The sequence below is a fragment of the Streptosporangiales bacterium genome (assembly GCA_009379955.1).
Taxonomy (GTDB): Bacteria; Actinomycetota; Actinomycetes; order Streptosporangiales; family WHST01; genus WHST01.
In genome coordinates this window covers 1-114,325 of sequence record WHST01000003.1, presented here as the reverse complement: position 1 = coordinate 114,325, position 114,325 = coordinate 1, and the positions used below count along the sequence as shown (strand labels likewise).

General features: G+C 72.1%; 102 protein-coding genes, 2 tRNA genes and 2 pseudogenes. 49 read left to right on the top strand and 57 right to left on the bottom strand.

Annotation, left to right across the window (positions count from 1 at the left end; all coding sequences use genetic code 11):
- Positions 1-179: 179 nt before the first annotated feature.
- The gene (locus GEV10_01895) at positions 180-1,115 is read right to left on the bottom strand and encodes an FAD-dependent oxidoreductase (protein ID MQA77230.1); all 936 of its coding nucleotides are present in this window, start codon (positions 1,113-1,115) and stop codon (positions 180-182) included.
- Between GEV10_01895 and GEV10_01890 the strand changes: the two genes are divergently transcribed.
- Positions 1,114-1,695: a dehydratase gene (locus GEV10_01890; GenBank protein ID MQA77229.1), complete on the top strand. Its 582-nt coding sequence runs from the start codon at positions 1,114-1,116 to the stop codon at positions 1,693-1,695. The two genes, GEV10_01895 and GEV10_01890, sit on opposite strands and share 2 nt — an antisense overlap.
- A gap of 67 nt (positions 1,696-1,762) precedes the next feature.
- Positions 1,763-3,109 carry a hypothetical protein gene (locus GEV10_01885; protein MQA77228.1) on the top strand — a complete coding sequence of 449 codons (1,347 nt, stop codon included), beginning with the start codon at positions 1,763-1,765 and terminating at the stop codon, positions 3,107-3,109.
- Positions 3,110-3,121: 12 nt separating this feature from the next.
- On the opposite strand, the gene GEV10_01880 is transcribed toward GEV10_01885, so the two are convergent.
- On the bottom strand, positions 3,122-4,609 hold the full coding sequence (locus GEV10_01880; protein MQA77227.1) for a potassium/proton antiporter: 1,488 nt from the start codon (positions 4,607-4,609) through the stop codon (positions 3,122-3,124).
- A gap of 166 nt (positions 4,610-4,775) precedes the next feature.
- Here GEV10_01880 and GEV10_01875 point away from each other — a divergent pair, with 166 nt between their 5' ends.
- Both GEV10_01875 and GEV10_01870 read left to right on the top strand, forming a co-directional pair.
- A complete protein-coding gene (locus tag GEV10_01875) occupies positions 4,776-7,328 on the top strand; it encodes a penicillin acylase family protein (GenBank protein ID MQA77226.1) in 2,553 nt (850 codons plus the stop codon).
- A gap of 286 nt (positions 7,329-7,614) precedes the next feature.
- The gene (locus GEV10_01870; GenBank protein ID MQA77225.1) at positions 7,615-8,322 is read left to right on the top strand and encodes a helix-turn-helix domain-containing protein; all 708 of its coding nucleotides are present in this window, start codon (positions 7,615-7,617) and stop codon (positions 8,320-8,322) included.
- 64 nt (positions 8,323-8,386) lie between these two features.
- On the opposite strand, the gene GEV10_01865 is transcribed toward GEV10_01870, so the two are convergent.
- Positions 8,387-9,022 carry a 5-formyltetrahydrofolate cyclo-ligase gene (locus tag GEV10_01865; GenBank protein ID MQA77224.1) on the bottom strand — a complete coding sequence of 212 codons (636 nt, stop codon included), beginning with the start codon at positions 9,020-9,022 and terminating at the stop codon, positions 8,387-8,389.
- A 100-nt stretch (positions 9,023-9,122) separates the two neighbouring features.
- On the opposite strand from GEV10_01865, the gene GEV10_01860 reads away from it, so the two are divergent.
- From GEV10_01860 to GEV10_01825, 8 genes are all read left to right on the top strand, one after another.
- Entirely contained in the window at positions 9,123-9,395 is a 273-nt protein-coding gene (locus GEV10_01860) for a hypothetical protein (GenBank protein MQA77223.1), read from the top strand.
- Positions 9,396-9,420: 25 nt separating this feature from the next.
- Positions 9,421-10,338 carry a UTP--glucose-1-phosphate uridylyltransferase GalU gene (gene galU / locus GEV10_01855; protein MQA77222.1) on the top strand — a complete coding sequence of 306 codons (918 nt, stop codon included), beginning with the start codon at positions 9,421-9,423 and terminating at the stop codon, positions 10,336-10,338.
- A gap of 30 nt (positions 10,339-10,368) precedes the next feature.
- Positions 10,369-11,604 (top strand): molybdopterin molybdenumtransferase MoeA, encoded by a 1,236-nt coding sequence (locus GEV10_01850; protein MQA77221.1) that lies wholly within the window; start codon positions 10,369-10,371, stop codon positions 11,602-11,604.
- 112 nt (positions 11,605-11,716) lie between these two features.
- Positions 11,717-12,208, top strand: a complete 492-nt coding sequence (gene moaC, locus GEV10_01845; GenBank protein MQA77220.1) for a cyclic pyranopterin monophosphate synthase MoaC — start codon at positions 11,717-11,719, stop codon at positions 12,206-12,208.
- Positions 12,209-12,213: 5 nt separating this feature from the next.
- Positions 12,214-12,834, top strand: coding sequence for a GNAT family N-acetyltransferase (locus tag GEV10_01840; protein ID MQA77219.1), 621 nt, complete (start codon positions 12,214-12,216; stop codon positions 12,832-12,834).
- Positions 12,835-12,995: 161 nt separating this feature from the next.
- Positions 12,996-13,760 (top strand): hypothetical protein, encoded by a 765-nt coding sequence (locus tag GEV10_01835; protein ID MQA77218.1) that lies wholly within the window; start codon positions 12,996-12,998, stop codon positions 13,758-13,760.
- Positions 13,761-13,944: 184 nt separating this feature from the next.
- Positions 13,945-14,018, top strand: a tRNA-Ala gene (locus tag GEV10_01830).
- Between the two features lie 198 nt (positions 14,019-14,216).
- Positions 14,217-14,816 (top strand): VanZ family protein, encoded by a 600-nt coding sequence (locus GEV10_01825; protein ID MQA77217.1) that lies wholly within the window; start codon positions 14,217-14,219, stop codon positions 14,814-14,816.
- 1,036 nt (positions 14,817-15,852) lie between these two features.
- Here GEV10_01825 and GEV10_01820 read toward each other — a convergent pair.
- A pseudogene (locus GEV10_01820) lies at positions 15,853-16,899 on the bottom strand (epoxyalkane--coenzyme M transferase).
- A gap of 200 nt (positions 16,900-17,099) precedes the next feature.
- Between GEV10_01820 and GEV10_01815 the strand changes: the two are divergent.
- Complete coding sequence (locus tag GEV10_01815) at positions 17,100-17,993, top strand: SIS domain-containing protein (GenBank protein ID MQA77216.1); 894 nt, start codon at positions 17,100-17,102, stop codon at positions 17,991-17,993.
- A 310-nt stretch (positions 17,994-18,303) separates the two neighbouring features.
- The gene (locus GEV10_01810) at positions 18,304-19,275 is read left to right on the top strand and encodes an ABC transporter substrate-binding protein (GenBank protein ID MQA77215.1); all 972 of its coding nucleotides are present in this window, start codon (positions 18,304-18,306) and stop codon (positions 19,273-19,275) included.
- A gap of 22 nt (positions 19,276-19,297) precedes the next feature.
- Here GEV10_01810 and GEV10_01805 read toward each other — a convergent pair whose 3' ends face one another.
- From GEV10_01805 to GEV10_01760, 10 genes are all read right to left on the bottom strand, one after another.
- The gene (locus GEV10_01805) at positions 19,298-20,137 is read right to left on the bottom strand and encodes an ATP-binding cassette domain-containing protein (protein MQA77214.1); all 840 of its coding nucleotides are present in this window, start codon (positions 20,135-20,137) and stop codon (positions 19,298-19,300) included.
- A 34-nt stretch (positions 20,138-20,171) separates the two neighbouring features.
- A complete protein-coding gene (locus tag GEV10_01800; protein MQA77213.1) occupies positions 20,172-21,281 on the bottom strand; it encodes an iron chelate uptake ABC transporter family permease subunit in 1,110 nt (369 codons plus the stop codon).
- On the bottom strand, positions 21,278-22,342 hold the full coding sequence (locus GEV10_01795) for an iron chelate uptake ABC transporter family permease subunit (GenBank protein MQA77212.1): 1,065 nt from the start codon (positions 22,340-22,342) through the stop codon (positions 21,278-21,280). Before GEV10_01795 ends, GEV10_01800 begins: the two co-directional genes overlap by 4 nt.
- A 50-nt stretch (positions 22,343-22,392) precedes the next feature.
- Positions 22,393-22,635: a hypothetical protein gene (locus GEV10_01790; GenBank protein MQA77211.1), complete on the bottom strand. Its 243-nt coding sequence runs from the start codon at positions 22,633-22,635 to the stop codon at positions 22,393-22,395.
- An 18-nt stretch (positions 22,636-22,653) separates the two neighbouring features.
- Complete coding sequence (locus GEV10_01785) at positions 22,654-24,258, bottom strand: long-chain-fatty-acid--CoA ligase (protein MQA77210.1); 1,605 nt, start codon at positions 24,256-24,258, stop codon at positions 22,654-22,656.
- Positions 24,259-24,450: 192 nt separating this feature from the next.
- Positions 24,451-25,431 (bottom strand): ATP-binding cassette domain-containing protein, encoded by a 981-nt coding sequence (locus GEV10_01780; GenBank protein ID MQA77209.1) that lies wholly within the window; start codon positions 25,429-25,431, stop codon positions 24,451-24,453.
- A 14-nt stretch (positions 25,432-25,445) separates the two neighbouring features.
- Positions 25,446-26,426, bottom strand: coding sequence for an ATP-binding cassette domain-containing protein (locus GEV10_01775; protein ID MQA77208.1), 981 nt, complete (start codon positions 26,424-26,426; stop codon positions 25,446-25,448).
- Positions 26,423-27,310, bottom strand: coding sequence for an ABC transporter permease subunit (locus GEV10_01770; GenBank protein ID MQA77207.1), 888 nt, complete (start codon positions 27,308-27,310; stop codon positions 26,423-26,425). The genes GEV10_01775 and GEV10_01770 overlap by 4 nt, the downstream gene beginning before the upstream one ends.
- Positions 27,307-28,269, bottom strand: coding sequence for an ABC transporter permease subunit (locus GEV10_01765; protein MQA77206.1), 963 nt, complete (start codon positions 28,267-28,269; stop codon positions 27,307-27,309). The genes GEV10_01770 and GEV10_01765 overlap by 4 nt, the downstream gene beginning before the upstream one ends.
- Before the next feature lie 22 nt (positions 28,270-28,291).
- Positions 28,292-29,839, bottom strand: a complete 1,548-nt coding sequence (locus tag GEV10_01760) for an ABC transporter substrate-binding protein (protein ID MQA77205.1) — start codon at positions 29,837-29,839, stop codon at positions 28,292-28,294.
- Between the two features lie 92 nt (positions 29,840-29,931).
- Here GEV10_01760 and GEV10_01755 point away from each other — a divergent pair, with 92 nt between their 5' ends.
- Positions 29,932-31,083 carry a serine hydrolase gene (locus GEV10_01755; GenBank protein ID MQA77204.1) on the top strand — a complete coding sequence of 384 codons (1,152 nt, stop codon included), beginning with the start codon at positions 29,932-29,934 and terminating at the stop codon, positions 31,081-31,083.
- Positions 31,080-32,270, top strand: a complete 1,191-nt coding sequence (locus tag GEV10_01750) for an anhydro-N-acetylmuramic acid kinase (GenBank protein MQA77203.1) — start codon at positions 31,080-31,082, stop codon at positions 32,268-32,270. The genes GEV10_01755 and GEV10_01750 overlap by 4 nt, the downstream gene beginning before the upstream one ends.
- A gap of 177 nt (positions 32,271-32,447) precedes the next feature.
- Here the strand turns inward: GEV10_01750 and GEV10_01745 are convergent, their stop codons facing one another.
- From GEV10_01745 to GEV10_01695, 11 genes are all read right to left on the bottom strand, one after another.
- The gene (locus tag GEV10_01745) at positions 32,448-33,098 is read right to left on the bottom strand and encodes a TetR family transcriptional regulator (protein MQA77202.1); all 651 of its coding nucleotides are present in this window, start codon (positions 33,096-33,098) and stop codon (positions 32,448-32,450) included.
- Positions 33,099-33,110: 12 nt separating this feature from the next.
- Complete coding sequence (locus GEV10_01740; protein MQA77201.1) at positions 33,111-34,610, bottom strand: aldehyde dehydrogenase family protein; 1,500 nt, start codon at positions 34,608-34,610, stop codon at positions 33,111-33,113.
- Entirely contained in the window at positions 34,607-34,972 is a 366-nt protein-coding gene (locus tag GEV10_01735) for a VOC family protein (protein ID MQA77200.1), read from the bottom strand. Before GEV10_01735 ends, GEV10_01740 begins: the two co-directional genes overlap by 4 nt.
- Positions 34,969-36,381, bottom strand: a complete 1,413-nt coding sequence (locus GEV10_01730) for a hypothetical protein (protein MQA77199.1) — start codon at positions 36,379-36,381, stop codon at positions 34,969-34,971. Before GEV10_01730 ends, GEV10_01735 begins: the two co-directional genes overlap by 4 nt.
- Positions 36,378-37,928 (bottom strand): AMP-binding protein, encoded by a 1,551-nt coding sequence (locus GEV10_01725; GenBank protein ID MQA77198.1) that lies wholly within the window; start codon positions 37,926-37,928, stop codon positions 36,378-36,380. The genes GEV10_01730 and GEV10_01725 overlap by 4 nt, the downstream gene beginning before the upstream one ends.
- A 14-nt stretch (positions 37,929-37,942) precedes the next feature.
- Positions 37,943-38,929: an enoyl-CoA hydratase/isomerase family protein gene (locus GEV10_01720; GenBank protein MQA77197.1), complete on the bottom strand. Its 987-nt coding sequence runs from the start codon at positions 38,927-38,929 to the stop codon at positions 37,943-37,945.
- A complete protein-coding gene (locus GEV10_01715) occupies positions 38,707-39,216 on the bottom strand; it encodes a hypothetical protein (GenBank protein ID MQA77196.1) in 510 nt (169 codons plus the stop codon). Before GEV10_01715 ends, GEV10_01720 begins: the two co-directional genes overlap by 223 nt.
- 3 nt (positions 39,217-39,219) lie before the next feature.
- Positions 39,220-40,386 (bottom strand): LLM class flavin-dependent oxidoreductase, encoded by a 1,167-nt coding sequence (locus GEV10_01710; GenBank protein MQA77195.1) that lies wholly within the window; start codon positions 40,384-40,386, stop codon positions 39,220-39,222.
- A gap of 28 nt (positions 40,387-40,414) precedes the next feature.
- A complete protein-coding gene (locus GEV10_01705; GenBank protein MQA77194.1) occupies positions 40,415-41,452 on the bottom strand; it encodes a hypothetical protein in 1,038 nt (345 codons plus the stop codon).
- Between the two features lie 38 nt (positions 41,453-41,490).
- Complete coding sequence (locus GEV10_01700) at positions 41,491-42,822, bottom strand: MFS transporter (GenBank protein ID MQA77193.1); 1,332 nt, start codon at positions 42,820-42,822, stop codon at positions 41,491-41,493.
- 158 nt (positions 42,823-42,980) lie between these two features.
- Positions 42,981-43,541, bottom strand: a complete 561-nt coding sequence (locus tag GEV10_01695) for a CGNR zinc finger domain-containing protein (GenBank protein MQA77192.1) — start codon at positions 43,539-43,541, stop codon at positions 42,981-42,983.
- A gap of 65 nt (positions 43,542-43,606) precedes the next feature.
- Between GEV10_01695 and GEV10_01690 the strand changes: the two genes are divergently transcribed.
- On the top strand, positions 43,607-44,839 hold the full coding sequence (locus GEV10_01690; GenBank protein MQA77191.1) for an MFS transporter: 1,233 nt from the start codon (positions 43,607-43,609) through the stop codon (positions 44,837-44,839).
- Positions 44,823-45,641 carry a PHP domain-containing protein gene (locus tag GEV10_01685; protein MQA77190.1) on the top strand — a complete coding sequence of 273 codons (819 nt, stop codon included), beginning with the start codon at positions 44,823-44,825 and terminating at the stop codon, positions 45,639-45,641. Before GEV10_01690 ends, GEV10_01685 begins: the two co-directional genes overlap by 17 nt.
- Positions 45,642-45,748: 107 nt before the next feature.
- Here the strand turns inward: GEV10_01685 and thrS are convergent, their stop codons facing one another.
- The 3 genes from thrS to GEV10_01670 form a co-directional block, all read right to left on the bottom strand.
- Positions 45,749-46,966: a threonine--tRNA ligase gene (gene thrS, locus GEV10_01680; GenBank protein ID MQA77189.1), complete on the bottom strand. Its 1,218-nt coding sequence runs from the start codon at positions 46,964-46,966 to the stop codon at positions 45,749-45,751.
- Positions 46,967-47,160: 194 nt separating this feature from the next.
- Entirely contained in the window at positions 47,161-47,436 is a 276-nt protein-coding gene (locus GEV10_01675; protein MQA77188.1) for a hypothetical protein, read from the bottom strand.
- A gap of 13 nt (positions 47,437-47,449) precedes the next feature.
- Entirely contained in the window at positions 47,450-48,193 is a 744-nt protein-coding gene (locus GEV10_01670) for a dienelactone hydrolase family protein (GenBank protein ID MQA77187.1), read from the bottom strand.
- Positions 48,194-48,217: 24 nt separating this feature from the next.
- Between GEV10_01670 and GEV10_01665 the strand changes: the two genes are divergently transcribed.
- The gene (locus tag GEV10_01665; protein ID MQA77186.1) at positions 48,218-48,736 is read left to right on the top strand and encodes a histidine phosphatase family protein; all 519 of its coding nucleotides are present in this window, start codon (positions 48,218-48,220) and stop codon (positions 48,734-48,736) included.
- A 108-nt stretch (positions 48,737-48,844) separates the two neighbouring features.
- Here the strand turns inward: GEV10_01665 and GEV10_01660 are convergent, their stop codons facing one another.
- The 12 genes from GEV10_01660 to GEV10_01605 all read right to left on the bottom strand — a co-directional run bounded on the left by GEV10_01660 (position 48,845) and on the right by GEV10_01605 (position 62,114).
- Positions 48,845-49,708 (bottom strand): hypothetical protein, encoded by an 864-nt coding sequence (locus GEV10_01660; protein MQA77185.1) that lies wholly within the window; start codon positions 49,706-49,708, stop codon positions 48,845-48,847.
- Positions 49,709-49,728: 20 nt separating this feature from the next.
- Positions 49,729-50,451 carry an SDR family oxidoreductase gene (locus GEV10_01655; GenBank protein ID MQA77184.1) on the bottom strand — a complete coding sequence of 241 codons (723 nt, stop codon included), beginning with the start codon at positions 50,449-50,451 and terminating at the stop codon, positions 49,729-49,731.
- The gene (locus GEV10_01650) at positions 50,448-51,569 is read right to left on the bottom strand and encodes a hypothetical protein (protein ID MQA77183.1); all 1,122 of its coding nucleotides are present in this window, start codon (positions 51,567-51,569) and stop codon (positions 50,448-50,450) included. Before GEV10_01650 ends, GEV10_01655 begins: the two co-directional genes overlap by 4 nt.
- 8 nt (positions 51,570-51,577) lie before the next feature.
- Positions 51,578-53,737, bottom strand: a complete 2,160-nt coding sequence (locus tag GEV10_01645) for a hypothetical protein (protein MQA77182.1) — start codon at positions 53,735-53,737, stop codon at positions 51,578-51,580.
- Between the two features lies 1 nt (position 53,738).
- Positions 53,739-54,734 carry an ABC transporter permease gene (locus tag GEV10_01640; protein ID MQA77181.1) on the bottom strand — a complete coding sequence of 332 codons (996 nt, stop codon included), beginning with the start codon at positions 54,732-54,734 and terminating at the stop codon, positions 53,739-53,741.
- Positions 54,731-56,269, bottom strand: coding sequence for an ATP-binding cassette domain-containing protein (locus GEV10_01635; GenBank protein MQA77180.1), 1,539 nt, complete (start codon positions 56,267-56,269; stop codon positions 54,731-54,733). The genes GEV10_01640 and GEV10_01635 overlap by 4 nt, the downstream gene beginning before the upstream one ends.
- The gene (locus GEV10_01630; GenBank protein MQA77179.1) at positions 56,263-57,258 is read right to left on the bottom strand and encodes a substrate-binding domain-containing protein; all 996 of its coding nucleotides are present in this window, start codon (positions 57,256-57,258) and stop codon (positions 56,263-56,265) included. Before GEV10_01630 ends, GEV10_01635 begins: the two co-directional genes overlap by 7 nt.
- A gap of 2 nt (positions 57,259-57,260) precedes the next feature.
- Positions 57,261-58,253 (bottom strand): DUF4432 family protein, encoded by a 993-nt coding sequence (locus GEV10_01625; GenBank protein ID MQA77178.1) that lies wholly within the window; start codon positions 58,251-58,253, stop codon positions 57,261-57,263.
- The gene (locus GEV10_01620; GenBank protein MQA77177.1) at positions 58,250-59,215 is read right to left on the bottom strand and encodes an MBL fold metallo-hydrolase; all 966 of its coding nucleotides are present in this window, start codon (positions 59,213-59,215) and stop codon (positions 58,250-58,252) included. Before GEV10_01620 ends, GEV10_01625 begins: the two co-directional genes overlap by 4 nt.
- Before the next feature lie 38 nt (positions 59,216-59,253).
- Positions 59,254-60,024, bottom strand: a complete 771-nt coding sequence (locus tag GEV10_01615) for a glucose 1-dehydrogenase (protein MQA77176.1) — start codon at positions 60,022-60,024, stop codon at positions 59,254-59,256.
- A complete protein-coding gene (locus GEV10_01610; protein MQA77175.1) occupies positions 60,021-61,361 on the bottom strand; it encodes an MFS transporter in 1,341 nt (446 codons plus the stop codon). The genes GEV10_01615 and GEV10_01610 overlap by 4 nt, the downstream gene beginning before the upstream one ends.
- A gap of 156 nt (positions 61,362-61,517) precedes the next feature.
- Positions 61,518-62,114 carry a TetR family transcriptional regulator gene (locus tag GEV10_01605; protein ID MQA77174.1) on the bottom strand — a complete coding sequence of 199 codons (597 nt, stop codon included), beginning with the start codon at positions 62,112-62,114 and terminating at the stop codon, positions 61,518-61,520.
- A 178-nt stretch (positions 62,115-62,292) separates the two neighbouring features.
- On the opposite strand from GEV10_01605, the gene GEV10_01600 reads away from it, so the two are divergent.
- Positions 62,293-63,024 carry an NAD(P)H-binding protein gene (locus GEV10_01600; protein MQA77173.1) on the top strand — a complete coding sequence of 244 codons (732 nt, stop codon included), beginning with the start codon at positions 62,293-62,295 and terminating at the stop codon, positions 63,022-63,024.
- Here GEV10_01600 and GEV10_01595 read toward each other — a convergent pair.
- Entirely contained in the window at positions 63,021-64,646 is a 1,626-nt protein-coding gene (locus GEV10_01595) for a phospholipid carrier-dependent glycosyltransferase (GenBank protein MQA77172.1), read from the bottom strand. The two genes, GEV10_01600 and GEV10_01595, sit on opposite strands and share 4 nt — an antisense overlap.
- Positions 64,647-64,776: 130 nt before the next feature.
- On the opposite strand from GEV10_01595, the gene GEV10_01590 reads away from it, so the two are divergent.
- The 5 genes from GEV10_01590 (at position 64,777) to GEV10_01570 (ending at position 70,021) form a co-directional block, all read left to right on the top strand.
- Positions 64,777-65,787 (top strand): hypothetical protein, encoded by a 1,011-nt coding sequence (locus GEV10_01590; protein MQA77171.1) that lies wholly within the window; start codon positions 64,777-64,779, stop codon positions 65,785-65,787.
- 4 nt (positions 65,788-65,791) lie between these two features.
- Entirely contained in the window at positions 65,792-66,625 is an 834-nt protein-coding gene (gene rsmI / locus GEV10_01585; protein MQA77170.1) for a 16S rRNA (cytidine(1402)-2'-O)-methyltransferase, read from the top strand.
- Positions 66,626-66,717: 92 nt separating this feature from the next.
- Positions 66,718-67,554 (top strand): TIGR03620 family F420-dependent LLM class oxidoreductase, encoded by an 837-nt coding sequence (locus GEV10_01580; protein ID MQA77169.1) that lies wholly within the window; start codon positions 66,718-66,720, stop codon positions 67,552-67,554.
- A 57-nt stretch (positions 67,555-67,611) separates the two neighbouring features.
- Positions 67,612-69,192 carry a methionine--tRNA ligase gene (locus GEV10_01575; GenBank protein ID MQA77168.1) on the top strand — a complete coding sequence of 527 codons (1,581 nt, stop codon included), beginning with the start codon at positions 67,612-67,614 and terminating at the stop codon, positions 69,190-69,192.
- 4 nt (positions 69,193-69,196) lie between these two features.
- A complete protein-coding gene (locus GEV10_01570) occupies positions 69,197-70,021 on the top strand; it encodes a YchF/TatD family DNA exonuclease (GenBank protein MQA77167.1) in 825 nt (274 codons plus the stop codon).
- A 103-nt stretch (positions 70,022-70,124) separates the two neighbouring features.
- On the opposite strand, the gene betC is transcribed toward GEV10_01570, so the two are convergent.
- On the bottom strand, positions 70,125-71,669 hold the full coding sequence (betC, locus tag GEV10_01565) for a choline-sulfatase (GenBank protein MQA77166.1): 1,545 nt from the start codon (positions 71,667-71,669) through the stop codon (positions 70,125-70,127).
- A gap of 24 nt (positions 71,670-71,693) precedes the next feature.
- A complete protein-coding gene (locus GEV10_01560) occupies positions 71,694-71,885 on the bottom strand; it encodes a hypothetical protein (protein ID MQA77165.1) in 192 nt (63 codons plus the stop codon).
- Between the two features lie 266 nt (positions 71,886-72,151).
- On the opposite strand from GEV10_01560, the gene GEV10_01555 reads away from it, so the two are divergent.
- The 4 genes from GEV10_01555 (at position 72,152) to GEV10_01540 (ending at position 77,781) form a co-directional block, all read left to right on the top strand.
- Entirely contained in the window at positions 72,152-73,300 is a 1,149-nt protein-coding gene (locus GEV10_01555; protein MQA77164.1) for a DUF348 domain-containing protein, read from the top strand.
- Positions 73,301-73,307: 7 nt separating this feature from the next.
- The gene (rsmA, locus tag GEV10_01550) at positions 73,308-74,186 is read left to right on the top strand and encodes a 16S rRNA (adenine(1518)-N(6)/adenine(1519)-N(6))-dimethyltransferase RsmA (protein ID MQA77163.1); all 879 of its coding nucleotides are present in this window, start codon (positions 73,308-73,310) and stop codon (positions 74,184-74,186) included.
- 11 nt (positions 74,187-74,197) lie between these two features.
- Positions 74,198-75,133, top strand: coding sequence for a 4-(cytidine 5'-diphospho)-2-C-methyl-D-erythritol kinase (locus GEV10_01545; protein MQA77162.1), 936 nt, complete (start codon positions 74,198-74,200; stop codon positions 75,131-75,133).
- A gap of 275 nt (positions 75,134-75,408) precedes the next feature.
- On the top strand, positions 75,409-77,781 hold the full coding sequence (locus GEV10_01540; GenBank protein MQA77161.1) for a glycogen debranching protein: 2,373 nt from the start codon (positions 75,409-75,411) through the stop codon (positions 77,779-77,781).
- Between the two features lie 8 nt (positions 77,782-77,789).
- On the opposite strand, the gene GEV10_01535 is transcribed toward GEV10_01540, so the two are convergent.
- Positions 77,790-78,764, bottom strand: coding sequence for a DUF3048 domain-containing protein (locus tag GEV10_01535; GenBank protein MQA77160.1), 975 nt, complete (start codon positions 78,762-78,764; stop codon positions 77,790-77,792).
- Between the two features lie 89 nt (positions 78,765-78,853).
- On the opposite strand from GEV10_01535, the gene GEV10_01530 reads away from it, so the two are divergent.
- On the top strand, positions 78,854-80,641 hold the full coding sequence (locus tag GEV10_01530; protein MQA77159.1) for an ATP-binding cassette domain-containing protein: 1,788 nt from the start codon (positions 78,854-78,856) through the stop codon (positions 80,639-80,641).
- A 74-nt stretch (positions 80,642-80,715) separates the two neighbouring features.
- Here GEV10_01530 and GEV10_01525 read toward each other — a convergent pair whose 3' ends face one another.
- Positions 80,716-81,522, bottom strand: a complete 807-nt coding sequence (locus GEV10_01525; protein MQA77158.1) for a PhzF family phenazine biosynthesis isomerase — start codon at positions 81,520-81,522, stop codon at positions 80,716-80,718.
- Between the two features lie 146 nt (positions 81,523-81,668).
- On the opposite strand from GEV10_01525, the gene GEV10_01520 reads away from it, so the two are divergent.
- Both GEV10_01520 and GEV10_01515 read left to right on the top strand, forming a co-directional pair.
- Positions 81,669-82,466 carry a ferritin-like domain-containing protein gene (locus GEV10_01520; protein MQA77157.1) on the top strand — a complete coding sequence of 266 codons (798 nt, stop codon included), beginning with the start codon at positions 81,669-81,671 and terminating at the stop codon, positions 82,464-82,466.
- 33 nt (positions 82,467-82,499) lie between these two features.
- Positions 82,500-83,609 carry an amidase gene (locus tag GEV10_01515; protein MQA77156.1) on the top strand — a complete coding sequence of 370 codons (1,110 nt, stop codon included), beginning with the start codon at positions 82,500-82,502 and terminating at the stop codon, positions 83,607-83,609.
- 7 nt (positions 83,610-83,616) lie between these two features.
- On the opposite strand, the gene GEV10_01510 is transcribed toward GEV10_01515, so the two are convergent.
- Entirely contained in the window at positions 83,617-84,522 is a 906-nt protein-coding gene (locus GEV10_01510) for a LysR family transcriptional regulator (GenBank protein ID MQA77155.1), read from the bottom strand.
- A 112-nt stretch (positions 84,523-84,634) separates the two neighbouring features.
- Here GEV10_01510 and GEV10_01505 point away from each other — a divergent pair, with 112 nt between their 5' ends.
- The gene (locus tag GEV10_01505; protein ID MQA77154.1) at positions 84,635-85,456 is read left to right on the top strand and encodes an NAD-binding protein; all 822 of its coding nucleotides are present in this window, start codon (positions 84,635-84,637) and stop codon (positions 85,454-85,456) included.
- A 21-nt stretch (positions 85,457-85,477) separates the two neighbouring features.
- Here the strand turns inward: GEV10_01505 and GEV10_01500 are convergent, their stop codons facing one another.
- Together GEV10_01500 and GEV10_01495 are read right to left on the bottom strand one after the other, a co-directional pair.
- A complete protein-coding gene (locus tag GEV10_01500; protein MQA77153.1) occupies positions 85,478-85,966 on the bottom strand; it encodes a MarR family transcriptional regulator in 489 nt (162 codons plus the stop codon).
- Between the two features lie 62 nt (positions 85,967-86,028).
- Positions 86,029-88,008 (bottom strand): hypothetical protein, encoded by a 1,980-nt coding sequence (locus GEV10_01495; GenBank protein ID MQA77152.1) that lies wholly within the window; start codon positions 88,006-88,008, stop codon positions 86,029-86,031.
- Positions 88,009-88,072: 64 nt separating this feature from the next.
- On the opposite strand from GEV10_01495, the gene GEV10_01490 reads away from it, so the two are divergent.
- Complete coding sequence (locus tag GEV10_01490; protein MQA77151.1) at positions 88,073-88,834, top strand: ROK family protein; 762 nt, start codon at positions 88,073-88,075, stop codon at positions 88,832-88,834.
- Between the two features lie 104 nt (positions 88,835-88,938).
- Here the strand turns inward: GEV10_01490 and GEV10_01485 are convergent, their stop codons facing one another.
- Entirely contained in the window at positions 88,939-90,372 is a 1,434-nt protein-coding gene (locus tag GEV10_01485) for a magnesium chelatase (protein MQA77150.1), read from the bottom strand.
- A 99-nt stretch (positions 90,373-90,471) separates the two neighbouring features.
- Between GEV10_01485 and GEV10_01480 the strand changes: the two genes are divergently transcribed.
- Positions 90,472-91,242, top strand: a complete 771-nt coding sequence (locus tag GEV10_01480; GenBank protein MQA77149.1) for a trans-aconitate 2-methyltransferase — start codon at positions 90,472-90,474, stop codon at positions 91,240-91,242.
- A gap of 21 nt (positions 91,243-91,263) precedes the next feature.
- Here GEV10_01480 and GEV10_01475 read toward each other — a convergent pair whose 3' ends face one another.
- The 3 genes from GEV10_01475 to GEV10_01465 form a co-directional block, all read right to left on the bottom strand.
- Positions 91,264-92,109: a hypothetical protein gene (locus GEV10_01475; protein MQA77148.1), complete on the bottom strand. Its 846-nt coding sequence runs from the start codon at positions 92,107-92,109 to the stop codon at positions 91,264-91,266.
- Positions 92,106-92,843, bottom strand: a complete 738-nt coding sequence (locus GEV10_01470) for a hypothetical protein (GenBank protein MQA77147.1) — start codon at positions 92,841-92,843, stop codon at positions 92,106-92,108. The genes GEV10_01475 and GEV10_01470 overlap by 4 nt, the downstream gene beginning before the upstream one ends.
- Before the next feature lie 233 nt (positions 92,844-93,076).
- Positions 93,077-93,490: a hypothetical protein gene (locus tag GEV10_01465; protein MQA77146.1), complete on the bottom strand. Its 414-nt coding sequence runs from the start codon at positions 93,488-93,490 to the stop codon at positions 93,077-93,079.
- Between the two features lie 306 nt (positions 93,491-93,796).
- On the opposite strand from GEV10_01465, the gene GEV10_01460 reads away from it, so the two are divergent.
- From GEV10_01460 to GEV10_01450, 3 genes are all read left to right on the top strand, one after another.
- Positions 93,797-93,867 (top strand) — tRNA-Gln (locus GEV10_01460).
- A gap of 108 nt (positions 93,868-93,975) precedes the next feature.
- Positions 93,976-95,463 (top strand): bifunctional UDP-N-acetylglucosamine diphosphorylase/glucosamine-1-phosphate N-acetyltransferase GlmU, encoded by a 1,488-nt coding sequence (glmU, locus tag GEV10_01455; protein ID MQA77145.1) that lies wholly within the window; start codon positions 93,976-93,978, stop codon positions 95,461-95,463.
- 31 nt (positions 95,464-95,494) lie between these two features.
- Entirely contained in the window at positions 95,495-96,475 is a 981-nt protein-coding gene (locus GEV10_01450) for a ribose-phosphate diphosphokinase (GenBank protein MQA77144.1), read from the top strand.
- A gap of 135 nt (positions 96,476-96,610) precedes the next feature.
- Here the strand turns inward: GEV10_01450 and GEV10_01445 are convergent, their stop codons facing one another.
- Positions 96,611-97,456 (bottom strand): helix-turn-helix domain-containing protein, encoded by an 846-nt coding sequence (locus GEV10_01445; GenBank protein ID MQA77143.1) that lies wholly within the window; start codon positions 97,454-97,456, stop codon positions 96,611-96,613.
- A complete protein-coding gene (locus GEV10_01440; protein MQA77142.1) occupies positions 97,446-98,627 on the bottom strand; it encodes a M20/M25/M40 family metallo-hydrolase in 1,182 nt (393 codons plus the stop codon). Before GEV10_01440 ends, GEV10_01445 begins: the two co-directional genes overlap by 11 nt.
- Before the next feature lie 81 nt (positions 98,628-98,708).
- Here GEV10_01440 and GEV10_01435 point away from each other — a divergent pair, with 81 nt between their 5' ends.
- From GEV10_01435 to GEV10_01395, 9 genes and pseudogenes are all read left to right on the top strand, one after another.
- Positions 98,709-99,833 carry a substrate-binding domain-containing protein gene (locus tag GEV10_01435; GenBank protein MQA77141.1) on the top strand — a complete coding sequence of 375 codons (1,125 nt, stop codon included), beginning with the start codon at positions 98,709-98,711 and terminating at the stop codon, positions 99,831-99,833.
- Between the two features lie 18 nt (positions 99,834-99,851).
- Positions 99,852-102,382 (top strand): annotated as a pseudogene (locus tag GEV10_01430) (ATP-binding cassette domain-containing protein).
- A 52-nt stretch (positions 102,383-102,434) separates the two neighbouring features.
- Positions 102,435-103,406, top strand: coding sequence for a hypothetical protein (locus GEV10_01425; protein ID MQA77140.1), 972 nt, complete (start codon positions 102,435-102,437; stop codon positions 103,404-103,406).
- Entirely contained in the window at positions 103,403-104,494 is a 1,092-nt protein-coding gene (locus GEV10_01420) for an aminotransferase class V-fold PLP-dependent enzyme (protein MQA77139.1), read from the top strand. Before GEV10_01425 ends, GEV10_01420 begins: the two co-directional genes overlap by 4 nt.
- Positions 104,495-104,524: 30 nt before the next feature.
- A complete protein-coding gene (locus GEV10_01415) occupies positions 104,525-105,970 on the top strand; it encodes an aldehyde dehydrogenase family protein (protein MQA77138.1) in 1,446 nt (481 codons plus the stop codon).
- A complete protein-coding gene (locus tag GEV10_01410; protein ID MQA77137.1) occupies positions 105,967-106,968 on the top strand; it encodes an ABC transporter permease in 1,002 nt (333 codons plus the stop codon). Before GEV10_01415 ends, GEV10_01410 begins: the two co-directional genes overlap by 4 nt.
- Positions 106,965-108,116 (top strand): pyridoxal-phosphate dependent enzyme, encoded by a 1,152-nt coding sequence (locus tag GEV10_01405; protein MQA77136.1) that lies wholly within the window; start codon positions 106,965-106,967, stop codon positions 108,114-108,116. Before GEV10_01410 ends, GEV10_01405 begins: the two co-directional genes overlap by 4 nt.
- Positions 108,113-109,144: a hypothetical protein gene (locus GEV10_01400; protein ID MQA77135.1), complete on the top strand. Its 1,032-nt coding sequence runs from the start codon at positions 108,113-108,115 to the stop codon at positions 109,142-109,144. Before GEV10_01405 ends, GEV10_01400 begins: the two co-directional genes overlap by 4 nt.
- Before the next feature lie 45 nt (positions 109,145-109,189).
- On the top strand, positions 109,190-109,936 hold the full coding sequence (locus GEV10_01395; GenBank protein MQA77134.1) for an MBL fold metallo-hydrolase: 747 nt from the start codon (positions 109,190-109,192) through the stop codon (positions 109,934-109,936).
- A gap of 9 nt (positions 109,937-109,945) precedes the next feature.
- Here GEV10_01395 and GEV10_01390 read toward each other — a convergent pair whose 3' ends face one another.
- From GEV10_01390 to GEV10_01380, 3 genes are all read right to left on the bottom strand, one after another.
- Positions 109,946-110,230 (bottom strand): helix-turn-helix domain-containing protein, encoded by a 285-nt coding sequence (locus GEV10_01390; protein ID MQA77133.1) that lies wholly within the window; start codon positions 110,228-110,230, stop codon positions 109,946-109,948.
- A gap of 142 nt (positions 110,231-110,372) precedes the next feature.
- The gene (locus tag GEV10_01385) at positions 110,373-111,707 is read right to left on the bottom strand and encodes a hypothetical protein (protein MQA77132.1); all 1,335 of its coding nucleotides are present in this window, start codon (positions 111,705-111,707) and stop codon (positions 110,373-110,375) included.
- Between the two features lie 96 nt (positions 111,708-111,803).
- Entirely contained in the window at positions 111,804-112,565 is a 762-nt protein-coding gene (locus tag GEV10_01380) for a PadR family transcriptional regulator (protein ID MQA77131.1), read from the bottom strand.
- A gap of 233 nt (positions 112,566-112,798) precedes the next feature.
- Between GEV10_01380 and GEV10_01375 the strand changes: the two genes are divergently transcribed.
- On the top strand, positions 112,799-113,467 hold the full coding sequence (locus GEV10_01375; protein ID MQA77130.1) for a 50S ribosomal protein L25/general stress protein Ctc: 669 nt from the start codon (positions 112,799-112,801) through the stop codon (positions 113,465-113,467).
- Positions 113,430-114,089 carry an aminoacyl-tRNA hydrolase gene (locus GEV10_01370; protein ID MQA77129.1) on the top strand — a complete coding sequence of 220 codons (660 nt, stop codon included), beginning with the start codon at positions 113,430-113,432 and terminating at the stop codon, positions 114,087-114,089. The genes GEV10_01375 and GEV10_01370 overlap by 38 nt, the downstream gene beginning before the upstream one ends.
- Positions 114,090-114,325 lie beyond the last annotated feature (236 nt).

Here is a 114,325-nt window from a genome sequence, read left to right as displayed (position 1 = left end):
GCATATCCGGCGGCAACAAGAACTGCTGGTCACGATCAACAGGTCGGAAATCCCTCGCCATCACAACATCCTGGCAACACAGTCCCGACACCACCAAGATCATCAAGCCGAGTCGCCCGAAAACGCAACAGCCTCCCTGACACGGTCGGGGTGCCCCTCACGTGTTGTGGCCGTGCGGGTCAGGACGTCGCGGCGTCCGCCTGTTCGCGCACCTCGTCGGCGCAGCCCCACGACAGGGTGACGCCGGCGCCACCGTGCCCGTAGCAGTGCACGACCGGCGAACCGTCGTGCGTCCGCTCCGTCTCGAGCCGCACCGTCGGTCGCACGGGTCTGAGCCCGACCCGGTGGCCGAGCACCTCGGCGCCGTCGAGCGCCGGGACGAGCGCGCGGGCGCGCCGCACGATCTGCTCGGCGGTGGACGGGTCGGGGCGGCGGTTCCAGTCGCCCTCCTGCGCGGTGCCGCCGACCACGATGTCGTTGACCCGCGGCACGACGTACGTCGGCAGCACGGCGTCGGACTCCTCGAGCAGCCACTCCTCGAGGCCGACCCGGGACAGGTAGACGACCTGGCCGCGCACCGGCGTCAGGCTCGTGTCGGACACCAGTGATCGGGCCGCGAGGCCGCAGCAGTTGACCACCAGCGGTGCGCGGTTGGGCAGGGCCGACAGCGCCATCCTGGTGATCCGGCCGCCGGCGCGCTCGAAGCGCTTCGCCAGCCACGGCAGGTAGAGGCTCATGTCGATGATCGGCGTCTGGAACCGCCACGCGCCGTGGTAGCCGCTCGGCGGGTCGACGTGCTCGAACCCGCGGACGGCGTCGTACCAGGACGGAGGCGACGTGGGCTCGTGCAGGAGTTCGACGCCCCAGCGCATGCGCACGCCGGAGTCGGGCTCCTCCGTGGCCAGGCGCCGGAACTCGCGGTAGGTCACGTCCGACCACGCCGTCACGCGCTCGCGCGGCTGTGCGAGGTAGGGGTACCAGAGCGCCGCGGCCACCGCCGACGTGGTCTCGACCGGCAGCTCGCGCGCGATCACGTCGACGTCGTACCCGGCCTCGAGCAGGCGCATGGCGGACGAGAGCCCGATGACCCCGGCTCCGACCACGATCGCGCGCATGCGGCCTCCCCGCCACCTCGACCCGCGTTCCGCCCATCCTGGCCGACGAACCGCGGCGAGGCGAGGGTCACGTCACAGAAGTGCCAGGCGCGACCGCTCACCCATTAGGCTCGACGCCGTGCGCTACTGGGACGACTTCGCCGTGGGCCAGGTCTACGAGCTCGGTTCCGTCGAGATCACGACCGAGGACATCGTCGACTTCGCGAAGCAGTGGGACCCGCAGCCCTTCCACCTCGACGACGCTGCGGGACGCGAGACCCCGTTCCACGGCATCATCGCGAGCGGCTGGCACACCGCGTCGGCGTTCATGCGCCTGTACGTCGACAACCTGTTGCTGCACTGCAAGGCGGAGGGTGGCTTCGGCGTCGACGAGCTGCGCTGGCTCAAGCCGGTGCGGCCCGGTGACGTCCTGACGGCGCGCGCCACCATCGAGGAGGTGCACGCGTCGAAGACCCGTCCACGCGGCACGGTGCGGCTGCGGTGGGAGATGTTCGACCGGCACGGCGAGCCCGTGCTCCGGATGTACGGCATCAACCTGTTCGGCCGCCGCCCCGCCGGTGCCGAGGCCGCCGCGGACTGACCGGCGCCGTCCACAGATCGCGGTACCAGGGTTCCGCCTGGCACCTCGCGGGTGCGAGCGTCGGGTCATGGACACCTCCGTGTGCTCGGCGCTCGCCTCGATGCGCCTCGACGACCCTGCCCTCGCGGAAGCCGCGTCGCAGGCCTGGGAATACCTCGACGGCACCGACGAGGCCGAGCGGGTCACGCAGTGGCGGGTGCAGTCGTTCTGCTGGTACATGTTGCCGCGCGACCGGTTCGTCGCCTCTCCGGCGCAGGTCGCGGCGGCCCTGGCCGACCTCCTCGCGCGGGTCGGGCTGAGCAGGTACGCCGACATCGCGCGGAGCGAGACCACCGGGGAGATCCTCGCGGCGGCGGAGTCGGGCGACCGCTGGCCCGCGCTGGCCGAACGCGCCATGACCGCGTCCGGCATCCTGCCGCCTGACACCTCGATGATCTCGTGGGCCTACTACAGCGGTCCGGCCGAGTCGGTGGCGTATGTCGCGGTGGCCGACGCTCTGGAGCTCGCCGTGCAGGTCGGCGAGTACACGCCGGGACGGTCCGGCTGGCGCGGGCGCCGCGCCGAGATCACCGACCGGGTGCTCGTCGCGGAGCACGCGCAGATCGGGGGTGTGGTCCCGTACGACCAGATCGTGCGCGAACGCATCGAGGCCTGGACCGACGTGCCGGGCTCACCGCTGCGGACCCGGTTGCTCGGTCCCGTGGGCAGGCAGCTGGCCGAGCCCGTCCCGGTGCCGGAGCCCGCGACGGTCGAGCGGCTGCTCGGCCGGGTCACGGGTCTCCTCGCGATCATCGGCACCGGTGTCCCGCTGACGCAGGCCGGCTACCTCAGGCCCGACGTCGTCGCGCGGTGCGTCGACGAGCTGGCCCTCGACGCCATGGGTGACTCGCGGCGCGAGGGTGACCAACCGACGCTCCTCCTGCTGCGCGAGACCGTGCAACGCCTCGGCCTGATCCGCCGCCGCTCCGGACGCCTCGTGCTGTCGGCAGCGGGACGCGCGGCACTCCACGACGTGGCCCGCCTGTGGTCCGAGGTGGCGGCGCGGCTGGTGCCCGAGCCCGGTGTCCGCGGATCGGGGCAGACGCAGGCGAGCGTCGCGGTCTGGGACCTCGTCCTCGCCGGACTCGTGGCGGCACCGTCCGCGGATCGCGGCGAGACCATCGAGCACTGCCGCGTGGTGCTCGACGAGAGCGGATGGCGCCTCGCCGGCGGCGGGCCGATCGACCTCATGACCACCGCTGACCTGTACTACGAGGTCTACCGGGCGATCAGCAGCCTCGGGCTGCTCCGCCCCTGGTCGTCCGACCGTCCGCCCGGCGTCGACGAGCCGGTGCCGGGCGCCGCCGACCTGATCCGCGCCGCACTGCGCCACCGGCTGCTGCACTCCCGCACCCTCGTCCGCGTGCCCCGCTGACCGGGCATGCGCCTACGAGACGTCGCCGCGCTCGCCGAACCAGGTCGCCAGCTTGCCGCGGCGGCTCACCGCGCGCAGCCGGCGCTCGGCCGCGTCGCGCGACTTCGTCGTCGTGACGACGAGCAGCTCGTCTCCGGTCCGCAGGATCGTGGCGGGTGAGGGCACGAAGCCCTCGCCGTCCCGCACGACGAGGGTGACCGCCGCGCCGGCCGGCAGCCGCAGCTCGAACACCTCGACACCGGCCAGCCGCGAGCCGGGGGGCACGGTGAGCTGCAGCACGTCCGCGCCCATGTCCGCCAGCGGTGCGGCCTCGACGTCGAGGTCGAGCGGCTCCGCGGGACTCGCCACGCCGAGCCTCCTCGCGACCCACGGCAGCGTGGGCGCCTGGAGCAGGGTGAAGAGCACGACGAGGACGAAGACGATGTCGAAAAGCCGGTCGCTGCCGGCCAGGCCGGCCGTCGCGGGGATCGTCGCGAGGACGATCGGTACGGCGCCGCGCAGCCCGGCCCAGGACAGGAACGCGTGCTCGCGCCACGGTCTCCGGAACAAGAACATCGAGACGAACACCGCGATCGGCCGCGACACGAGCAGGCCGAGACCGATGACCAGCGACGGCACGATCGCTCCCGGCAGGCGTTCCGGGAACGCCGTGATGCCGAGCATGACGAACAGGCCGATCTGCGCGAGCCAGCCGATGCCCTCGGCGAAGCTGCGGGTCGCCGGCCGGTGCGGCAGGTTCGAGTTGCCCAGGACGACGCCGGCGAGGTAGACGGCGAGGAACCCGCTCGCGTGGAGCAGGACGGCGGCGCCGTACGAGCCCACGGCGAGGCCGAGGACGGTCAGGGGGTAGAGGCCGGACGCCGGCAGCGCGATCCTGCGGACGAGGTGTGCCCCGAGCCAGCCGACCGCGAGGCCGATCACGGCACCGAGGCCGAGCTCGAACGCCATCAGGCCGGCGACGTGCCAGACGTCGGGCATGCCGGTGGGCACGCTCAGTGCGACGACGAGGATGACGCAGGGCGCGTCGTTGAAGCCCGACTCCGCCTCGAGCACGCCGCTCAGCGGCGGTGGCAGCGGGAGCCTGCGCAGCACCGAGAAGACCGCTGCCGCGTCCGTCGACGACAGGATCGCGCCGAGCAGCAGGGCGAGGCGCCACTCCACGCCGCCGAGGAAGTGGGCGACGGCCGCGACGACGAGCATGCTCACGACGACGCCGACGGTCGCGAGCACGGCCGCCGACGGGATCGCGCCGCGGACGTGCGACCACGACGTCGTCAGCCCGCCCTCGGCGAGGATCACGACGAGCGCGCTGATGCCGAGGACCTGCGCGACGGCCGGGTCGGTGATCGAGATCCCGCTCTGCTCGAGGATCAGACCGAACGCGAGGAAGAACAGCAGGCCGGGCAGCCCGATGCGCCCGGACAGGCGTACCGCGAGTACCGACACCACCAGCACGCCCGCACCGAGCAGCAGTGCAAGGGGAAGCACCGACTCGGGCATGGCCAGATCCTTCCCGACGGACGGGCATGGGACAAATCGGCGGTGCGGGCACTAGGCTCTCGCCATGGTGAGTCCGGCGGGCACGGTGTCGCTGGATGTCGACGCTCCCGCCGTCACCGTCGACCCGACCGCGATGTCAGCCCTCGCGGGCTGAGGGGCGGCGCGCATGGGTACCGTCCGTCGTCTCGCGACGATCGTCTACTGGCTGCTGTGCACCGTCCTGGTGGTGGCCATGGTGCTCGTCGCGGCATTCGTCGTGACCGTCCGGCAATCGATTCCCGATCGCGACGGCGACGTCGCCGTTCCCGGGCTGCGCGGCGAGGTCGACGTGAAGCGCGACGGGTACGGCGTACCGCAGATCACCGCCGGCAGTGCGCACGACCTGTTCTTCGCGCAGGGCTGGGTGCACGCGCAGGACCGTTTCTGGGAGATGGACTTCAACCGGCACCTCAGCGCCGGCCGGCTCGCCGAGCTCTTCGGAGCCGGGCAGGTCGAGACCGACAAGTACCTGCGCACGATGGGCTGGCGCGACGTCGCGGAACGCGAGTACCCCCTGCTGTCCCGGTCGACGAGGGACGCGCTGACCGCGTACGCCGCCGGCGTCAACGCGTACCTCGGCGACCACGGCGGCTCCTCGCTCGGCCTCGAGTACACGCTGCTGCGGCTGCAGAACGGCGGCTACCGTCCCGAGCGGTGGACGCCGGTCGACAGCCTCGCCTGGCTCAAGGTGATGGCCTGGCAGCTACGGGGCAACGACGCGGAGGAGCAGCAGCGCACGCTGCTGTCGTCGCGGCTGTCCGCGGCGCAGGTCGACGAGTTGTACCCCGCGTACCCGTACCGCGAGCACGAGCCGATCGTGACCCGCGGCACGGTGACCAGGGGCACGTTCGTCCCCGCGGACACCACCGACGAGCGGGCGTCCCGCGTTCCGCCGGCCACGCGCGCACACCCCGCGCTGCGCACCCGGGCCGCGGGCGCGAGCCTCGCCAGGGCGGGCGCCGCGCTCGACGCCGTGTCGCACGCGGCGGGCGCAGGTGGTACCGGCATCGGCTCGAACGCCTGGGTCGTCGCGGGCTCGCGTACGTCCACGGGTCGGCCGATCCTTGCGAACGACCCGCATCTCGCGCCGGCGATGCCGTCGATCTGGTACCAGATGAGCCTGCGCTGCGCGCCGGTGTCGGCGGCGTGCCCCTTCGACGTCGGAGGCTTCACGTTCGCCGGCTTCCCCGGCGTGATCATCGGTCACAACGACCGGATCGCCTGGGGATTCACCAACCTGGGGCCCGACGTCGTCGACCTGTACCTCGAGCGGGTCGACGGCGACAGGTACGAGTACAAGGGCGAGCCCGTCGAGCTCGCGACGCGCGACGAGACCATCGAGGTCGCGGGCGGCGATCCGGTGCCGCTGACCGTCAGGTCCACCAGGCACGGGCCCCTCCTCTCGGACGTGAGCCGGGAGCTGCGCGACGTCGGTGCCGCCGCGCCGGGCAAGGCCGAGTACGGCGTCGCGATGCGCTGGACGGCCCTGACGCCCGGCCGCACCGCCGACGCAGTCCTCGTCCTGAATACCGCGTCGAACTTCACCGAGTTCCGGGCGGCGGCACGGATGTTCGAGGTGCCCGCCCAGAACCTCGTGTACGCCGACGTGGACGGGCACATCGGCTACCAGGCACCCGGCCGGGTGCCCCTCAGATCCGGCTACGACGGGCGGTTCCCGGCGATCGGGTGGACCGGGGAGGACGAGTGGTCCGGCTACGTCCCGTTCCGCGCGCTGCCGTACGCGCTCGACCCGAAGGACGGGTATGTCGTCACCGCCAACCAGGCCGTGATCGCCGACTCGTACCCGTACGAGCTCACCAGGGACTGGGACTACGGCTACCGCAGCCGGCGCATCACCGACATGATCGAGTCGGCGCGCCGCCCGCTGACGCTCGCCGACACGGCCCGCATGCAGCACGACACCCGCAACGCCGCGGCCGAGATCCTGGTGCCCCATCTGCGGCGCGCCGAAGCGCCGGCGGGCGCCGCTGATGCGCAGCGCCTCCTCTCCGGCTGGGACCACACGACCCCGGCGGACTCGGCGCCCGCCGCGTACTTCAACGCCGTGTGGCGGCACGTGCTGGCGCGGACGTTCGACGACCAGCTGCCGGCCGCCGCGCGACCGGACGGCGGGGGGCGCTGGTTCGCGGTGGTCGACCGGCTGCTGGAGTCGCCGCGCAGCACCTGGTGGGACGACGTCAGGACCCGCGGCACCCACGAGACGCGCGACGACGTGCTCGCGCAGGCGATGGGCGACGCGTACGACGAGCTCGCCGGCCGGCTCGGCACCGACCCGGCGACGTGGCGCTGGGGTGACCTTCATACGCTGACGGTGCGGAACCAGTCGTTCGGTACGTCGGGCATCGGGGTGGTGGAGCGCCTGTTCAACCGTGGGCCACTGCGGCTGGGCGGCGGGTCGTCCGTGGTGAACGCGACAGGGTGGTCGGTGCGTGCCGGCTACGAGGTCGACTGGGTGCCCTCGATGCGCATGATCGTCGATCTTCGTGACCTCGACAGATCCCGCTGGGTCAACCTCACGGGGGCGTCGGGTCATCCCTTCGACCGGCACTACTTCGATCAGTCGGGGATTTGGGTCCGTGGTACTACACCGATGCGGTGGCGGCAGGGCACTATCGACCGTGGCACCATCTATGGGCTGGTTCTGCGACCCGCGGGCTGACGAGCCCGGGAGCTAGGAGGCATTGGAACGTATGACGGACGGGAATGGCGTGACGCCGGTCCTCGTGCTCGACCGGAACCTCTCGTTCCGGCGTGACATCGAGCGGTTGCTGGCCGGCACCGCCGAGTTCGACGTACTCGCCTCCGGCTCGACCCTCACGACCCTGCTCGGGCAGGTCGGTGACGGCGAGCCCGAGCTCGTCGTCCTCGACGTGCAGGGACAGGACGACGACGTCGTGCCGAGGCTCCGCTCGACCTATCCCAAGGCCCGGGTGGTCGTCGTGACGATGTCGGACCAGACCGACCTCGTCGCCGACGCGCTCGCCGCGGGTGTCAGGGGCTGGATCCCGAAGGCCGTCACGGCGTCCCAGCTGCTCGGCGCGCTGCTCGGCGTACGCCGCGGCGAGCTGTTCATCCCGGCGCGACTGGCGGCCCTGAAGCCGCCGCCGTCGCTGGAGGCCGACAAGGAGGAGGAGCCCGAGGAGGGCGGCGTCGGGCTCAACCTCGGCGGCCGGCTCCGCGCCGTCCGCGAGCGCCTCGGCCTGACCAGGCGCGACGTCGAGCGCCAGTCGCAGGGCCGGTGGAAGGCCGCGACGATCGCCAGCTACGAGGCGGGCGCGCGCACCCTCACCGTCGAGCGGCTCGCGGAGCTCGCGGAGTTCTACAACGCCTCGGTCGCCGAGCTGCTCGGCAGCGCACCGGCACCCGAGCGCGACGCGCTGCCGCAGCTCGTCCTGCAGCATCCCGTGCTCGACCTCCGCCGGCTGCAGGGCCTGTCGGGGGAGCAGTGGAGCGTGGTCCTGCGCTACCTCGCGAGCATCCAGCACGACCGCGGCGACTACGAGACCGACGTCCTGTCGCTGCGCCGGCGCGACGTCCCGTCGCTCGCCGCGCTCCTCGGTCTGTCGCCGGGGGAGCTCACCGCGCGGCTCACCGCCGCCGGCGTCCTGCGCTCCGGCCTCGCGCCGAACCGCACCGCACCACCCCCGGCCTGACCCCGGCGCCCCACCGCCGCCCAGCCCCGCCTCGTTGATCACGTTGACGTGATCAACACCGATTTCACCTCGTGCAGGGACGAGGTGAAGTCCACGTTCGTGAGGTGAAGCGTGAGGCGAAGCGGGTGACGCCCGCCGGGGTCGCCACCGCGGCCACCGGCCGGTCGTGGGGCTCCGCCGGCACCTCGGGCACGAGCTCGTGGTCGTACAGCAGGGCGCAGCTGAGCACCGCGGGATCGAGGGCGGCGAGCACCCGGTCGTAGCAGCCACCGCCGCGGCCCATCCGCATCCCCCTGCCGTCGACGGCCAGCGCGGGCAACAGCACGACGTCGGCGGTGTGTACGCCCGCCGTGCCGAGTCGCGGTCCCGACGGCTCGGTCAGGCCGTGCCCGGCAGGGACGAGGGAGCCGGCGTCGGTGTAGACGGCCCAGTCGAGCGTCATGTCCGCGAGCGTCACCGGCAGCAGCACCCGTAGCCCGCGTTCGGCGAGGGCGTCGAGCAGCGGGCCGGTGCCCGGCTCGGCGGCGACCGAGACGTACGTGGCGACGGTGCCTGCCCGGGCGATCTCCGGCAGGCCGAGCACCACATCGCGCAGCCTGTTCGCGTGGTCCGCGCGTTGCTCGGGCGTCAGTGCGCGGCGGCGTCGCAACAGGTCGGTGCGCAGGGCGCGCTTGCCGTCGCGCGCGGTCTCGGGGCTCACGGCGTCCAGTGTGCCAGTGCCAGCTGCCTTCGGCGGTCTTGCGACAGAGCATGAGCGCGAACCCTTCCGAGGCGGCAGCGAGACGCCTATACTCGAACGTATGTTCGAATGGCATGACAACGAGGGTGCCGGCTGGTCACGCGACGGGCCAGGCGACGATGCGGGCCCCGGCGACGCCGAGCGCTGTCGCTTCCCGGGGTGCGGCCGCGCGGCGCGCGAGACGCTGCGCCGGGCCGACCGGCACAACGGGTTGCCGCCGTTGTGCCGCCGGCACCAGTGGATGCTCAGGTACGGCGGGTGGCGGGTGACCCGCGACCCGGACGGCACGCATACCTGGACCAGTCCGGCGGGACGCCGCTACCACGGTCGATGACGGGTGGCCGGTAGCGTGCACCGCTATGAGTGCTCCCTCCGTTCGGCCGGTACGCAAGGCCGTCATCCCGGTCGCCGGTCTCGGCACCAGGTTCCTCCCCGCCACGAAGGCCACGCCCAAGGAGATGCTGCCGGTCGTCGACAAGCCGGCCATCCAGTACGTCATCGAGGAGGTCCGCTCCGCCGGCCTCGACGACGTACTGATGATTACGGGCCGCAACAAGACGTCGCTGGAGAATCACTTCGACCGCAACTACGAGCTCGAGGGCGCCCTCGCCGCCCGCGGCGACGACGACAAGCTCGCCGCGATACGCGAGGTCGACCGGCTCGCGACCGTGCACTACGTCCGGCAGGGCGATCCGAAGGGTCTGGGGCACGCCGTCCTGTGCGCCGCGGGTCACGTCGGCGACGAACCGTTCGCGGTGCTGCTCGGCGACGACCTGATCGACCCGCGCGACCCGCTGCTCGCCCGGATGATCGAGGTGCGGGCGCGCTACGGCGGCAGCGTGATCGCGCTCATGGAGGTCGAGCCCGAGCAGATCTCGCTCTACGGCTGCGCGGCCGTGTCCGCCACGGACGACTCCGACGTCGTCCGTGTCACCGACCTCGTGGAGAAGCCGAGTGCGGAGTCCGCGCCCAGCCGGCTGGCCCTCATCGGCCGCTACGTTCTCTCGTCGGCGGTGTTCGACGTGCTGAGCGACACCCCGCCGGGCCGCGGCGGGGAGATCCAGCTCACCGACGCGCTGCGCGAGCTCGCCGTCGGCGACTCGGGACCGGTCCACGGCGTGCTCTTCCGCGGTCGCAGGTACGACACCGGCGACAAGCTGGAGTACCTCAGCGCCACCGTCCGCCTCGCGTGCGAGCGTCCGGACATCGGCCCGGAGTTCTCGCGCTGGCTCCGCGACTACGTCGCCTCCTTCGGCGACGGCAAGCTCGGCGGTTAAGGTCTTGCTCAAACAGCGAAGGGGGACTGGGTGAAGTCCGTTGACGACCACCTGACCGGCATCCTGCGCACCGTCCAACCGCTCCAGGCGATCGACCTGCAGCTGATGGACTCGCGCGGCTGCCTCGTCGCCGACGATCTCGCGGCCCCGTTGACCCTGCCCGGGTTCGACAATGCCGCGATGGACGGCTACGCGGTCTGCGCCGGCGACCTCGCCGGGGCGACGCCGGAGACGCCGGTGACCCTGCCGGTCGTGGGTGACATCGCCGCGGGCAGCCAGGACGTCGTCACCGTCCGGCCGGGCATGTGCGCGCGGATCATGACGGGCGCCCCGATGCCGCCGGGCGCCGACGCCGTCGTCCCCGTCGAGTGGACCGACGCGGGCCTCGCCAAGGTCGGCATCAGGCACACCCCCGAGGTCGGCCGGCACATCAGACGCGCAGGGGAGGACGTCGCCGAGGGCGACGTCGTGCTCTACCGGGGTGAGCCGCTGACACCCGCACGGGTCGGCCTCGTGGCGGCGATGGGCATGGACCGCATCCGCGTCCGTCCCCGGCCGCGGGTGGTCGTCATCTCGACCGGCAGCGAGCTCGTCGAGCCGGGCCAACGCATCGCGCCGAGCCACATCGTCGACTCCAACAGCTACCAGCTGACCGCGTGTGCGCTCGACCTCGGTTGCGTCGCGTACCGGGTGGGCATCGTGCCGGACGAGCCGCGCACCCTGCTCGCCACGCTGGAGGACCAGCTGATCCGCGCCGACGCCGTCGTGACGAGCGGCGGCGTGAGCAAGGGGGCGTACGACGTCGTCAAGGAGGTGCTGAGCCGTCTCGGCACGGTCTCGTTCGACGAGGTCGCGATGCAGCCCGGCAAGCCACAGGGATTCGGCACCATCGGGCCCGACGACACCCCGATCTTCGCGCTGCCCGGCAACCCGGTCAGTGCGTTCGTGTCGTTCCAGGTGTTCGTCCGGCCTGCGCTGACCCAGATGATGGGCATCGGCGCGCGCCACATGCGTTCGATCAGGGCGACGCTCGACGGCGGCGTCACGTCGGCGCGCGGCAAGCGCCAGTTCGCGCGCGGAGTGCTGTCGCGGCGCGGCAGCATCTCCTACGCCGTCAGCCCCGCGGGCGGCCACGGGTCGCATCTGCTGGGCGGTCTGGCCAGGGCGAACTGCTTCATCGTGCTCCCCGAGGACGTCGTCGACGTCCCGGCCGGCGGCTCGGTGGAGTGCCTGATCTTCGACGAGAACGGCCTCGACGAGCAATGAGCGCAGGAGCTGGCGAGGGAGCCGTAGGTAGGGGTCGCGATGCCTGCCCGGCTGGGCTGGACGTTGTCGCGGCACCTGTCGGAGGCGAGCGAGTGAGCGGGCGCGTGGACCGATGAGCGCAGACGAGGGCTTCACCCACCTCGACGAGGCGGGCAGTGCGCACATGGTCGACGTGTCGGCCAAGGACGTCAGTGCGCGCACGGCGCGGGCGACGGGGTTCGTCCGCACGTCCGACGCCGTCGTCGCGCTGCTGCGCGGGGGCGGGCTGCCGAAGGGCGACGCGCTCGCCGTCGCGCGGATCGCCGGCATCACCGGCGCCAAGCGCACGCCCGACATCGTGCCGCTGTGTCACCCGATCGCGCTGCACGGCGTCGACGTCGACCTCACGGTGACCGACGAGGGCGTCGCCATCGAGGTGACGGCGCGCACCGCCGACCGTACCGGCGTCGAGATGGAGGCACTCACGGCCGTGGCGGCCGCGGGTCTCGCGATGATCGACATGGTGAAGGCGGTCGACCCGGCGGCGAGCATCACCGACGTCCGGGTGGAGGAGAAGACGGGCGGCAAGACCGGGCACTGGCGACGTCCCGGCGGAGGGCAGTAGACGCCATGGACATGCGTGCGTGGCTGGCCGACCTGGCCGACGGTCCTGTCGGTCTCCGGCCGCTGCGCGTCCGCGACGCCAAGGTCTGGCGCGAGGTACGGCTGCGCAACGACAGCTGGCTCTCGCCCTGGGAGGCGACATTGCCCGGCGGGCCTGTCCTCGACTCCGGCCGCGCCGGCTATGCGACTCTCGCGCGGATGCTCCTGCGCGAGGCCAAGCGCGGCCAGTCGCTGCCGTGGGTGGTCACGTACGACGGCGAGTTCGCGGGCCAGCTCACGATCGGCAGCATCGTCTGGGGCTCGGCGTGCGGCGGGCAGGCCGGGTACTGGGTCGACCAGCGGTTCGCCGGGCGCGGAGTCATCCCGACCGCCCTGGCGATGGCCGTCGACCACTGCTTCGGCGTCGTCGGCCTGCACCGGCTCGAGGCGAACATCCGTCCGGAGAACGACCGGAGCAGGCGCGTCGTGGAGAAGCTCGGCTTCCGCGAGGAGGGCCTGCGGCGGCGCTACCTGCACATCAACGGCGAGTGGTGCGACCACCTCTGCTACGCGCTGACGGTCGAGGACGCCCCGAACGGCGTGCTGCGTCGCTGGCACGCGCGCAAGCGGGAGGAGCCTTCCGCGTGACAGGGCAAATCGGACTCTAGTCACACTAGTAACTTCCGACACACCGGTTGCAATGCATCACTTCCGTTCCGCCGGCACCTAACCTGCGGATGTGACCGGATGCCGTTCCTTCCCCACCGGGCCGCTCGCGGACCCCGGTGCAACGGTGCCGGGACGCTGACATGGGCGGCGCGATCATCTACCTGGTCATCGTCGCCGTGTGGGCCATCGTCCTGGTGCCCCGCTGGCTGCGGACGCACGACAGTGCGCCCGCGGACCCGTCCACGGCCGACGACGCGACCCGTCGCGCCAAGGCCGACGAGACGCACGGCCGCGTGCTGCGGCGACGCCGCGGTTCCGCCGACGTGTCAGTGCCAGACGTTCCTCTAGCTGCGCCTGCCACTGACAACTCCACCAAACGGTCGTACGAGCCGGACGCCCGCGCCCGTCGCACCGTCCGCCGGCGCCGGGCGATCCTCGGCCTCCTGCTCCTCGCCGTCGGCGTCACGGCCGGGGTCGTGGCGTACGGGCTCGTGCCCTGGTGGTCGGTCGGCGCGCCCGCGCTGCTGCTCCCGCTGTACGTGGTGCACACCCGTCGCCTCCTCGTCGCCGAGCACGCCCGCCGCCGCCGCGACGAGCGTGCCCGCCGTGCCGCGTACGCCCGCACGTCCACCGCCGTCGAGTCGGGCATCGATACGCCGTCGGTCGGTGCGTACCGCGCCCGCCGCGTCGCGCCCGGCATGCGCCTGGTCGACCGAGGCGCGCTGTTCGACCAGCACGCCCCCGAGCCGTGGCACCCGCAGGAGGTGCCGCTGCCGACGTACCTCACCGCTCCCGTCGCGCAGCGCGCCTACGAGACAACCGTGTCCGTCGAGGACTACGACGACCAGACCGTGCCCGCCGACGAGGCGACGGTCCACGACATCCGCCGCGCCGTGGGGGGTTGAGCGGCGGATACCGGTGGTGTTCCTGGTCTTCAGGGGCACCAGGAACACCACCGACCACGGTCCCCGGGGTGGGTCCTGGGCGTTCGGGGGGTCCAGGACCCACCCCGGGGCCGTACGTCGGACAACTGCTTCGCGACACCGCGGAGGCGTTTGCTAGCCTTTCCTGCGTCTTCACTCATCATCTGGGGCTGTAGCGCAGTCCGGTAGCGCACCTCGTTCGCATCGAGGGGGTCAGGGGTTCAAATCCCCTCAGCTCCACCCAGGTTCGACCGCAGGTCAGCGGCACTATTCGGCGCCCTCGTCACGCACGACGGAGGCGCCGTTTCCCTGATCAGTCAGCGAAAAGTCAGCGAATGACTGTCGGACCCGGCTGTCCCACACGGGTTTAGCAACACGCCCTAGGGTTGAGGGTCGCTGTCGCTCGTCGTGGAGCCTGGTGTGTCTGCCTTGGAGAAGATGCCGTCCCGAGAGGGCGGGCGCGTCCTGCTGGTCGTGCTGGTCGTGGTCTACCTCGTCCTGCTGGCCTGGATCGCGCTGTGGAAGCTCGAGGTGCCGTACGTCGGCGGGGGCGCGCTGCGCCAGATCAAGCTCGTCCCGTTCGCACCCAGTGCCGGGGCCGGTGCCAGCGCACCCTTCGAGGTCGTCGCGAACATCGTGCTCTTCGTCCCCTTCGGCCTCTACCTCGGCCTCCTCGCGCCGTCGTGGCCGTGGTGGAAGGCCGCGGGCGCGGTCGCCGGGGCGAGCCTGGTCCTGGAGGTCGCCCAGTACGTCCTGGCTGTCGGGAGCTCCGACGTCACCGACCTCGTCGTCAACACCGCCGGAGGTCTGGCCGGGATCGGCCTGCTCGCCCTGGCACGCCGCAGGCTCCAGGCGAGGACCGCCACGGTCATGATGCGGGTCTGCTCGATCGGGACCGTGCTCGCCCTGCTCGCGAGCGGGATCTTCGTCGCCTCTCCCCTGCGCTACGCGCCGCCGCGGGACGTCGGGATCGTCGCCACGCACTCCGTGCCCGTGCAGGACGCCGGGACACAGGCGAGGGTGAACGCCCCCGGCTGAATCAAGCAGCCTGCGGGCAGAGGTGTCGTGAGACTTTCCCCTACTGACTCGAGATCACCTCACGCAACACATCCCGATCCTCACCCGCGAGCCCTATCCACGGGTTTAGCAACACGCCCTAGCGCTGAAGCTCGGTATCGGCGCAGGCGGACGATATGGCCGCGGCTCTGTCTGCTTCGTGCACCCGGGTGATCGTCAACGTCCTTCCGGCTGGATCTGTGTCGATCATGACTGCGCCGAGGCTCATCGGTCCGGTTGCGAGTTGGTACGGCGGCAGTGTGGTGATGTCTTCACCACGTAGCCGGGCGGCGAAGTGGGCGGGGTCGAAGCCGCCGCCGGTGAAGCCAAGTCTGCCGGTCATGCCGAGTTCGGTGACGTAGCCGGTGCCGTTGGGGAGGATGTGTCCGCGCAGGGTGGGGTCGTGGGTGTGGGTGCCGACGACAGCGGTGACGTCGCCGTCGATGGCGCTGGCGAAGGACGCCTTTTCCCAGGCCGACTCGCCGTGCAGGTCGATGAGGACGACGCCTGGGAGGTCGAGGGTGTGGCGGATGTCGGTCCACGAGGGCCACAGCGGCTGGGGTTGGGGCGCCTTCATCCCGGGGAGGGCGGCGGTGGGGCTGAGTAGGTTGAGGACGGTCAGCTGCCGAGCGCCGGCGCCGACGCTGACAGCGCCGCGGCCGCGGGCCTCCTCGAGGTTGGCGGGACGCACCACTCGCTCGTAGCTGAGGACGTCGTCAACGTGCGGGCCGTCCCAGGAGTGGTTGCCGCCGGTGATGACGTCGACGCCGGCGGCGAGGAGTTCGTCGACGATCGCGGGAGTCATGCCGAAGCCGGTCATCGGGGATGGGCCGGTGACGGCGCAGTTCTCCGCGTTGACGACGACCCAGTCCAGCTGGTGTTGCTCACGCAAGGCAGGCAGCTGTGCAGCGAGCCAGGAGGCGGTCTCAGGGCCGACGATGTCGCCGACGGCGAGGATCCGCATCGGTTCCGCTGCGCTCATGCCGGCGCTACCTGTCGATCGGTGAGGTGCGCGGTGGGCTCCCTCGGTGAGCGAGGCGAGCTTCGCCCAGGTGATCCTTGGCAGCACAGGGTGGAACGTGGCGAACGTAGAGAAGCCGCAGTCGGTGCCGGCGATGACGCGTTCCATGCCAACGGTGTCGGCGTAGCGGACGATCCGCTCGGCGACGAGGTCCGGGTGCTCGACGTAGTTGGTGCAGGTATCGATGACGCCAGGGACGAGGACCTTGTCCTCGGGCAGTGGGTGGTCTTCGAAGACGCGCCACTCGTGGGCGTGCCGCGGGTTTGCCGCTTCCAGCAGGACGGTGCGGGGACGGGCGCGCATGACGACGTCGACGATGTCCGCGAGGTCGACGTCGCGGTGGTGGGGCGCCTCGTAGTTCCCCCAGCACAGGTGCATCCGCATCCGGTCCGGATCGATACCCGCGGTCGCCGCGTTCAGCGCCTCGACATGCCCGGCGATCGCGGCGCGGAACTCCTCGACCGAGGCGTCGGCATACTGGGCGCGCCGGCCCATCGCGAGATCGGGACAGTCGATCTGCAGCAAGAATCCCGCAGCGACGATGGCTTCGTACTCGGTGCGCATGGCATCGGCAAGTGCGCCGAGGTACGCGTCGTGTGAGCCGTAGTGCTGGTCGGCGAGGTAGATCGCGATGACACCGGGCGACGCGGCGGGCACGAACACTTCCTCAGGACCGGCGGCCCCGACGTCGTCGACGGCTGCCCGGAGCTCGGTCAGGTCCCGGTGTAGCTCGTCGCGTCCGATGTACCGAACTGGGCCGGTGCACGACGGGGTGGTGGTCACCAGGCCGTCCAGCGCTTGCTCGGTGATCTCCGGGTAGTCATCGAGATCGGCCAGCGACAGTACGCCCGCTTCGCCGTCGAAGCCGCAGAGGCGCTCCTTGACGTAGGTCGCGTACCCGATCTTGCCCTGTTCGCCGTCACTGCCCACATGCAGGCCGACCTCTCCCTGCTGACGCAAGACGCCCTCGGTGGCGTCCCTGACGAGCTCCGGCAGCGTCGCCAGTGTCGCGTCGTCAGCGACGCCTCGTTCCCTGTCCACCATCGCTTCGGCGAGTGCCGGCGGTCGGGGCAGGCTGCCGGTATGAGTGGTGCGGATCCCTTGCTGGTCACTGGTTCTCATGCCGGCGACGGTAACCCCGCCGCGGAAACACCAACCGGAAGCGAAGGTGAACACGGATAGAACATCCATCCCGTGAATGGCTCTACCGTTGAAATGCGTTCCAGCCTGCCTATTCTCGCCTCATGAACACCCAAGCAGGCGAAGTGGCAGCTGACCGCGCCGAGGACGGACGGGAGTCGATCAGTGGACGACTGCGCGCGCTGCTACCGAACCTGTCAGCCACCGCGCAGCGCATCGGCCAGGTCATCCTCGCCGACCCATCCGCCGTCGTGCAGCTCACCGTCACCGACGTCGCTGCCCGCAGCAACACCTCGGTCGGCAGCGTCGTACGGTTCTGCCAGGACGACCTCGAGCTACGCGGCTTCCAGGACCTCAAGCTCCGACTCGCCGCCGACGGCCCACACACGCCGGCCACTCCCATCCAGGACGTCACCGCCAGCGACCCACCCGCCGCCGCGCTCGCCGCAGTCCTCAATGTCAGCGCCACGGCTTTGACTGAAGCCACCCGCGCCGTCACCCCGGCAACCTTCAACCGTGCGGTCGACGCTATCGGCAAGGCCACACACCTCCTGCTTGTAGGCGTCGGCACGTCCGCGCCACTGGCACAGGACGCCGCGTACCGGTTCCGCAGCGTCGGCATCCACGCCGAGACCACCGCCGACACCCACATGCAACACGTCATGGCCCAACTCGCCGGAGCAGACACCGTCGCTCTCGCCATCAGCCACACCGGACAGACGCGAGAAACCCTCACCACCATGCGAGCCGCACGCACCGCCGGCGCTACCTGCATCGCGATCACCAGCTTCGCCCGCTCGCCACTCACCGAGCTGTGCGACCTCGCGCTCATCGCTGGCTCCGCCGAAACCCACCACCAAGTGGAAGCAATGACCAGCCGGCTGGTCCACCTCGCCATCCTCGACGCCCTCCGGGTAAGCATCACCCTCGCCCAACCCGAGCGAGCCGAGCGCGCCCAACGCCTCACCGCCGACGCCCTCATAGACCACCGCATCTAGCCCACAGCCGGCGCGGCGACCCATGGGCGACCGGACAACCACCCCACAGGTCCTGCCACGAAGTTGGCGGTAACACTCCCATCGCATCGCCGCGAGGCACGTTTGCTCGGTCGTCGGAACGTTCACGTCGAGGCTGAGGACTCGCTTCCAGGGGTTCAAATCCCCTCAGCTCCACCCAGGCATGCATTGTTCGGAACCATGGGCACGCGCGCACGAACGCGCGGCGTTCGCGGCGAGAATTAGGGTAGCCTAAGCTAATCTTGGCCGTGCCTGTACCGCCCATGCGAGGGAGCGTCCGTTGCGCCGATCCATCCCGACCACCGTCCGCCGACTCGCGGCTCTCGTCCTGGGGCTCTCCCTGGTCCTGGCGGTGGCAGGCTGTGGCTCCTCCTCCGACGCGTCCGACAAGGGCGTCGCCACGATCTCCGTCTCGCACAAGTTCGGCACCACGAAGGTCCCCGAAGGTGCCGACCGGGTGGTGACCGTCGGGTGGAACGACCAGGACTTCGTACTCGCCCTGGGCGTGGTGCCGGTGGCGACCCGAGCGTGGTTCGACGAGTACAACGACTTCTCCTGGGTGCAGGACGCGACCGACGGCAAGGGGGTCAAGGCGCTCGGCGGCGACGGGATCAACTACGAGGCGATCGCCAAGGAGAAGCCGGACGTCATCTTCGCGATCTACGAGACGATCGACAAGAAGACCTACGAGCGGCTGTCCACGATCGCGCCGACGGTCATCCAATCGGACGACTACAAGGACGAGGAGACGCCCTGGGACGTGCAGATGCTCACCGTCGGCAAGGCGCTCGGCAAGGCGGACGAGGCCAGGCGCCTGGTCGACCAGGTGGAGGCGAAGATCGACGAGGCGGTGAAGGCCAACCCTGAGTTCGCGGACAAGGTGCTGGTCGTGGACTTCGGTCCCGAGGACGGCGGCCACTACCTGATCGGTGCGGGCGACCCCCGGCGCACCCTTTTCGACGCCCTGGGTTTCGCCGCCCAGGACACCGTGGGTGATGTCAGCGAGGAGAAGCTCTCGCTGCTCGACGAGGACGTGCTGTTCGTCAACGGCGCCACCGAGAAGCAAATGCTCGCCTCGCTCGCCTTCAACCGGCTGGACGTCGTCAAGGACGACCGGGCCCTCTACACCTCGTTCGACTCCGATCTCAGCGGAGCGCTGTCGTACAGCGGACCGAAGGCACTGCTGCACGCTCTCGACGTGCTGGTTCCGCAACTCGCCAACGCGGTCAACGGCAGGCCGGTCGGCGACCTGACGAACAGCTGAGCGGGGAGGACGCGCGGGGTCGTCAGCGGCGGATGCGGGTGTGCTTCGACGGGCGAGGAATGACCAGCGGCGTGCCGGTCAGTGGGTCGTCGATGATCGTGCAGGACAGTCCGTAGACGTGCTCGATCAGCTCGGCGGTGACGATGTCGACCGGGTCGCCCTGGATGACGACGGTGCCGTCGTGCATCACCACGAGCTGGTCGGCGAACCGGCAGGCGTGGTTGAGATCGTGGAGCACGGCGACCACCGTGCGGCCGCGATCGCGGTTCAGTGCGACCAACAGGTCAAGCAGCTCCACCTGGTGGGAGATGTCGAGGAACGTCGTCGGCTCGTCGAGCAACACCAGCTCGGTGTCCTGAGCCAGCACCATCGCCACCCAGACGCGCTGCCGCTGACCACCGGAGAGCTCGTCGACCAGCCGCCCCGACAGCTCCGTCACGCCCGTCGCCGTCATCGCTGCGATCACCGCCTCCTCGTCCGCGCGTGACCACTGGTGCATCAGACCCTGGTGCGGGAACCGTCCTCGCGCGACCAGGTCGGCCACCGAGATGCCCTCGGGAGCTATCGACGTCTGGGGCAGCAGGCCGAGCCGGCGGGCCACCAGCCGGGTGGGAAGCCGCTGGATGTCCTCGCCGTCGAGGACGACGTGTCCCGCGATCGGGTGCAGCAGTCTGGCCAGGCCGCGTAGCAGGGTCGACTTGCCGCAGGCGTTGGGGCCGACGATGGCGGTGACGCCGCCGTGCAGGATGTCGATGTCGAGTCCGGTGATGACCGGGCGCTGGTCGTAGCCGAGCGTGATGTCACGCGCGCCCAGCCGTCCGCTGCGGTCAGGAGTTCCCGGCTGGGCGGCGGTGGAGTTCATCGGAGTCCTGTCGGCAGGTATCGGGGAGGGTCGTTCATCGGGCACGCCGTCGTCCTTGGGTGACGAGCAGGAAGACCAGATAGGCGCCACCCAGGCAGACCGTGACGGCTCCGACCGGCAACTCCGTGGGGGCGAGGGCGCGGAGCGCGATGAGGTCGCTCGCCAGGAGCAGGACGGCACCGGTGACCGCGGACGACGTCATTCCCACGCCGGGGCCGGAGGTCAGCCGCCGGGCGATCTGTGGTGCCGCCAGGGCGACGAAGGAGATCGGTCCGGCCGCCGCGGCGGCGAGTGCCACGAGAGCGACGCCGAGCACGAAGAAGTGGGCCCGGACGCGTTCGGTGCGCAGGCCGAGTGCTCCGGCCGCGTCGTCGCCCATCTGCATGATGGTCAGGGACGGACCGGTGAGCCCGAGCAACACGGTGACCAGGACGAAGCAGATCCCCAGGGGGACGGCCTGGGCCCAGTCGAGCCCGTTGAGCGTGCCCTGCGCCCACACCGCTGCCGTGGTGGCGGCGTGCAGGTCGATCTTGACGATGATCCACTGGTTGACCGAGCTCATCACGGCGCTCACGGCGATGCCGACGACGATCAACCGCACCCCGTGGACGGTGCCCCGCTTGCGAGACAGCAGGTAGACCACGGTCGCCACCGCGAGCCCACCGAGGAGCGCGCCGACCGCGGTGCGGGCGTAGTCACGACCGATGGTGGCGATCACCACCAGGGCGCCGGTGTAGGCGCCGACGTTGAAACCGATGATGTCCGGGCTGCCGAGCGGGTTGCGGGTGAGCGTCTGGAAGATCGCTCCGGCCATCCCGAGCGCCGCCCCGATGATCAGCGCGCTGACGATGCGTGGCATCCGCCACTCCAGCACCACCACGCGGGCGAACGAGTCGTCCGTGCCGATCAGCACCGAGATCACCTTGCCCGGCGAGACGGGGAACTCGCCTGCGCCGAGCGCGAAGACGGCGAGCACGGCCGCAGCGACGACCGAGGTCACGGTCGCCACCAGGGCGCGGTGACTGACCCGGACCGAGCGGCCGCCGACCCGCAGGACGAACTGTCGGTGGCGCCACGCGATGGCCGTGTCGCTTCCCCTGCCCGATCCCGGGTGGGCGGTCGCCCGCGGTCGTGCAGTCCTCATCGGCCCGCTCGCGCCGACTCCCGGCGGATCAACCAGATCAGCACCGGTGCACCGATGAAGGCGGTGACGATGCCGGCCGGCAGTTCCGACGGACGGATGATCAGGCGGCCCACCACATCGGCGACCAACAGGAGCGAGGGGCCCACCATCGTGCTGTAGGCCATGATCCAGCGCCAGTCGGGCCCGGTCAGCCGGCGCACGATGTGCGGGACCATCAGCCCGATGAAGCCGATCGGGCCGCAGGCCGCGGTGGCGGCCCCCGCCAGCAAGGTGACGGCGACCAGAGCCGTGACCCGGGTACGGCGTAGGCGACCACCCATGGCCGTCGCCAGGTCGTCGCCCATCGCCACCACGTTGAGCGAACGGCTCACGGCGAAGCAGAGGATCATGCCGACCACGACGAACGGCGCGACGACAGCGGTGACCGACAACGGACGTTCGTCCAGGGCTCCGGTATCCCAGAAGCGCATGGCGTCGAATGCCCGCGGATCATGCAGGCGGACGGTGAAGTTCGCCCCGTCCATGATCGCGCCCAGGGCCACGCCCGCCAGCAGCATCTGCACCGGATTGCCCGCCGCACGACTCAGCGAGCTGACGAGGTAGACGATGACGATACCCGCCATCGCCCCGGCGAAGGCGAACCAGAGATAGTCGGTGATCCGCTGGGCGCCGAGGAAAGAGATCGCCCAGACGACGCACAGGCTGGCGCCGGAGTTCACGCCGAGCACCTGGGCGTCGGCCAGGGGGTTACGGGTGACCGCCTGGATCAACGATGCGCTGAGCCCGATCGCGACCCCGACGACGATTGCGAGCACGGTTCGCGGGACCCGCAGGTCGCGGACGATCCACTCGTTCCCGCGGTCGGTGTAGTGCGTCAGCGCGCTCCACACCTCGTGGGGCGCGACATTCTCGGTACCGATCGCCACGCTGGCCACGCTGGTGGCGACGAGGACCACCGCGCACGCCAGCAGGCCGAGGGTCAGTCGCCGGCGCGGGCCTGCCAGTGGGGAGTCCGGGGTACTCGGCGGCTCCTGCGCGGAAGGAGGCGCGACCACGGACATGAGGTTAGCCTAACCTCAGCCCGTTCGATCACGGCGCCAACGTCCAGCAGTCAGCGGTAGCGCAGCATCACCAGGAGCGCGATCCACGCCAGGCCGATGAGGATCGAGACGATCCCGCCGATCCGCGTCAGGACCAGGCCGGCGCGGGACGGCTCGGGGTTGCGGAACATCACTCGGGTGAAGAAGTACTGCAGGCGCCACGCCTGTACCGGCCGCACCACGCCGTGGATGCCGGCAGCGACGAAGAGCAGGCCGGCGAGCCCGGCGAAGAAGGTGTCCGAACCATCTGTCACGACATGCCTCCGTGACCGCTACTGCGGTCGTTCGCGGTCGCGGAGCTGGAACTTCTGGATCTTGCCGGTCGACGTCTTCGGCAGCGCGTCGACGAACTCGACGCTGTCCGGCGCCTTGTACCTGGCGAGCCGGCCGCGGACGTGGTCGACGATCTCGTCCCTCGTCGCGGCGGCGCCCTCGCGGAGTACGACGAACGCCTTGGGCCGTTCTCCCCACTTCTCGTCCGGCACGCCCACGACGGCCACCTCGAGGACCGTGGGGTGGGAGTCGATCGCGCGTTCCACCTCGATCGTCGAGATGTTCTCGCCGCCGGAGACGATGATGTCCTTGGCCCGGTCGCGCAGCTCGACGTACCCGTCCGCGTGCCAGACGCCGAGATCGCCGGAGTGGAACCAGCCGCCGCGGAACGCCTCCGCGGTCGCCTCGGCGTCGTCGAAGTAGCCGGACATGACGTTGTTGCCGCGCATGACGGCCTCGCCGATCGTCTCGCCGTCGCGCGGCACGTCGAGCATGGTCTCGGGGTCGACGACGCGGATCCCGTCGGTCGACACCATGCCCACACCCTGCCGGGCGAGCAGCCTCGCCCGGTCGGCCACGTCGAGGCGCGGCCAGCCCTGCTGCCACTCGCAGACCGAGTACGGACCGTAAGTCTCGGTGAGGCCGTACACGTGCACGATCCGCGCGCCGAGGTCCTCCATCCGCGCGATGACCGTCGGGCTCGGTGCTGCGCCGGCGGTCGTCACGACGATCTCGCGGCCGAACGGGTGCGCCTGCTTCGCGTTCGCGATCGAGACGAGCACGGTGGGTGCGCCGTTGAGGTGGGTGATGCCCTCCGTGTCGAGCAGTCGCCAGATCTCGGCGGGGTCCACCGCCCGCAGGCACACGTGCGTACCGCCGACGGCGGTGACGCCCCACGTGGTGCACCAGCCGTTGCAGTGGAACATCGGCAGCGTCCACAGGTAGACCGACTCGGGGGTGTGCCGGGAGTGGACGGCCTCGGCGAGTGCGTTGAGGTACGCGCCGCGATGGTGGTACATCACGCCCTTGGGCTGCCCCGTCGTGCCCGAGGTGTAGTTGATCGAGATCGTCGACCGCTCGTCGTCGACGGCCCACGGCAGCGGGCGGTCGTCGCCGCGGGCGAGCAGCTCCTCGTACGAGGGACCGCTGACGGCCGGGTCGGGAGCGCACCCCGAGGCGGGGTCGACCACGGTGACGACCTCCTCCACCGTGGCGAGGCGGCCGACCACCGGCGCGACGGTGGGGTGCAGCCCGGCGTCGACCACCAGCATCCGCGCACCCGAGTGGTCGCAGATGTGGCGGACCTCCTCGGGCGCCAGCCTGGTGTTGATCGCCACGAGCACGGCACCTGCCAGTGACACCCCGAAGTGTGCGACCAGCATCTCCGGGATGTTCGGCAGCAGGTACGCGACCCGGTCGCCCGGCCCGATCCCGCTCGCGCGCAGCGCGTGGGCGAGACGCGTGGCCTCGCCGCCGAACTCGGCGTACGTCTGGCGCCGGTCGCCGTACGCGATTGCCGTCTTGTCTGCGAACACCTCGGCGCTGCGGCCGAGGAACGCCAGCGGCGTGAGCGGGGTGTACCAGGTGTCGGCTGCGCCCGTCATGGTCGCCATCGTGGCAGCGCTGAGGTGCGCTGACCAGACTCGCCCGGCGCTGCCGTCGGTCCGACGAGGCCACTTCCCACGGTGAGTACGCACTTCCCATGGCGCATGCGCCGTGTTCGGTGCGGCTTCACCAACTGAACGTGATCATTCGCGAGGGCCGTCGCGCAGGGCTGCACCCGAGGGGGATCATCCTCAGTCCGACGATCCGTGGGTGCGGGCGACGACGTGGCAGGCGACGAGGTGCTCCTCGCCGTCGCCGGTGTCGACGGGCAGCAACGGGGGCGCCGTCGTCCGGCAGACGTCCTCGGCGAGCGGGCAGCGCGGGTGGAAGGTGCAGCCCGTCGGCGGGTGGGCGGCGTCGGGTACCTCGCCGGCGAGCGGGCGTGCCGACCAGGCCGCCTCGGCCGCCGGGTCGGCGACGGGGACGGCCTCCTGCAGGGCGCGGGCGTACGGGTGGAGCGGCTCGTCAGAGACGGTGCGCCAGGAGCCGAGCTCCACGATCTCGCCCAGGTACATGACCGCGATCCGGTCGGCAATGTGGCGCACCATGCCGAGGTCGTGGGAGATGAAGACGCACGTGAGGCCGAGCTCGTCGCGCAGCCGTGCGACCAGGTTCATCACCTCGGCGCGCACCGACACGTCGAGTGCCGAGACCGGCTCGTCGAGCACGAGCACGTCGGGTCGTACCGCGAGGGCGCGGGCGATGCCGACGCGCTGCCGCTGACCGCCGGAGAGCCGGCCGGGCAGCCGGTCGGCCGTCGACGCCGGCAGCCCGACCAGGCCGAGCAGCTCCGCCACCCGCGCGCGACGGGACGCCGCGGTCGTCGACGCGTCGTGGACCGCCAGCACCTCCTCGATCGCGGTGCCGACGCGCATCCGCGGGTTGAGCGACGCGTACGGGTCCTGGAACACCAGCTGGACCGTGCGCCGCAGCCGCCGCAGCCGCGCCCCGCGCGCGTGCGCGACGTCCTCGCCGGCGATCCGGATCGTGCCGGACGTCGGCCGCTCGAGGCGGACGAGCAGCTGCGCCGTCGTCGACTTGCCGCATCCGCTCTCGCCGACCAGCCCGAGAGTCTCGCCGCGCGCCACGTCGAAGCTCACGCCCGCGAGCGCGCGCACCGTGCCCCGCCCGGGCACGGTGTAGCGCTTGACCAGGTCGCGCACCTCGATCATCGGCCGTTCAGCGTTCACAGCCACTCCTCGCGCGGCACCCAGCACGCCGCCCTGCTCTCCCCGCGGTCGAGGAGCGGCGGCTCCTCGTCGCAACGGTCGACGCGCTGCGGGCACCGCGGACCGAGCGGGCACCCGGTGGGCAGCCGCGACGGCACGACGGGTATGCCGCCGATCTGCGGCAACGGCTCCCGCTCGGCGCCGCGCATCGGCGGGATCGAGCGCAGCAGGCCCTCGGCGTACGGGTGGTGCGGCGCGGCGAACAGCGCACGTGTCGTCGCCTCCTCGACCACGCGCCCCGCGTACATGACGAGGATGCGGTCGGCGACCCGCGCCACCACGCCGAGGTCGTGGGTGATCCAGACGACCGCGAGTCCGTACTCGTCGCGGAGCCGACGCACCAGCTCGACGATCTGCCGCTGGATCGTCACGTCGAGCGCGGTGGTGGGCTCGTCGGCGATGAGCAGCCGCGGTCGCGCCGCCAGTGCCGAGGCGATGAGCACCCGCTGGCGCATGCCGCCCGACAGCTGGTGGGGGTACGAGCGCACCACGCGGTCGGGCGACGGCATGCCGACCTCGGCGAGCACCTCGCGGGTACGGGCGCGCGCGTCCTGCGCCGTCCATCCGTGCGCGGTGAGGCCCTCGGCGATCTGCCGGCCGACGCGCATCAACGGGTTCAGCGACGTCATCGGGTCCTGGTAGACCATGCCGACCGTCCGTCCGCGCAACGGCCGCCGCTCGGTCTCGGGCAGGTGCAGCACCTCGCGGCCCTCCAACCGCACCGACCCGCCGGTCACCCGTACGCCATCGGGCAACAGGCCGGCGACCGACAGTGCGGTGAGCGACTTGCCCGAGCCGGACTCGCCGACCACGCCCACGGTCTCGCCCGCGGCAACGGCGAGGTCGACGCCGCGGACGACCTCGACGGCGGGATCGCCCACCGCGGTACGCAGGCCCTCGACGCGGAGCACCTCGGTGTCCACGGTCGCCGGGATCATCGCCGCGCCCGTGGGTCGAGCGCGGCGCGCAGGCCGTCGCCGGTGAGGTTGAGCCCGACGACGGCGAGGACGACCGCGGCGGCCGGGAACGCCATCGACCACCACGCGATCGCGACGACGTTGCGCGCGTCGGACACCATCAGGCCGAGGCTCGGGTCGGGCGGCTGGGTGCCGAGCCCGAGGAACGACAGCGCGGACTCGGTGAGGATCGCCCACGACAGCGCCAGCGTGACCTGCACGACGATCGGCGCGGCCACGCCGGGCAGGACGTGACGCAGCAGCAGGCGCGAGAGCGGCAGCCCGAGCACGCGTCCCGCCTTGACGTACTCCGACCGCGCCACGGTGAGCGTCGGCCCGCGCGAGACCCGGACGAAGATCGGCGTGTAGACGACCGCGATCGCGATGGCCGTGTTGAACCAACCGCGGCCGAGCGCGGTGATGACCGCCAGCGCGAGCAGGATCGCGGGGAAGGCGAAGAGCACCTCGCCGATCCGGCTGACGACCTGGTCCCACCAGCCGCGGAAGAACCCGGCCGTGACGCCGAGCACCGCGCCGATCAGGCACGCGAGCGCGACGGAGACGAACGCGACGCGCAGCGACGTCGCGATGCCCACGAACGTTCGCACGGCGATGTCGCGGCCGAACTGGTCGGTGCCGAACCAGTGCGCACCCGACGGACCCTGCATCCGGATCGCCGGGTTCTGGTCGGTGGGCGCGTACGGCAGCAGGCCGGTGACGCCGGCGACGGCGAGGAGCACGAGGGCGGCGAGGACCAGCACGCCGATGCGGCCGTTGCGGTCGGCCCACACGCCGGCGACCAGGGACCGCCAGCCGCGCAGCGGGGTCTCGACGAGATCTGCGGCGGTGGGGAGCGTGGTGCTCATGCGCCCGCCTCCGTCGTCCGCGGGTCGATGACCCGGTACAGCAGGTCGACGAGCAGGTTGACGAGGACGAACCCGATCGCGACGACGAGCACGGTGCTCTGCACGGTCGGGTAGTCGCGGTCGTTGATCGCGGTGAACAGCAACCGGCCGAGGCCGGGCAGCGCGAAGACCTGCTCGATGATGACGGTGCCGCCGAGCAGGTAGCCGAACTGGATGCCGGCCAGCGTCACGATCGGCACGGACGCGTTGCGCAGCACGTGCACGCCACGGATCCTGCCCTCGCGGACGCCCTTGCCGCGCGCGGTGCGGACGAAGTCGGATTCCACGACGTCGGCGTACGCGGACCGCGTCGTGCGCATGACGTTGGCCGCGAGCCCGATGGACAGCACCAGGGCCGGGTAGAGGATCTGGCTCAGGTTGCCGCCGACGTTCTCCGTCAGCGGCACGAACGTGCCGGTGTCGGGGAAGTAGCCGAACGCCTCCGCGAGCACGGCGACCACGAGCGTGGCGAGGACGAACTCAGGGAGGGCGAGGCCGAGCAGTCCGGCGCCCTGCGTGAGGCCGTCGCGCGCCCGACCAGGGCCGCTCGCCGCGAGCACGCCCATCGCGACGCCGACCGGCGTGCCGATGAGCGTGGCGACGACGGCGAGCTCGACGGTCACCGGTAACGCGGACCCGATCAGCTCGGCGACCGGGATGCCGGTGCTCAGCGAGACGCCGAGGTTGCCCTGCAGCAACGCGAGCACCCACGTCGCGAACTGCCCGAGCAGCGACTTGTCGAGCCCGTAGTAACGCTCGAGTGCCACGCGTTGCGCGTCGGTGAGCGTGCCTGACTCGATGCCGAGCGCCGCCGTGATGGCGTCGCCGGGGATCGCGCGCAGCACGAGGAACACCACGACGGTGACGCCCGCGAGCGTCAGCGCCGTGCCGAGCAGCCGGCGGGCCGCCCAGCGCCACATGCTCCCGCGCGACACCGTGCGGTCAGCCCACCGACGTCGTGGTGAGCGAGAACAGCGACCCGTCGGGACGGGCCTCGAAGCCCTTCACGTCCTTGCCCACCAGGTAGTAGTTGTCGCCGCGGAACAACCACACCCACGGCGACTCCTCGAGCAGTCGCTCCTGCAGCTGTCGATACGTGGACGTACGCGTCGCCTCGTCAGTGGTCGCGTTGCCCTTGGACAGCAACGAGTGCAGTCTCTTGGAGTCGAGGCCGGCGGCCTTGGCGAGGCTGCCGCCCTCGGTGAAGTAGCGGCCGTACATCAGGTACGGGTCGTAGCTGCCGCCGTTGAGGGCGACGGAGGCGTCGAAGTCGGCCTCGAGCCATGCCGTGACGAAGGGGTCGGTGCTGAGCTGGTCGAGCTCCAGCGTCACGCCGATCTTCTTCAGCTGTGCCTGCAGGTTCTGCCCTTCCGCCACGGCCGTCGCGTACTCGCCGGTCTGCACGATCGTCCGCAGCTTCACGTCGTCGGTGTGGCCGGCGTCCGCGAGCAGCTTCTTCGCCGCGGCCGTGTCGCCCGGCTCGCACGGCAGGCCGTCGGTCGCGTCGTACGGGAACGCCGGGCTGGTGATCGGTCCGGTGACGCGTCCGTCGCCGAACGCCGCCGTGTCGACGACCTCCTGCCGGTCGATCGCGCACGCGATCGCCTGCCGCACCCGGACGTCCTTCAGCGGTCCGCGGCGGCCGTTGAGCATCAGCGTGTGGTACGAGAGTGCCGCCTCCTTGACGACGCTGAAGTCGCCGCCCTTGTCGCCTGCCTGCTTCGCAACGCTCGGGTCGGAGAGCATGCCGAGCTGGAACGTGCCCGCGCGCATGCCGGACAGGATCGACGACTCGGTCGGGATCACCCGGAACTCGAGCTCGCCGATCTTCGGCGCCCCACCCCAGTAGTCCTTGTTGCCGGTGAGCAGCACCTGCTGACCCTGGTTGCGCGACTTCCAGGCGAAGGCGCCCGTGCCGTTCGGCTCCTTGTCGACGGTGCCAGCTTCGACGTCGGCCTCGTGGACCATCGCTGAGTTCACCGACACGAGGGCGTAGAGCAGGGCGCTGTTCGGCGCGGAGAGCTCGAAGACGGCGGTCTGGTCGTCGGGCGTGGTCACCTCGTCGATGACCGCGATGTTGGACCTGGCGACCGCTCCGGTCTTCTCGTCGAGGATGCGGTCGATGCTCGCCTTCACGTCCGCGGACGTGAACGGGTCGCCGTTCTGCCACTTCACGCCCTTGCGGAGCGTGAAGGTCATCGTGCGCCCGCCGTCGGACGGCTCCCACTTCGTCGCGAGCGCGGGGATCAGCTTGCCCTTCGCGTCGACGCGGACGAGCGGCTCGTAGATCATGCTCAGCGTGTCGATGGTCTGGAACGCCGTGGCGACGTGCGGGTCGAGCTTGTCGAGGTCGCCGGTGCGGGCGACGACGAACTTCCCGGACGGCTTCTTCTCCTCGGCCGACTCGGACCCGGCGGGTGCGCAGGCGGCGAGGGCGGCCGCGGTGGTGAGACAGGCGATCGCGGCGATCGCGCGGCGGTGCGGAGCCATCGGGCTACCTCCGGGCCGGGGAAGAGTGAACGCTTGAGGTTAGTCATTGACCTCTCCGGCAATCAAGGAAGTGAACTGCTAACTTCCAAGGCGTGGCCCCTCCGTTCCTCCGCGCTGTCGAGCGTGCCGTCGACCCGCACGGTCGCACCGGGCCTCCCGGTGCCAGCGTCGCCCTCGCTATCGGCGACGACGAGCGGGCGACCGTGCACAGTCGGGGCAGCCGTCAGGTCTTCACCGACGCCGGCGAGCTCGCGACGCCGCTCCCGATGACCGCGCGCACCGTGCACGACATGGGCTCGGTCACGAAGGTCGTCGTGACCACAGCGGCACTCATGACGTACGTGGATGCCGGCGAGCTCGGCCTCGACGATCCGGTGCGGCGGTTCCTCGACCCCTGGCCGGGTGCGGGGCACCTGCCGGACGTCACCGTCGCCGATCTGCTCCACCACCGTGCGGGGCTGTGGGAGTGGTGGCCGACCTACGTCACCGCGAGCGATCCGGATGCTGCCATGGGTGTCGTCACCGGACTGCCGCTGCGCTATCCGCCGCACTCCGGCCGGCACTACTCCGACCTCGGCTTCATGGCCCTGGGCCGGATCGCCGAGAAGGTCGGCGGGATGTCGCTGCTCTACGCGGGCTCGATGCTCGTGCTCGGCCCGTTCGAGATGACCTCGGCACGTCTCGGCGGGGCGCCGAGGGGAGCCGAGGTCGCCGCCGGAGCGCCCGGCGACGTGGTCGAGCGGCACATGATCGAGACCGGGGAACCGTACCCCGTCACGGTCTCGGCGGACGCGTTCGACGGCTGGCGGGACCGCGTACGGCGGGGCGAGGTCGACGACGGCAACGCCTACCATGCGTTCGGCGGCGTGGCCGGGCACGCGGGGCTGTTCGCGTCGGCGACGGACCTGCTGCAGTTCGGTCGGGCCCTGCTCGGTTCGCTCACCGAGGACGTCGCGTGGCGAGGCGAGATCGTGCGGACGTTCTTCGCCGAGGGCCCGGATCCGGGGCAAGCGCTCGGGTTCCGCGTCTGGACGTCCACCGTCGATGGGCGTACGACGACGGCGGTGGGCCACACCGGCTTCCCCGGCATCGGGTTCGCGGTGTTCCCCGAGTTCGACGCGACGCTGGTGCTGCTCACCAACCGGCTGCATCGCCAGGCACCGCCGCCGCCCCCGCCGTTCGAACCGCTGTGGCGCGAGACCCTGACCGGTGCGCACGCGCATCTCCTGGAGCGTGACTCATGAGCCTGCGGGTGGTCGGGATGATCAGCGGCACGTCGTACGACGCCGTCGAGGTGGCGGTGGCGGACCTCGCGTTCGACGGTGACACGGTCGTCGCGACGACGAGGGGCACGCTGAGCGTCGAGTTCCCTGCCGACCTGCGGGCCCGGGTCGCCGCCGCGCTGCCGCCCGCCGCCACGACGCTCGAGGAGGTGTGCCGGCTCGACACCGACCTCGGCCGGCTGTTCGGCGCGGCCGCGGCGCGCGGTGTGCGCGAGCTCGCCGGCGGTACGGCGGACCTCGTCGTCTCGCACGGTCAGACCGTCTACCACTGGGTGGAGGGACGGCAGGCGCTCGGCACGTTGCAGCTCGGAGCCGCGGCCTGGATCGCCGAGGCGTGCGGCTGCCCCGTCGTCTCCGACCTGCGCACCCGCGACATCACCCGCGGCGGCCACGGCGCGCCACTGGTCTCGCTGCTCGACGCCCTGCTGATCCTCGCCGGCGACGAGCCGCGCGGCTCGCTCAACCTGGGCGGCATCGCGAACATCACCCTGCGCAGGGACGGCGAGGTGCTCGCCTGGGATCTCGGGCCTGCCAACGCGCTCATCGACGCCGCTGTCGCCGGGCTCACGGACGGCGCGGAGGCGATGGACCTCGACGGCGCCCGGGCGGCACGCGGCCGGGTGCGCGACGACCTGCTTGCCCGGCTGCTCGACGAGCCGTACTACGCCTTGCCCGCGCCGAAGTCGACGGGCAAGGAGCTGTTCCACGCGGCGTACGTCAGCGACCTGGTCGCCCTGGTGGAACGCGACTCGGGCGTACCCGTGGAGCCGGACGACCTCGTCGCGACCCTGACCGAGCTGACCGCCGAGCTCGTCGGACGCGCCTGCCGCGCCGACGCGCTGCGCGAGCTCGTCGTCGCCGGCGGCGGCGTGCGCAACCCGGTGCTCATGGCACGGATACGGGAGCGATGCGCGCCCACGGAGCTGACGACGGTCGAGGAGTACGGCCTGCCGTCGGCGGCGAAGGAGGCGTACGCCTTCGCCCTGCTCGGCTTCCTGACCTGGCACGGCCTCCCCGCGACGATCCCCACGGCCACGGGCGCGTCCGCCCCCTCCGTTCTCGGCTCGATCACCGCGGGCCGCGCGCCGCTACGGCTACCCGCCCCGGCGCCGGCGATGCCACGTCGCCTCGTCGTCCTCGGTCCGTGACCAAGCCCTGCTGGGGTCCCCGGTCGTGGTGCTGGCCCTCGTTGGGGTCCCCGGTTGCGGTGCTGGCCCCTGCTGGGGTCCCCGGTTGTGGTGCTGGCCCCTGCTGGGGTCCCCGGTCGTGGTGTCCACCCCTGGTGGGGACCCCAGCGGGGGTGGGACTGCGGTGACCCGGCCGGGTCAGGGCTTCGCGGCTCGCTTGCGGGTGCTGCGCTTGGCCGCGGTGGGTTCGACGACGGCGCCGTGGGCGAATACCTCGAAGTAGAGGCGTGCGATCTCGGCGAGGTTCATCCGCTGCCGGGGGGCGTACCACCGGAGGACGCCGTTGAGCATCGCGATGATGCCGAGGGCGAGGACGTGCGGGTCGTCGCCGCGGAGCGCGCCGGGAGGGAACTCCTTCAGCAGCTCGGTCAACGTCCTGACGTACCGGCGTTCGTCGGCGACCAGGTCGTCGCGGCCGTACTCGGGCAGGCGGGACCGCTGGAGGATCAGCACCTCGAAGATCGGCTTGTCGGTGATGATCATCTCGAGGTGCCGATGGAACGCGAGCTGCAGCTTCTCGGCGGGCGGGACGTCGAGCTTCATGACCTCGTCGAGCGCGTCCTGTAGCCGCGCGCCGGCACGTTTCCAGATGTTGTAGAGCAGCTCGTCCTTGCTCTTGACGTAGTAGTAGACGGCGGCGCCGGTCATCTCCATCTCCGCCGCGATCTGGTGGATCGTGGCCTCCGCGTAGCCGTTGGCGGCGAAGACCTTGGCGGCCGTGTCGAGCAGCTGCTCGTAACGATCCTGCTTGGTTCGCCCTCGGCGCCCCGTCACCTCGCCCCCCACCACGTCTGCGTCCGGTCAGCGGTCAAGCGCGACCACGACGGTCTTGGTCTGAGTGTAGAGATCGACTCCCTCGCCTCCCTTCTCCCGGCCCCAGCCGCTCTGCTTGAAGCCGCCGAACGGCAGGGCGATGTCCATCGAACGTCCATTGACCCACACCGTGCCCGCCCTGATCTCGGCGGCGAGCCGGTGGGCCAGCGACACGTCACGGGTCCACACCTCCGCGGCGAGCCCGTAGACGGTGTCGTTGGCCGCGGCGACCAGGTCGTCGAGGTCGTCGAAGCGCGTGACCGTCGCCACCGGCCCGAAGATCTCCTCGCGGACCACGGACATGTCCGGCGTCACGTCGGTGAGGAGCGTCGGCTCGATGAAGTAGCCGGCGCCGTCGAGCCGGCGTCCACCGGTCGCCGCCGTCGCGCCGGCCGCGATCCCCTCGTCCAGATAGCCGACGACGCGGTCCTGTTGCTCCCGCGACACGAGCGGACCCATCTCGGAGTCCGGCGACAGGCCGGGGCCGACCCTCATGGTGCCGGCGCGGCCGGACAGCTCGGCGACGACGTCGTCGAAGACGGCGGCGTGGACGTACACGCGTGAGCCCGCGGTGCAGACCTGCCCGGCGTTGGAGAACGCCCCGCGGTGGACGCCGGCGACGGCGCGTTCGAGATCGGCGTCCGGCAGCACGATGCTCGGGGACTTGCCGCCGAGCTCGAGCGAGACGCGTTTCAGGTTGCCCACCGACGCCTCGACGATCCGCTTGCCGACGTCCGTGCTGCCGGTGAACGCGACCTTGTCGACGTCGGGGTGCGAGGCGATCGCCGCGCCCGCCGTCTCCCCGTAGCCCGTCACGATGTTGACGACACCGTCGGGGAAGCCCGCCTCGCCGATCAGCTCGCCGAGGCGCAGCGTCGACAGCGGCGTCTGCTCGGCCGGCTTGAGTACCACCGTGCAGCCGGTCGCGAGCGCGGGCGCGAGCTTCCACGCGGCCATCGCGAGAGGGAAGTTCCACGGCACGATCTGCCCGACGACCCCGACCGGCTCGCGCCTGGTGTACGCGTGGAACGCGCCGGCGGGACCGATCGGGATCGTCGCGCCCTCGATCTTGGTGGCCCAGCCCGCCATGTAGCGGAACGTCTCGGCGCTGCCGGGGACGTCGGCGGCGCGGGTGACGCTCAGCGGCTTGCCTTGGTCGAGCGTCTCGAGCTGCGCGAGCTCCTCGATGTGGCTGTCGACGAGCTCGGCGAGGCGCCACAGCAGCTTGCCGCGGTCCGTCGGCGACGTCCGCCGCCACGGTCCCTGCTCGAACGCCCGCCTCGCGGCGACGACGGCGCGGTCGACGTCCGCCGCGCTGCCCGAAGGGACGCGGGCGAGCTCGGTACCGTCGGCCGGGTCGACCGAGGCGAGGGTGGCGCCGTCGAGTGCGGGAGCCCAGGCGCCGTCGATCAGCATGCCGTGCGTACGGGACAGGAAGTCCCTGACACTCGGCAGCAGTGGTGCGCGTTCGGTGTCGACGAACGTCATGAGCCGGCCTCCAGCGGGCTGTAGAAGACGACGAGCTGTCCTGCGGGGTCGCGAACCGCGGCCCTGCGCTCGTGGCCGCCGTCCGCGGCGGGCACGGCGACGGTCGCGCCCGCCTCGACCGCTCGGTCGACCGCGGCGTCGACGTCGACGGTCTTGACGCTCAGCGCGGCGCGGTCGGGAAGCCGTTCCTCGGCGCCGGCGAGCCCGAACGAGATGCCGTCGGTGTCGAACGCGGCCCACCGGTCGCCGTCGCGGAAGCGGACGGTGAGCCCGAGCACCTTCTCGTAGAACGCGCACTCGGCGTCCATGTCCTCGACCGACAGCACGATCCCCCGCAGCCGCCCGGAAGCGTCAGGCGTCATGACATCACTCCACTCACCTCGACTCGGCGGGACGCGAGGTCCGGCCACGCGTCACGCCATGGATGCTGCTGCTCGAGTGTCGCCGCGACGCTCAGCGTGCCCGCGTCGTCGCCGGGACGACCGATCACCTGCACCGCGACGGGCAGCCCGTCGTCGCCGAACCCGAACGGCACCGAGATCGCCGGGTTGCCCGCGAAGTTCCACATGCTCAGCAGGGGGTACCGCGGTCCCAGACCGCCGTCCGCCGCGGACGTCGGCTGCGGAGGCGCAACGGCACAGGCGGGCGTGATGACGTAGTCGTACGCACCGAACCAGTCGCGCAGCGCGGCGGCGTAGCGGTGAACGTGGTCCAGCATCATCCGGTACTGCCACGCCAGCGCGCGCCGGCCCGCTTCGTAGATCGGGTAGGCGTACTCGGTCAGGTCCCCGGCGTGCTTGTCCCAGAAGCCCGGCGTGAGGCCCTCGGCGGCCTGGTAGTGGTCACCCGCGAACGCCCAGGTGCCGGCCGTCAGTTCACTCGGTGGCGTATCCGTCGGGGGTGGTGACGCCAGCACCGTGTCGGCGCCCGCGTCGGCCAACAGTCGCGCGGCCCTGCCCGACGGGTCGGGGTCGACCGACGGATCGCCGATGACGCCGATCCGCTTGCGGGCCACGAACGCCGTCCGCAGATGCGCGCCGGGCAGGTCGGAGCGCACGGGCGACGTCAATGCGCGCATCGCGAGGACGGCGTCCTCGACGGTGCGGGTGAGCACGCCGTTGTGCGACCGGGTCGGCGACGCGCGCCACTGCTGCATCGCGGGGATGACGTCGGCGGTGGGCTTCACCCCGAGGACACCCGTGTACGCGGCAGGCAGCCGGATCGAGCCGGCGGAGTCGGTGCCGAGCGCGATCGGGCCGAGTCCTGCGGCGACGGCCGCGCTCGCGCCGCCACTCGAACCGCCGGCCGTCCTGTCGAGATCCCACGGGTTCGCCGCGGGACCGGTCAGCCGGTTCATCGTGTAGGTCGACAGTGCGAACTCCGACACGTTCGTCTTGCCGACGATCACGGCGCCCGCGGCGCGCAACCGCCGGGCGATCTCGGAGTCGGGCGCCTGCCGGCCCGCGAACGCGAGCGAGCCGTACGTCGTGGGCATGCCCTCGACCTCGATCGTGTCCTTCACCGTCACGGGCACGCCGCAGAGCAGCGGCGGCCTGCGGCCCGCGTCGCGCCACGCGCGCTCGGCCGTACGCGCCGCCGACAGGGCGCCGTCGGGGTCGACGGCGAGGAAGGCGTGCAGGTGGCTGTCGAGCACGTCGAGCCTGGCGAGCAGCTCCTTCACCACGTCCACCGGGGAGAGCCGGTGGCGTGCATACGCCAGGGTCAGCTCGGCCGCGCTCAGCCGCCACATGTCCGTGGGGGTGTCGGTCACTGCAGGCTCCCGCTCGCCGCGAGCTCGGGACGGTAGAGCTCCTGCACCTGCTTGCGGACGATCTTGCCGCTCGGGTTGCGCGGGATCCTGTCGAGGAAGACCACCCTGCGGGGGCGTTTGAAGTCGGCGAGAGCGCTGCCGAGGCAGTGTGCGTCGATCGCCTCCGCGCTCAGCGCGGGGTCGGCGCGGACGACGAACGCGGTGACGACCTGCCCCCAGCGTGGCTCGGGGGTGCCGACGACGGCGACGTCGTTGATGCCCGCGTGAGCGAGCAGCGTCGCCTCCACCTCCGCCGGCTGGATGTTCTCGCCACCACTGATGAACATGTCGTCGAGGCGTCCGGTCATGAAGTGGTTGCCGTCCTCGTCGCGGTGGAACGCGTCACCGGTGCGGAACCAGCCGCCGTCCAGGCGCGCGGCGGTCTTCTCCGGCGCGTTCCAGTAGCCCGCGAAGCACGACTCGTTGTCCATGTCGACCAGGAGCTCGCCGACCTGCCCGAAGGGGACGACGTCGTCGGGGCCGCCGGCCGGATCGACGATCCTGATCCTGTGGTCGGTGGTGGGCCGTAGCGCTCCCGGCTTCGCGCCGAGCGCGTCCCTGGTGACGAACGGGATGGAGAGCTCGGTGGTGCCGTACACCTCGTTGATCATCGCCCGCGGGAAGTAGCGGGTCATCTTCTCCAGCAGGCCCGCGTCCATCGGCGCGCTGCCGAACGAGATGTCCGTGACCGATTCGCAGGCGGCCGCGGGGGTCGGGGGAGCCTTGAGCAGTATGTGGAAGAGCGTCGGCGAGCCGAAGAGGAAGGTCAGCCGCTCGCGCCTGATCAGGTCGAGCACGGCCTCGCCGGCGAGCTCGGTGACCGGGTAGTACGTGCCGTTGAGGTAGAGCGTGAGGCAGAAGACCCAGTGCAGCCCGACCGTGTGGTACAGGGGAGCGGCGCCCATCGTACGCATCCCGCTGTCGAACGCCGGGCCGGCGCTCGCGACGTACGAGACGAGTCGCGCGTACGCGTTGCGGTGGGTGAGTGGCACGCCCTTGGGGTTCCCCGTGGTGCCCGACGTGTAGAGGATCGTGCTGAGGTCGTCCGGCCCCACGTCGCCGTGCACGACGGGTGAGCCGGCGCGGACCAGGTCGTCGAGCCGCACCGCGACGTCCTGATCGTTGCCCGCACCGATCCACAGGGAGACGTCGCGACCCGCAATCGTCCGCACCTGGTCGACGTGCACGCTGTCGTCGACGACGACGGCGCGGGCGGAGCAGTCGGCGAGCATCCTGGCGATGCCCTCCGGCTTGTTCCTGAAGTTGAACGGGACCGCGACCGCGCCCATCACCTGTGTGGCGAGGAACACCGTCGCATGGTCGATCGAGTTGCGCATGCCGATGCCGACCCGGTCGCCGTGTTGTACGCCCTGCGCTCGCAGGCTGTCGGCGAGCGCGGTGGCGCGGTCGGCCAGCTCGCGGTAGGTCAGCCGCTCCGTGCCGCTCGCCAAGGCCGTGCTCGCCGGGTTGCGCTCGGCGGCGAACAGCAGGATGGTCCGCAGGTCCATGGCAGTCTCCCGGATCACTCGGCGTCAGTAGCGCTGGTGTCACCCGAGCCGACGAGCATGGTCAGGCTCGACCGTGACTCCTCGGCCCCGAAGTACGTGAGCAGGTCCTGCTCCGTCATGCGTTCCAGTGCCTCGTCGTCGAGGAGGGCGCTCCGCACGATCGTCCGCTTGAGCGCCCGGAAGAGCTCGGGTGGCTTGGCCGCCATCTGCGTGACCCATTCGTCGGCGCGCTCCCACAGGACGCCGCCGTCGACGATCTCGTGCACCAGGCCGTACGCGGCCGCGCGTTCCGCGCCGAAGATCTCGCCGGAGAACAGCACCGTCTTGGCATGCTGCTGGCCCATCACCCGGACGAGTTGCTGGATGCCCTTGGCCATCGGGAGCAGGCCGTGGTTGATCTCCGGCATGCCGAACCTCGCGGTGGTCGACGCGACGCAGAAGTCGGCGAACGCGGCCATCTCCATGCCCGATCCGATCGCCGCGCCGTTGACGGCGCACACCAGCGGACACTCGACGGCGTCGAGTGCCGCCTTCAGTCGCGAGCCGAGACGGACCCGCTCGCGCCCCGCGTCCTCGTCGATCGCACTGAACTCCTTGACGTCGCCACCGGCGCAGAAGAACCGGTCACCCGCACCGGTGAGGACGACGCCTCTGACCGACCGGTCGGTCCGCAGCTCGTCGAGGGTGCCGACCAGGTCGCGCAGGATCGCGTTGTCGAGCGCGTTCGCCGGCGCTCGGTCGAGCACGAGCCAGGTGATCTCCTTGCGGCGTTCGACCCTCAGCATCGGTCGCTCCCTCCCACGGTCGTCCGCGTTCCGGCGTCGTCCCGCCCATACAGCCACACGTCGCCGCGCAGCTCGAAGACCTCGAGCAGCACGCCGCCGAAGCTGCGTGGCGTCACCCAGTTCACCGTGACCCTGTCGGCCGCGTAGCGCGCCGCGCGACCTTCCGGGACGTCGGCGGGTTCGTCGAGTACCCAGTCGAGGCCGTGCTCCCGCCATTCCCGCATGGCCTCCTCCAGGTCGTCCACCCGTACCGCGATCGAGTAGACGCCGGGACCACGCCGAGCGATGAACCTCCCGACGGGCCCGCCGCCCTCCCACGGCTCGATGAGCGACAGAGCGGACGACGGCGGGACCTCGAACGTCACGTCGGTCATCTGGATCGGCGGTTCTGGCCATGCCGCCGCGGGCAGCGACGTGAGGCCGATCGCCTCGTACTTCGGCGCCGTCGAGGCGAGCGAGTCGACCGCGATGTTGACCGTCAGGAACTCTGTGATGACCGCCATTCGTCAGGCCGGCTGTCCCGCGAGCCTGGACTCGAGCTCCTTGAGTCGCTCCTCGTGCACCGGCCGGAGGGCCCGGATCTCGTCGAGGACGTCGTCGGTCGGCTTGACGACGTTCTGCGGCGCCTGGAAGTGCGGGATCACGTGCTTGCCGAACAGCTCGATGGTCCGCATGATCACGTCGTGCGGGATCGAGTCGATGCGCATGAGGAGCGTGTCGATGCCGAGATCGGCGTAACGCTGGACCTGTCTGATGCACTCGGCCGGGTCGCCCACGATGAATCCCGCGGACTCGTTGAGCATGAAGTCCTGATCGTGGAAGTCGACGTCCTTGACCGCGCCCATGTAGGCGTAGTCGGCCGACAGTTTCGAGAGCCGTTCGTACGCGCCCAGCGCGTTCTTGGCGTACGTCAGTGCGGGCGGTACCGCGGCGACGGCCTCCTCCAAGCTGTCGAGGCAGATGAGCGACCCGAAGATCATCACCGACTTGCTGTAGTTCGTCGGGTGGTCGTGAGTCGTCGACTCAAACGTCTCGTCGTACAGGCCGAGAGCGTTCTTGAGGTAGTCGAAGCCCATGAAGCTCGACGAGCTGATCGCGCCGATGCCCTTCTGCGCGGCCTGGCGGTGGGTCTCCGGGCTCGTTGCGGCAACCGAGATCGGCGGGTGCGGGATCTGCACCGGCTTCGGCGTCAGGCTCCGCGGCGGCACCTTGTAGTACTCGCCCTCGAAGTGGAACGGGTCGTGCAGGAACGCGGCGCGGAGCAGGTCGAGTCCCTCCGACCACTGCGCCTTGTTCTCCTCCGCGCCGACCTCGAACGCGCGCAGCGCGAGTGTCGTGTTGCCGCGTCCGGTGCCGAGCTCGACGCGACCGTTGGACAGGATGTCTTCGGTGGCAAGACGTTCGGCGACGCGCAGCGGGTGGTTGAAGCGCATCGGCATGAGGGTGATCGCGTGGATGAACCTGACGCGGCTCGTCAGGGCCATGACGTACGGGTACAACGTCTCCGGTGCCGACACCGAGACCCCGCCGATGGCGAAGTGCTGCTCCGACGTGCCGACGAGGTCGAAACCGACCTTCTCTGCGAGGAGCATCTCGTCGACGACTTCCATGTACCGCTGACGGTGGGTGAATCCTGGCGGGGTCTCCGCCTCGCTGATGAATCCGAAACGCATGTGTGTCCTCCTGTGTAGGGCTCGCGGGTCACGAACTCGTGCGGTCGTCGGCGGTGCGGTGCGTGCCGAAACCGTCGATCATCAGTCGCGCGTACTGGTCGGCCAGCTCGGCGGACGTGAGGCGTCCCTCGGGCCGGTACCAGCGGACTGCCATGAACGTCGCGTCACGGATGAAGCGGTAGACCATCCGCGGCTCGACGTCGCCGCGGAAGTCGCCTGTCTCGATCCCGTGACTGATGACGTCGGTCCAGAGGTCCTGCATCTGCCGTTCGATGGCCGCGATGTGCGCGAACCTCGCCTCGGTGAGGTGTGTGCGCTCGTTCTGGAACACGATGACCGCGCCGCGGTGGTTGTCGATCGACGCGAACGACGCGCGGATGAGCGAGGCCATGACGGCGCGAGGGGTTCCGGACTCCCGCACGACGTCGCGGTACGTCTCCATGAGGTCCTGCAGGTAGTCGGTCAGGAGCTCGTCGACGATGCGTTCCTTCGACGTGAACCACCGGCGGATGTCGTCCTCCGGCGCCCCGAGAAGCTCGGCGGTACGCCGCGCCGGACCTTGCGAGAGCTCGGCGCGCAGCGCCACCTCCCCGTACGAGCCGCGCACGAACGCCAGCGGCGTGCCGGGCCGTGACACGTCGAGGTCGCGGACCCGTCCGATGACGATGTAGTGGTCACCGGACTCGAAGACCTGCTCGATGTCGCAGTCGACCCACGCGACGACGCCGTCGATGACGGGGGAGCCGGACGCGGCCGGCTGCCAGCTCACGTTCGCGAACTTGTCGCCGCCCTTGTACGCGAACTGCTGGCAGAGTGCCTCCTGCTCCGAGCCGAGGATGTTGGCGCAGAAGGATCCGGCCGCCCGGATCAGCGGCCAGCTCGTCGATGCCTTGTCCGGCAGGAACGCGACCAGAGGCGGGTCGAGCGACACCGACGTGAACGTGCCCACCAACATCCCTGCCGGCGTCCCGTTGGGTTGCACGGCGGTGATCACGGACACGCCGGTCGGGTAGTGGCTGAGGACGCTGCGGTAGCGGTTGGCATCGACGCCTGCCGTGGTGTTCACGGGTATCTCCTCTCGATGCGAGTGGACGGGGCGACCGGTCACGGGGAGTCGGCGACGAGCTTGGTGCCGCCGGCGTACTGCTCGACGCTGCTCCTGTCGACGACGAGGAACAGGGCGGCGACGAACGAGATCAGGCCGGCCACGACCATGTACGCCGCGATGGAGAGCCACGTGCCGGTGACGCCGAGCAGGTACGTCGCGATGAGCGGCGCGGTCGCACTGCCCAGGACCGTGCCGAGGGTGTAGCCGATGGCCATTCCGCTGTATCTGATGGACGCCGGGAAGACCTGGGCGAAGAACGTCGGCATCGTGCCGTAGTTCGCGCAGAACGGGAGGAAGAACACGATGAAGCCGCCGAGCATGATCAACGGGACACGGGTGTTCAGCATCAGGAACCAGGCGAACGGCGAGATCATCATGACCGCCGTGCCGATGAGGAAGATCCTCTTGCGGTCGTGACGATCGGACAGCCAGCCGAAGAAGGGCATGCCGGCGACGGTCAGCAGCGTCCCGAGCAGGACGAGGGTGAGCATCGTGTTCCTGCTCACGCCGAGCTGTTCGCCGTAGCCCAGTGAGAAGACCGCCGCCAGGTAGAACGTGGCACCTGCGGACACGTACGACAGCGCCATCAGCAGTACCGGTCGTAGGTGACCTCGCAGCACTTCGGACAGCGGTGTGCGGCGCACCTCGCCGGCGGTCCGCAGCGCGTCGAACTCCGGGCTCTCCTGCACCTTGAGCCGGATGAACAGGCCGAGGGCGACGAGGATGGCACTGAGCAGGAAGGGGATGCGCCAGCCCCACGCGGCGAACGCCGCGTCCGGCATCAGTCCCGATGTCACGAGGAAGACGACGTTCGCGACGAGCAGTCCCCACGACGAGCCGGTGTTGACGATCGCGCCGAACAGGCCGCGCCGACCACGCCCCGCGTGCTCGACGCTCATCAGCACGGCGCCGCTGTACTCGCCGCCGAGGGACAGCCCTTGGATCAACCGCAGCACCACGAGTGCGATCGGTGCCCAGACCCCGATCTGGTCGTACGTGGGCAGCACACCGATCAGGAACGTGCCGCCGCCCATCATCGTGAGCGTGATGACCAGCGTGGACTTGCGGCCGATGCGGTCGCCGAAGTGGCCGAAGATCGCACCGCCGATGGGCCGTGCGACGAAGGCGACGGCGAACGTCGACAGCGAGAGCAGCGTGCTCACCAGCGGATCGAACTCGGGGAAGAAGAGGTTGCCGAAGACGAGGGCCGCGGCTGTCCCGTAGATGAAGAACTCGTACCACTCGACCGTGGTGCCGGCCAGGCTCGAGAGGAGCGCCCGGCGTGCGGTTCCGGGCGCGGGGACGGGTGTCGAAGCGGGGTGGGCCATGGTCGGGCCTCCTGAACGTGGACGGGCACGGGTGCGCTGCATCCGTTGCCGCGCAACGGATGCAGTCGGGGAGCGCGACACGTGCGGTCTCCGTACTTATTAAACGCTCATTAGAATTCAGTCCGAGAGAGGTGTCAAGGGGGTCGACGCGCAGTGGCTCAGGAGTCGGTGGCGGTGCGCTTGCGGTGGGTGGCGACTCGCACGCGGGTGGCGCAGCGGGTGGAGCAGTACTGACGGCCGGTGCCGTGACCCACGTCGACGTACGGCGTCGAGCAGGTGGGTGCCGCGCAGATGCCGACCGGGAGGCGCTGCTGATCGGCGAGCAGGACGGAGAGCGCCCAGGCCGACGACGTGATCAGCCAGGTGCCCCACGGTCCGTCGTCGTCGGCGTCGATGTGCAGGTGCCAACCCGTGTCGCCGTGCCTGGTGAGGCGGGGCGGTCCCGCATGCCGTCGCAGCAGCACGTTGAGGGTCTCGGCGGCCTCGTCGACGGCCGCGGCCTCGAACACCCGCCGCAGCTCGGCGGCGGCCGCGCGGAGGTCGTCGACGTCCGCCGAGGTGAGCTCGCCGATGTCGGGCTCGCCATGCTCGGCGAGGACGGCGGACACCAGGTCGGCGAGCGTACGGGAGTCCGTCGCGGCGTCGGGTCCGGTGAGGACGCCGACCAGTTCCGCGGCGCGCCTCGCGGCCGCGGCCGGTGACGAGCCCGAGGTCAGCATTCCGGAAGAGTAGGGCACCCTTCGATGGTAACGTCTTTACGGTGCAATACCGTTACGGTGGTCTCGTGCGGTACCTCTCCGGTGCGACGACCGCACGCCTCGGCGACGACATGTCGGCGCCCGCCGTGCTGCTGTTCGGTCTGGCCGTCACCGGGTCTCCGGCGGACGCCGCGCTGGTGCTGACCGGCCTGACCGTGTCGACGGCCGTCGGCGGACCGGTGCTCGGCGCGATGCTCGACCGGTCACCGATCGCCGGGCGCCTCCTTGCCGTGATGCTCGGCTTGTACGGGCTCGGCGTCGCCGCGCTCCTCGCGGTGCTGCCGACCCTGCCGCTCACCGTCGTGGTGTCCGTCGGCGTGGCCGCGGGACTGTTCGCACCGGCGTTGACCGGGGCGTGGACGGCGCAGTTGGAGCGGGTGGCGTCGCCAGACCTGATGTTGCGTGGGTACGCGCTCGACACCGGGACGTACAACGCCGCCGGCCTCGTCGGCCCCGGGCTCGCGGCCGTCCTGGCGACCGTCTTCGACGCCGCGGCCGCCGTCGCCGTGTCGGCCGTGCTGGTACTGGCGGCGATCCCCTTCGCCCTCACGCTTCCCGCGCGGCCACCGGCGCCGGGTCCGCCGCGCACGCGCACGTCGCTCGTCGCCGACGTGCACGCGGGTTTCGCCGCAATCGTGCGCAGCGCCGACCTCGCGGCGGCGACCGCGCTGTCGCTGGTCTCGTACGCCGGGTACGCGGCCTTCGTCGTCTCCGTGCCCGGTCTCGGGGAGCGGATCAGCGGCCGCGCGACGCTCGGCCCGCTGCTGCTGTCGGTCAGCGCGGTCGCGGCGCTCGTCGCGGTCGCCGCCGTCGCGCGCTGGCTGCCCCGCGCCCGTCCGTACCCGTTGCTGCTCGCCGCGACGGCTCTCGTCGGAGTGGGGCTCGCGGTGGCAGCGTCGGCGCACCACGCGTGGTGGGGCGTGGTCGCGGCGGTCCTGGTAGGACTCGGTGCGGGCCCGCAGCTCGCGGCGCTGTTCGGTGTACGGCACGCGGAGGCGCCGGCGCGGCTGCGTACCCAGGTGTTCACGACGGCCGCGAGCCTCAAGACCGGGGCGTTCGCGATCGGTGCCGCGGTGGGCGGCCGGCTCGCCGAGTACTCGGTGACGTGGTCCCTGCTGGCCGCGGCGGCCGCGCAGCCGGTGGCCCTGACGCTGGCGTCCGCGGTGCGGTACGTGCCCGGCCGTGGACGACGTCGCCCCCGCGTACCCGCAGGTGAGCGTGCGTTGTGCGAGCATGAAGGCGATGCTGCCTCCCGATGACCACGTGCACTCCGAATGGTCGTACGACGCGGTGTACTCCGGTTCGATGGAGCGCACCTGTGAACGCGCCGTGGCGGTCGGGCTGCCGGCCGTCGCGTTCACCGAGCACGTCGACTTCACCGACTGGGGTGAGGGCGACGCCGTGCCCGACGGCGACCCGGCGATCAGTCGCAGGTGGGTGCAGCCGCTCGACGTCGAGGGCTACCAGGCGAGCGTGCAACGGTGTCGCGAGATGTTCCCCGACCTGAGGATCCTCACCGGCATCGAGACGGGCGAGCCGCACCTGTTCGCGGGGAGCGTCAGCCGGGTGCTCAAGGCGGGCACGTTCGATCGCGTGCTCGGCTCACTGCATTCGATCAGGTACGGCGACCAGCTCACCGACCCGGCCGAGCTGCTCGGCGTGCTCCCGCCGGGTGAGGTGATGCGCGCGTACCTCGCCGAGGTGGTCAGGCTCGTCGAGAACAGCGACGTGTTCCAGGTGTTGGCCCACGTCGACTTCCCGCGCCGGTACTGGCGTCGTTCCGCGGGTCCGTACGACGAGCGGGTGTTCCGCGACGAGTACCAGGCCGTCTTCCGTGCCCTCGCGTCGACCGACCGCGTGCTCGAGATCAACACCAAGAGCCCGCTGGCGTCGGCCGAGCTGATCCGGTGGTGGTACGACGCGGGCGGCCCGGCGGTGTCGTTCGGCAGCGACACGCATGCGCCGGGGCGGGTGGGCGACCAGTTCCCGTTGGCGGTCGACGTGGCGGAGGCCGCGGGATTCCGGCCCGGGCGGGACCGGTTCGACTTCTGGCGCCGGTGAGGGTGTGACGGCTCCGCGCCCGCTGTCCTGCGCACGCCGTGAGGGGCACCCCCACCGCGTCATGGCACGGTGAGGGTGCCCCTCACGGGGGTTGGGCCGGTGCGGGATCAGCTCTCCCAGAGGGTGCTGCTCCGGGCGTCGACGACCGCGGCGATGCGGGTGAGGACGTCTTCGGCGGGCTGCGGGTCGAGGCGGCGTCCGTCGCGCAGGCGCAGCGCGACGTGGTCGTCGGTCGCCTCCTTGGCGCCGATCACTGCCTGGTAGGGCGCGTGGCGGGCGTCGCGGATGCGGGCGCCGAGGCTGCCGTGTTCCGGGCCAGCGATCTCGGCTCGCAGCCCGAGGTCGGTGCATCGACGGGCGAGTGCTTCGGCGTTCGGCAGCTCGGTGTCGGAGATCGGCAGGATCGCCAGCTGGGTGGGTGCGAGCCAGGCGGGGAGGGCGCCGCCGTGCTGCTCGACGAGGAAGGCGACGGCTCGCTCCATGCTGCCGATGATGCTGTGGTGCAGCATGACCGGCCGGTGCTTCGCGCCGTCCGCGCCGACGTACTGCAAGTCGAACCTCTCAGGCTGGTGGAAGTCGATCTGGATGGTGGACAGCGCGATCTCCCGGCCCGCACTGTCGGTGAACTGGACGTCGATCTTGGGGCCGTAGAACGCGGCCTCTCCTTCGGCGGCCTCGTAGGGCAGGCCGGCGAGGTCGAGGACGTCGGTCAGCATCGCGGTGGACCGTCGCCACAGCTCGGGGGCGGCGACGTACTTCCCGCCGGGGCCCGGGAGCGAGAGCCGGTAGCAGCTGGGGCTGATGTCGAGCGCGTCGTACGCCCGGCGGATCATCGCCAGGGCGGCCAGGGCCTCGTCGGCGATCCCGTCCGGGGTGCAGAAGACGTGCGCGTCGTCCAGCTGCATGCCACGGACGCGGACGAGCCCGCCGAGCACGCCGGAGAGCTCGGAGCGGTACTGCCCGCCCAGCTCGGCCATGCGCAGGGGCAGCTCACGGTAGCTGTGGGAGCGGGAGCGGTAGATCACCGCGTGGTGCGGGCACAGGCTCGGGCGCAGGACGAACTGCTCACCGCCTACGTCCATGGCGGGGAACATGTCGTCGGAGTAGTGCGACCAGTGTCCCGAGATCTCGTACAGCTCACGCTTGCCGACCACCGGCGAGTACACGTGCCGGTAGCCCGCTCGACGTTCCTCGTCGCGGATGTACTCCTCCAGGGCGTGCCGTACGACCGCGCCGTCGGGCAGCCAGTACGGCAGTCCCGCGCCGATCATCGGGTCGGTGTCGAACAGGCCCAGCTCGCGGCCGAGGCTGCGGTGGTCGTGCATGGTGGTCTCCTTGCGGTCGTCGGACGAGTGAACCGCAAGCCGAAGCCCCGGGGCACTCGCCCCGGGGCTTCGGATCAAGACAGCTGTCAGCGCGCCGGGACACTCTCCGGCGTCGTCGTCACATCAGCGCGCTTCATGCCGGTCACGGTAGCAGAGGACCCACGGTGACCTCGCGGTCATTTCCCCGGCGTTCGTCAGCGCTGGTCGGCCGACGCGAGGCCGGGCGGCGCGGTGGCGACCGCGGTCCTGATGGCGTCGGCGAGCGCCAGCGCGGCCTCCTCGGTGAGCTCCACGGCCACCCGCGCGGACGGTCCGCGACCGGGGGCGGTGAAGTCGATGTTCACCGTGTGGCCGTACTGCGCGTGGACGGGGTGGTCGACGTAGACCATCGCCTCGGTGAGGCCGAACCACCCGGTCGCGCCCTTGCCGCTGCCGTCGACCTGGAACTTCTCGGTGAGGTACGTGCACATGTCGGGACTCCCCTCAGGCGGACAGGTAGCGGTCGAACCAGGTGAAGACGCGCTCCCAGCCGTCGTTCGCCGCGTGCGGTCGGTAGCTCGGCCGGTCGACGGCGAAGAACGCGTGACCCGCGTCGTCGTAGGAGTGGAACTCGAACGTCTTGCCGAGCCTGGTCAGCTCCCGCTCGATCTCCGCGACGTCGTCGGGGGAGGGGAACTTGTCGTCGGCGCCGAAGAGCCCGAGCAGCGGGCAGGACAGGTCGGGGGCCTTGTCGATGACGGGCACGACCTGGAGCGGGTGGCCCTCGGGAGGCGAGCCGACGACGAAGGCGCCGTAGCAGTCGACGGCCGCGTCGAGGTCGAGCGAGCACGCGGCGAGGAACGACTGCCGGCCGCCGGAGCAGTAGCCGATGACGCCGGCCCTGCCGTTCGACGACTCGAGCGAACGCAGGTACGTGGCAGCGCCGCCGACGTCGCCGACCAACCGGTCGTCGGGCACGCCACCGGCAGCGCGTGCCGTGGCGGCGGCGTCGTCGGGGTCGGCGCCGGGCGCCTCGCGGGTGTAGAGGTTGGGGCAGATCGCGAGGTAGCCGTTCACGGCGAACCTCCTGACGATCTCCTTGGCCGCGGCGTCGTAGCCAGGCAGGTGATGGATGACCACGACACCGCCGTACGAGCCAGGTGTCAGCGGTCTCGCGAGATACGCCTCGATCTCGTCGCCGCCGTGTCCCTCGATCCGTACGGTTCCCGCCTGCATCGCATCGTCCATGCCCACGAACCTATCGTGGGTATCATGACCGCCGAATCGACCAGACGCCTCGTCGTCTTCCGGCACGCCAAGTCCGCACGTCCCACCGACATCGACGACCACGACCGTCCGCTGGCGCCGCGTGGCGAGCGCGACGCCTCCGCCGCCGGCCGGTGGCTGGACGCCGCGGGCTGGACCCCCGACACCGTCCTGTGCTCGACGGCGGTGCGGGCCAGGCACACCTGGCGGGGTGCGGCGGACGTGCTGTCGGCGACGCCGCCGGTCACGTACGAGCGGCGCCTGTACCTCGCGGACGTGCCCACCCTCGTCGACCTGGTCCGGGCGACACCGGACGACGTCGGCACGTTGGTGCTGGTGGGGCACAACCCCGGACTCGAGGACCTGGTCGTGACGCTGGCCGGCGGCGCGGTCGGCGACGCCGGAGAACGCGTCGAGGCGAAGTTCCCCACGTCCGCGATCGCGGTGCTGACCGTGCCGGGCGCGTGGTCGGCGCTCGGCCCGCGCGTCGCCACCCTCGTCGAGGTCGCCGTTCCTCGCGGCTAGGACACTAGCTGCACCTCGCCGACGTGGACTTCACCTCGTCCCGGCACGAGGTGAAGTCACCGTTGATCACGTCAACGTGATCAACGGGAACCCACCCGCGTGCGCCGGTCAGGCGAACAGCGGGAGGCCGGGCGTCGGGGCGTCCAGGGCCCAGAGCACGCCGCCGTGGCCGGCGTCGGCGGTCTCGCCCGGGCGGCCGCCGTCGGTGACGTACAGGGTGGTGCCGTCGAAGCAGCAGTTGGTGGGCACGGCGCCGGTCGGGACGAACGCGCGAGCCGTCCCGTCCGACCCCAGCACGTCGATTCCGCCCGACGTCACGGTGGTGACGTACAGGTCACCGTTGCCCGCGACGGCCAGCCCGTCGGGCACGTGGCCCTCGGCGAGCACGGCGACCTCGGTGACCGTCCCGTCGAGCGCACGACGGCGCACGGCGCGGGTGTACGACTCCACCCAGACGACCGCGCCGTCGGCCTCGACGACGATGCCGTTCGGATAGACGTGCGGCAGCTCGGCGACCAGCTCGCCCGTGCCGTCCTTGGCGAGCGCGAAGATCCGGCCGGGGTCGGGCCGGTTCTCCGGGTCGTACGAACCGCCGGGGTCGGTGAAGTACAGCCTGCCGTCGGCGCCGAACGCGAGGTCGTTCGGCGCGCGCAGGGCGAGCCCGTCGATCTCGGTGGCCACGATCTCGACGTCGCCGTCGAGCGACACGCGCTGGATCGACGGTGGCCGCATCTCCTCGGCGCGCCACGGCCCCACGACGCCGCCGTTCTGGCAGCAGTACAGGTACCCGTCGGAGCCCAGCTGGACGGCGTTCGGTCCGCCGCCGGTGTCGGCGAGCACCCGGTAGCCGTCGGTCGGCGACCAGCAGCCGAGGTGGCTCGCGTACGTCTCGACGAACGCGACCGAGCCGTCCGGCAGGACGGCAGGCCCTTCAGGCCAGGCGAGACCCTTGGCGAGCTGTCGTGCGGTCATGGTGCTCCCTTCGCTTGTTCCTAGCCGGCGTTGACCCAGCCGCCGTCGACGGCGAGCGTCTGTCCCGTGACGAGCCCGGCGTCGCCCGACAGCAGGAAGCGCACGGAACCCACGATCTCGGCGACGGTGGCGATGCGCCCCATCGGCGGGCGCTTGGCGAGCTCGTCGAGGTCGACGTAGCCCTTCGCGGCGGCGTCGCGGAGGAACGGCGTGTCGACCCAGCCGGGGGCGACCGAGTTCACCCGGATCCCGTGCCGCGCCCACTCGGTCGCCAGGGTGCGGGTGACCGCGACGACGCCGGCCTTGGCCGCGCAGTACGCCGCGCGTTCGGCCATCCCGCGGAACGCGGCGATCGAGGCGACCGTGACGATCGCCCCGCCGTCGCCGAGGTGGGGGAACGCGGCCTGGCACGAGTAGAACGTGCCGGTGAGGTCGATGCCGATGACCGCCTCCCAGTCGGCGGCCGACTGCTCGGCCGACGGCCCGACGCGGGTGATCCCGGCGCACGTGACGAGCGCGTCGATCCCCCCGTTGCCGGCCGCCACCTCCGCGAAGGCGGCGACGAGCGCCGCCCGGTCGGTCACGTCGACGACGATGTGCGCGGTACCGAGCTCCGCGGCGGTCGCCGCCGCGGCGCCGGCGTCGGCATCCGCGATGACCACCGACCAGCCGTCGTTCGCGTACGCCTCGGCCACGCCGCGTCCGATGCCCTTGGCGCCGCCGGTCACGACAAGAGTGCTCATGCAGTGTCCTTCCTGGTCTCGGGCGCGACGTCGGCGAGCCGCGTGAGCTCGTCCCAGTCGAGCCGGTAGCCGAAGCCCGGTGTGTCGGGTGCGGGGATCCGGCCGTCGACGAGCGTCGCGAGCCCGTCGACGAACCGGTCGAGGCCGAAGCCACCGGCGCCGGCGGGCGCGTACTCCAGGTACGTGGTCCCGGTGAACGGCGCCAGCAGGTGCCGGTGCACCTCGGGCCAGAAGTGCGGCATCACCGACACCCCGGAGATCCGGCCGAGCAGCCGGGCGAACGTCTGCGGCCCGCCGACCAGCGTCGCGTCCGGCCGCAGATGGTCGACCCGTCCCGTCGCGGCCAGTGCCTCCAGCTCGATCGTCGACGCCGAGACCTCACCGAACGCGAGGCCCGGCCGGGCCCCGTCGCCGAGCCGGTCGAACGTCGCGAGGCCGAGCTCGTACGACCACGGCTCCTCGACGAACGCGAGCTCGCCGGCGAGCCGGGGGAGCAGGTCGAGCGCCAGGTCGGCGGGCCAGGCGCCGTTGACGTCCAACGCGACCCGGCAGTCCTCGCCCAGCGCTTTGCGCACCGCCGCCACGCGCGCGAGGTCGGTCTCCGCCGAGGCGAACCCACCCATCAGCTTGACGCAGCGCGCCCCGGACGCGGCCGCGCGTTCGGCCTCGCCGACCTCGTCGGGCTCCTCGCCGACCGGCGTGTAGCCGATCACGGCGATGCCCTCGGGCGCGGCGGGCGGTGTGTCGGCGAGCAGCCGCCACGCCGGCACGCCCGCGCCGCGCGCGCGGGCGTCGAAGCAGGCGAGCGACACCGCGGACACCGCACGCGAGATCGGCCCGTCCCAGCCGACGTTGCGCAGGCCCACGCGGAGGCGCCGCTCGAGGTCGTCGTACGGGTGGCCGACCACGCGCGGCGTGACCAGCGTGTCGAGGGCGCGCGCGACGTCGAGGCCGCGGGTGAGCACGAACGCCTCCCCGGTCGCGCCGTCGCCGAGCACGGCGCGGACGCAGCAGTACGCGCGTGCCTCGATGACCAGCGCCCCCGACTGCAGCGGTCGGTCGAGCGGCACGCTCACCTGGGTCCACGTCAGCTCGCGTACGACGTCGTCGCCGGACACCGCGCCTCCTATCCGCAGGCGAGCCGGGCGCCGGCCCAGTCCGCGTGGTCGTAGCTCTTGCCGTCCCCGCCGTCGTCGACCACCAGCTCGACGAGCCGCGCGCCGCTCACGTCGACCGCGAGGGGAGTCGCGGGCGCGCTGCCGGTGAGACGTGGGCTGGTGTACGCCGCCGTCCCGTCGACGAGCACGCGGTAGACAACCGAACCCCTGTCGTCCCCGTGTGCGCGCATCGAGTCGTCAATGCCGAGGTCGGCGGTGAGCCGGGTGCAACGGCCGCCGAGATGGTACGTGAGCGAGGCCGGTGCGTTGGTCCAGAGTCCCTTGGCGTGTGTCGTGCCGTCGACCACCAGCGGGTCGCCGTAGTAGTTGCGGTCGAGGAGCGCCGGTCCGTATCCGTTCGACGCGCGCATCCAGGTGAGGTCGGACACCCACGTGTCGCCCGTGGGAGCGGGCGGTGGGACGTCGACCCGTAGGTCGGTCGGTACCTCGACGCGTCGCGCGCCCTGCCGGTACGAGACCGTGGCCGCGAGCGTGTACGTACCGGGCTCCGCGTCGCGCGGGGCGCGCACGCGCCAGGCCGCCGTGGCCGACGCACCTCCGCGCAGCATCCGCCACCACGTCGCGCCGTCGGCCCGCGCGGACCAGCCGGCCGGCACCGCGAGACGCGCGGTGACGTCGCGGATCGCGGCGCGGTCGGTGTTGCGCACATGCGCGTCGACGGTGCCGGACGCGCCTGCCTCGACTAGGTCGGGGCCGGTGAGCGTCAGCTCGGCGGGACGCGGATACGGACGGTTCGTGACGTCCACCGGGCCCTGGTGCGCGACCCAGCGGGTGAGGTACGTCGCCGCCGCCATGAAGGCCACCCACTGCTCGCGGCCCGCGTACGTGTCCTCCGCCGCCTCGCCGTACGTCCGCCCGTCGTCGAACCGCTGCTGCATGGACCGCACGGTCGCGGCGTGCTCGTGGGCCCAGCCGGCCGCCGGCACGCTCGCGTCGTCGTCGAAGCCGAACAGGTCGGCCTGGGTGTCGACGAGCGCGAAGTGCATGCGCCGCGAGGTGCCCCAGTCGTTGCCCTGCGGGTAGTAGACGCCGGGACTCGCCGTGCCGGCCGGGCTCCGCGTGTAGACGGTGCCGCCCGGCTCGCGGTACGGCGGGCTCGGGAAGTCGACGTCGACCAGCGAGTCGTACACGAGGTCGGCGTTCCAGAACGCCGCCCTCGGCGTCGGCTGCCCGGCGAGCGCGTACGTGAGCGGGGCGCCGGTGTTCTCCGCGACCGTGGCCATGTAGTCGGGGTGGATGAAGCCGTGGTTGACGAGCGTGCCGTCCTCGGCGATGTTCGAGCCGTCGAGCCAGTCGCGTACGGGGCGCCCGTTGACCACCGTGCTGCGCTCGACGTCGGACGGGCGTGCGAACGCCGAGAGCATCAGCTCGAGGTTCTTGCTCATCCAGGCCGGCCAGTGCGGGTGTCCCGGCATCATCGCGGTCGCGAGCTGCAGCAGGTCGGCGTTCCAGGCGTTCTCCTCGGCCTTGCTGTCGCCCGGGGTCAACACCGTGCCGTCCGCGTCGCGGTAGTACGGCACCTGGTACGTCTGGAACCGGTCCGCCTCGTGCACGACCATCGCCGTCACCTGGGCCCGCTGCCCGGCGGTGAGGTCGTCCCAGAGCAGCCAGCCGGCATAGCCCGCGTAGTACGCCCACAGCGCGGTCTGCCAGTCGTCGCCCCAGCCGCCCGCGCCGTTCGCGACGTGCCCGGCGGCCACCGACGCGGTGAGACGAGTCGCCACGTCGCGTGAGTCGGCCTCGCTCACCCCGGTGGCGTCTGGGTCGTACGCACCGGTCCGCAGCGCGACCGCGAGCGCGAACGCCTCACCGGCGGGCGGGCGGATGTTCGGCTCGGCGATGCCACCGAGGTCGAGCACGTCGCCGGTCTGGTCGCCGTACGTGTCGGGGTACCAGACGGTCAGGGCGTACTTCGCCGCGCTGTTCAGGATCGCCGCCGTCAGCCGCGCCTCCGCGTCGCGCGGCGCCGACCGGAACGCCGACCAGTCGATCGGCACGACGGCGCCCGTCGTGGCCGGCTCGGCGGACGCGGCGGACGGGACGAGGGTCGCCGGCAATGCGAGAAACAGGGCAGTGACGATCGCGGTCAGTACGGTACGTGCGCGCATGTCACGCCTCCTCCGGTGTGGTGGACGGGCCGCGCAGCCGGCGCAGCGGACGGAACCCCCGGTACTCCTGGATCATCACGGCGAACACGAGCAGGCAGCCCTGCGCGACGAGCTGGTAGAACTGCGGCACGTTGAGCAGCACCAGGCCGTTCTGCAGCACGCCGAGCAGCGCGACACCGAGAACGGTGCCGGCGACGCTGCCGCGCCCGCCGGACAGCGCGCAGCCGCCGAGCAGCGCGGCGGTGATCGACTGCAGCGACAGGTTGGGTGCGCCGGAGTCGGCGACACCCGCGCCCGACCGCGCCGTGAGCAGCACGCCGGCGAGTCCCGCGACGAGCCCGGCGAGCGCGTAGATGGCGAGGGTGTAGCGCGGCAGGCGGATGCCCGCGAGCCGTGCCGCGGCCGGGTTGCCACCCATCGCGTAGACACCGCGGCCGATGTCGGTGTACGTGAGCAGCACGTGGAACGCGACCGCGCCGGCGACGAGCACGAGCAACGGGAAGGGGATGCCGAGGATGCGCCCGCTGCCCAGCCAGAGGAAGGCCGCGTCGGCGACGCCGATCGCCTCACCGCGCGCGGCGATGAACGTCAGGCCCTGGAAGGCCGAGAACGTGGCCAGCGTCGTGATGATCGGGTTGACCCTGCCGACGAGGATGAGCAACCCGTTGACCAGGCCCGCAGCGAGTCCGGTGACCAGCCCGATCGCGACGCCGTACGCGGTGCCGGTCGCCGCGCCGATCGCCGCGGTCACGGAGGCGAGGCCGACGACGGCGCCGATGGAGATGTCGAGGCCGCCCGACAGGATGGTGACGGTCTGCGCGAGCGACACCAGGCCGAGCAGCGCGACCGACACGCCGATGCTGATCATGTTGGTGAGCAGGAAGAAGTTCGGTCGTTGCACGCCGATCACGGCGATCAGCAGGCCGAGCGCGATCAACAGGCTCAGGTTCTGTCCACCGATCGCGCGGACGAGGCGGTGGCCGGCGCGCGCGGTCACCGGTCGCTCCCTGACGCCGCGTCCTCGGCCGGCATCGCGAGGGCGAGGACTCGTTCCTCGGTGGCGTCGTCGCGGGACAGCTCGCCGGTGATCCGGCCACCGGCGAGGACGAGGATCCGGTCGGCCAGCCCGAGCACCTCGGGCAGCTCAGACGACACGACGACGACCGCGAGACCGTCGCGGGCCAGTCGGAAGACGAGCTGGTAGATCTCGGCCTTCGCGCCGACGTCGACACCGCGGGTCGGCTCGTCGAGCACCAGCACGCGCGGCGCGGCGGCGAGCGCCCTGGCGAGCACGACCTTCTGCTGGTTGCCGCCGGACAACGTGGCGACCGGGTGATCCATCGAGGGCGCCTTCACCCGGAGCGACGCGGTCAGGTCCGCGACCACGGTCCGCTCGGCGCGCCTGCGGACGAACCGGAATGTGGACAGTCGCTTCAGGATCGCCAGCGTCACGTTCTCGCGCACGCTGCGGACCATGACGAGACCGTCGCCCTTGCGGTCCTCCGGAGTCCGGCAGATGCCGGCCGCCATCGCGTCGCGCGGGTGCCGCAGCCGGACGGGCCGGCCGTCCACCTCGACCCGCCCACCGGTGAGCGGCAGCTCGCCGTAGAGCGCGCGGGCCAGCCGGGTGCGTCCCGCGCCGACGAGTCCGGCCAGGCCGACGATCTCACCGGCGCGGACGGTGAGGCCCACGTCGTGCAACCCGGGGGCCGACAGGTGCTCGACCCGCAGCCGGACGTCGCCGAGGGCGGGCGGCTCCGGCCGGTCGAACACGGCCGTCAGCGGGCGGCCCACCATCAGCCTGACCACGTCGGCCTCGGACAGTGCCGCCGCGTCCTCGGTCGCGACGAGCCGCCCGTCGCGCAGGACGGCGACTCGGTCGGCCAGCCGCAGCGTCTCGCGCAACCGGTGGGAGACGTAGACGATGGCGACGCCGTCGCGGCGCAGCCGCTCGACGGTGCCGAGCAGGCGGTCGGCCTCCCGCTCCGACAGCGACGACGTCGGCTCGTCGAGTGCGAGCACGGTCGCCCCCTCGTGCAGGGCCCGCACGATCTCGACGAGCTGCCGCTGCGACGGCGAGAGGTCGGCCGCGATCGCCTGCGGGTCGAGGTCGCCCGCGAAGCCGTACCGGTCGAGGATCTCCGCGGTACGCCGGTGCAGGTCGCGCCGCCGGACCAGCCGGCCGCCCGACGCCCGCGCGACCTGACCGAGGAACACGTTCTCCGCGACGCTCAACGGGTCGACCAGCTCGGGTTCCTGGGACACGACCCGCACGCCTGCCGCCCTGGCGTCTCGTGGTGAGCCGAACCGTACCGGCCCGGACGGCAGCCGCAGCTCGCCCTCGTCCGGCTGCTGGTCGCCGCTCAGGATGCGCAGCAGCGTCGACTTTCCCGCACCGTTCTCACCGACGAGGGCAAGGACCTCCCCGGCGCGCACCTCGATCGTCACGTCGTCGAGTGCCCGCACACCGGGGAAGCTCCTGCCGATGCCCCGGAGCGCGAGCGCGGGGGCGCGTACCGGAGCGGTCAACACGGCAGCTCGGCGCGCGGGGTGTCCGGCGTGACGAGCTCGCCGGGGAAGATCGTCACCGGTGGCAGCGCCTTGTCCTTCGCCAGCAGGTTGTACATGGCGCGGACGGACATCCGGCCGTTGTCCGCGGGGTCGAGGGCGATCGCGGAGACGAGGCCGGTGCCCTTGCCCTTGTCCCACTGGTCGCACGCGAGGTTGGCGCCGAGGCCGACACCGAGCAGCCGGTCGGCTCCGATGCCGCCGTTGGTCAGCGCCGTCAGCGCGCCGACGACGCCCTCGTCGTTGCACGACCAGACGAGCCAGCGGTCGACGTCGCGGTGGTTGTTGAGCGCCGAGCTCATGGTGTCGTTCGCCGAGTTCAGCGTGCCGTCGTAGCTCAGCTTCACGATGTCGGACTTCTTGAACCCGGGCGTCGCCTTCAGGAACGCCGAGCGGGCGCCGTCAGTGCGATCCATGCACGTCGACACCTTCGGCAGCTCGACCGACGCCACCTTGACCGTGCCGCCGGCCTTCGCCCAGCCCGCCTTCTCGTACTGCGCGGCCATCTCGGCGCCGACGTCGCTGCCGACCTTCTTCGCGTCGAGCGTGACGACCGGGACGGCCTTGCCGGCCGTGTCGTCGAACGGGTCGGAGCTGGCGAGCAGGGCCACGTCGCCCGCCTTGGCCTTCGTCGCGACCGACGGGCCGATCGACGGGTCCTGGATGGTCACGATGATCCCCTTGGCTCCCGAGGAGATCACCGTGTCGACGGCCGACAGTTGCTCGTCGGAGCTGTTGGTGAACTGGACGGTGAGGTCGGCGCCGAGCTTCTTCGCCTCCGCGCGCGCTCCCTTCGCCACCTGCTGGAAGTACGTGGTGCCGCCCTGCGACCGCAGCAACAGGGCCATCTTCGCCTTCGCGTCCGCCGATTCCGCGTCGGCCGCGCAGGCCGTCGACGCGACGACAAGCGCGCCGGCGGCCAGTGCCACCTGAAGGGTTCGAGCTCGCCGCATGGTCACTCCTCGGGGTTGTGGACGTCGACGCCGCCGTCGCGGTCGACGTGGGTCACGGGACGCGTGTCGGCGCCGAACAGCGACACGGTCAGCCAGGTCGAATGCCGTTCGTGCGGGCCGAGTCGGTGGTGGCGGCCTCGTTCGATCGCGGCCGCGAGTCCGTCGTTCGGCCACGACGAGGCAGGTTCGAGCGCGACGATGCGCGACCGGCCGTACCAGGGGAAGTCGGGCCCGCCGATCTCGGTCCACAGCCACGCGTGCGGGAACGTCGCGAGGTCCCAGGCGAGCGCGACTCCGCACCCGTCGCCGGGACGCCGCAGCGCGGCCCAGCCGGCGGCCAGGTCGGTCAGGTAGACGACGCGTTCGCGGGGGCCGCCCGGCACGGCGCGCAGGTCGATCTCGCCGCCGGCCTTGGCGGCGACCAGCGGCCACGGACTCGTCGTATCCGGTCGCAGGTCGTTCAGTGGCGGGTCGTAGTCGGCGGGCACCCGTGCCGTCGCGCCGGGCAGGTCGAGCCGCGCGCCCTCGACGGCGTCGAACGCCGGGTGGTGCCCCCACACGTACGGGACGGTGAGCGCCGACTCGTTCGTGACGGTCTCCTCGACGGTCAGCACCGCGCGCTCCGCGTCGAGCCGCATCCGGCGCTCGAGGACGAGCGGCAGCCTGGCCGGCGTGCGGAGCACCGCCGTGGTCGCGTCGGCCTCGACGACCTCCCACCGCGCGCTCGACGCCTCACCGTGGAACGGCAACGGCACGCCCTGCACCTGGCAGGGCGCACCCGCGTTCGGGAACAGCTCCTGCCACCCGCCGCGGTACTCCGAGAGCCAGTCGCCCTCCGTCGAGCCGTACCCCGTCGAGTTGCTCTCCCGCAGCGGCGTGGCCGTCGGCTGGTGGAAGAGCAGGTTCGGCCCGCCGGGAGCGCCGAGGAAGCGGATCTCCGCACCGCGTTCCGGTGCGACCCGCACGGTGAGGAGGCCGTTGTCGAGCGTGATCATCGGGCGCTGCGGTACGTGAGGTGGCCGTCCGCGTCGCGACCGGTGTCGACGGCGCCGTGCGCGACGAGCCGTTCGACGTGACCGGAGAGCGGGAAGAACAGCGCGGCGGTCGCCTCGACCGGCCAGTCGCCGAGCCGCGGCCCGAGCACCGTCGTGAGCTCGCGCAGCGTCACGGGCTCGGACCGTTCGGCCAACTCGGCGCGCAGGGCACTCTCGACGCGGTCGGTGAACGCCCGGCTCAGGTACAGGAACTCCGCCGCCTCGTCGGCGGCGTAGACGGGGTAGTGGCCGGTCAGCAGCAGCCGGGGTGCCAACGCGGTGAGCAGGCCGATCGTGGCGAGGTAGGTGTCGAGGTACCGGTACGTGGGTGGGAACGCGGGTGCGCCCGCCGCTGTCGGCACCGCGTCGCCGAGGACCGCGTCGCCCACCACGACCGCGCCGGAGCGCGGGTCGTGGACGCTGATGCTGCCCCACGAGTGTCCCGGCGTGTGCAGGACCGTCACCCGCCACCCCGAGCCGAGGTCGATGACCTCACCGCCGGTCAGCCCGACGTCGATCGGGACGGTCTCGGTCGCGGCACGCACCGCGGCCTTGGCCTCGTCGGTCTCGTCGTGGCCGTGGTCGGCGGCGAAGTCCCCGTACCTGCGGTCGATCATCCGGTCGACGTCCTCGATCATCGGCCGGTCGAGCTCGTGGCAGCAGAACACGGCGTCGGGCGCCAGCGCGCGGATCGCGCCGTTGCCGGCCATGTGGTCCCAGTCCGAGTGCGTGTTGACGACGTATCTGAGCCGGTGGGGGTCGAGGTCGATCCGGTCGAGGTAGCCGCCGATGTGCGTGGCCGCGGTGTCCTTGGTCGTCGTGTCCACGAGCAGCGCGGCGCGCGTGCCGGCGAGCAGGTAGGTCGCGTTGACCCGGTCCCCGAACGGCGCTTCGATCCGGTGGATTCCCTCGGCGACTTCCACGTGTCTGCTCCTCGCGTCGTGTCAGGTTGCGAACCGTGTCAACTTGCGAACTTGGCGCTCAGACCGCCGTCGACGAACACCTCGGCGCCCGTCACGAAGCTCGCCTCGTCGCTGGCGAGGAACGCGCAGACGGCGGCGATCTCGGCGGGTGTCGCGATCCGACCCAGCGGATGGACGCCGACGATGGTGCGCTCGGCGGCCTCGGGATCGGGCTGCCGGTCGATGTACTCCTGGACGAGCTGCGTCCGCGTGTAACCGGGACAGACCGCATTGACCCGGATGCCATTGGGCCCCTCGTCGAGCGCGAGGCTGCGGGTGAGGCCGGAGACCCCCGCCTTCGCCGCGGCGTACGGGAACATGCCCGTCGTCGTCATCCGCGCGTGGATCGACGAGACGTTCACGATGCTCCCCGAACCGGCTTCGCGCATGCCGGCGAGCACGCCGCGCGCGCACAGCCAGACCCCCTTGAGGTCCACCGCGAACACGCTGTCCCACTCGGCGTCGGTCATGTCGACGGCGTCGAAGTACGCGGAGACGCCCGCGTTGTTGACCAGCACGTCGATCCGACCGTGGGCCTCCGTCACCCGGGCGAGGGCACGGTCGACCTGGTCCCTCGCCGTGATGTCGCACTCGTGGAACGCGACGTCCCGGCCGAGTCGCGCGGCCACGGTATGACCGCGCTCGGCGTCCCGGTCGAGGAACGCGACGCGGGCACCCTCGGCCAGGAACTTCTCGACGACCGCCTCGCCGATACCCTGCGCCCCGCCGGTGACGACGGCGACCTTGCCGGCGAGGCGCGCACCCGTCACGACGCACGCTCCGCGGCCGGCTCGACCTCGTGGCGGCGGTCACGAGGGTTCGTCTCGGGCAGCAGCGCCGCGCAGACGGCGGACACGACGGTCGTGAACACCATGTACCCGACGATCGGCCACGGGCTGCCGCTCGCGACGGCCAGCAGCGCCGTCGCGAGGAACGGTGTCGGTCCGCCGATGAGGGCGCCGGTGACCTCGCGGACGAACGCGATGCCGCTGTACCGGGACCTGGTGTCGAACAGCTCGGCGTAGAACGACCCCTGCGCCCCGAACATCGACGCCGCGCCGACGGCGACCCCGATGGTCAGGGCGAGCCAGATCACCCACGGGATCTCGGTGTCGAGCAGCGGGAAGAGCACGAGCGAGAAGGCGGTGGCGAACACGGCGCCGGAGACGTACACCGTCCGCCGGCCGACCCGGTCGGACAGCGCGCCGAAGAGCGGGATCGTGACGATGGCCACGGCCGAGGCGATGAACAGTCCGGTGAGCCCGACGCTCTTCGCCATGCCCAGTTGGGTGGTGATGTAGGTGAGGAAGAAGACCTGGAGCACGTACGAGTAGCCGTTGAGCGCGAAGTTCGTGCCCATGGCGAGCAGCACCCGTCGCGGCTGGGTGCGGAGCAGCCGAGCGAGCGGGAGCCGGTGCTCCGTGCCCTGGTCCTTGACGCTCTCGAACTCCGGCGACTCGAGCACCCGGCGACGCAGGTAGATGCCGACGGCGACGACCACGACCGAGCACCAGAAGGGCACCCGCCAGCCCCAGCTCAGCAGGGCGTCGTCGGGGAGCCGCGACACCATCGTGGCGGTGCCGGTGGCGAGCAGGATGCCGACGAACGTGCCGGCGGCGGGCACGGCCGCCGCGAGGCCGCGTCTGCGCGCGCTGCTGTGCTCCGCCACCATCACCACCGCGCCGGCGTACTCGGCGCCCGCCCCGGCGCCCTGCAGCAGGCGCAGCAGGACGAGCAGGACCGGCGCCCACAGGCCGACGGTGGCGTAGGTGGGCAGGAACCCGATGAGGGTGGTGGCCACGCCCATCAGACACAGCGTCAGCACCAGCATCGGCCGGCGCCCGATCCGGTCGCCGAAGTGGCTGAAGACGAGTCCGCCCAGTGGGCGTGCGAAGAACCCGACGGCGTACGTGGCGAACGCCGCGGCCGTACCGGCGAGCGGGCTGAAGCTGGGGAAGAACAGCTGGCTGAAGACGAGCGCGGCGGCCTGACCGTAGAGCGTGAAGTCGTACCACTCGACGATCGTCCCGACGACGGCGGCGCCGACCACGCGGCGCCGCGCGCCCGGCGGGGTCGGATGCACGGCTGAGGCAGGTGGGGTGGACATCGCTGGTCGATCTCCTCGCGATTACTGGAACCGTTACCAGAAGATGGCATCACCGGCCGCGAACGTCAACCCTCAGAGCCCGATTCGGCACCTGGAAACGTTCCCCGGCTCGAACCGACCAGGTCACGCTGTCGACGGGAGGAGATCCGGGTGCGACTACACCTCGTCGGGGTGCAGCGCGTCGAGGATCAGGGAGAGGCCGAACTCGAACTCGTCGGCGTAGTCGTAGCCCGGCCGAAGGGCGTGCTCGGTGATGAGCTCGGTGAGGTGCGGGTAGGCGTCGGTCGGCAGGTCGCGCAGGATGTCGCCTGCGATCTCGTCGAGTTCGACAGAGCTCGCGAACGGCAGGCTCAGCTCCTGGATGACGAACCCGTAGAGATAGCTGTCGATCACGGAGAAGGCATGCGCGGCCATCGCGACGGAGAAGCCTCCCGCTCGCAGGGCGCCCAGGACGGAGTCGTGGTGGCGCAAGGTCGCCGGCCCGGGCTTGCTGCGGGAGTCCATCAGGGCGACGGCCCAGGGATGGCGCCGAAGCACCGTGCGCGACGAGGCGGCACGGTCGCGCATGGCCTCTTTCCAGTCCATGGTCGACGTCGGAAGGTCGATCTCGCCGAACACCGCGTCGACCATGCCGTCGAGGATGTCCTCTCTGCCGGTCACGTAGTTGTAGAGCGACATCGCCTCGACGCTCAGCCGGGCGGCGATCGCCCGCATGGTGATCCCGGCTGCACCCTTCTCATCGGCCAGAACCATCGCGGCGGTGACCACCCGCTCCCGGCTGAGCGGCGCGCGCTTCGGTCTCGCGCGCCGGCCGGTGCTGCGCTCGCGCACGGGTGCTCCTCCCGGTTGCCACTTGACGGACTTACACCGTAAGCATACCGTGGCTTACATCGTAAGTTCGACCGGCGACACGAGAGTCAGGAGCGGGGACATGAGCACGGAGCAGATGCGGAAGGTCTGCATCGTCGGCGCCTCGGGGAAGCTCGGGCTGTACCTGGTTCAGCACGCGCTGGACCGCGGCTACGAGGTCGTCGGCGTGTGTCGCGAACGCAGCGTCTCGAAGCTCGCCGCGTTCGCGGACCGGATCACGATCGTTCCCGGACACACGAACGACCGAGAGGTGATCCGGAAGGCGGTCGCCGGATGCGACGACGTGCTGACCGTGCTTGCGCCCTGGGGCGTGCAGCAGTACTCGTCGGGCACGGCGCAGGCGGTGCTCGACCACGCCGACCCAGACGCGCGCCTGGTCTTCTCGTGCGGCTGGCACATCAGCAGGGACGGCGAGGACCGGTACTCCTGGAGGTTCAAGGCGTCCGTCCGGATCGGCACCTGGCTGGCCCGCCTCGTGCGCGCGGTCGAGATCGACGACCAGGTGGAGGCGTGCCGGCGGATCTTCGCCGGCGACCGGCGGTGGACCGTCGTCCGTGGCAGCGACCTCGAGGAGGGCCAGAGCCAGGGTCTGCCCGTGTGGAGCCGCCACGTCGGCGACCCGGTCCTCGCGAGCAACCTGACGCGGCGCGTGGACTTCGCGCTGTTCATGGTGGAGGCACTCACCGACGACACGCTCGTCCACGAGGCGCCGGCGATCGTCGGGTGCCTCTCGCCCAGCGCGCTGGCCCACCCCGGCGATGGTCGATCCGCCGAGCCTGCCGGGTGCGGCTAGATCCAGGTGCGGAGCCACATGCGGGCGCCCCAGCTGGCGTACGTGATCAGCTGTGCCGTCCAGATGGGCAGGAAGTATAGGAAGTTCGCCGCCACCAGCAGGACGTAGGCGCCGGCGGCGATCGCGCCGCCCACGCGGCGGTTGCTGGCGGGCTGGCCGGGTGGTGGCTGCGGGCCTAGTGCCCAGCCGGCCGCGACCGTCAGTGCGAGGACGATGAACGGCAGCGCGGGCAGGGCGTAGAAGAAGAACATCGTGCGGTCGGGGTACTGCAGCCACGGTGCGATGCCGACCACCACGCCGACGAGGACGGCAGAGGCACGCCAGTCACGGCGTGCGAACCAGAGCCAGAGCATCCCGAGGATCACGGGTATCGCCGCCCACCAGATCGCGGGCGTGCCGATGCCGGTGATCGCGGTCGAGCAGTTGTCGGCGCCGCACCCTGGTGGTGACTCGTAGAAGTACGCGACGGGACGAGCGAGCAGCAGCCACCCCCACGGCGAGGACTGGTAGTCGTGGTGCGACGTGAGGCCGGTGTGGAAGTTGTAGATCTCGACGTGGTAGTGCCACCAGTTGCGGACGATCGCCGGGACGCCGAACCGCGACTCGTCGGTCCAGTTGCGGTCCCAGCCGTCGTCCGACGCGAACCAGCTCCACCACGACGCGACGTACACCGAGGCGGAGACCACGACGATCGAGACGACCGCGAGGGGAGAGTCGAGCTTGAGCGCCGCGAGGAACGGCCGCTTGATCCCGGCCGCGCGCCGGGCGCCGACGTCCCAGAAGAACGTGAGGAGGCCGAAGGCGGCGATGTACCAGATCGCCGTCCACTTGGTGCCGAGTGCGAGGCCGAGGCAGACGCCGGCGGCGATGCGCCAGCCGCGGATGCCGAGGAACGGGCCCATGAGGTCGGCCCCGCGCTCCTCGACCAGGCGCGCGAGCCTTCGTCGCGCGCGGTCGCGGTCGGCGACGAGGCACGCGAACGCCGCCAGGATCCAGAACATCAGGAAGATGTCGAGCAGGGCGATGCGACTCTGCACGAACTCGAGCCCGTCGAGGCAGAGCAGGAGGCCGGCCAGGCAGCCGAGCATCGTCGACCTGGTCATGCGCCGTGCCGTCCTGGCGACGACGAGGATCGCGAGGGTGCCGACGATGGCGGCCGAGAGGCGCCAGCCCACGGGTGTGACGCCCGCCTGCCAGTCGAACGCCTCCCCCTGCAGGGTCGTCTTGGCGAACGCGACGAGGAGGTACCCGATCGCGATCATCCACTTGCCGACCTGCGGGTGGACGATGAACGACGCGTTCTCCTTGAAGATGTCGGTGTTGCCACCGAGCAGGAGCTTGTCGACGACCTCGGCCTTGTCGGCGTACTCGTGCTCGACGCCGTACTGCAGGAGCGAGAGCGAGTCCTTGGCGTAGTACGTCTCGTCGAAGATGATCGAGTGCGGGTTGCCGAGGTTCCAGAACCTCAGGACCCCCGCGACCAGGGTGACCGCGATCGGCCCGAGCCAGCCGAGCAGGGCGCTGCCGGGGATGCGTGAGGCGATCCTGGCCGCGAGCTCGCCTGGTGCCCACCGGACGGGCTCGTCGCGCGTCTGGGCGGGGCGCGTCTGCGTGGTTGCCACCACGCAATGGTAGGGATTCGCCACCCGCACCGGTGGTGCCCCCCGCGTTTGTCGGCGGTCCGGGATCTGTGGTGACAACGTCCCATGAGCGGGTGAGCGGCGGGAACCGGTGGGCGGTACCGTGCTCGGCATGGCGGGGACCGACGTACTCACCTCCGATGACCTCGACGAGATCGGCGCCACCACCCTGAAGCGTGGCGACGATCCGCGCCGGGTCGCCGCTTCGCTGGTCGAGGCCGTGGACCAGGACCGTCTCGCCGACCCGGCCGACGCCGCGTACGCGCTGTGCCTGGCCGCCGAGCTGTCCGCCGAGGGCGACGATCTGGTGAGTGCGCTCGCCCAGGTGGACCGGGCCGTCGCGGCCGACCGTGGCAGCGACGCGGGACTCGGGGCCGGGTACGCCCGAGCGTTGCGCGCCGAGCTGCTGTACCGCCTCGACCGCGTGGACGACGCCATGGTGGCGCTGACCGCACTCCGTCCGCAGCTGTCGCGCGACCCGGAGGCGGCGTACTACGTCACCGACGCCCTGGAGGCGATGGACCGCACGGAGCTCGCCGAGCAGTGGCTGACCGAGGCGTTGGACCTCGCCGTGCCGAAGGACGACGTCGCCCAGGAGCCGTCGGCGGGCGACGACGCCGTTGAGCCGGTTCAGGTGTTCAACGCCCTCCTCCAGTCACGTCATCGGGTGCGCAGAGAGCTCGACCTGCCGCACGACGCCCACGACGACCTCGCCGACGAGCTGCACGAGATCCACACGGCACCGCACGACGTCGAGGGCGTGGCGGAGCTGTTCTGGCCCCGCGCGGAGTTCGACCGGCTGCGTGCCCGGTGGCCGGAGCTCACCGAGACCTACGGCGGCTCGTGGGACGAGCACCGCGCCACCGTCGAGTGCGCTCTGGCGACGGCGTCGGCACAGGGGGCCGCGCGGTTGGCGGTGCTGGCGGCTTCGGTGGACGAGTACGCCGACCTCGCGGCCGACCTCGACGCCGATGCCACCGACCCGTCGGTCCGCGACCGGTACGTCGAGGACGCGGACGACGACGCGCGGTTCGTGCCCTGGCCGCCGGGTCGCAATGACGCCTGCTGGTGCGAGTCCGGTGCCAAGTACAAGAAGTGCTGTCTGCCGCGCTCTCGTGGTTGAGCCGATGAGCGGGGTGCTCGTGCTCGCCGGCACGCCGATCGGCGACCCGCGTGACGCGTCACCGCGGCTGGCCGCCGAACTCGGTGGCGCCGACGTCGTGGCCGCGGAGGACACCAGGCGGCTGCGGCGGCTCTGCGGCGCGCTCGGCGTCACCCCGCGGCGCATCGTCTCGTACTGGGACGGCAACGAGCGGGCCCGTACTCCCGGGCTGCTCGACGAGTTGCGGGGCGGCGCGCGGGTGGTGCTGGTGACCGACGCCGGCATGCCGAGCGTGTCCGATCCCGGCTACCGGCTGGTGGCAGACGCGGTGGAGGCGGGCGTGCACGTCACCTCCGTGCCAGGCCCCTCCGCCGTCACCACGGCGCTGGCCGTGAGCGGGCTGCCCGTCGACCGGTTCTGCTTCGAGGGCTTCCTGCCGCGCAAGGACGGCCAGCGCGCGACCCGGCTCGGTGAGCTCGCCGGCGAGCCGCGCACGCTGGTCTTCTTCGAGGCGCCGCACCGGCTGGCGGCGACGCTCCGGTCGATGGCCGACGCCTTCGGCGCGGGGCGCCGCGCCGCGGTGTGCCGCGAGCTGACGAAGACGTACGAGGAGGTCAGGCGCGGCCCGCTCGACGAGCTGGCGGCCTGGGCGGACGAGGGGGTCCGGGGCGAGGTCACCGTGGTCGTCGCGGGCGCGGACCGTCCCGCCGTCTCGACCGACCCCGCCGACCTGGCCGCCGCGGTCGCCGACCGCGAGGCGGCCGGTACGCCGCGCAAGCAGGCCATCGCCGACGTCGCCCGCGCGGCCGGCGTCCCGAAGCGCGACGTCTACGACGCCGTGGTCCGCGGAGCCGAGTAGCCCGCGGATGTCGACTTGACCTCAAGTTTGGTTCGGGTTCTAGTCTCGCGGTGGTAAGGATCCATGAGGTTCGCGACTGACAGGGGGTGGCCGTGACCACACTCGACCTGGGGCCGATCGGTGTCTCGCTGGACCTGTCCGCCGACGACTCCTACCTCGATGACGCGGTCGAGGTGGAGAAGCTGGGGTACTCCACGATCTGGTTGTCCGGCGGGCAGCTGACCACCCTGGACCCGATAGCGAAGATCATCCGCGCGACCACGACGATACCGGTCGCACCCGGGATCATCCCGCTCGGCGTCTACGGTCCGGAAGCGGTGACCGCGTTGTACGCCGACCTCGAGGCCACCCATCCAGGTCGGTTCGTCGTCGGGCTCGGTGGTCCGCAGACACCGCGATCGCTGCGGGCCCTGAACGAGTTCCTCGACCGGCTCGACACAGGTGAACCGCCGGTGCCCGCGGATCGGCGCATCCTGGCGGCGCTCGGCCCCCGTAAGCTCCAGCTCGCCCGCGACCGGTTCGCCGGCGCCGTGGTCCTCCTCGTCACGCCCGCCTTCACCGCGGACGCGCGCCGCGCCCTGGGCCACGACTCCACGTTGGTGGTCGACCAGATGGTGGTTCTCGACACTGATCCCGCGCGGGCGCGGGAAACGGCACGCGGACCGCTCAGGTTCCTCGTCGGAGGCGGGGTCAGGGGGTACGCGGAGAACATCCGGCGGATGGGTTTCGCGGACGACGAGATCTCCGACCTGAGTGACCGGCTCGTCGACGAGCTGGTCGCCTGGGGTGACGCCGACACGATCGCCGCGCGGGTGGGCGAGCACCTCAGGGCCGGCGCGGACCAGGTCGTCCTCGGCGTCCTCCACGAGGAGGACCAGCCCCACCCGGTCCAGGTGGCACGCGAGCTCGCGGAGCGACTCATCCGCTGAGGGGCACGGTGTCGGCCCTCGTCGTCGCCGGGGCCGGGCCGCTGGGAGTATGTCCCCATGGCAGCCGAGAGGGACACGCGGGCGTTCTACGTCACCACGCCGATCTACTACGTCAACGACGTCCCGCACCTGGGGCACGCGTACACCACGGTGGCGGCGGACATGATCGCGCGCTGGCACCGTCAGCGCGGCGAGCGGGTGCACTTCCTCACCGGCACCGACGAGCACGGGCAGAAGGTCATGCGGTCCGCGGAGGCCGCCGGCGTCACGCCGAAGGAGTGGTGCGACCGCCTCGTCGAGACCGAGTGGAAGCCGGTGCTCGGCGTGCTCGACATCAGCAACGACGACTTCATCCGCACCACGGAGCAGCGCCACATCGAGCGGGTGCGCACGTTCTGGCAGGCGCTGTACGACGCCGACCAAGTCTACGAGGGCCGCTACGAGGGCCCGTACTGCGTCTCGTGCGAGGAGTTCAAGCTCGAGAGCGAGCTCGATGAGGACGAGAACGGCGTGAAGCTCTGCCCGATCCACGGCAGGCCCGTCGAGATCATCTCGGAGACCAACTACTTCTTCCGGCTCTCCGCGTACGCCGACCGTCTGCTCGCGCTCTACGAGGAGCACCCGGAGTTCGTCCGGCCGGAGAGCACCCGCAACGAGCTCGTCTCGTTCGTCCGGCAGGGTCTGCAGGACCTCTCGATCACCAGGTCCACGTTCGACTGGGGCATCCCGGTGCCGTGGGACGAGGACCACGTCCTCTACGTCTGGATCGAGGCGCTGCTCAACTACGCGACCGCCGCCGGGTACGGCGACGAGGGCTTCGAGAGCATCTGGCCGGCCGACCTGCACCTGGTCGGCAAGGACATCGCGCGCTTCCACGCGGTGATCTGGCCCGCCATGCTCATGGCCGCCGGCGTCGACGTGCCGCGTACGGTCTTCGCGCACGGCTGGCTGCTCGTCGGCGGGCAGAAGATGAGCAAGACCAAGCTCACCGGCATCCACCCGCGCGAGATCGTCGACCACTTCGGCTCCGACGCCTACCGCTACTACTTCCTGCGGGCGATCAACTTCGGCTCCGACGGCTCCTTCTCCTGGGAGAACATGAGCGCGGTCTACACCTCGGAGCTCGCGAACGGGCTCGGCAACCTCGCGTCGCGCGTGGCCGCGATGGTGGGCAGGTACTTCGACGGCACGCTGCCCAAGCCGGACGACCACGGTCCCGCCGAGGACGCACTCGCCGGGCGCCTGGCCGACGCCGCCCGCGTCGCCGACGAGGCGGTCGGCCGGTACGCGTTGCACGAGGCGCTCGCGGCGACCCACGAGTTCGTCGGCGCGGTCAACGTCTACGTGACCGAGCAGGAGCCGTGGAAGGTCGCCAAGGACGACGCCCCCGAGGCGCGTGCGCGGCTCGCCACCGTCCTCTACACGGCGGCGGAGTCGTTGCGCGCGATCGCCGTGCTGCACAACGCCGTCATGCCGAAAGCGTGCGCCAGGCTGTGGGAGCTGCTCGGCGCGGAGGAGCACCTCGGCGCCCTCGCCGACCAGCGGGTGCAGGACGCCGGTGCGTGGGGCACGCTCACCGCCGGCGCCCGGGTCAGCAAGGGCGACGCCCTGTTCCCGCGGCTCGCCGACGACGCGTGAACGAGTGCAGGTGAACGCCCGCAGGCAGGGCTCACCACCGCCCGCGCCCGACCCGCTGCGGGTGCCCACGGTCGACAGCCACACGCATCTCGACGCGCTCGACACCGGCGTCGCCGACGTGGTGGCCGCTGCGCGTGCCGTCGGCGTCACCGCGATGGTGACGACGGGCGACACGGTCGCGTCGTCGCGGTGGTGCGCCGACACCGCCGCGACGTACGACGGGGTGTATGCCGCGGTCGCGATCCACCCCAACGAGGTCGCGGACGCCGACGAGGCCGCGTACGCCGAGATCGCGCGGCTGGCCGCGCTGCCGCAGGTGCGCGCGGTGGGGGAGACCGGCCTCGACGCCTACTGGGAGCGGGTGGAGCCCGCCGTCCAGCAGGAGGCGTTCCGGCGGCACATCGCGATCGCGAAGGACGCCGGCAAGGCGCTGGTCATCCACGACCGCGACGCCCACGACGACGTGCTGCGCATCCTCGCCGAGGAGGGCACACCCGAGCACACCATGCTGCACTGCTTCTCCGGTGACGCCGCGATGGCGCGGGTCTGCGCCGATCGCGGCTACGTGATGAGCTTCGCGGGCACGGTGACGTTCAAGAACGCCGCCGACCTGCGCGCCGCGGCCGCGATCGCACCCGCCGAGCTGCTCGTCGTCGAGACCGACGCGCCGTACCTCACGCCCATGCCGTACCGCGGCAGGCCCAACGCGCCGTACCTCGTGCCGCTCACCGTCCGCTGCCTCGCCGAGGTGCGCGGGACGACCGAGGACGAGATCGCCGCCCTGACCGCCGCGAACGCGCGGCGCCTCTTCGGCCTCCCGGCGCTCTGACCGGACCGGGTCCCGGTTGATCACGCCAATGTGATCAACAGGGACTTCACCTCGTGCCGGGACGAGGTGAAGTCGATCTTGGTGAGGTGAAGCAGCGGCGACGTCACGACTCCAGGCGGGAGCGGCGCTGCAGGTCGTACATGTTGGTGTGGCTGCGGACGTAGACGGCGCTGCCGTCGACCCGCGGGGAGAAGTCCCAGTCGGTACGGACGCCGCCGGCGAGCGCCGGCGCGACCGAGATCCGGTCGCGCTGGCTGGCCCGGACCTGGTGGTCGAGCAGGTCGAGGTCCCAGCGGGCGTCGGCCTCGGCGCCCAGCGCGGCGAGCGTCGCGGCGTGCTCCGGCTTGCCCGCGAGGTCGTCGACCTCGTCCGGGTCGGCGTCGAGGTCGTACAGCAGGTCGGGGTCGCCGGGGCACCTGATCAGCTTGTGCGCTCCGCTGCGCACCATGACCGCGGGCGCGGTCACGCCCTCGGCGAGGTACTCGGCCACCACCGGTGCACCGCGGTCGCCGATGCCGCCCGCGACGAGCCCGGCGAGGCTCACGCCGTCGACGTCGAGGTGGTCGGGCCGGCGGTCCGCGAGGTCGAGCACCGTCGGCACCAGGTCGAGGAGCGACACCGGCGACGCGACGCGATGCGCCGCGGCGCCGCCCGGTGCGCGGATCAGCAGCGGCACGCGGGCCGAGTGCTCGTAGAACGACATCTTGTACCAGAGACCGCGCTCGCCGAGCATCTCGCCGTGGTCGGAGGTGAACACCACGATCGTGTCGTCGGCGAGGCGCGTGTCGTCGAGCGCGTGCAGGATCTCACCCACCCGTGCGTCGACGTAGCTCACGGCCGCGAAGTACCCGTGGCGGGCCGCGCGGACCTGCTCGTCGGTCACCTCGGCGTCCTCCGCGGCGAACATCTCGCGCAGCCGCCGGCTGTGCGGGTCGGCCTCGCCGAACGGCAGCCGGCCGACCGCGGGCGGCTCGATCGCGGCGGGGTCGTACCTGTCCCAGTACTCCGACCGCACCTCCCACGGGTCATGCGGGTGGGTGAACGACGCGGTGAGGAAGAACGGTGTGCGGTCGGGGTCACGCGCGTGGTCGTAGATCCTGCGGACGGCCTGGAACGCGACCTCGTCGTCGTAGTCCATCTGCATCGACGCGAGGCACCGCGCGGGGGTCTGGACGCTCTCCATCGTGTGGTACCAGGAGAACCGCTCGGTCATCGGCCGCCGCCAGTCGGGCGTCCAGTCGAGGTCGGCGGGATAGACGTCGGTGGTGAGCCGCTCCTCGAACCCGTGCAACTGGTCGGGCCCGACGAAGTGCATCTTGCCGGCCAGGCTCGTACGGTAGCCCGCGGCGCGCAGGTGGTGGGCGAGCGTGGGGAGCGACGAGCGCATGTCGGCCGCGTTGTCGTAGACCCCGGTACGGGACGGCAGCCGGCCGGTGAGCAGCGAGGCGCGCGACGGCGCGCAGAGCGGCGACGGGCAGTACGCGCTCTCGAAGACGGTGGCGCCGCCCGCCAGCCGGTCGATCGCGGGGGTGTCGACGAGCGGATGCCCGTACGCCGCCAGCCATGACGCGGCGAGCTGGTCGACCATGATCAGCAGGACGTGGGGACGCCGCCGGGACGTCGAGGAGCTACCCGTCACATCCCGCATGATCACGGGGAGGTGGGGGCTTGGTCAACCGCCGATCTGCTTGCGGCGGACCCGGTGCAGGCGCTTGCGCTGGCTCGGGTCGAGCATGAAGTAGCCGACGACGGGAGCGGCGATGACGGCCGCGATGATCAGGACGGCGATCCAGTTGGGGAGAAGCCACCAGGCGACGATCGCGCCGCCGACTCCGCCGATGATGTACCAGGCCTTCTTCGGCATGTGGGCTCCTTCTGCGGTGCTTGCCGGCCCGATGCCGGTTTCGTCCCACGGTACCCGGCAGGGCGGCCCGGTGGCCCTGATCGAACCCCCATTCGACCCTGGTTCCGCGACCGCCCACGTGACGGACGGTGAGGGCTCTCCGGTGGGTCGGATTGCCCGGGTGTGATCGTCTCGTTATAGTTCGAGGCTGTTAGCCGGGGTCCAGGGAGACCTCGGGTGGCGCTCGGGGGCGTAGCACGGTCGTCGGACCCCAGACGGTCGTGCGTATGCGCCGACTCGTCGATCTCCCCTGCGGCCCTTACCCCGTTGCCCCAGGGAGAACTGTGCGCAAGACACCGGCAGCACTTGCCGTCGGCGTGACCGCGTTCGCGGTCTTGGCCGGCGGCGGCGTCGCATACGCGGCGGTCGACAGATCAGTCACACTCACCGTGGACGGCAAGACCCAGACCGTCCACACCCTGTCCGGGGACGTGCAGAGCGTCCTCGACAAGGCCGACGTCCGTCCCAAGTCGCGTGACCTCGTGGCCCCGGACCCGTCGGACACCGTCAACGACGGCGACCACATCGTGGTCAGGCACGCCCGCCAGGTCACGCTGACCCTCGACGGCAAGACCCAGAAGAGGTGGGTCACTGCGCTCAACGTCGACGAGGCACTTCGCCAGCTCGGCATCCGCGGCAAGGGCATGCGCGTGTCCGCCGACCGTGCCGCCCGCATCCCGCTGGCCGGCATGGAGCTCACGGTCAACCTGCCCAAGAACGTCAGCGTCAAGGCCGACGACGAGTCGAAGAAGCTGCTGTCGTTCGGCAGCACGGTCGCCGACGCGGTCGAGGACGCCGGCGTCACGATGGACGCCGACGACGTGGTCAGGCCCGGCAAGGAGACCGACCTGGAGAACGGGATGAGCATCACCGTCTTCCGGGTGGTCGTCACCAAGTCGGAGAAGAAGGTCGACATCGCCCCGCCGGTCAAGGAGAAGAAGACCGACAAGCTCGACAAGGGCGACACCAAGGTCGAGGACCCGGGCAAGAAGGGTCAGAAGATCGTCTACTACGAGACCCGCTCGGTCGACGGCAAGAAGGGCGAGGTCAAGAAGGTCGACGAGAAGATCGTCAAGAAGCCCAAGACCAAGGTCGTCCTGGTGGGCACCAAGAAGCACAGCATGGACGGCACGTTCTGGACCCTCGGCGGGTGGAACTGGCGCGGTCTCGCCGAGTGCGAGTCGGGCATGAACCCCCGCGCGGTCAACCCGAACGGCCACTACGGGCTCTACCAGTTCAGCATGCAGACCTGGCAGTCGATGGGAGGCAGCGGCAGCCCGGTCGACGCCTCGCCCGAGGAGCAGACGCAGCGCGCGTACAAGCTCGTCGAGCGTGCAGGTACGGGCCAGTGGAGCTGCCCGCTCAGCCGCCTATAGTGCCCGTGTGACGGACACATCGGCCGGGTCCAGGCTGCTGGGCCCGGCCGACGTGCGTCTGCTCGCCGAACGCCTCGGGCTGCGGCCCACCAAGGTGCGCGGGCAGAACTTCATGGTCGACGTCGGCACGATCGAGCGGATCGTCCGCCTCTCCCGTGTCACCGCGGACGACGTCGTGCTCGAGGTCGGCCCCGGTCTGGGCTCCCTGACCCTCGGCTTGCTGCCGGCGGTCCGGCGGGTCGTGGCGGTCGAGGTCGACGCGACGCTCGCCGCGGCACTGCCCGCGACCGTCGCCGACCGCGCGGCGGCGTACGCCGACCGGCTCTCGGTGGTCCGGGCCGACGCCATGCGGATGTCGGTGGACGACCTCGGTAGGCACCTGCCGACCGCGCTCGTGGCGAACCTCCCGTACAACGTGGCCGTGCCGGTCCTGGTGCACGTGCTCGCCTCGCTGCCGTCGGTCGCGCGGGCCCTGGTGCTCGTGCAGGCCGAGGTCGCCGACCGGCTGGCGGCACCACCCGGCAGCAGGACGTACGGCGTGCCGAGCGTGAAGGCCGCCTGGTTCGCCGACGTCAGGCGGGCCGGTTCGGTCAACCGGGGGGTGTTCTGGCCGCGGCCCAACGTCGACTCGGGGCTCGTCGCGCTCGTCCGGCGCGACCCTCCCGCGACGACGGCGTCGCGGGAGGAGGTCTTCGCGCTCGTCGACGCGGCGTTCGGGCAGCGGCGCAAGACCCTGCGCGCGGCACTCGCGGGCTGGGCGGGTGGCCCGGACGCTGCCGAGTCGGCCCTGCGGGCGGCGGACGTCGACCCGCGCGCCCGCGGGGAGACGCTCGACGTCGCGACGTTCGCCCGCCTCGCCGAGCATCGCCCGCGGTCGGACACATAGCATGCTTGACCGTGAGCTCGGTGATCGTCCGTACCCCCGCCAAGGTGAACCTCCACCTCGGTGTCGGTGACGTCCGCTCCGACCGATTCCACGAGCTCGTCAACGTCTTCCAAGCGGTCTCCCTGACCGACGACCTCACCGCGCGGGCACCCGACGACGAGGGCGGGGTGACGCTCGACGTCACCGGTGAGTACGTCCGCGGGGTACCGCACGACCGGCGCAACCTCGCCGTCCGCGCCGCCCACGCACTCGCCGAGCACGCGGGCGTGCCCGCCGAGGTCGCACTGCAGCTGCGCAAGCAGATCCCGGTCGCCGGCGGTATGGCGGGGGGAAGCGCCGACGCCGCCGCGGCGCTCGTCGCGTGCGACGCGCTGTGGGGCACCCGCGCGTCGAGGGAGGAGCTGCAGGCCGTCGCGGCGACGCTGGGAGCCGACGTCCCTTTCGCCCTCGTCGGCGGCACGGCCGTCGGTCGCGGCATCGGCGAGCAGCTGACGCCCGCCCTGGCGCGGGGGGAGTTCCACTGGGTCTTCGCGGTCGCGTCGACCGGCCTGTCGACGGTGAAGGTGTACGCCGAGTTCGACCGCCTGCGCAACGGTTCCCGGGCGGCGTCGCCCGACGCCGATCATCCGGTGGAGCCCGACACCCTGATGTCGGCGCTGGCCTCGGGTGACGAGGTCGCTCTCGGCCGCGCGCTGCACAACGACCTGCAGCCCGCCGCCGTCTCGCTGCGGCCGACCCTGCGCCGCACGCTCGCGGCCGGACGCGAGCTGGGCGCGATCGGCGCGTTGGTGTCCGGCTCGGGTCCGACGTGCGCGTTCCTCGCCCACTCCGCCGACCACGCCGTCGACCTGGCCGTCGAGCTGGCGTCCGCCGGCGTGTGCCGGGTGGTCCGCCGTGCCCGTGGCCCCGTCCCCGGCGCCCGCGTGGTCGACGCCGCCGCAGCCTGAGGACGCAACGCGCCGTCTCACTTCTCGCCGGGGCTTGCGCCGAGCGCCGGAAAGGCGGAACGTCTTGGGTGGCCTCAACGTGGAAGCCCCGGGAGCCGGTCATGCGTGCTGTTCGCGTCCCCAAGCCCCTCGCACTCGCCGCCGTCGTCGTCGCGGTGGGCGCACTCGGATCGCCGGGAGCGTACGCCGCCGAACCCACCGGCGCCGGAGACGACGGCGGGCTCTCGGTGACCGACCGGCTCGCCGAGCGTCGCACGGTGGTGACCGGTGACCGGATGTACCAGGTCGGGGCGGCCGACGGCACGTACCCCGCGACCGGGTGGCACATCCGCGGCGAGATGGGCGGGTTTTGGTCGCCCCCGATCAAGCTGCTCGACGGCCTGTGGTTCGGCGTCGACGGCGGCTGGCTGTCGGCGACGAGGTTCACCAACGGCCACGGGTACACGCGGATGGAGATGGCGAACGACGACGGCGCACGCGTCCAGCGGGTCGACGTCGCGCCGGACGGCGGTCGCGCCGCGCTCGTCGGGTTGAGGTTCGGCGGCGAGAAACGGCGGGTCGAGCTGACCGTCCAGGCGCACTCCGAGCTGCTGTCCGCCTACCCGTGGGGCTGGACGACGCCGGACCAGAAGACGTTCAACCTGGCCGACGAGGGTGCGTACGACGGGCGCAACCTGCTCTTCCGTGAGACCGGTACGCCGGACGTCGAGGGCGCGCCCGCGCACGACTACGCGGCGGCTGTCGGCAGCACGCTGCGCCCCGACGGGCACCGGCTCGGGCCGGACATGCGTGGGCCGCAGGACCCGGCGGTGGTCTGCCCGGAGGAGGACCCGGCGCCGAAGCGGTGCGACGACGGCCCGTACGGGCGCGGCACCGGCGGCGAGCTGACCTACACGGTCGACGTGCCGCGCGGCGGGCGCACGGTCTGGTTCGCCGTCGCCGGGTCCGACCAGGGCACTCGACCGACCTACGCGGCGCTCGGTGAGGCGTTGCGCGACCCGGCCGGCGCGTACGCGCGCAAGCTGGCGCAGCGGCGCGACGTCGCCGGGCGCACCGAGGTCGACCTGCCGGGCGACCCGCTGCTCGAGCGCAGTGTCGAGTGGTCGAAGCAGAACCTCGCCGACTCGGTGCAGGAGTCCAGGGACCTGCGCCTGTTCGCGAGCAACGAGGGCGCGGAGTACCCGCCGCCGGTCGGCCGGCTCGACTCCGCGCGGTGGCTCGGCGCCGGCTGGCCCGACTATCCGTGGCTGTTCGGCACCGACGGGGAGTACACGGCGTTCGCGGCGGTGGCGGCCGGCCAGTTCGACGCGATCGAGGACCACCTCACCGCGCTGCGTGACATCAGCGACGTCGTGAACGAACGGTCGGGCAAGGTCGTCCACGAGGTCACGCCCGACGGGCAGGTGTACTTCGGTGCGAACGACGATCCCGGCAACACCGACGAGACCGCCAAGTTCCCGAGCGCCGTCGCGCTGGTGTGGCGGTGGACGGGCGACGACCGGTTCCGCGACGCGATGTACGACTTCAACGTCCGCGCGATGCACCACGTCGTGGGCCTGGACGAGGACGCCGACGGCTGGCCGGAGGGGCTCGGCAACGTCGAACGGCCCGGCATGGGCGCGGAGAAGCTCGACGTCGCCGTGTACACGATCCGCGGGCTGCGCGACCTCGCCGACATGGCGAAGAGCAAGCGCGACACCGTGACCGCCCGGTGGGCCGACCGCCAGGCGTCGGTCAGGGAGAAGGCGTTCGAACGCACCTGGTGGTACGGCGCCGGTGCGCGGGCGTACGCGGACTCGCTCGACGGTGCGGACAACGCGAAGGTGTTCCAGCGGCACTGGATCGGCGTGACGCCGATGGAGGCCGTGCTGCCTGACGGGCGGCCGCTCGCGGCCCGCGGGCACGCGGCCGCCGCGCTCGGGCAGCGGGAGCGCGACTGCTACACCGGCGAGTTCGGGCTGTACCACACCGGCACGGGACCGACCAGCGCCGAGGGCGGCAACCGCGGACCGTCGTGCGACGGCGTGACGTCGACCGTGCAGTCGGAGCGCACGACCTACTCGCTCGGTGCGGCGGTGATGGCCGTCGCCGAGGGCAACTACGGCCGGCTCGTGGAGCAGCGCCGCTACACCATGGGCAACGCGCGCATCCAGCTCGACCCGAAGGTGTGGGAGCTGCCGGGCGCGATGCCGGAGATCGCGCCGTCACCCGACTTCGTCGCCAACATCGACCAGGGCTTCCTCAGCCGGTCGAGCGTGCTCCAGGCCTGGGGCGCGTACGGCGTGCTCTGGCCAGTCGTCCACCAGCAGCTCGGTGTCGCCCCGGACCTCGGTGAACGGCGGTTGCGGGTCGTCCCGCAGCTTCCCCCCGACCGGCAGCGGATCGCCGCCACCAACGTCCGGCTCGGCCGGGGATCCGTCGACGTCACCGCGACCAGGACGGGCACGACGCTGCGCACGGACGTGACCGCGCGGGTCCCTGCCGCGCTGACGGTCGGCGCGGTGCTGCCCACCGGAGCGTCGGTGTCGTCGGTGCGGCTGGACGGCCACGCGGTCGCGTACGAGCGGGTGACGACGGCGCGCGGCGTCGAGGTGCGGGTGGCGGCGGGACACGGTGGCGAGCACCGGCTAACGGTGCGGTTGCGCTGACCGGTGGTTCAGCCGCGCGGGGCGAACACCACCCAGACCTGTCCGGGGTCGAAGGTCATCGGCTCGCCCTCGGCCGTCGTGTACGTCGTGCCGCCGTCCGGGAAGGGTCGCTGCCAGCGCGCCTCGAACGCCCTGCCGTCGCGCAGGACGACGGCGCGCCCCTTGCCGACCGACTCGACGTACGGCGAGCGGTTGCCGAACTTGTCCTTGGGTCCCCGCGGCTCGGCGTCGACGTACTGCACCACGACGGTGGAAGGCGTCGGGCGGGGACCGTAGGCAGCGCCGTAGGCGGCGTTGTCCATCCCGACCAGCCAGGCTTCCCGCTCCGCCGACCACCCGAAGCGCATCCGGAACGCCGGGTACGTCACGGTGCGCGCGTCGACGGGCGTGCCGCCGGCCGGGGCGGCGCCGAACCGGAAGCCGATGTCACGCGGCTCGGCGGCCCTCGGTGCCTCGGTCAGCAGGCTGTCGGGGCGGGCGTACAGGTTGTGCGGCGCGCGGTGCGGCGCGCTCCTGACGTACGCATGACCGGCGTTCGCGGGCGAGACGTCGTACAGCGGAGCGCGCCCGATGTCGGGCCGCACGGAGGTGCGGGCACCGGAGTACGCGAACGCGGGGCGGCCGAACTGCCGCAGCAGCTCCAGGTCGGACGCCCGCGCGCTCCTGACCGGGCCGACGGTGCGCGGCAGCGACGAGGAGTAGACGGCGAGGATCCGGCTGAGACCCGCCTCGACGGGCTCGACGTAGACGATGTCGGCCTTCGCGATCCCGGTCTGCGGTCTCGCGGGAGCGACGTTGTCGACCTTTACCGCCAGGACGGGCGCCGGCTCGTACGGGCGTCCGGTGAACGGCGAGAGCTGGCGTGCCGAGCCGCTCGGCGTGGCCGTGGCCGATGATCGCGGCGCCGGGTCGTCGTCGCAGGCGGCGAGGCTCACCGCCGCCACGGCGACGGCCGCGAGGACGGCGATCGGTGCGCGGCGCATGGTCCTCCCTCGACGTGTCAGGCTGACAACGTGCCATAGCCCGCTGAGGTTCTGACAACCGGCCGGGAGCGGCCAGCTAGCCTCGAGCGGTGGCCGTCAACCTCGTCAGTCTCGAATCCGTGCGCAAGGCGTACGGCGACCGCGCGCTGCTCGACGACGTGTCGCTCGGCGTCGCGGCGGGACAGCGGATCGGGGTCGTCGGCCCGAACGGCGCCGGCAAGACCACGCTGATCTCGGTGCTCGCGGGCGTGGTCCCGCCCGACACCGGCCGCGTCACGCACAACCGCGGGCTCACCGTCGGCATGCTGCCGCAGACCGACCTGGTGCCCGAAGGCACCGTCCGTGACACGGTCGTCGGCGACGCCAGGGACCACGAGTGGGCGTCCGACCCGCGGATCCGCGCAGTGCTCGACGGCCTCGGCCTCGGCACGGTCGGGCTCGACGCGCCGCTCGCGCGGCTGTCCGGCGGCGAGCGCAGGCGCGTCGGCCTGGCGTCGGTGCTCGTCCACGACGCCGACGTCGTCGTGCTCGACGAGCCCACCAACCACCTCGACGTCGAGGCCGTCGCGTGGCTCGCCGAGCACCTGCGGTCGCGTCGCTCGGCGCTCGTCGTCGTCACCCACGACCGGTGGTTCCTCGACGCCGTCTGCGACACGACCTGGGAGGTCGCCGGCGGGCAGGTGCACAGGTACGAGGGCGGGTACGCGGCGTACGTCCTCGCCAGGGCCGAACGCGACCGGCGGGAGGCGGTGGCGGAGGAGCGCCGGCGCAACCTCGTCCGCAAGGAGCTCGCCTGGCTGCGTCGCGGACCGCCGGCCCGTACGACCAAGCCGAAGTTCAGGATCGAGGCGGCGACGGCGCTCATCGCCGACGAGCCGGCGCCTCGCGACACGGTCGAGCTGACGCGGTTCGCGTCCTCGCGGCTGGGCAAGACGGTGTACGAGCTGCACGACGTGACGCTGCGGGTCGGTGCCGAGCCCGACCAGACGCTCGTCACCGACCGCCTCACCTGGCACGTCGGGCCCGGCGACCGCATCGGCCTGATCGGCGTCAACGGGGCCGGCAAGACGTCGCTGCTCCGGCTGCTCACGGGGGCGCTTCCGCCGACGGCGGGGAAGGTGGTCGTCGGGCGCACCGTGCGCCCCGGCTACCTGTCGCAGGGCGTGGAGGAGCTCGACCCGAGCCGGCGGGTACTCGAGGCCGTCGAGCAGGTGCGCAGGGTCGTCCAGCTGGGCAAACGCGAGCTCACGGCCAGCCAGGTGTGCGAGGCGCTGGGGTTCGGCGGCGACCGGCAGTGGACGCCGGTGAAGGAGCTGTCCGGCGGCGAGCGGCGGCGGCTGCAGATCGTCCGGCTGATGATGGGCGAGCCCAACGTGCTGCTGCTCGACGAGCCGACCAACGACCTCGACATCGACACGCTCACCGCGGTCGAGGACCTCCTCGACAGTTGGCCGGGCACCCTCCTCGTCGTGAGCCACGACAGGTACTTCCTCGAACGCGTCACCGACCACGTCATGGCGCTGATGGGCGACGGGTCGCTCGCGATGCTCCCCGGGGGCGTGGACGAGTACCTCGACCGGCGCCGGCAGACCCGCGAGGCCCGGGCGCGGGGCGGCACCGCTCGCCCGACGGGGACGGCCGCGGCCGTGGCGCCGAGCGACGCTCAGCAGACCAGGCAGGCGCGCAAGGAGCTGGCCCGGGTGGAGCGGCAGATCGAGCGGCTCGGCACGCGCGAGACGCAGCTGCACGAGGAGCTCGTCGAGCACGCCACCGACCACACCCGGCTGGCCGAGCTCGACCGCACGCTGCGCGAGGTGCGCACCGAGCGGGAACAGGCGGAGGAGCGCTGGCTCGACCTCGCCGAGCACGCCGACTGACCGCGGCGGACGTCGACCCGTGAGGGGCACCCTCACCGCGTCATGCCACGGTGAGGGTGCCCCTCACGGGTGGTTCAGCGCCCGGGCAGGAGCAGCTCGCCGTGGGCGACCGTCACCGCGCGGCCGCGCAGCCGCACCTGCCCGCCGTCGACGTCCACGCCGACGCGGCCGCCCCGCGTGGAGACCTGATGCCCGGTGAGCGACGTTCGCCCGAGCCGTGCCGCCCAGTACGGGCCGAGCGTGCAGTGGGCGGAACCGGTGACCGGGTCCTCGTCGATGCCGGCGGACGGAGCGAAGAACCGCGAGACGAAGTCGCTGCCGTTGCCGCCGCGCGCCGTCACGATGACGCCCCTGGTGTCGAGCGCCCGCACCGCGGCCAGGTCCGGCGTGACCGCCCGTACCGCCGCGGGATCGTCGAGCTCGGCGAGGAGGTCGAGGCGGCCGCGGTGGACGGTGACGGGTGTGACCCCGAGTGCCGCGGCAACGGTTGCCGCCGACGGTAGCGGCTCCGTCGCGTCGGCGGGCAGCGTGAGGCCGATGTCGCCCGCCGGCAGGCGCTCGGCGCGCAGGACGCCGCCGCGGGTGCGGAACGTCAGCGGGCCGTCGGCCCGGCCGGTCTCGTGCAGGACGTGCGCCGTGGCCAGGGTGCCGTGTCCGCAGAGCTCGAGCTCCGCCGCCGCGGAGAACCAGCGCAGCGAGGCATCCGGCTGACCACCGGCGAGGAACGCGGTCGCCGGGAGGTTCGTCTCGGCGGCGATCCGCTGCAGCACGGAGGTCTCGGGTGCGGCGCCGGACGGGTCCGCGGTGTCGAGGAGGACCACCGCGGCCGGGTTGCCCGTGAACGGTACGTCGGTGAACGCGTCGACGACGAAGTACTCCATGTGGGACATCCTTCACCCGGGCGACCGGACGGGTGACCGCCACCGGCGCAACGGCGCGTGACACTGCAGGGTAGTCATGGTGACGTGACGTACCTGACGGTGGCCGGGAGGCGGCAGTTCGGTTCAACGCCACGTAAAGTTTGACCATGCCCTTCGACACCGAGGACTACGCGCAGAACTCGAAGCCGGTCAAGTACGACGACCTCGACTTCGACGCCTTCGAGCGTGAGCCGTTGTCCCCCGAGACCCTGCGGGCCGTGCAGTACATGTGCGACGTCGAGTACCACACCGTCTGCTACCTGCGCGACATGCTGGTCACCCCCTCCCACCGCGATCCCGACGTCACGACCTTCATGACCATGTGGAACATGGAGGAGTTCTGGCACGGCGCCGCGCTGGCGGAGGTGTTGAAGCGGCACGGTATCCAGGCCGACTACGGGCACATCAGGTTCGTGCGCAAGCGGGTCGGGTGGAAGGACAAGCTCGACCCGATCAAGCACACTCTGCTCGCCAACTTCGCCGGCCAGGACTACGTCGCCGTGCACATGGCGTGGGGCGCGGTCAACGAGTGGTCCGCGATCGCCGCGTACAACCGGCTCGCCGACATCGCCAACCACTCCGTGCTCGCCACGCTGCTGCGCCGCATCGCCAAGCAGGAGGCCAGGCACGTCGCCTTCTACGCCACCCAGGCCCGCAGGAAGCTGTCGCTGGGCACCAAGGCGCAGAAGCTCGCCAGGTTCGCGCTCGACAAGTTCTGGGGTCCCGTCGGATCCGGTCTGATGCCGGAGTCTGAGGTGCGTCACGTCCTGCGCTACGTCATGCAGGGCGAGGCCGGGTACGCGGCGGCCCGCAAGATCGACGAGAGCATGTCGAGGTTGCCGGGGCTCGCCGGTCTGAACATCGTCGAGCGGTCGCTCATCGCGCGCGACGTGCCCGTCACCTGAGCCCGGCGCCCGCGCCGGCACGGGGGTGACGCGATGTCCGACGCGACGTGGCTGCTGCGGCTCGACTCTGTGGGCGACGGACCGCGGCTCGCGGTCAAGGACTGCATCGACGTCGCGGGCACGCCGACGACCGTCGGCTGCCGGGCGATCGCCGACGCCGCGTCGCCCGCGGCGTTCGACGCGCCCGTGGTCGAGAACGCGCGCCGGCAGGGGGCACGGATCGTCGGCAAGACCAACCTGGTCGAGCTGTGTCGGCACGCCGACGGCGTCAACCCGTGGACCGGCACCCCGCGCAACCCGCTCGACCCCGACCGCATCCCCGGCGGCTCGTCGAGCGGCTCCGCGGTCGCGGTGGCACGGGGGCAGGCCGACGTCGCGTACGGGACGGACACCGGCGGCTCGGTCCGGGTGCCGGCGGCCTGCTGCGGCATCGCGGGCCTGAAGACGACGGCGGGTAGGGTCCCGACGCACGGCGTCTTCGAGTTCTCCCGCACCCTCGACACGGTCGGCCCGCTGGCGCCGGACGTGGCGGGACTCGTGCTCGGCATGCGGCTGATGGAGCCGGGCTTCGCCGCCGGCCCCGACCCGTCGCGCACGGTGGCGCGGCTGCGCTTCCCCGGTACGGAGCCCGCGGTCGACGAGGCCGTCGACGCCGCGCTCGCCGCGGCCGGACTCGACGTGGCGGACGAGATGGTGCCGGACTGGGACCGGTGGATCGCCGCGGCCGACGACCTGATGCTGGCCGAGGGATACCCGGCGCACCGGCACCTGCTCGACCGTCCCGACCGGCTGGAGGAGCGACACGTCAGCGGCATCGAGCGGGGCCGCGCGATCACCGCCGCACGTGTCGTCGCCTGCCGGCGGGAGGGACTGGCCGCCCGGACGGTGCTCGGCGAGCTGCTCGCCACCCACGGCGCGCTCGCCCTGCCCACGCTGCGGTCGATCCCGCCGCGCCTCGGGGAGCGGTACGCCACGACGTACCTGACCGTCCCGCTCAACCTCGCCGGCCTGCCCGCGGTGTCGCTGCCGGTGCCCAGGCCGGGCGGCGGGTTCCCGGCGTCGCTGCAGCTGGTGGGTGCCTGGTACGCCGAGGAGTCGCTCCTCGCCCTGGCCCGACGCGTCGAGTCCGCCGTCCGCCCCTGACGGCGGGTCACGGCCTGCGCCGCCGCATCTCCCCGGCCGTCTCGACGAGGATCTCGAGGAACACCGCCGTGGGCGGCGGCACGGTGCTGCCGTGCGGGGTTGCCGCCGCCACCACGCGCGGGGACACGTCGTCGCGGTGCAGCGCGACGAAGCGCACGTCGGTGCGGCCCGCGTGCGCCGCGAGCCACGGCACCGCCGTGACGCCGAGTCCGGCGGCGACCAGGCCGAGCTTCGCCACCCAGTCGGCCGCGACGAGCTGGATCCTGGGACGGAAGTCGGCGCGCCGACCCTCGCCGAGCAGCGTGTCGTCGACGAGGGTGGTCCCGGCGATCCACGTCTCCTCCGCGAGGTCGGCGAGCCGGATCGTCCTGCGGTGCGCCATCCGGTGCGCCCGGGGCAGGGCCACGAACAGCGGGTCCTCGGCGAGCGGGTGCAGGTCGACCCGTGGCGCGTCGTCGTCCCGCCAGGGCGTGGTGACCACCGCGAGGTCGATCTCACCCGCGGCCAGACCGGCGAGGTGGGCGCTCGTACTGCCCTCGGTCAGCGCGAGCGAGACGTCCGGATGCCGGTCCTTGAAGGCGGCCATCGCGCGGGGGATCAGCGCGGCGTTCGCGTTGGGGAACGCGCCGACGCGGAGCCGTCCCGCCCGCAGCGACCGCAGATCGCCCAGCTCGAGGCGCGCCGCGTCGAGGCGGTCGAGCGCGACCGTGGCGTGGGACAGCAGGCAGTCACCCGCCGCGGTGAGCCTCGTGCCGCGCGCAAGGCGGTCGAAGAGGGTGACGTCCAGCTCGCGTTCGAGCCCGGAGACCTGGCGTGACACCGCCGACTGCGTGTAGCCGAGTGCGCGGCCCGCGGCCGTGAACGAGCCGAGACGCGCGATCTCACGGAACACCTGGAGCGCGCTGGTGTCCATGACGCCTCCTCTCGGGTATGCGTTCTTCGCATGGCAGGCATGCTGATGAATCGTTTGTCACATGCTATGACGTGTCTCTAGCGTGGCGACGGCAACCGACGAGAGGAGAGCCGTGACCGAGGTCGCGTTTCTGGGACTGGGACGGATGGGTGCGCCGATGGCGCGCCGGCTGGTGGAGACCGGGCACGAGCTCGTGGTGTGGAACAGGACCGCGTCGCGCGCGAAGCCACTCGTCGACGACGGGGTGGAGGTTGGGCGCCGCGCCGCGGACGCGGTGGCCGACGCGGACGTCGTGCTCACGATGCTGGCCGATCCCGCGGCCGTGCTCGCGGTGGTGGACCAGATCGCGGGCGGGATGCGTCCGGGGTCGTGCCTGGTCGACCTGTCCTCGATCGGGCCCGGGGCCGTCGCCGAGGTCCGCCGACGGCTGCCGGAGTCCGTGGGGCTGGTCGACGCGCCGGTGATGGGCAGCGTCGACCGCGCGGCCATCGGCGGGCTGACCGTGCTCGCCGGCGGCGACCGGGCGGACCTCGACCGCGTCGACGCCCTCCTCGCTGACCTCGGACAGGTCGTCCGGTGCGGCGCGCTCGGCCAGGGCGCGGCGACCAAGCTCGTGCTCGCGACGGCGATCTTCGCCGCGGTGCCGCTCGTCGGGGAGGCGCTACGGCTCGCCCGGTGGCTGGGCGTCGACCACGAGCAGGTGACCGGCCTGCTCGCGACGTCACCGGTCGGTGGGGTGGTCGCGCGAGCGGCGTACGAGCCCGCCGAGTTCGCGGTCGACCTGGCCGCGAAGGATCTCGCCCTCGCCGTCGCGGCCGTGCCCGACCTCACGATCACGGCGGCTGCCGAGGCGAGGCTGCGCGGCGTTGCCGCCCGCGGTCTGGGTGACCACGACCTCCGCCACGCCGTTGAGTCCATCCGGGCGGGCGACTGACCGTCGAGGGATCCGCTCCGCTCAGTTGTCGAACGGGAGCAGGAGGGTGCGGAGCAGGGACGCCAGGGTGGTGCGCTGAGCGTCGGTGAGCGACGCGAGCAGTGTGCGTTCCTCGCGGAGCAGGTCGGCCATCACCGAGTCGGCCGTCGTCCGGCCGCGAGCGGTGAGTCTGATGCGCGCGCCCCGGCCGTCGCGCGGGTCGGGGTGCCGCGACACCAACCCGGACGCGGCGAGCCGCTGGATGCGGTTGGTCATCGTCCCCGAGGTGACGAGCGTCGCCTTCAGCAGCTCGGAGGGGCTGAGCTCGTACGGAGGGCCGGCGCGGCGCAGCGTCGTGAGGACGTCGAACTCCCACACCTCGAGGTCGTGGCCGTCGAGCACCGTACGGCGCGCCAGGTCGAGGTGGCGGGCCAGCCGGGAGACTCGGCTGAGGACGTCGAGCGGCGCGACGTCGAGGTCGGGGCGCTCACGGCGCCACGCCTCGACGAGCCGGTCGACCTCGTCCTGCATCCAGCCATCTTGACATCAAGAGACCTGCTCCGGGCAGCGGGCACCGTACTTCGCGCCTGTGCCTACCTGCGGGTGCGGCGTGAGCGCATGTAGTCGGCCACGACGGCGGGGCCGAGGCCGTCGACGTCGGGAGCGACGACGCGACCGCCGCTGCGGCGGGCGACGACGTCGACGAACGCCTCCAGCCGGGGCTCGTCACCGAGGCGGAAGACGGTGAGCGAGGCGCCGAGCCGTGCGAGGTCGTCGACGGCGCGCAGCGTGAGCCCCAGCGTCACCGGCAGTGGCGGGTAGCTGAACACCGCCTCGCCGTCGCGCTCCAGATGGGCGGTCGGCTCGCCGTCGGTGACGACGAGCACGAGCGGCTGCGCACCCGGATGCCGGCGGAGGTGCTGCCCGGCGAGCAGCAGCGCGTGATGCAGGTTGGTGCCCTGCTCGTACGCGCCCTCCAGGCCGGTCAGCTCGCCGAGCCGCAGCGACTGCGCGTACCGCCCGAACCCGATCAGGCTGAGCGCGTCGCCGCGGAAGCGGGTGCTGACGAGGTGGTGCAGCGCGAGGGCGGTGCGCTTCATCGGCACCCATCTGCCCTCCGCGACCATCGACCACGACGTGTCGACGCAGAGCGCGACGGCGGCCTGGGTCCTGCGCTCGGTGTCGACCACCTCGATGTCCTCGGGGAGTAGCCGCACGCCCGGCCCGTCGCCCTCGGTGCCCGCGGACGCCGTGCGGAGGATCGCGTTGCGCACCGTCGCCGTCGTCGCGAACGGCTGCGCATCGCCGAACTGCCACGCCCTGGTCGCGCCCGTGACCTCGCCCGCCGCGCCTGCCGAGGTGTCGTCGTGCTCGCCGCGGTGGGCGGCGAGGTCGCTGACGAGGTCGCGGAACGCCGTCTGGCCCAGCCGGCGCAGCGCCTTCGGCGACAGCAGCAGGGAGCCGTCGGGCGCGCGGTCGAGTAGGCCGCGCCGCGACAGCTCGCGCTCGAGGTCGCGCAGGGCCTGGACGTCGACGGCTGCCTCGTCGCCGAGCTGGCGGGTCAGCGCCTCCAGGTCGATGTCCTCGAGCGATGCCCCCGGGTAGGTCTGGCCGAGCTCCTCCGACAGCGCGTCGAGGTCGGCCAGCTCCTGCATCGCGTCGGTGCCCTCGCCCATCCCGAGCGGGTCCTGCCCACGGAAGCGTTCGCCCGACTCCCAGTCCTCGCCGGGTCGCGCCGCGCGGAGCCTGGCGTCGAGCTCGGCGAGCTGGCCGGCGAGCCGCTGGTCGCCGAACGCCTGCGCCGACAGGGCGGCGAGCTCGGCGCGCTGCTCCGCCGTGAGCGAGTTCATCATCCGTTGCGCCGCCGCGGCGCGCGCGGCGAGCGCGTCGATCAGCTCGTCGACGTCGCGCGGGTTCTCGGGGAAGAACTGCCCGTGCTCGGCCATGAAGTCGTCGAACCGCTGCGGGACGTCGTCGTCGCCGCGGGCATGCGCGGCGAGCAGCTCGTTGAGGTCGTCGAGCATGCGCTGGATGCGCTCGACGTCCTGCGGGGTGGCCTGCTCCAGCGCCTCCTTCATCCCCTGGAACCGCGACTCGAGCAGGTCCTGGCCCATCAGCCGCTGGATCTCCTCGTACGCCTCGCGCGCGTCGGAGGAACGCCAGTCGTACGACGCGAGCTCGCGGACGGCCTGCGCGGTCGACGGGGGGAGCGCGCCGAGCTGCATCTCGCGGAACCGGGCGTCGTCGGACGTGTCGCGCGCGAGCGCGGAGCGCTCGGCGTCGAGCGCGCGGTCGAGCAGGCGGCGGACGTCCTGCAGGGTGCCGTCGAGCCGGTTGCCGCGGGTCAGCTCGCGGCGGCGCCGCCACAGCCGCGCGTTGAGGTCGTCGAGTCCGCGCCTGCCCTCGACACCGCGGCGGAGCAGCTCACGCAGGGCCGCCCTGACCGACGAGCCGTCGAGCACGTCGCGGCCGATGGCGTCGATCGCCTCGCGGAGGTTGGCCGGACGCGCGAGCGGATCGGGTCCGCCGTGCCAGCGTCCGTACGCGTAGCGGGAGGTGTCGCGCGTGCTCACGTCCTCGACGCTACGTCGCGGATCGCCCGACCGGTAGCTCGCGGGGCGGCCCTATCCTTTGGCGATGAGCAGATCGGCAGAGGGTTTCGGGATCGACATCGGGGGCACCGGCATGAAGGGTGCGCCGGTCGACCTCGACAAGGGGGAGTTCGCCGAAGAGCGGCACCGCATCTCCACACCGCACCCGTCGACGCCCGACGCCGTCGCAGGCGTGGTCGCGGAGATCGTCGACCACTTCGGCAAGCACGCGGGTGACCGGCCGATCGGCATCACGGTGCCGGCGGTCGTCCAGCGCGGCGTGGTACGTACCGCCGCGAACATCGACCAGGCATGGATCGGCACCGACGCCGAGGGCCTGTTCGGCCGCAGGCTCGCCAGCGAGGTGCACGTCGTCAACGACGCCGACGCCGCGGGTGTCGCCGAGGTCAGGTACGGCGCCGCGCGCGGCACCACCGGCCTCGTCCTCGTCGCGACGCTCGGCACCGGGATCGGCACGGCGCTCCTGCTCGACGGTGCGCTCGTCCCCAACAGCGAGCTCGGCCATATCGAGATCGATGGCCACGACGCCGAGGACAGGGCCGCCGCCAGGCAGCGCGAGCAGGAGGACCTGTCGTGGGAGGAGTACGCCGAGCGCCTGCAGCGGTACTTCGCCACCATCGAGGACCTGCTCTGGCCCGACCTGATCGTCGTCGGGGGCGGCGTCAGCAAGCGGTCGGACAGGTTCCTCCCGCTGCTCCACCTACGCGCGCCGATCGTCGCCGCCCAGCTGCACAACACCGCGGGGGTGGTCGGCGCCGCCGCGGTCGCCTCAGAACGTTCCGGCTGAGCGCGCGTCGCCCAGGGTCCGACACGTGAGGGGCACCCTCACCGTGCGATGACACGGTGAGGGTGCCCCTCACGTGCTCCAGGTCCAGGCTGGGCCGACCCGCCTCAGAGGTCGTCGAGCTCCGGGTCGGCGCTGAACACCGCGCGTCCCTCGTCGTCGGTGTCCTTCGCCAGTCGCCGGGCGAGGTAGAGCGACTCGCACGCGAGCTCGACGGCGGCCGCGACGTGTCCCGGCGGGTCGCCCTCGCCGACACCGAGCCGCTGCAGCGCGCCGCTCACCACGCTCGCGGACGACAGCGCGCCGACGACCTCGCTCGCGGGGACCGTGGCACCGGTGACGACCCGGTCGCCCGTGGCGACCGCCTCGACGAGCGGCGTCAGGTCGACGCCTGCCAGGCGCGATCGTGCCGTGTCGGCGACGGACCTGCGCAGCAGGTGGGTGAGCAGCTCGTCGACGTCCTCGTCGTCGGACGCCTCCAGTCCGCTCTCGAACTCCAACTTGCCGCGCAGCACGGCCGGGATCGTGTCGAGGTCGACGGGACGCGCGACGGCCTCGTCCTCGCCGGTGAGCGCGGACCTGCGCAGGGCCGCGGCGGCGACCGTCTCGACCGCGGCGATCGCGAAGCGCGCGGAGACGCCCGACCGCTGGTCGACCTCCGGCGTCTCGCGCAGGTGCCGCGCGAACCTCGCCGCCACCTCGACGAGGTGGTCGGGGACGTCGGCCACGACGTCGGCCTCCTGGGTGATCAGCGCGATCTCGTCGTCGAGCTCGTTCGGGTAGTGGGTACGGATCTCCGCGCCGAACCGGTCCTTCAGTGGCGTGATGATGCGGCCGCGGTTGGTGTAGTCCTCGGGGTTGGCGGACGCGACGAGCAGGACGTCGAGCGGCAGCCGGAGGATGTACCCGCGCACCTGGATGTCGCGCTCCTCCATCACGTTGAGCAGCGCCACCTGGATGCGCTCGGCGAGGTCGGGCAGCTCGTTGATGGTGACGATGCCACGGTGTGCGCGGGGCACCAGGCCGTAGTGGATGGTCTCCGGGTCGCCGAGGCTGCGTCCCTCCGCCACCTTGACGGGGTCGACGTCGCCGACGAGGTCGCCGACGGAGGTGTCGGGCGTGGCGAGCTTCTCCGCGTACCGCTGCGACCGATGCACCCAGGTGACCGGCAGGTCGGCGCCGAGCTCGGCGGCACGGCGACGCGACGCGGGCGTGATCGGCTCGAACGGGTGCTCGGCGAGCTCGGCGCCGGCGATCGCCGGGGTCCACTCGTCGAGCAGCTGGGCGAGGCTGCGCAGCAGCCGCGTCTTGCCCTGGCCGCGCTCGCCGAGCAGGACGACGTCGTGTCCGGCGATCAGGGCGCGCTCGAGCTTCGGCAGCACCGTCTCGCCGAACCCGACGATGCCGGGCCACGGGTCACGGCCCGCGCGGAGCGCGGCCAGCAGGTTGTCGCGGAGCTCGGCGCGCACGCCGCGCAGCTCGTGGCCGGCGGCACGCAGCTCGCCGACGGTCTTCGGCAGGTCGGCAGGGGGCGAGGGGATGGCTGTCACAGCTACGAAACTACGTCGCGATTCGACGGATGTCAGAAGACGGATGTATCTTGATGTCGAGATACTTGCCCGAGGGGTCCGGAGGACGCCGTGCACTGGGACGCGACGCAGTACGACAGGTTCACCGACGACAGGTCCCGGCCGTTCCACGACCTGGTCGCCCGGGTCGGCGCCGGCGATCCGACGTACGTCGTCGACCTCGGCTGCGGTACGGGTCACGCGACCGCGACACTCGCCGACCGCTGGCCGGGGGCGCGGGTGGAGGGCGTCGACGCCTCTGCCGACATGCTCGCTTCGGCGCAGGCGTATGCGAAGGACGGGCGGCTCGCGTTCACCCGCGGCGACCTGACGACGTGGACGCCGCGCGAGCCGGTCGACGTGGTCGTCTCCAACGCGACGCTCCAGTGGGTGCCGGAGCACGCCGACCTGCTGCCGCGGTACGTCGAGTGGCTGTCGCCCGGCGGCTGGCTCGCCTTCCAGGTGCCAGGCAACCATCGCGCGCCCGCCCACCTCCTGCTCCGCGACCTGCGCCTGTCCCCCCGCTGGCGCGACCTGGTCGGCGACGGTGCCGACCGGCACCTCGTGGTCCGCGAGCCCGACGCGTACCTCGACCTGCTTGGCGGGCTCGGTTGCACCCTCGACGTCTGGGAGACCACGTACCGGCACGTCCTGCCGGGCGACGACGCCGTCCTGGAGTGGATGAAGGGCACCGGCCTGCGTCCCGTGCTGAGCCGTCTCGACGAGGCCGACGGCGCGGAGTTCCTCGACGAGTACGGCGCCCTGCTCCGCGAGGAGTTCCCCCGCAGGCCGTGGGGCACCGTCCTCGCGTTCCGCCGCATCTTCGTCGTCGCGCACACCTGACGGGTCGGAGGAGGGGGAGCCTCAGGCGCCGCGGAGCTCGATCTGGTCGCCGGTCGCCACGCCCAGAGCGTGCGCGGCGCTGCCCTCGTTGACGGCGAGCTCCAGGGCGCCGGTCGACTCGACGTAGAGCACCATCGTGCCGGGCGGCACGTCGCCGTACGACCTCGTCCGCAGGGCGCGGGTGGTGCCGCCGGGGACCGTGATCTTGAGCTCGACCACCCCGGACAGCCCGGCGCGGTCGAGGTCGTCCGGATGGGCCGCGAGCTGCAGGTTGCCGAACGTGTCGACGTCGACGACCTCGGCGGACAGCATGCCGGCTCCGGTCACGACCCGCGGCGGCGGCAGCCGGACGAGCGACTCGGGGTCGACGTCGACGCCGAAGTCGGACAGCGGCGCGCCGGCGGCGAGCCGGCCGGCGCACGGTGCGAACACGTCCCTGCCGTGGAACGTCGCGGACACCGGGTGCAGGAACCACTTGTCGACGGTGAGCGTGACGACCTGGTCGGCGCCGCCGAGCGCCGCGGCGGCGCCGACGAGCAGGCCGTTGTCCGGGCCGACGAGCACGCTGTCACCCGCCCGCAGGGCCACGGCCCTGCGATCGGTGCCCACGCCGGGGTCGACGACGGCGAGGTGCACCGCCGGCGGGAACCACGGCACCGCGCGGGCGAGGACGGCCGCGGCCCGCCTGACGTCCTGCGGCGGCACGCCGTGGCTGACGTCGACCACCCGTGTGTGTGGCGCGAAGCGCGCCAGGACGCCCTTGCAGATCGCAACGTACGCGTCGTCGAGGCCGAAGTCGCTGGTGAACGTGACGAGGTCGTACCGGTGGACGGCATGGCTGCCGGCCCTGCTCGCGCCGTCGGTCATTCTGCCGGGAGCGTCGGTGGCAGTGGCAGGCGGTGACCGGTGCGGTCGAAGACGTCGGCACCGCCGTTCATGACGAACTCGGCGGCACCGACGGCCAGGGTGAGAGGAGAGGACGCCCGCGACGTCGGGTCGGCGGTGAGCTCGGTCACCCAGACCGGCGGGTCGATGCTCGCGGCCTCGGCGGTGCCGATGAAGGCCGCGAGTTCCGCGTCGCTCTCGACCTTCGCCGGCTCACCGACGAGCACATGGCGCTCCCGCACCTTGCCGACCAGCTCGGCCGTCGGCGGGTCGGACGTGACGGCGAAGAAGGACAGGGGTGTGCTCGGCGCGTCGGCGGCGTCGTCGATACGGTCGGGCCCCGTCGCGACGAGGTCGCCGTCGCAGTACGCCCAGCCGCCGCAACGCGTCACGATGCCCTCGGCGAGAGCCGTCATCACCGTCGACCCGGCCTGGCCGCTGTCGGCGGGCGTCGTCAGCGTGACGAGCCACAGCGGCAGCTCCTCGGGCGCGATCTCGGCGCCGTCGACGAGGTCGTCGACGTCCTCGCTGTCGGCGAGCACCTCGGGAGCCTCGAGGAAGCAGACCGCGCCGTCGTCGGTCTCGATCGTGCCCGGCCAGTCGCCGTACGCGTCCAACAGGACCCGCGCCCCCGGAACGCCGCAGGCCGTCGCCAGTTCCTGGATCATCTCCGGCGTCGGTTCCCTGCGCGTGCAGGCCTGCATGTCCACGCTCACGATTCGCTCCCCTTGTGCCCTCGACCGTCGGCCTCCCAGTGTGCCGTGTCCACCCAGTCGAGCGCATGCCCTGCGTGCGCGAAGATGTACGTAAGGTGAGGGCGCCCGCTCGCGTCGGGTCACACCTCGACGTTGCGGTGAACCGGTTTTCTCGACCCCTGGCGACAGCAAGGTGCCCGTCATGCGCTCACGACGAAGCCACGACGGTCGCTCCGGTCGCGTGCGAGCAGTGCTCAGCAGTGCCGGGCCAGCGAGCCGGTCTGCGGGTTGGTGATCCCGATGACCGCGGCGGCGGCGAGGGTCGCTGCCTGCGGGAGGTCCGCCCAGGTGACCGCGACGACCGCGGCCATCGCGAGCGAGTTCGCGGCCGCGGCGACGAGGCCGACCCTGCGGTGCCCGTGCCTGTCGGCGAGCACCCCGATCGCGGGCCCTCCTACGGCGCACCCGACGCTCCACGCGGCGACCGCGAGTCCCGCGGCGGCGTAGCTCCCGGCGGCGGACGCCACGAGCAGGAGCATGCCCATCGGCACCATCGCCTGCGGCAGTCGGGCGACGAAGCCCGAGACCAGGAACGACCAGCCGGCGGTGGCCGGCAGTCGGCGCAGCGAGGTGCGGGCGGTAGGGGCGGGTGAGGCGAGGGTGGGCATCGTGCACGCTCCCGGGTATGCGGCGGGAGCGCGCCTCCCCATCCCAAGCGCGCCGAATGCCCTACGACGCCCTCATCGTACGTGCCTATCGCCGGTCGCCCCACACCCGCTGGGGTCCCCGGTCGTGGTGCTCACCCCCTGTTGGGGTCCCCGGTGCGTCAAGCAGGGTGCTGAGCTCTATCGGCGGATCGAGGGCTGGGTCACCGGCATCGTGGAAGGCGCACTGGTGTCCGAGTCCTGACGCGATACCGTTGGAGCCGAGCAAGGTAGAGGTATCGAGCGCAGTCACGCGTTCGTGAATCGCAATCCCGGGTCGTCCAAGGGCAGGACCGCGTCTTTTGGTGGCGCTGATGGGGGTTCGAATCCTCCCCCGGGAGCTGTAGGCGGCCGGTCACGGCGGTCCACCCAGCCCTGGCGCTCGCGGGCGGCGTGGGTATTCTCGGTGGCGTCGTACGACTCGCCAGCCATCGACGAGGAGTTCGCGCGTGAGCGCTCGCCCGCCGGTCGTCGTGGTCCTCGCCGCAGGCGAGGGCAAGCGGATGCGTTCGCGAACCCCCAAGGTCCTCCACCCCCTCGCCGGCCGCAGCATGCTCGGTCACGTCGTGGTGACCGCGCGCGGTCTGGCGCCCGAGCGGGTTGCCGTCGTCGTGGGGCACGGGCGTGACCAGGTCGTCCCGCATCTCGCCGAGATCGACGCCGACGCGCTGCCGGTCGTGCAGGCCGAGCAGCGCGGCACCGGCCACGCGGCCCGGCTGGCGCTCGAGGCGCTGCCGGCGACGGATCCGGACGCTTCCGTGCTCGTCGTCCCCGGCGACGCCCCGCTGCTGACCACCGACACGCTTGCCCGGCTCGTCGAGCGGCGCGACGAGTCCGGCGCCGCCGTGGTGCTGCTGACGGCGGAGATGCCCGACCCGACCGGGTACGGCCGGGTGATCCGCGATGCCGACACCGGCACGGTCGACCGTGTCGTCGAGCACAAGGACGCGAGCGACGAGCAGCGGCAGGTCACCGAGTGCGCGGTGTCGGTGTACGCGTTCGACGGCCCCTACCTCGCGGCGGCGCTGTCCAAGCTGACCACCGACAACGTCCAGGGCGAGGAGTACCTCACCGACGTCGTCGAGATGGCACGCGTGGAGGGCCGCGCGGTCGAGGCGGTCGTCGCCGCCGACCACCGCGAGACGCTCGGCGTCAACGACCGGGTGCAGCTCGCCGCCGCGGGCCGGATGCTCAACGACCGGCTCCTCGACCACTGGATGCGGGCTGGCGTCACGGTCGTCGATCCCGCGACGACCTGGGTCGACGCCGACGTGACCCTCGAGCCCGACTCCTCGCTGTACCCGATGACCTGGCTGCGCGGCCGCACCCACGTCGCGAGCGACGCCGAGGTGGGCCCGTCCACCACACTGCTCGACACCCTCGTCGGTGAGGGCGCCACCGTCGTGAGTACGCACGCCGTCGGCGCCGATATCGGGCCACGTGCCGCCGTCGGGCCGTGGACGTATCTCAGGCCGGGCGTGCGACTGCGTACGGGCGCCAAGGCGGGCGCGTTCGTCGAGATGAAGAACGCCGACGTCGGTGTGGGTGCCAAGGTGCCGCACCTCAGCTATGTGGGCGACGCGGAGATCGGCGAGCACAGCAACATCGGCGCCGCCACCGTGTTCGTCAACTACGACGGCGTCGAGAAGCACTTCACCAGGATCGGCGACCACGTCCGCATCGGCAGCGACACGATGCTGGTCGCGCCGATCGAGGTCGGCGACGGTGCCTACACGGCCGCGGGCTCGGTGATCACGTCCGACGTCCCGCCGGGAGCGATGGCGGTCGCGCGGGGGAAGCAGCGCAACGTCGAGGGGTGGGTCGAGCGTCGGCGGGCCGGCACGAGGTCGGCCGAGGCCGCGCGTTCGGCCAGGGAACGTGCGGCGAGTACCGCCGACGAGGATGCAGGAGAGACTGGGGAAGGAGCGCCGGGGTGACGACGGTATGACCGAGCAAGGGGGGCGTTCGATGTCAGGGATCAAGAAGACCAGCCAGAAGCAGCTCATGGTCATCTCTGGCCGGTCGAACCGGGAGCTGGCCGAAGAGGTCGTCAAGCATCTCGGGATCGAGCTCACCCCGACCCAGGTGTACGACTTCCCCAACGGGGAGATCTACGCGAGGTTCGACGAGTCGGTGCGCGGCTGCGACGCGTTCGTGCTGCAGAGCCACTATGACCCGATCAACGAGCGGATCATGGAACAGCTCATCATGGTCGACGCGCTCAAGCGCGCATCCGCCAAGCGCATCTCCGTGGTCACGCCGTTCTACGGCTACGCCAGGCAGGACAAGAAGTCGCGCGGCCGCGAGCCGATCAGCGCCCGGCTGATGGCCGACCTGTTCAAGACCGCGGGCGCCGACCGGCTGATGGCCGTCGACCTGCACACCGCGCAGATCCAGGGCTTCTTCGACGGGCCCGTCGACCACCTGTGGGCGATGCCCGTCCTCGCCGACTACCTGCGCGACAAGCTCGATCCGAACGAGTGCACGGTCGTCTCGCCCGACGCCGGCCGGGTCCGGGTGGCCGACCTGTGGTCGGACCGGCTCGGCATGCCGCTGGCGATCATCCACAAGCGACGCGACCCGTACGGCAAGGAGCGCGACGTCTCCGTGCACGAGGTCGTGGGCGAGGTCGAGGGCCGCACCTGCGTGATCGTCGACGACATCATCGCGACGGGCGGCACGATCGTGAAGGCGGCCGAGGCGCTGATGGCCAACGGCGCCCGCGACGTCGTCGCCGCGGCCACGCACGCGCAGCTGTCCGGCCCGGCGGTCGACCGGTTGAAGAACTCGCCGGTCTCCGAGATCGTCCTCACCAACACGTTGCCGATCCCGGAGGAGAAGCGGATCGACAAGCTCACCGTGCTGTCGATCGCACCGCTGATCGCGAGCGCGATCAGTGCCGTCTTCGACGACGGCTCGGTCACCAGCCTCTTCGGCGGCCACTCCTAGTCGCCTGCTCTCGCGGAGTGAGGCACTGCTGCACATCGTGATTCGGGGGTTCCCATCGGCTGCAGCATGTGGGAACCCCCGAATCACGATGTCAAGACACGGCCAGGTCGTCCCAGTGTCAGTCGGCCTGCCGGGTCAGGCGCGGCGTGCACGGGCGGAGTAGCCGAGGCGCGTGGACAGCTCGCCGGCGGCCGTCGCGGCCGCGGCGCCGAGCTCCTGCAGCCGCTTGCGCGACACCCGCTGCTCGGGTCCGGCCACCGACAGCGCCGCCACCGGCCATCCCCGGTAGTCGAGCACCGGGGCGCCGACGCCCCTGATGCCCGGCTCGTTCTCCGCGTCGTCGACGCTGTAGCCGCGCCTGCGGCAGCGACGGAGCTCGGCGCGCAGCTCCTCGGGCTTCGTCACCGTGTTGGCGGTGCGTGACGGGATGCCCGTGCCGAGCACGTGCGCGACGACCTCGTCCGACGACCAGGCGAGGATCGCGCGGCCGAGCGCGCTGGTGGCCGCCGGGTTGCTCCTGCCGATGGCCGAGTGCATCCGGACGGCGTGCGGGCTGTCCATCTTCTCGACGTAGACCACGCGATCGTCGTCGAGCACGCCGAGCGCACAGGTCTCGCCGGTCTCGTCGGTGAGGCCGCGCATGAGGTCGCGGGCCTCCGACCGGATCTCCACCGAGTCGAGGTAGGCCGCGCCGAGCTCGAGACACCGCCTGCCGACCCGCCAGCGACTGCGGTCGCCGATGCGTACGACGTGCAGGTCGGCGAGCACCGACAGCAACCTGTGCACGGTCGGCTCGGGCAGCTGCGCCCTGACGGCGAGCTCGGCGAGCGTGAGTCCGTCAGGCGACTCCGCCAGGACGTCGAGCAGGCCGAACGCGCGAACGAGGTTGCGCGCGGGGGCGGTGCGGGTGTCGTCCTGCGTCACGTCTGCCTGCTCCCGGGTGTGCGCGGGTACGGGTCCGGAGCCGCCATCATGACCCACTGCCGAGGTACGTGTGGGCCAGGCGGGTGTACAGCCGCTCGGCCTCGTCGAGCTGCGACACCCCCACGCACTCGTTCGGGCCGTGCGCGACGGAGAGCCACCCGGGGCCGAGTGCGGCGACGGTCGGGACGCCGCCGTGGATGAAGTACGTGGCGTCGGTGCCGCCTGGGTACGCCGCGAGCGGAAGCGTGCGGCCGAGGACCTCGGCGCACGCCGACTGCGCCGCGGCGACGACGGGATGGTCGGCCGCGATATGCGCCGGGTCCATCCAGCCGAGCGACCCGTCCGCGTACCGGAGGTGCCAGCTCACGTCGCGCGGGATCGCCTCGGAGAGGAGCTGCCTGAGCTCGCGGTCGAGCACGTCGCGGTCCATGCCGGGCACCAGCCGGATGTCGCTCTTGACCACCGCGTCGCCCGGGTGGACGCCGTAGAAGACCCCGCCCGAGATGCCCACGGCCGGGTTGACCGTCGGGGCGCACGGGATCCCTGAGGGGCGCGACACGGTCGGCTCGAACGACGCCAGTGCCGTGACCGCGTGGGCGGCGGCGACGGTCGCGCTGGGCGCGAGCCGATCGGACAGTCCGCTGTGGCCCTGCTGGCCCTCGACGATGACCTCGAAGCAGCAGATGCCGCGCGAGATGACGTACAGCGCCTCCCACGGATCGCGTACGCCGGACGGCTCGCCGATCACGATGGCGTCGGCGTCGACGAGGCCGCGCCGTGCGAGTTCCCTGGCGCCGTGCTCGCTGCCCGCCTCCTCGTCGGCGGTGAGGATCAGCGACAGCCGGCCGCGGGACGCGGTATGCGCCCACGCCTCCGCCGCCCGCAGCATGGCGGCGACGCCGCCCTTCATGTCCGAGCTGCCGAGCCCGTACGCCAGGTCGCCGTCCACCACGAGCTCGAGTGGTGGTGTGCGCCAGGCTCTCGCCGAGTCGCCGATCGGCTTGGTGTCGAGGTGACCCGACAGAGCGAGGTGCGGTCCTTCACCGGCGTCGGCGGTGACGAGGACGTTGCACCGTCCCGGAGCCGTCTCGACGACGGTGACCGCGAGTCCGCGCTCCTCGGCGTACGAGGCGACGAAGCCCGCGAGCCGCTCCTCGCCGACGCCGGGGTTCTGGGAGTCGATCGCCACCATCGCGGCGGTCAGCTCCAGCGCGGACGGATTACCCATCGACAAGTCTTGACACAGAGTTCTCCTTCTTGTCTAGTCTTTGAAACCAACTTCCAAATTTGTCTCACGCAGGTCGAGTCGATGCGAGGAGACGCCATGAGGCGGCAACACCGGGGGTCACGACCACGGGGTGCGCGCTGGCGGCTGCTCGCCGCCGGCCTCCTCACCGTCGGCCTGACGGCGTGCTCCATGACCCCGCCGGGCGGCGCGGACGACGCGGGCTCGCAACGTCCAGCAGGTGGGGGCGGCAAGCCGGTGATCGGTGTCTCCGCGATCGACCTGACCTCGCCGTTCTTCGTCGGCATGCGCGAGGCGGGTGAGAAGGCGGCCGACGACTACGGCGTCGTCACCACGTGGCAGAGCGCGGAGGGCAGCGTCGAGCGTCAGGTCTCGACCGTGCAGAACTACGTCAACCAACGCGTCGACGCGATCCTGATCGACCCGCTCGACAAGAACGCGCTGCGTCCGGCGATCGGGCGCGCCACGGCCGCCGGCATCCCGGTGGTCACGATGGGGAACAAGGTCCGGGCCGACGGCAACCACAGCACGCTCTACCAGGACGCCGACAACATGGCGATGGTCGCGCGCGCCACCGGCGCCGAGCTCGGCGGCAAGGGGCAGGTGGCGCTCCTCGTCGGCGCGCGGGGCAACTACGTGTCCGACCTGCGCGAGAAGGCGTTCCGCGAGTCGCTCGCGCGGCACTACCCCGACGTCGACCTCGTCTCCGTGCAGCCCACGGCCTTCGACGCTCGGCGTGCCTCGAACACCACGGTCACCTGGATGACGACGTACCCGGACCTCGACCTCGTCGTCTGCATCAGCGATCCGCTGTGCCTGGCGGCGAAATCGACCGCGACCTCACTGAAGCGGCCGGACCTGAAGATCGCCGGCCACGACGGCGAGCAGGACATGCGTCCCCTGCTCGAGGACGGGTCGATGGTGATGGACGTGCTCACCGGCGCGGGCCGCGTCGGGTACTGGAACGTCGCCGTCGGCGCGCGCCTCGCCAAGGGTGAGGAGCTGCCGCGCGACCTCTACCTGCGCTCGTACTTCGTCACGACGGACGACACCGCCACGCACCTCGCCGGTCGCGGCGTGAGCTTCCCCCACGTCTCGCCCTCCCGTGCGGCGGGGCTCGCCGAGGCGTACGGGCAGGAGTTCGGCCCGGACGAGCCGGCGTCGGCCATGACGGTCTCGACCTCCTAGGCACAGGCAGGAGTCACCATGTTCGACCCGAGTGCCACGCAGGCGGCCTCCCGCAGGTTCTCCGTCGCGCTGGCGGGGTTCCTGCGACGCAGCCCGCTGCTCGTCCTCATCGTCGTCGCCGTCGTGACGTTCGGCATCCTGCGGCCGGACTTCCTCGGCCTGCGCAGCTTCCTCGACATCGGCCAGCAGATCGCCGTCACCGCCGTCGTCGCCTTCGCCATGACGGTGGTCATCGTGGCGCGTGGCATCGACATCTCGGTGGGATCGACGCTGTCGGTGTCGGGCGTCGTCGGCGCGCTGCTACTGGGCGCCGGGCTGCCCGCGCCGCTCGCCGTCGTGGCCTGCGTCCTCGCCGGCGCGCTCGTCGGCGCGCTGAACGGTGTGCTCATCGGCGTGCTGCGCGTCAGCCCGCTCGTCGCGACGCTGGGCACGATGGCGTTCGGCGCCGGCGCCGCGCTCGCGCTGTCCGGCGCCTCGTCGATCCCCGTGGACGACGTCGCGATGTGATGCCCGGCGGCAGCTACGTCGGGCCGGTGCCGAGCGCGCTGCTCGTCGCGCTCGTGGTGATGGTCGGCTGGCTGTTCGTGCTGCGGCGCACGCTCTACGGCCGCTGGGTCTACGCCGTCGGCGGCAACATCGAGGCCGCGTCGGCGTCGCTCGTGCCCTCCAGGATGGTGCAGCTGTCGACGTTCGTGCTCGCGGGCGCGTCCGCCGGACTCGGCGCGGTGCTGCTGATCGGCCGTATCGGGTCGGCGCAGCCGCTCGCGGGGCAGGGCCTGGAGTTCGCGGCCATCACGGCCGCCGTCGTCGGCGGCACGCGGCTGTCCGGCGGCTACGGCAGCGTCGGCGGCACGGCGCTCGGCGCGGTCTTCGTCGGCGTCGTCAATGCGGGCCTGTCGTTCCTGCAGGTGCCGCAGCAGTCGATGTACGTCATCAACGGCGTGCTCGTCGTCGCCGCGGTCCTGCTGACCCAGAGCCGTGAGGTGACCAGGCTCATCACCTCGCTGCGACGAGCCGGTGCGCGGCAGGAGGCGTCCGGCGACCCCGGAACGGAGACCGGCACCCGGAGCCTCGACCTGGTCGGCGTCGGCAAGCGGTACCCGGGGGTGACGGCACTCGACGACGTGTCGTTCTCGCTGCGTGCAGGCGAGGTCACCGCGCTCGTCGGCGAGAACGGCGCCGGCAAGTCCACGCTGGTGAAGATGCTCGCCGGCGCGCACGAGCCGGACGCCGGTGCGTTGCGGATCGACGGCGCACCCGTCCGCCTGCGCAGTCCGGAGGAGGCACGCGCCGCCGGCGTGAGCGTCATCCACCAGCACTTCAGCCTCGTGCCCGACCTGTCCGTGGTCGAGAACCTCTTCCTCCGTCGCGAGCCGACGACGTTCGGCGTGCTGCGGCGACGCCACATGCGGCGGGAGGTCCGCCGGGTGCTCGCGGAGCTCGACCTCGTCGTCGACGTCGACGCTCCCGTCGCCGGGCTGCGGGTCGGGGAGCGGCAGCTGGTCGAGGTCGCGAAGGCGCTGCTCGACGACTCCTGGCTGGTCGTGATGGACGAGCCGACGTCGGCGCTGTCCAACCGCGAACGGGAACGCCTGTACGCGCTCGTCCGCACGCTCGTCGACCGCGGCATCGGCGTCCTCTACATCTCGCACCGGCTGGAGGAGGTGTTCGCGCTGGCGCGGCGCGTGGTCGTGCTGCGCGACGGCGTGCTCGCGGGGACGGCCGAGATCGGCGACGTCGACGAGGCCGCGCTCATCTCGATGATGGTCGGTCGGGACATCGGCAACGTCTTCGCCCACCGCGAGACCGAGGCGGGCGACACCCTGCTCGAGATCGACGGGATCGGCGACGGCGGCCGGCTGGTGGACGCCTCGCTGCGCGTGCGCGCGGGCGAGATCGTCGGCCTCGCCGGCCTGATGGGCTCGGGTCGCAGCGAGGTGCTGCGCTGCGCGGCGGGCCTGTCGCGGCACGTCGGCGGCCGCATCGTGGTCGGCGGCACGGAGCTGTCGGCCGGTGCCGCCGGCACGGCCAACCGGCTCGGCGTCGCGTACGTGCCCGAGGACCGGCTGCGCGAGGGCATCGTCGCCGACATGTCGGTGCGCGACAACATCGCGCTGGCCTGGTTGCGGCGGCACGCCCGAGGCGGACTGGTGCCGCGCGGCGTCGCGTCCGTCGTGACGTCCGCGATCGAACGGCTCGCGATCCGGCCGCCGCAGCCCGACCGTCCTGCGGGCGTGCTGTCCGGCGGCAACCAGCAGAAGGTCGTGCTCGCCCGCTGGCTCGCGACCGAGCCGCGGGTCCTGCTGCTCGACGAGCCCACGAACGGCGTCGACGTCGGCGCGAAGGCCGAGATCCACCGGCTGATCGCCGACCTCAAGGACCAGGGCGTCGGCGTCCTCCTGGTCTCCAGCGAGCTGCCCGAGCTGCTCGGCGTCGCCGACCGCCTGTACGTGACGCACGCGGGCCGCACGGTCGGGGAGCTGCCGCACAAGGCAAGCGAGGAGGACGTCATGCGGCTGGCGTTCGGCCAGTCGACCGTCATCGCCTAGTGGAGGGAATCGCGTCGTGACCATCAGGATCGCCGTCGTCGGCACCGGGTTCATGGGCATGCTGCACGCACGCACCGTGGCGGAGTGCACGGAGGCCACCCTCACCGCGGTGGTCGACACCGACCCGGGTGCTGGTAGCCGCGCCGCCGCGGAGCTCGGTGTCGCCCACCACGCCTCGGTGGAGGAGGCGCTCGCCCACGACATCGACGCGTACGTCGTGGCGGTGCCCGACCGCGCGCACGTCGCGCCGGCGAGCGCGATCCTGCGGGCGGGCCGGCCGGTGCTGCTGGAGAAGCCGATGGCGGACACGCTGGACGGCGCACGCACCATCGCGGACGCGGCACGCGAGGGCGGGGCCGGCCTGATGGTCGGGCAGCTGCTGCGGTTCGACCCGCGGTACGTGGGTGCCGCGGAGGCCGTGGCCTCCGGCGCGGTCGGCGAGCCGATCCACGTCACCGCCGGGCGGATCGCGTCGCGCGACGTCGGCCTGCGGATGGCCGGGAGCAGCTCGGTGCTGTTCTACCTCGGCGTGCACGACGTCGACGCCATGCAGTGGGTGACCGGCAGACGCATCGTCCGCGTGTACTCCCGTGCGGTGTCGAAGCTGATGCCCGCCCACGGGATCGAGTCCGAGGACGCGATCTTCACCGTCGCCGACCTGGAGGACGGCACGGTCGGCGAGCTCTTCAACGGCTGGACGCGACGCTCCGACGACCCCGTCGCGATCGACGGCCGGCTGGAGGTCATGGGTACCGAGGGCACGGTGAACGTCGACGTGCGCGACCACGGTCTCCGCGTCTACGGCGGCGACGGCCTCGCCACTCCCGACGCCCTGCACTGGCCGGACGTCAACGGGCGCATCCGCGGCGACCTCGCCGCCGAGGTGCGGCACTTCGTCACCGTCCTGCGCGACGGCGGCGAGTTCGCCGTGCCCACCGTCGACGCGATGCGCAACGTCGCCGTCAACGACGCGATCCTGCGGTCGGTGGAGAGCGGCCTGCCGCAGGACGTCGAGGACGTATGACGGCCCCAGGTCTCGCCAGCAGGCAGGCGTGGTTCCCCGCGCTCGGGGACCGCCGCGCCTACCTCGACACCGCTACCAAGGGCGTACCGCCGGCGCCGGCGGTCGAGGCCGTGCACGACGCGGTCGCGCGCTGGTCGTCCGGCACCGCCGACCACGACGAGTGGGACGCGGCCGCGGAGTCCGCGCGCGGTGCGGTGGCGACGATCCTGGCTGCGCGGACGTACGACGTGGCGCTGGTGTCGTCGCACGTCGGTGCGGCGTCGACGGTCGCGCGGCGCCACCCGGATGCGACCGTAGTCGTGCCTGCGGAGGAGTACCGGTCCAACCTGCTGCCGTGGACGCTCGACCGGGAGCGGGTCCGACTGGTCCCCGAACCCGCGACGACGGAGGCGATCTGCGCGGCTGTCGACGAGGGCGCCGACCTCGTCGCGCTCTCCAGCATGCAGTCCGCCACGGGCTTGCGCGTCGACGTTCCCGCCGTCGTCGCGCACGCGCACACCCGGGGCGCTCTCGTGTACGTCGACGCCAGCCAGTCGCTCGGCGTCGACGCGACGCTGGCGGACAGCGGCGCCGACTTCGTGGGTGCGGTGGCGTACAAGTGGCTGCTCGGCGCGCGCGGGTCGGCGTTCCTCTTCGTGCGTCCGGAGCACCAGACGCGGTTCGGTCCGGTGCTGGCGGGTTCTCCGTCGGCGTCCGACGGCGCGTACTACGGTGCCGGGCACCGGCTCTGGGACGATGCGCGCCGCTTCGACCAGCCCAACGCCTGGCTCACCTGGGTGGCGACCGCCGCCGGGCTGGCGGTCCTGGGGACGTACCGCACCGCGGACCTCGACGCGCACGCGACCGGGCTCGCGACGCGGCTGCTGGACGGTATCGGCGGCCTCGGTCTCCGGCACGGCATCGTCGACCTGGAGTCGGCGATCGTCTCGGTCGCGCATCCCGATCCGGTCGCGGCGGCGGCCGCGCTGGCCGCCGGTGGCATCGCGGTCGCGGCACGGCGGGGCGGGCTGCGGGTGGCGTTCCACCTCTACAACGAAGAGCACGACGTCGAGCGCACGCTGGCCGCGTTGCACGCGGCCGCACGGTGAGGAGCTGACATGTCCGCGGACACGTACCCGATGGTGATCGACGGAGAGGCGTACACACCGGACCGGCCGGTGCGTGAGGTGCGCAGCCCGGGATCCGGCGAGGTCGTGGGCCACGTACGCCTCGGCACCCGCGACGACGTCGACCGCGCGGTGGCAGCCGCTCGCGCGGCGTCCGCGGGCTGGCGCCGGACGTCGGTGTTCGACCGGGCGGCGCTGTGCCGCACGCTCGCCGACGCGGTCACCGCACGCCGGGAGGAGCTCGCGCGGCAGCTCACCGGCGAGCACGGAAAGCCGTATCACACCGAGGGCCTCGGCGAGATCGACGCGGTGGCGACGGCGTTCCGCGACGCGGCCGACCAGGTGGTGTCGCTGCGCGCGGAGTCCATCGCCGTGCGCGACCGGAGCAAGCGGGTGCTCATCACCCGGCGGCCGCGCGGCGTGTACGCGGTGGTGACGCCGTGGAACTTCCCGGTCGCCGTCGCCTCGATCTACTACCTCGCGCCGGGCATCGCGACGGGCAACACACTGGTGTGGACGCCCGCGCCGAGCGTGTCGGGCGTCGCCGCCAGTCTCGCAGAGGTGCTGCACGAGGCCGGCCTGCCGCCCGGCGTCCTCAACCTCGTCACCGGCGAGGGCCCGACGGTGGGCGACGCCGCGATCCGGCACGCCGACGTCGACGCCGTCGGGTTCACCGGCAGCACCGCCACCGGACGCCTGATCGCGCAGGCCGCCGCCGGCAAGCCCGTGCAGCTGGAGCTCGGCGGCAACGGCCCGAGCATCGTGCTCGGCGATGCCGACCTCGACCTCGCCGCGTCCGCGATCGCCGGTGGCGCGTTCGCCAACGCGGGTCAGATCTGCACGTCCACCGAACGCGTGCTCGCCCACGCGAGCGTGGCGAAGGAGCTCGCCGAGCGGGTGGCCGAGCACGCGCGCGCGGTGGTGCTCGGCGACCCGTTCGCGTCCGGCACGACGATGGGACCCGTCCACACCGCGGAGGTGGCGCAGCGCGTCTGCGACCAGGTCGAGGCGGCCGTGGCCGGTGGTGGGCACCTGCTCGCAGGTGGCGGGCGGCAGCCGGGCGCGCCGACGGAGCACTACGTGCGGGCGACGGTCGTCGACGACGTACCGGCCTCGTCCGACCTGCACCGCGCGGAGACCTTCGGACCCGTCGTCCCCGTCGTGCACTGGGACGGCGCCGAGGAGCTCGACGCGCTCGTGCGCGCGAGCCCTTACGGCCTCTCCGGCGCGATCTTCAGCGGCGACCTCGGACGCGCGATGGCGCTCGCCGAGGAGCTGCCCTGCGGGATCGTCAACCTCAATGAGGCGAGCAGCTACTGGGAGCCGAACGTCCCCGCGGGCGGCGCGGCCGGCACCGGCAGCGGGCACGGGCGCACCGGCGGGCCGTGGTCGCTGGAGGAGATGACCGAGCAGCAGGCGATCGTGATCAGGACGGCGCCGCCGGGAGACCTGCGATGACGGCCACGACCGTCCCGCGCGTACCAGCCGGCCTGTCGCCGCGGGCCGCCCGGCTGCTGCTCGTCCTCGCGCCGGTGGTGCTGCTGGTCGTCCTCGTCGTCGCGTTCGCGATCGTCGACCCGCGTATCGCCTCGCCCCTCAACCTGCGCAACGTGATGCTGCAGGCGGCGCCGACGGCACTGCTCGCGCTCGGTGCGTACGTGGTGCTCGTGTCGGCAGGCATCGACCTGTCCGCGGGCTTCGCGGTGGGGCTGGCCGGTGTCGTGATGGCGACCCAGCTGCAGGGCGGTGCGGGGCTCGCCAGGGCGGCGCTGTTCGGGCTGCTCGCGGTCGCCGCGGTGGGTGTCGTCAACGGGCTGCTGGTGGGCGTCGCCGGCCTCCCGCCGTTCATCGCCACGCTCGGGACCATGACGGTCGTCCAGGGACTCACGCTGTTCGCGGCGCCCGACGGCATGGTCGTCGTGGACGAGGCGGTGCTCGCCGCGCTCGGCCAGGGCTCGGTGCTCGGCATCCCGGCCCCGCTGCTGGCGGTCGCCGTGGTGGCCGTCGCGCTCTGGTTCCTGATGCGGCGCACGCGGTTCGGCCTGCGCACGTACGCGTACGGGTCCGACGAGCAGGCGAGCCTGCTGAGCGGCGTGCGGCGCGGGCGGCAGATGCTCTTCGTCTACGTCACCGCGTCCGTGCTGGTGTTCCTCGCGACCGTCATGGTGGTCGCGCAGGTGCCGCTGGTGCAGCCCAACCTCGGCGGCATCACGCTCCTGCTCGATGCGATCGCCGCGGCGGTGATCGGCGGTACCAGCATCTTCGGTGGCCGCGGCACGGTCGGCGGGGTGCTGGTGGGAGCACTGATCATCAGCCTGGTCACCAACGGCCTGCAGGTGCTCGGCGTCGATCCCTCGGCGATCGACCTGTTCAAGGGCCTCATCATCGTCGCGGCGCTGGTCTTCGACGCCGGCATGCGCGTGCTCCACCGCCGCGCGACCCGCGGCGCGCGATGACCTCGCTCGCGACCTGGGCCGCGCCGTGCACCTCGTGCGGGCGCGACGAGGGCGGCTGGTCGCGCTGTCGGGCCTGCGCGGGTGTGCGGGCCGCCGACGGCGCCGCCGCTCCCGGCGCGGGCGTGGGGGTGGGCGTGTGGCGGCACCGGGCGTGGCTGCCGCCCGTGGAGACCGAGGTGTCGCTGGGTGAGGGCGGCACACCGTTGCTGCGCTGCGACCGGTCGGCGGCGCGTGCCGGTGTGTCCCGACTGTGGGTGAAGAACGAGTGCGTGAACCCCACGCTGTCGTTCAAGGACCGTGCGATGGCTCTCGGCGTCAGCCTCGCCCTCGACGCCGGGGCGCGCGGGGTCGTCGCCGCGTCGACCGGCAACACCGCCTCGTCCGCGGCGTCGTACGCGGCGCGCGCGGGACTGCCGTGCCGGGTGGTGTGCGCCGAGTCGGCGGCGGGCGGCCCGAAGCTCGCCGCGGCCGCGGCGGCGGGTGCCCGGGTCGAGCCGGTGGCGGGTGACTTCAGTACGGCGTACGCCGTCGCCACCCGGAGCGAGGCGGACGGCTGGTACCCGCTGACGACGACCTTCAGGAACCCCTGGATCACCGCGGCGCACCGCGGTGTCGCGGTCGAGCTGGTCGAGCATGCGGAGCGCACCGGCGCGGCCGTGCCCGACTGGGTGGTCGTGCCGGTGGGCGCGGGACCGCTGCTCGTCGGCATCCACGACGGCTTCCGTGCGCTGCTCGCCGCCGGGCGCCTCTCCCGCCTTCCCCGCCTGGTGGCGGTGCAGGCGGCCGCGTGCGCTCCGCTGGCGGCGGCCTGGCGCGACGGCGCCGAGAGCGTCACCGCCCTGCCGGCCGGGCACACCGTCGCCGAGGCGATCGCCGACCCGATGCGGGGGTACGAGGACGAGGGCGCACTCACCCTCGCCGCCGTCCGCGACTCGGGCGGCACCGTCGTGGCGGTACCTGACGCCGACATCGTGGCCGCGCGCGACGACCTCGCGCGCGACGAGGGCCTGCTGGTCGAGCCGGCGGCCGCCGCACCGCTCGCGGCCTTGCGGCGACTGCTGGCCGACGGTACCGTGCCCGCGTCCGGCGACGTCGTCCTCGTCGCGACCGGCCACGGCGCGAAGGAGCCGGCGGGAGGCGACCGATGACCGTCCGCGTGGCACTGGCCGGCGCGGGCCGGTTCGGCGCCCTCCACCTGCGGGCGTACGCCCACCTGCCGGCGGAGGTCGTGGCCGCCTGCGACCCCGACCCCGCGCGGCTGGGGGCCGTCCGCGACGAGTTCGGCGTACGACGTGGGTACCCCACCCTCGACGAGCTGCTCGCGCACGAGCGGGTCGACCTCGTCGACGTGGCCGCCGACGAGTCGAGCCATGGTGCGCTCGCGGCGCGGGCGCTCGAGGCCGGTTGCCATGTCCTGGTCGAGAAGCCGCTCGCGCTCGACGTAGGCGAGGCCGAGCGCATCCGCACGCTCGCGGACGACCGCGGTCTCGCCGTCGTCACCGGCCAGGTCAGCAGGTTCGGCGCCGGGTACCAGCACCTGCGCGACGTCGTCGCGTCCGGAGAGCTGGGCCAGGTGGTCAACCTGCGGCTGCGCCGCGACTTCAGCCGGTCGTGGTTCCCGGCGTTCGGCAAGCGCGTGCACCCGGTCTGGGAGTCGGGCATCCATGACGTCGACCTCGCCGTGTGGTTCGCGGGCTCGTCGTGCCGCGACGTGTACGCGGTCGAGCGCAACGTCTCCGGCTTCCCCCACCCGGACACGTTCGTCGCGGTGCTGCGCTTCGACTCCGGTGTCGTCGCGACCATCGAGAGTGCGTGGCTCGTCCCCGACTCCGCGCCGCAGACGCTGCGCGGCTCGCTGGAGCTCGACGGCACGATCGAGGCCTCGTTGGAGGTGCTGGGCGACCAGGGCACCGCGTCGTACCGGCTCGCGCACGATGGTCTGTCGGTGCGCTCCGACCGCGGGCTCGCGCATCCGGAGCTCACGTTGTGGCCGACGGTCGCGGGGCGCGTGTCCGGGGCTCTGGCCGCGGAGCTGGCGTACGCGCTCGATGTCGTCCGCGGCGAGCGGCCGCACGACGTGATGCCCCTGGACGACGCGGTGGAGGGCGTGCGGATCGCGGACGCGATCGTCCGTGCCGGTGCCTCGGGTGAGCGGGAGGAGGTGGCGCGGGGATGAGTGGAGGAAGCGGGCGCGTGGGGCGATGAGCGGGCGTATGGAGCGATGAGCGCGCGCGAACTGACACCGGCGATCCGCCTCGTCGGCAGCGGCACGGACGCCGAGGCGCGGACCTCGCCGTACGACTGCCACGTGTTCCTGCTCGACGGTGGCGGTGCCTGCGCTCTCGTCGACACCGGCACCGGTCTCGGCACCGAGGTCCTGCTCCGCCACCTGGACGAGGTCGCGGCGCTCGACCGGCTCACGCATGTGTTCGTCACGCACTACCACGCCGACCACGCGGGAGGCGCCGCCGCGATCCGTGCCGCAACCGGCGCCGCGGTCTGCGCCTCGACCGGGACCGCGTACGCGCTCGCCACGGGCGACGAGGACGTCACCCAGGTCGCCGAGGCGCGCCGGGTCGGCGTGTACCCGGAGGACTACCGGCTCGCGTCGTGCCAGGTCGACGACGTCGCCGAGGACGAGAAGTCCTGGGAGATCGGTGACCTGCGCGTGACGGCGTACGCCTCACCCGGCCACTGCGACGGCCATGTCTGCTTCCTCGTCGACGACGGCGACACGACCGCGCTGTGCACCGGCGACTCGATCTTCGCCGGCGGGCGCGTCTCGATCCAGGCGATCCCCGACTGTCGCCCGTACGAGTACCGGCTCACGGCATCGCGACTCGCCCGGCTACCGGTCGATGCGCTGCTGCCCGGCCACCTCGACCTTGTGCTCGCCGGCGGCGCCGCGCACCTGGCGACGGCGGCGGAGACGTTCGACCGCCTGGTGCCGCCGCCCAACATCGTGTGACGACGCCGGTCAGGCGCTCGCGCGGCGCTCCGCGCGTAGCAGACACGCGCGCTCCCACAGCGTGATCACGGCGCCGGTGTCGCCCCCGCAGATCTCGGTGATCGACGCCACCGCCTGGCGGGGCGGGAACACCTTGCCGTTGAGATAGCGGTCGATCGCGGACCGGCTGTACCAGGATCTGCGGGACAGCTGGTTGAGGCTGAGACCCGCCTGACCCTTGAGCAGCCTGAGTGTCCGCGCGAGATCGTCGAGCTCGTCTGTACGGTGCGTCACGATGACGCTCGACTCAGTCACTGCGTCCTCCTCGTGCTCGTGGTTCGACCACCAGGAAAGAGGGACGCGCTTGCGGCTCGTTTGCGGATCGGTTGCGCCGCAGTAGACAGCCGACCCGACGCGGGTGTCGGGGTGCCGCCTGGGGGCCGGTGCCGCGAGGGGGCTAGGCCGGGCCGCCGGGGGGTCGGGGGCCGAGGACCGCGCCGTCGAGGAGGGTGGGTGCCCGGCGCCAGGCGGTGAGCTCGGAGCCGCGGGTACGCCATCGGCCGTCGCGAGGGGTCTGCCTGGCCGCCCGGTCGAGCTCGTAGCCGAGCAGTCGCAGCCGGGTCACCAGCAGGTCGCGCCAGGAGGCGGGCAGCCGGGCGTCCGCGGCCAGGGCGAGGCCGTGCCGCAGGCAGAGGCCGTGCGCCTGGGCGAGCTCGTCCGCGCGCGACCTGTCGCCCGCGACGATCGCGCACAGGGCGCGCTCGTCGCGCTCGGCGAGGTCGGCGACCCGGCAGGCGCGGCAGGGGATGGGTCGGAAGGTCGCGGTGAGCGTACGCAGCACCGTGCGGCGCGGTGCGCGGACGGCGCCGCGCCACCCGGTCGGCAGTGCGGCCAGCCGGTCGGCGGCCGGCCGGAGGTCGGCGAGGACGCGGTCGGCGTTGTAGCGGGTGAGCGCGTCGGCGGCCGCGGACCAGCCCGCCGCCGCGAGGTCGCCGAGGTGCGCGCCGCACAGGGCGGCGTCGAGGCGGAGCTCCTCGGGCGGTGTCGGGGTGGTGCCGAGCCAGTCGTACAGCCGCCACCGCGCGCGTTCACGCGCCGTGCAGAGCGGGCAGGCCGGCGTCGCGAGGATCAGCTCGACGTACGCGGCGGTGGACGTCTTGACCGCGCGCTCCTCGGCCTCGAGCACCGCGTCCCTGTGCACGGTCGTCACCCGTGCACGCCGGCGCTGGTCGGGGTCGAACCCGGCGAGGCCGCCAAGTGCCTCACCGGTGCCGGCCTCGAGGGTGCGGACGAGCCGGCGTACGACCGGAGCGGCGGTGTTGGCACGCATCCCCGTGACGAGCGGGCGCAGGTGCGGCAGGCACACGCCCGACCCCGCTTCGTACGCCGCACGCAGGCGGGCGGAGTCGGCGAGCCCCGCGCGCAGCACGCCGAGCACGGTGTCGACGCGGCGCGCGGCGGCGGTGCACGGGGGACAGGGGGCGGTCGGTCCGTGGCCCGCCGCGAGCATGCGTAACCCGGCCGGCACCACGTCGGCGAACAGCGCGGCCGTGAGCCAGCCCGCCGACATGGTCTGGTCGAGCAGCCGCCTCGTGTGCGCCGTGCACAGCCCGAGGGTGTCCTTCATCCGCATCTTCATCGCGGGGTCGGCGTTGGTCTCGTGCTCGTACGTGGCGAACCACGACTCGGCCGCGCCGTCGGCCTCGGCGCACACCGGGCACGGCTCGGCTGCCAGGACATCCTCCAGCCGGGTCAGGGTATGGCCGTCCCACCCGCGCGAGCCGTTCGCCATCAGTACGGAGTATCACACCGGTGGTGAAGGGCACCGTCACTCCACCGTGGTGTGGTGACGGTGCCCTTCACGCGTGGCGCTGGACCCGGACGGGCCTCAGGCATCCCCGGTCTCGTCCTCGTCGTCGGCCGAGGTGTCCGGCTCGTCCTCCGCGAGGATGCGGTAGAGCTTGCGGCGGGCCTCGGTGAGCACCTGCTTCGCCTGCGCCAGCTGGGCGTCGTTGCCGGCCTGGGCGACCTGCATGACCGCGCCGGCGAGCTGGGCGCCGAGCGCGCCGATCTCGTGCACCGCGTCGTCGCCCTGGCCGGAGAGCGCCTCCCACGGGGCGTCGTACTCGCCGGGACGCGACTCGACATGGCTGCGACCCTCGTCGGTGAGCTCGTACGCCTTGCGGCCGTCGACCTCGGTCGTGGTGACGAGACCCTCGTCCTCGAGCTGCTGCAGGGCCGGGTAGACCGAGCCGGGGCTCGGCCGCCAGTAGCCGTTGCTGCGCTCCTCGAGCTCCTGGATCATCTGGTAGCCGTTGCGCGGTCCTTCGCGCAGGAGCGCGAGGATCCCGGCCCGGACGTCACCCTTGCGGGCGCGCCTGCCGCGGCCGAACCCCCGTCCGGGGAAGCCGCGACCGAACATCCGGGGGTCGAACCCCGGAGGGCCGCCGAACGGGAACCCGCCGGCCGGTCCGCGCCGGCCGCCGCGCGGACCGCGCCGCCCGCCTCCGCCACGATGCCGCGGGTCACCGCGGTCCTCGTCTTCGGCGGCCGCCGCCCGGAGGGCGAACGTGCGGGGGGCGAACCAGGGACCCGGCCCCCTGCTGTGTGGCCCACTCCAGGGGCCTCTCATTGCTTCGCTGTGCGACATCGTTGAGTCCTTTCTCGACTGTCTACGATGGGTCAACGATATATCGGGATAGGTCGGCTGGCAGGAGCGGCTTCGATCGGGGGCGGGCGATTCACCGGCGCGTGGGGATGCGGATAGACTCGGCTCTCCCATGTGGTGCGCCGTGCGCGCACTCCATCGCACCGGTCCCGGTGCGACCCCGCTCATGCGACGGATGCGACCACCGTCCAGACAGTGCAACAAGGAGTTCCCCCGTGTCCGAGGTCCGTATCCAGGCCGAGCCGCGCACCGAGTTCGGCAAGGGCGCCGCGCGTCGTGTCCGCCGCGCGCACAAGGTGCCCGTCGTCTTGTACGGCCACGGCACCGATCCCAGGCACCTGTCGATGCCGGGACACGACCTGATGCTCGCGCTCAAGGCGCCCAACGTCCTGCTGCGGATCGACGGCCTCGCCGAGTCGGAGCTGGCGATCCCCAAGGCGGTGCAGCGCGACCCGATCAAGGGCATCCTCGAGCACGTCGACCTCCTGCTCGTGCGGCGTGGTGAGAAGGTCAGCGTCGACATCCCGCTGACCATCGTCGGCGAGGTCGTCGTGGACGGCATGCTCGCGGTGCAGCTCAACAGCCTCACCGTGCAGGCGGAGGCCACCCACATCCCGACCGAGTTCGAGGTCAACGTCGACGGCCTGGCCATCGGCGAACAGCTCACCGCCGCCGACGTCAAGCTGCCGTCGGGCGTCGAGCTCGACGTCGACGGCGACCTGCTCGTCCTCCACATCGTGCCCGCCCCGACCGCCGAGGAGCTCGAGGCAGACCTCCCCGACGCCGAGGCGGAGACCGCGGACGAGGGCGGCGAGGAGACCGAGGGCGGGGCCGGCGAGTCCGCCGATGCGGAGACGCCCGAGCCCGCCGAGTCCTCGAGCTAGTGGGGGACTAGTCGTCGAGCCGACCGTGGACGTGCCCGCGTCGGGTCCGTGGCTGGTCGTCGGTCTCGGTAACCCCGGTCCGACCTACGCGGGCAACCGGCACAACATCGGGTTCCGCGTCGTCGACCTGCTCGCCGAGCGGCGCGGTGCCCGGTTCAAGCGCCACCGGTCCCGCGCCGACTTCGCCGAGGACCACGTGGCCGGTCAACGCTGCGTGCTCGCCAAGCCGCAGACGTACATGAACGACTCGGGCACCGCCGTCGCCGGACTGTGTGGCTTCTTCAAGGTGGCCACCGAGCGCCTCGTGGTCGTGCACGACGAGCTCGACGTGGAGTTCGGGCAGCTGCGGGTCAAGCTCGGCGGCGGGGACAACGGGCACAACGGCCTGCGGTCGATCAGGCGGTCCATCGCCTCCGGTGAGTACTTCCGCGTCCGCTTCGGTGTGGGGCGCCCGCCGGGCAGGCAGGACCCGATCGACTTCCTGCTGCGCGACTTCGGCAGGGCCGAGCGCGCCGACCTCGACTACCTCGTCGACCGCAGCGCCGACGCCGTCGAGTCGCTCCTGGCCGACGGCCTCGAGCAGACGCAGAACCTCTACAACGTGCGGCCGCCTGCTTGTTGACGGCGATGCTCCGCACTACGCGGCGGACACGCTCTCACGCACCGTCGCCGATCCGTCCACATCTTGACCGTTCGCGGGCCATGAACGCCGGGTGACCACTAGTAGTACTTTGTTATGTCGAGTCTGCGGGGGTGGGTGGGCGTGGCAGGACGGGTTGCAGGCAGAGACGGCAAGCGCCGGTCCAGACGCCGAGTAGGGCCTGGAGTTCGCGGAGGACGGCGTAAAGAGTCAGGCCG

Coding starts and splice junctions, on each gene's coding strand:
- GEV10_01890 (MQA77229.1), top strand. CDS start 1,114: ATGCGGCCTCCCCGCCACCTCGACCCGCGTTCCGCCCATCCTGGCCGA.
- GEV10_01895 (MQA77230.1), bottom strand. CDS start 1,115: ATGCGCGCGATCGTGGTCGGAGCCGGGGTCATCGGGCTCTCGTCCGCC.
- GEV10_01885 (MQA77228.1), top strand. CDS start 1,763: ATGGACACCTCCGTGTGCTCGGCGCTCGCCTCGATGCGCCTCGACGAC.
- GEV10_01880 (MQA77227.1), bottom strand. CDS start 4,609: ATGCCCGAGTCGGTGCTTCCCCTTGCACTGCTGCTCGGTGCGGGCGTG.
- GEV10_01875 (MQA77226.1), top strand. CDS start 4,776: ATGGGTACCGTCCGTCGTCTCGCGACGATCGTCTACTGGCTGCTGTGC.
- GEV10_01870 (MQA77225.1), top strand. CDS start 7,615: ATGTCGGACCAGACCGACCTCGTCGCCGACGCGCTCGCCGCGGGTGTC.
- GEV10_01860 (MQA77223.1), top strand. CDS start 9,123: ATGTTCGAATGGCATGACAACGAGGGTGCCGGCTGGTCACGCGACGGG.
- galU (MQA77222.1), top strand. CDS start 9,421: ATGAGTGCTCCCTCCGTTCGGCCGGTACGCAAGGCCGTCATCCCGGTC.
- moaC (MQA77220.1), top strand. CDS start 11,717: ATGAGCGCAGACGAGGGCTTCACCCACCTCGACGAGGCGGGCAGTGCG.
- GEV10_01840 (MQA77219.1), top strand. CDS start 12,214: ATGGACATGCGTGCGTGGCTGGCCGACCTGGCCGACGGTCCTGTCGGT.
- GEV10_01835 (MQA77218.1), top strand. CDS start 12,996: ATGGGCGGCGCGATCATCTACCTGGTCATCGTCGCCGTGTGGGCCATC.
- GEV10_01825 (MQA77217.1), top strand. CDS start 14,217: ATGCCGTCCCGAGAGGGCGGGCGCGTCCTGCTGGTCGTGCTGGTCGTG.
- GEV10_01815 (MQA77216.1), top strand. CDS start 17,100: ATGAACACCCAAGCAGGCGAAGTGGCAGCTGACCGCGCCGAGGACGGA.
- GEV10_01805 (MQA77214.1), bottom strand. CDS start 20,137: ATGAACTCCACCGCCGCCCAGCCGGGAACTCCTGACCGCAGCGGACGG.
- GEV10_01800 (MQA77213.1), bottom strand. CDS start 21,281: ATGAGGACTGCACGACCGCGGGCGACCGCCCACCCGGGATCGGGCAGG.
- GEV10_01795 (MQA77212.1), bottom strand. CDS start 22,342: ATGTCCGTGGTCGCGCCTCCTTCCGCGCAGGAGCCGCCGAGTACCCCG.
- GEV10_01785 (MQA77210.1), bottom strand. CDS start 24,258: ATGACGGGCGCAGCCGACACCTGGTACACCCCGCTCACGCCGCTGGCG.
- GEV10_01780 (MQA77209.1), bottom strand. CDS start 25,431: ATGATCGAGGTGCGCGACCTGGTCAAGCGCTACACCGTGCCCGGGCGG.
- GEV10_01775 (MQA77208.1), bottom strand. CDS start 26,426: ATGATCCCGGCGACCGTGGACACCGAGGTGCTCCGCGTCGAGGGCCTG.
- GEV10_01770 (MQA77207.1), bottom strand. CDS start 27,310: ATGAGCACCACGCTCCCCACCGCCGCAGATCTCGTCGAGACCCCGCTG.
- GEV10_01765 (MQA77206.1), bottom strand. CDS start 28,269: ATGTGGCGCTGGGCGGCCCGCCGGCTGCTCGGCACGGCGCTGACGCTC.
- GEV10_01760 (MQA77205.1), bottom strand. CDS start 29,839: ATGGCTCCGCACCGCCGCGCGATCGCCGCGATCGCCTGTCTCACCACC.
- GEV10_01750 (MQA77203.1), top strand. CDS start 31,080: ATGAGCCTGCGGGTGGTCGGGATGATCAGCGGCACGTCGTACGACGCC.
- GEV10_01740 (MQA77201.1), bottom strand. CDS start 34,610: ATGACGTTCGTCGACACCGAACGCGCACCACTGCTGCCGAGTGTCAGG.
- GEV10_01735 (MQA77200.1), bottom strand. CDS start 34,972: ATGACGCCTGACGCTTCCGGGCGGCTGCGGGGGATCGTGCTGTCGGTC.
- GEV10_01725 (MQA77198.1), bottom strand. CDS start 37,928: ATGGACCTGCGGACCATCCTGCTGTTCGCCGCCGAGCGCAACCCGGCG.
- GEV10_01720 (MQA77197.1), bottom strand. CDS start 38,929: ATGGCGGGAGCACGGCCTCGACTGGGTACTCGACGAACCCGCCGACGT.
- GEV10_01715 (MQA77196.1), bottom strand. CDS start 39,216: ATGGCGGTCATCACAGAGTTCCTGACGGTCAACATCGCGGTCGACTCG.
- GEV10_01710 (MQA77195.1), bottom strand. CDS start 40,386: ATGCGTTTCGGATTCATCAGCGAGGCGGAGACCCCGCCAGGATTCACC.
- GEV10_01700 (MQA77193.1), bottom strand. CDS start 42,822: ATGGCCCACCCCGCTTCGACACCCGTCCCCGCGCCCGGAACCGCACGC.
- GEV10_01695 (MQA77192.1), bottom strand. CDS start 43,541: ATGCTGACCTCGGGCTCGTCACCGGCCGCGGCCGCGAGGCGCGCCGCG.
- GEV10_01685 (MQA77190.1), top strand. CDS start 44,823: ATGCTGCCTCCCGATGACCACGTGCACTCCGAATGGTCGTACGACGCG.
- thrS (MQA77189.1), bottom strand. CDS start 46,966: ATGCACGACCACCGCAGCCTCGGCCGCGAGCTGGGCCTGTTCGACACC.
- GEV10_01675 (MQA77188.1), bottom strand. CDS start 47,436: ATGTGCACGTACCTCACCGAGAAGTTCCAGGTCGACGGCAGCGGCAAG.
- GEV10_01670 (MQA77187.1), bottom strand. CDS start 48,193: ATGGACGATGCGATGCAGGCGGGAACCGTACGGATCGAGGGACACGGC.
- GEV10_01665 (MQA77186.1), top strand. CDS start 48,218: ATGACCGCCGAATCGACCAGACGCCTCGTCGTCTTCCGGCACGCCAAG.
- GEV10_01660 (MQA77185.1), bottom strand. CDS start 49,708: ATGACCGCACGACAGCTCGCCAAGGGTCTCGCCTGGCCTGAAGGGCCT.
- GEV10_01655 (MQA77184.1), bottom strand. CDS start 50,451: ATGAGCACTCTTGTCGTGACCGGCGGCGCCAAGGGCATCGGACGCGGC.
- GEV10_01645 (MQA77182.1), bottom strand. CDS start 53,737: ATGCGCGCACGTACCGTACTGACCGCGATCGTCACTGCCCTGTTTCTC.
- GEV10_01630 (MQA77179.1), bottom strand. CDS start 57,258: ATGCGGCGAGCTCGAACCCTTCAGGTGGCACTGGCCGCCGGCGCGCTT.
- GEV10_01625 (MQA77178.1), bottom strand. CDS start 58,253: ATGATCACGCTCGACAACGGCCTCCTCACCGTGCGGGTCGCACCGGAA.
- GEV10_01610 (MQA77175.1), bottom strand. CDS start 61,361: ATGTCCACCCCACCTGCCTCAGCCGTGCATCCGACCCCGCCGGGCGCG.
- GEV10_01605 (MQA77174.1), bottom strand. CDS start 62,114: ATGGTTCTGGCCGATGAGAAGGGTGCAGCCGGGATCACCATGCGGGCG.
- GEV10_01600 (MQA77173.1), top strand. CDS start 62,293: ATGAGCACGGAGCAGATGCGGAAGGTCTGCATCGTCGGCGCCTCGGGG.
- GEV10_01590 (MQA77171.1), top strand. CDS start 64,777: ATGGCGGGGACCGACGTACTCACCTCCGATGACCTCGACGAGATCGGC.
- rsmI (MQA77170.1), top strand. CDS start 65,792: ATGAGCGGGGTGCTCGTGCTCGCCGGCACGCCGATCGGCGACCCGCGT.
- GEV10_01575 (MQA77168.1), top strand. CDS start 67,612: ATGGCAGCCGAGAGGGACACGCGGGCGTTCTACGTCACCACGCCGATC.
- betC (MQA77166.1), bottom strand. CDS start 71,669: ATGCGGGATGTGACGGGTAGCTCCTCGACGTCCCGGCGGCGTCCCCAC.
- GEV10_01560 (MQA77165.1), bottom strand. CDS start 71,885: ATGCCGAAGAAGGCCTGGTACATCATCGGCGGAGTCGGCGGCGCGATC.
- GEV10_01555 (MQA77164.1), top strand. CDS start 72,152: ATGCGCCGACTCGTCGATCTCCCCTGCGGCCCTTACCCCGTTGCCCCA.
- GEV10_01540 (MQA77161.1), top strand. CDS start 75,409: ATGTACCAGGTCGGGGCGGCCGACGGCACGTACCCCGCGACCGGGTGG.
- GEV10_01535 (MQA77160.1), bottom strand. CDS start 78,764: ATGCGCCGCGCACCGATCGCCGTCCTCGCGGCCGTCGCCGTGGCGGCG.
- GEV10_01525 (MQA77158.1), bottom strand. CDS start 81,522: ATGGAGTACTTCGTCGTCGACGCGTTCACCGACGTACCGTTCACGGGC.
- GEV10_01520 (MQA77157.1), top strand. CDS start 81,669: ATGCCCTTCGACACCGAGGACTACGCGCAGAACTCGAAGCCGGTCAAG.
- GEV10_01515 (MQA77156.1), top strand. CDS start 82,500: ATGTCCGACGCGACGTGGCTGCTGCGGCTCGACTCTGTGGGCGACGGA.
- GEV10_01510 (MQA77155.1), bottom strand. CDS start 84,522: ATGGACACCAGCGCGCTCCAGGTGTTCCGTGAGATCGCGCGTCTCGGC.
- GEV10_01500 (MQA77153.1), bottom strand. CDS start 85,966: ATGCAGGACGAGGTCGACCGGCTCGTCGAGGCGTGGCGCCGTGAGCGC.
- GEV10_01490 (MQA77151.1), top strand. CDS start 88,073: ATGAGCAGATCGGCAGAGGGTTTCGGGATCGACATCGGGGGCACCGGC.
- GEV10_01475 (MQA77148.1), bottom strand. CDS start 92,109: ATGACCGACGGCGCGAGCAGGGCCGGCAGCCATGCCGTCCACCGGTAC.
- GEV10_01465 (MQA77146.1), bottom strand. CDS start 93,490: ATGCCCACCCTCGCCTCACCCGCCCCTACCGCCCGCACCTCGCTGCGC.
- GEV10_01450 (MQA77144.1), top strand. CDS start 95,495: ATGTCAGGGATCAAGAAGACCAGCCAGAAGCAGCTCATGGTCATCTCT.
- GEV10_01440 (MQA77142.1), bottom strand. CDS start 98,627: ATGGGTAATCCGTCCGCGCTGGAGCTGACCGCCGCGATGGTGGCGATC.
- GEV10_01435 (MQA77141.1), top strand. CDS start 98,709: ATGCGAGGAGACGCCATGAGGCGGCAACACCGGGGGTCACGACCACGG.
- GEV10_01425 (MQA77140.1), top strand. CDS start 102,435: ATGGGCATGCTGCACGCACGCACCGTGGCGGAGTGCACGGAGGCCACC.
- GEV10_01420 (MQA77139.1), top strand. CDS start 103,403: ATGACGGCCCCAGGTCTCGCCAGCAGGCAGGCGTGGTTCCCCGCGCTC.
- GEV10_01415 (MQA77138.1), top strand. CDS start 104,525: ATGGTGATCGACGGAGAGGCGTACACACCGGACCGGCCGGTGCGTGAG.
- GEV10_01410 (MQA77137.1), top strand. CDS start 105,967: ATGACGGCCACGACCGTCCCGCGCGTACCAGCCGGCCTGTCGCCGCGG.
- GEV10_01405 (MQA77136.1), top strand. CDS start 106,965: ATGACCTCGCTCGCGACCTGGGCCGCGCCGTGCACCTCGTGCGGGCGC.
- GEV10_01400 (MQA77135.1), top strand. CDS start 108,113: ATGACCGTCCGCGTGGCACTGGCCGGCGCGGGCCGGTTCGGCGCCCTC.
- GEV10_01395 (MQA77134.1), top strand. CDS start 109,190: ATGAGCGCGCGCGAACTGACACCGGCGATCCGCCTCGTCGGCAGCGGC.
- GEV10_01385 (MQA77132.1), bottom strand. CDS start 111,707: ATGGCGAACGGCTCGCGCGGGTGGGACGGCCATACCCTGACCCGGCTG.
- GEV10_01380 (MQA77131.1), bottom strand. CDS start 112,565: ATGTCGCACAGCGAAGCAATGAGAGGCCCCTGGAGTGGGCCACACAGC.
- GEV10_01370 (MQA77129.1), top strand. CDS start 113,430: ATGCGGAGACGCCCGAGCCCGCCGAGTCCTCGAGCTAGTGGGGGACTA.